At 37.6% G+C, this 115343-nt stretch carries 91 protein-coding genes, 9 tRNA genes and 3 rRNA genes (1 of these 103 running past the window's edge); 90 read left to right on the forward strand and 13 right to left on the reverse strand.

Going from position 1 to position 115343, the window contains the following annotated elements; all coding sequences use genetic code 11:
• The 38 genes from dnaA to yedF all read left to right on the forward strand — a co-directional run bounded on the left by dnaA (window position 1) and on the right by yedF (window position 33282).
• On the forward strand, window positions 1–1359 hold the full coding sequence (dnaA, locus tag QBE53_00005; protein WZL81536.1) for a chromosomal replication initiator protein DnaA: 1359 nt from the start codon (window positions 1–3) through the stop codon (window positions 1357–1359).
• Window positions 1360–1606: 247 nt separating this feature from the next.
• Window positions 1607–2710 (forward strand): DNA polymerase III subunit beta, encoded by a 1104-nt coding sequence (gene dnaN / locus QBE53_00010; protein ID WZL81537.1) that lies wholly within the window; start codon window positions 1607–1609, stop codon window positions 2708–2710.
• An 82-nt stretch (window positions 2711–2792) separates the two neighbouring features.
• A complete protein-coding gene (locus tag QBE53_00015) occupies window positions 2793–3002 on the forward strand; it encodes an RNA-binding S4 domain-containing protein (protein ID WZL81538.1) in 210 nt (69 codons plus the stop codon).
• A gap of 10 nt (window positions 3003–3012) precedes the next feature.
• Entirely contained in the window at window positions 3013–4095 is a 1083-nt protein-coding gene (recF, locus tag QBE53_00020) for a DNA replication/repair protein RecF (protein ID WZL81539.1), read from the forward strand.
• Window positions 4096–4142: 47 nt separating this feature from the next.
• Window positions 4143–6050: a DNA topoisomerase (ATP-hydrolyzing) subunit B gene (gene gyrB, locus QBE53_00025; GenBank protein WZL81540.1), complete on the forward strand. Its 1908-nt coding sequence runs from the start codon at window positions 4143–4145 to the stop codon at window positions 6048–6050.
• Between the two features lie 20 nt (window positions 6051–6070).
• Entirely contained in the window at window positions 6071–8536 is a 2466-nt protein-coding gene (gene gyrA / locus QBE53_00030) for a DNA gyrase subunit A (protein WZL81541.1), read from the forward strand.
• A gap of 130 nt (window positions 8537–8666) precedes the next feature.
• Window positions 8667–10070 (forward strand): S-layer homology domain-containing protein, encoded by a 1404-nt coding sequence (locus tag QBE53_00035; protein WZL81542.1) that lies wholly within the window; start codon window positions 8667–8669, stop codon window positions 10068–10070.
• A 21-nt stretch (window positions 10071–10091) separates the two neighbouring features.
• Window positions 10092–10994, forward strand: coding sequence for a fumarate hydratase (locus QBE53_00040; protein ID WZL81543.1), 903 nt, complete (start codon window positions 10092–10094; stop codon window positions 10992–10994).
• A 20-nt stretch (window positions 10995–11014) separates the two neighbouring features.
• Window positions 11015–11563, forward strand: coding sequence for a Fe-S-containing hydro-lyase (locus QBE53_00045; GenBank protein WZL81544.1), 549 nt, complete (start codon window positions 11015–11017; stop codon window positions 11561–11563).
• Window positions 11564–11655: 92 nt separating this feature from the next.
• The gene (locus QBE53_00050; protein WZL81545.1) at window positions 11656–12129 is read left to right on the forward strand and encodes a hypothetical protein; all 474 of its coding nucleotides are present in this window, start codon (window positions 11656–11658) and stop codon (window positions 12127–12129) included.
• A gap of 88 nt (window positions 12130–12217) precedes the next feature.
• Window positions 12218–13363 carry a BMP family protein gene (locus QBE53_00055; protein ID WZL81546.1) on the forward strand — a complete coding sequence of 382 codons (1146 nt, stop codon included), beginning with the start codon at window positions 12218–12220 and terminating at the stop codon, window positions 13361–13363.
• A gap of 74 nt (window positions 13364–13437) precedes the next feature.
• Complete coding sequence (locus tag QBE53_00060) at window positions 13438–14964, forward strand: ABC transporter ATP-binding protein (GenBank protein WZL81547.1); 1527 nt, start codon at window positions 13438–13440, stop codon at window positions 14962–14964.
• The gene (locus QBE53_00065) at window positions 14964–16061 is read left to right on the forward strand and encodes an ABC transporter permease (protein ID WZL81548.1); all 1098 of its coding nucleotides are present in this window, start codon (window positions 14964–14966) and stop codon (window positions 16059–16061) included. The genes QBE53_00060 and QBE53_00065 overlap by 1 nt, the downstream gene beginning before the upstream one ends.
• A 1-nt stretch (window position 16062) precedes the next feature.
• Window positions 16063–17031, forward strand: coding sequence for an ABC transporter permease (locus tag QBE53_00070; protein ID WZL81549.1), 969 nt, complete (start codon window positions 16063–16065; stop codon window positions 17029–17031).
• A gap of 220 nt (window positions 17032–17251) precedes the next feature.
• Window positions 17252–17340: transfer RNA gene (locus QBE53_00075), tRNA-Ser, on the forward strand.
• A gap of 225 nt (window positions 17341–17565) precedes the next feature.
• Window positions 17566–19092: ribosomal RNA gene (locus QBE53_00080) — 16S ribosomal RNA — on the forward strand.
• A 281-nt stretch (window positions 19093–19373) separates the two neighbouring features.
• Window positions 19374–19491, forward strand: a 5S ribosomal RNA gene (gene rrf / locus QBE53_00085).
• 3 nt (window positions 19492–19494) lie between these two features.
• Window positions 19495–19567: transfer RNA gene (locus QBE53_00090), tRNA-Ala, on the forward strand.
• Window positions 19568–19742: 175 nt separating this feature from the next.
• Window positions 19743–22640 (forward strand): 23S ribosomal RNA (locus QBE53_00095).
• Together the 16S, 23S and 5S rRNA genes with 9 tRNA genes alongside form the textbook arrangement of a ribosomal RNA operon.
• 79 nt (window positions 22641–22719) lie before the next feature.
• Window positions 22720–22793, forward strand: a tRNA-Asp gene (locus tag QBE53_00100).
• A 68-nt stretch (window positions 22794–22861) separates the two neighbouring features.
• Window positions 22862–22934: transfer RNA gene (locus QBE53_00105), tRNA-Val, on the forward strand.
• Between the two features lie 32 nt (window positions 22935–22966).
• Window positions 22967–23039 (forward strand) — tRNA-Thr (locus tag QBE53_00110).
• 25 nt (window positions 23040–23064) lie between these two features.
• Window positions 23065–23146: transfer RNA gene (locus QBE53_00115), tRNA-Tyr, on the forward strand.
• A gap of 14 nt (window positions 23147–23160) precedes the next feature.
• Window positions 23161–23234: transfer RNA gene (locus tag QBE53_00120), tRNA-Met, on the forward strand.
• 22 nt (window positions 23235–23256) lie between these two features.
• Window positions 23257–23329, forward strand: a tRNA-Phe gene (locus tag QBE53_00125).
• Between the two features lie 4 nt (window positions 23330–23333).
• Window positions 23334–23407: transfer RNA gene (locus QBE53_00130), tRNA-Lys, on the forward strand.
• A gap of 357 nt (window positions 23408–23764) precedes the next feature.
• Complete coding sequence (locus QBE53_00135; protein WZL81550.1) at window positions 23765–24112, forward strand: P-II family nitrogen regulator; 348 nt, start codon at window positions 23765–23767, stop codon at window positions 24110–24112.
• A 54-nt stretch (window positions 24113–24166) separates the two neighbouring features.
• Window positions 24167–25393: an ammonium transporter gene (locus QBE53_00140; GenBank protein WZL81551.1), complete on the forward strand. Its 1227-nt coding sequence runs from the start codon at window positions 24167–24169 to the stop codon at window positions 25391–25393.
• A 236-nt stretch (window positions 25394–25629) separates the two neighbouring features.
• Window positions 25630–26472 (forward strand): Mrp/NBP35 family ATP-binding protein, encoded by an 843-nt coding sequence (locus QBE53_00145; GenBank protein ID WZL81552.1) that lies wholly within the window; start codon window positions 25630–25632, stop codon window positions 26470–26472.
• 11 nt (window positions 26473–26483) lie between these two features.
• Window positions 26484–27857, forward strand: a complete 1374-nt coding sequence (locus QBE53_00150; protein ID WZL81553.1) for an aminotransferase class I/II-fold pyridoxal phosphate-dependent enzyme — start codon at window positions 26484–26486, stop codon at window positions 27855–27857.
• 17 nt (window positions 27858–27874) lie between these two features.
• Window positions 27875–28522, forward strand: coding sequence for a dTMP kinase (gene tmk, locus QBE53_00155; protein ID WZL81554.1), 648 nt, complete (start codon window positions 27875–27877; stop codon window positions 28520–28522).
• 5 nt (window positions 28523–28527) lie between these two features.
• Complete coding sequence (locus QBE53_00160; protein ID WZL81555.1) at window positions 28528–28857, forward strand: cyclic-di-AMP receptor; 330 nt, start codon at window positions 28528–28530, stop codon at window positions 28855–28857.
• Window positions 28858–28882: 25 nt separating this feature from the next.
• The gene (locus tag QBE53_00165; GenBank protein WZL81556.1) at window positions 28883–29326 is read left to right on the forward strand and encodes a YaaR family protein; all 444 of its coding nucleotides are present in this window, start codon (window positions 28883–28885) and stop codon (window positions 29324–29326) included.
• A gap of 11 nt (window positions 29327–29337) precedes the next feature.
• Window positions 29338–30327, forward strand: a complete 990-nt coding sequence (locus QBE53_00170; GenBank protein WZL81557.1) for a DNA polymerase III subunit delta' C-terminal domain-containing protein — start codon at window positions 29338–29340, stop codon at window positions 30325–30327.
• 25 nt (window positions 30328–30352) lie between these two features.
• Complete coding sequence (locus QBE53_00175) at window positions 30353–31267, forward strand: stage 0 sporulation family protein (GenBank protein ID WZL81558.1); 915 nt, start codon at window positions 30353–30355, stop codon at window positions 31265–31267.
• Window positions 31268–31282: 15 nt separating this feature from the next.
• Window positions 31283–32032, forward strand: coding sequence for a tRNA1(Val) (adenine(37)-N6)-methyltransferase (locus tag QBE53_00180; GenBank protein WZL81559.1), 750 nt, complete (start codon window positions 31283–31285; stop codon window positions 32030–32032).
• Complete coding sequence (gene rsmI / locus QBE53_00185) at window positions 32025–32882, forward strand: 16S rRNA (cytidine(1402)-2'-O)-methyltransferase (protein ID WZL81560.1); 858 nt, start codon at window positions 32025–32027, stop codon at window positions 32880–32882. Before QBE53_00180 ends, rsmI begins: the two co-directional genes overlap by 8 nt.
• A complete protein-coding gene (gene yedF, locus QBE53_00190) occupies window positions 32875–33282 on the forward strand; it encodes a sulfurtransferase-like selenium metabolism protein YedF (protein WZL83246.1) in 408 nt (135 codons plus the stop codon). Before rsmI ends, yedF begins: the two co-directional genes overlap by 8 nt.
• Here yedF and QBE53_00195 read toward each other — a convergent pair.
• On the reverse strand, window positions 33279–34265 hold the full coding sequence (locus QBE53_00195; GenBank protein ID WZL81561.1) for an asparaginase: 987 nt from the start codon (window positions 34263–34265) through the stop codon (window positions 33279–33281). The two genes, yedF and QBE53_00195, sit on opposite strands and share 4 nt — an antisense overlap.
• A gap of 189 nt (window positions 34266–34454) precedes the next feature.
• Between QBE53_00195 and QBE53_00200 the strand changes: the two genes are divergently transcribed.
• Window positions 34455–35663, forward strand: coding sequence for an EAL domain-containing protein (locus tag QBE53_00200; protein WZL81562.1), 1209 nt, complete (start codon window positions 34455–34457; stop codon window positions 35661–35663).
• 99 nt (window positions 35664–35762) lie between these two features.
• Here the strand turns inward: QBE53_00200 and QBE53_00205 are convergent, their stop codons facing one another.
• The 5 genes from QBE53_00205 to QBE53_00225 form a co-directional block, all read right to left on the reverse strand.
• The gene (locus tag QBE53_00205) at window positions 35763–37433 is read right to left on the reverse strand and encodes a DUF4091 domain-containing protein (GenBank protein ID WZL81563.1); all 1671 of its coding nucleotides are present in this window, start codon (window positions 37431–37433) and stop codon (window positions 35763–35765) included.
• 24 nt (window positions 37434–37457) lie between these two features.
• On the reverse strand, window positions 37458–38282 hold the full coding sequence (locus QBE53_00210; GenBank protein ID WZL81564.1) for a carbohydrate ABC transporter permease: 825 nt from the start codon (window positions 38280–38282) through the stop codon (window positions 37458–37460).
• Window positions 38283–38297: 15 nt separating this feature from the next.
• Window positions 38298–39170, reverse strand: coding sequence for a sugar ABC transporter permease (locus QBE53_00215; GenBank protein WZL81565.1), 873 nt, complete (start codon window positions 39168–39170; stop codon window positions 38298–38300).
• Window positions 39171–39258: 88 nt separating this feature from the next.
• On the reverse strand, window positions 39259–40572 hold the full coding sequence (locus QBE53_00220; GenBank protein WZL81566.1) for a sugar ABC transporter substrate-binding protein: 1314 nt from the start codon (window positions 40570–40572) through the stop codon (window positions 39259–39261).
• A 233-nt stretch (window positions 40573–40805) separates the two neighbouring features.
• On the reverse strand, window positions 40806–42734 hold the full coding sequence (locus QBE53_00225) for an AraC family transcriptional regulator (protein ID WZL81567.1): 1929 nt from the start codon (window positions 42732–42734) through the stop codon (window positions 40806–40808).
• Between the two features lie 206 nt (window positions 42735–42940).
• Here QBE53_00225 and QBE53_00230 point away from each other — a divergent pair, with 206 nt between their 5' ends.
• The 11 genes from QBE53_00230 to QBE53_00280 all read left to right on the forward strand — a co-directional run bounded on the left by QBE53_00230 (window position 42941) and on the right by QBE53_00280 (window position 53485).
• Window positions 42941–43423 carry a sigma-70 family RNA polymerase sigma factor gene (locus QBE53_00230; protein ID WZL81568.1) on the forward strand — a complete coding sequence of 161 codons (483 nt, stop codon included), beginning with the start codon at window positions 42941–42943 and terminating at the stop codon, window positions 43421–43423.
• On the forward strand, window positions 43413–44003 hold the full coding sequence (locus tag QBE53_00235; GenBank protein WZL81569.1) for a hypothetical protein: 591 nt from the start codon (window positions 43413–43415) through the stop codon (window positions 44001–44003). The genes QBE53_00230 and QBE53_00235 overlap by 11 nt, the downstream gene beginning before the upstream one ends.
• A 452-nt stretch (window positions 44004–44455) precedes the next feature.
• A complete protein-coding gene (trpE, locus tag QBE53_00240; protein WZL81570.1) occupies window positions 44456–45880 on the forward strand; it encodes an anthranilate synthase component I in 1425 nt (474 codons plus the stop codon).
• Window positions 45861–46424, forward strand: a complete 564-nt coding sequence (locus QBE53_00245) for an aminodeoxychorismate/anthranilate synthase component II (GenBank protein WZL81571.1) — start codon at window positions 45861–45863, stop codon at window positions 46422–46424. The genes trpE and QBE53_00245 overlap by 20 nt, the downstream gene beginning before the upstream one ends.
• 12 nt (window positions 46425–46436) lie before the next feature.
• Window positions 46437–47468, forward strand: a complete 1032-nt coding sequence (gene trpD, locus QBE53_00250; protein WZL81572.1) for an anthranilate phosphoribosyltransferase — start codon at window positions 46437–46439, stop codon at window positions 47466–47468.
• Between the two features lie 4 nt (window positions 47469–47472).
• Window positions 47473–48252, forward strand: coding sequence for an indole-3-glycerol phosphate synthase TrpC (gene trpC, locus QBE53_00255; GenBank protein WZL81573.1), 780 nt, complete (start codon window positions 47473–47475; stop codon window positions 48250–48252).
• Window positions 48236–48850 (forward strand): phosphoribosylanthranilate isomerase, encoded by a 615-nt coding sequence (locus QBE53_00260; GenBank protein WZL81574.1) that lies wholly within the window; start codon window positions 48236–48238, stop codon window positions 48848–48850. Before trpC ends, QBE53_00260 begins: the two co-directional genes overlap by 17 nt.
• Window positions 48847–50052: a tryptophan synthase subunit beta gene (gene trpB, locus QBE53_00265; GenBank protein WZL81575.1), complete on the forward strand. Its 1206-nt coding sequence runs from the start codon at window positions 48847–48849 to the stop codon at window positions 50050–50052. The genes QBE53_00260 and trpB overlap by 4 nt, the downstream gene beginning before the upstream one ends.
• A gap of 26 nt (window positions 50053–50078) precedes the next feature.
• Window positions 50079–50861: a tryptophan synthase subunit alpha gene (gene trpA / locus QBE53_00270; GenBank protein ID WZL81576.1), complete on the forward strand. Its 783-nt coding sequence runs from the start codon at window positions 50079–50081 to the stop codon at window positions 50859–50861.
• A gap of 129 nt (window positions 50862–50990) precedes the next feature.
• Complete coding sequence (locus tag QBE53_00275; protein ID WZL81577.1) at window positions 50991–51434, forward strand: CBS domain-containing protein; 444 nt, start codon at window positions 50991–50993, stop codon at window positions 51432–51434.
• A gap of 248 nt (window positions 51435–51682) precedes the next feature.
• Entirely contained in the window at window positions 51683–53485 is a 1803-nt protein-coding gene (locus QBE53_00280) for a glycoside hydrolase family 20 zincin-like fold domain-containing protein (GenBank protein ID WZL81578.1), read from the forward strand.
• On the opposite strand, the gene QBE53_00285 is transcribed toward QBE53_00280, so the two are convergent.
• The gene (locus QBE53_00285) at window positions 53482–54318 is read right to left on the reverse strand and encodes an AraC family transcriptional regulator (protein ID WZL81579.1); all 837 of its coding nucleotides are present in this window, start codon (window positions 54316–54318) and stop codon (window positions 53482–53484) included. The genes QBE53_00280 and QBE53_00285 overlap by 4 nt on opposite strands.
• A gap of 174 nt (window positions 54319–54492) precedes the next feature.
• Between QBE53_00285 and QBE53_00290 the strand changes: the two genes are divergently transcribed.
• From QBE53_00290 to QBE53_00360, 15 genes are all read left to right on the forward strand, one after another.
• Window positions 54493–55938: a hypothetical protein gene (locus QBE53_00290; protein ID WZL81580.1), complete on the forward strand. Its 1446-nt coding sequence runs from the start codon at window positions 54493–54495 to the stop codon at window positions 55936–55938.
• A gap of 8 nt (window positions 55939–55946) precedes the next feature.
• Complete coding sequence (locus tag QBE53_00295; GenBank protein ID WZL81581.1) at window positions 55947–56402, forward strand: MarR family transcriptional regulator; 456 nt, start codon at window positions 55947–55949, stop codon at window positions 56400–56402.
• An 80-nt stretch (window positions 56403–56482) separates the two neighbouring features.
• Window positions 56483–57403, forward strand: a complete 921-nt coding sequence (locus QBE53_00300) for a helix-turn-helix transcriptional regulator (GenBank protein WZL81582.1) — start codon at window positions 56483–56485, stop codon at window positions 57401–57403.
• A 54-nt stretch (window positions 57404–57457) separates the two neighbouring features.
• Window positions 57458–59413, forward strand: coding sequence for a methionine--tRNA ligase (gene metG / locus QBE53_00305; GenBank protein WZL81583.1), 1956 nt, complete (start codon window positions 57458–57460; stop codon window positions 59411–59413).
• Between the two features lie 21 nt (window positions 59414–59434).
• On the forward strand, window positions 59435–60217 hold the full coding sequence (locus tag QBE53_00310) for a TatD family hydrolase (GenBank protein ID WZL81584.1): 783 nt from the start codon (window positions 59435–59437) through the stop codon (window positions 60215–60217).
• Window positions 60218–60230: 13 nt separating this feature from the next.
• Window positions 60231–61151, forward strand: coding sequence for a DUF3881 family protein (locus tag QBE53_00315; GenBank protein ID WZL81585.1), 921 nt, complete (start codon window positions 60231–60233; stop codon window positions 61149–61151).
• 357 nt (window positions 61152–61508) lie between these two features.
• Window positions 61509–63596, forward strand: coding sequence for an AraC family transcriptional regulator (locus QBE53_00320; protein ID WZL81586.1), 2088 nt, complete (start codon window positions 61509–61511; stop codon window positions 63594–63596).
• 212 nt (window positions 63597–63808) lie between these two features.
• Window positions 63809–64720 (forward strand): ABC transporter permease subunit, encoded by a 912-nt coding sequence (locus tag QBE53_00325; protein WZL81587.1) that lies wholly within the window; start codon window positions 63809–63811, stop codon window positions 64718–64720.
• Between the two features lie 16 nt (window positions 64721–64736).
• Window positions 64737–65633 carry a carbohydrate ABC transporter permease gene (locus QBE53_00330; GenBank protein WZL81588.1) on the forward strand — a complete coding sequence of 299 codons (897 nt, stop codon included), beginning with the start codon at window positions 64737–64739 and terminating at the stop codon, window positions 65631–65633.
• Between the two features lie 39 nt (window positions 65634–65672).
• The gene (locus tag QBE53_00335; protein ID WZL81589.1) at window positions 65673–67247 is read left to right on the forward strand and encodes an extracellular solute-binding protein; all 1575 of its coding nucleotides are present in this window, start codon (window positions 65673–65675) and stop codon (window positions 67245–67247) included.
• A gap of 88 nt (window positions 67248–67335) precedes the next feature.
• Window positions 67336–69072, forward strand: a complete 1737-nt coding sequence (locus QBE53_00340) for a DUF2264 domain-containing protein (GenBank protein WZL81590.1) — start codon at window positions 67336–67338, stop codon at window positions 69070–69072.
• Complete coding sequence (locus tag QBE53_00345) at window positions 69050–70183, forward strand: glycoside hydrolase family 88 protein (GenBank protein ID WZL81591.1); 1134 nt, start codon at window positions 69050–69052, stop codon at window positions 70181–70183. The genes QBE53_00340 and QBE53_00345 overlap by 23 nt, the downstream gene beginning before the upstream one ends.
• 141 nt (window positions 70184–70324) lie before the next feature.
• Window positions 70325–72730: a hypothetical protein gene (locus QBE53_00350; protein WZL81592.1), complete on the forward strand. Its 2406-nt coding sequence runs from the start codon at window positions 70325–70327 to the stop codon at window positions 72728–72730.
• A 117-nt stretch (window positions 72731–72847) separates the two neighbouring features.
• Entirely contained in the window at window positions 72848–73855 is a 1008-nt protein-coding gene (locus QBE53_00355) for a uroporphyrinogen decarboxylase family protein (protein WZL81593.1), read from the forward strand.
• A gap of 15 nt (window positions 73856–73870) precedes the next feature.
• Window positions 73871–74494 (forward strand): AraC family ligand binding domain-containing protein, encoded by a 624-nt coding sequence (locus QBE53_00360; GenBank protein ID WZL81594.1) that lies wholly within the window; start codon window positions 73871–73873, stop codon window positions 74492–74494.
• Window positions 74495–74713: 219 nt separating this feature from the next.
• Here the strand turns inward: QBE53_00360 and QBE53_00365 are convergent, their stop codons facing one another.
• A complete protein-coding gene (locus tag QBE53_00365; GenBank protein WZL81595.1) occupies window positions 74714–76156 on the reverse strand; it encodes a sulfatase in 1443 nt (480 codons plus the stop codon).
• Window positions 76157–76278: 122 nt separating this feature from the next.
• Here QBE53_00365 and QBE53_00370 point away from each other — a divergent pair, with 122 nt between their 5' ends.
• From QBE53_00370 to QBE53_00390, 5 genes are all read left to right on the forward strand, one after another.
• Entirely contained in the window at window positions 76279–77142 is an 864-nt protein-coding gene (locus QBE53_00370; protein WZL81596.1) for an AraC family transcriptional regulator, read from the forward strand.
• A gap of 242 nt (window positions 77143–77384) precedes the next feature.
• Window positions 77385–78305 carry an ABC transporter permease subunit gene (locus tag QBE53_00375; protein ID WZL81597.1) on the forward strand — a complete coding sequence of 307 codons (921 nt, stop codon included), beginning with the start codon at window positions 77385–77387 and terminating at the stop codon, window positions 78303–78305.
• 14 nt (window positions 78306–78319) lie between these two features.
• Window positions 78320–79234 carry a carbohydrate ABC transporter permease gene (locus tag QBE53_00380; protein ID WZL81598.1) on the forward strand — a complete coding sequence of 305 codons (915 nt, stop codon included), beginning with the start codon at window positions 78320–78322 and terminating at the stop codon, window positions 79232–79234.
• A gap of 52 nt (window positions 79235–79286) precedes the next feature.
• Window positions 79287–79922 (forward strand): DUF624 domain-containing protein, encoded by a 636-nt coding sequence (locus QBE53_00385; protein WZL81599.1) that lies wholly within the window; start codon window positions 79287–79289, stop codon window positions 79920–79922.
• Complete coding sequence (locus QBE53_00390; GenBank protein ID WZL81600.1) at window positions 79912–81360, forward strand: sulfatase-like hydrolase/transferase; 1449 nt, start codon at window positions 79912–79914, stop codon at window positions 81358–81360. Before QBE53_00385 ends, QBE53_00390 begins: the two co-directional genes overlap by 11 nt.
• A gap of 12 nt (window positions 81361–81372) precedes the next feature.
• Here QBE53_00390 and QBE53_00395 read toward each other — a convergent pair whose 3' ends face one another.
• Window positions 81373–82404, reverse strand: coding sequence for a uroporphyrinogen decarboxylase family protein (locus QBE53_00395; GenBank protein ID WZL81601.1), 1032 nt, complete (start codon window positions 82402–82404; stop codon window positions 81373–81375).
• Window positions 82405–82556: 152 nt separating this feature from the next.
• Between QBE53_00395 and QBE53_00400 the strand changes: the two genes are divergently transcribed.
• On the forward strand, window positions 82557–83417 hold the full coding sequence (locus QBE53_00400; protein ID WZL81602.1) for an AraC family transcriptional regulator: 861 nt from the start codon (window positions 82557–82559) through the stop codon (window positions 83415–83417).
• Window positions 83418–83466: 49 nt separating this feature from the next.
• Window positions 83467–86589 carry an alpha-mannosidase gene (locus tag QBE53_00405; protein ID WZL81603.1) on the forward strand — a complete coding sequence of 1041 codons (3123 nt, stop codon included), beginning with the start codon at window positions 83467–83469 and terminating at the stop codon, window positions 86587–86589.
• A gap of 64 nt (window positions 86590–86653) precedes the next feature.
• On the opposite strand, the gene QBE53_00410 is transcribed toward QBE53_00405, so the two are convergent.
• Complete coding sequence (locus QBE53_00410) at window positions 86654–88207, reverse strand: response regulator transcription factor (GenBank protein WZL81604.1); 1554 nt, start codon at window positions 88205–88207, stop codon at window positions 86654–86656.
• Window positions 88208–88232: 25 nt separating this feature from the next.
• Window positions 88233–90026 (reverse strand): sensor histidine kinase, encoded by a 1794-nt coding sequence (locus tag QBE53_00415; protein ID WZL81605.1) that lies wholly within the window; start codon window positions 90024–90026, stop codon window positions 88233–88235.
• 326 nt (window positions 90027–90352) lie between these two features.
• Between QBE53_00415 and QBE53_00420 the strand changes: the two genes are divergently transcribed.
• The 10 genes from QBE53_00420 (at window position 90353) to QBE53_00465 (ending at window position 102208) form a co-directional block, all read left to right on the forward strand.
• Window positions 90353–91846, forward strand: a complete 1494-nt coding sequence (locus QBE53_00420) for an ABC transporter substrate-binding protein (protein WZL81606.1) — start codon at window positions 90353–90355, stop codon at window positions 91844–91846.
• 89 nt (window positions 91847–91935) lie between these two features.
• Window positions 91936–92922 (forward strand): glycoside hydrolase family 130 protein, encoded by a 987-nt coding sequence (locus tag QBE53_00425; GenBank protein ID WZL81607.1) that lies wholly within the window; start codon window positions 91936–91938, stop codon window positions 92920–92922.
• Between the two features lie 38 nt (window positions 92923–92960).
• The gene (locus tag QBE53_00430) at window positions 92961–94088 is read left to right on the forward strand and encodes a uroporphyrinogen decarboxylase family protein (GenBank protein ID WZL81608.1); all 1128 of its coding nucleotides are present in this window, start codon (window positions 92961–92963) and stop codon (window positions 94086–94088) included.
• Window positions 94089–94203: 115 nt separating this feature from the next.
• Window positions 94204–95472 (forward strand): helix-turn-helix domain-containing protein, encoded by a 1269-nt coding sequence (locus QBE53_00435; GenBank protein WZL81609.1) that lies wholly within the window; start codon window positions 94204–94206, stop codon window positions 95470–95472.
• 29 nt (window positions 95473–95501) lie between these two features.
• On the forward strand, window positions 95502–96143 hold the full coding sequence (locus tag QBE53_00440; GenBank protein WZL81610.1) for a cobalamin-dependent protein: 642 nt from the start codon (window positions 95502–95504) through the stop codon (window positions 96141–96143).
• A 95-nt stretch (window positions 96144–96238) separates the two neighbouring features.
• Window positions 96239–96874 carry a corrinoid protein gene (locus tag QBE53_00445; protein ID WZL83247.1) on the forward strand — a complete coding sequence of 212 codons (636 nt, stop codon included), beginning with the start codon at window positions 96239–96241 and terminating at the stop codon, window positions 96872–96874.
• Between the two features lie 31 nt (window positions 96875–96905).
• Window positions 96906–98264 carry a uroporphyrinogen decarboxylase family protein gene (locus QBE53_00450; GenBank protein ID WZL81611.1) on the forward strand — a complete coding sequence of 453 codons (1359 nt, stop codon included), beginning with the start codon at window positions 96906–96908 and terminating at the stop codon, window positions 98262–98264.
• Window positions 98265–98298: 34 nt separating this feature from the next.
• Window positions 98299–100464: an ASKHA domain-containing protein gene (locus tag QBE53_00455; protein WZL81612.1), complete on the forward strand. Its 2166-nt coding sequence runs from the start codon at window positions 98299–98301 to the stop codon at window positions 100462–100464.
• 4 nt (window positions 100465–100468) lie between these two features.
• Window positions 100469–101398, forward strand: coding sequence for a GTP-binding protein (locus QBE53_00460; GenBank protein WZL81613.1), 930 nt, complete (start codon window positions 100469–100471; stop codon window positions 101396–101398).
• 63 nt (window positions 101399–101461) lie between these two features.
• Window positions 101462–102208: an SDR family oxidoreductase gene (locus QBE53_00465; protein ID WZL81614.1), complete on the forward strand. Its 747-nt coding sequence runs from the start codon at window positions 101462–101464 to the stop codon at window positions 102206–102208.
• A gap of 43 nt (window positions 102209–102251) precedes the next feature.
• Here QBE53_00465 and QBE53_00470 read toward each other — a convergent pair whose 3' ends face one another.
• Window positions 102252–103583 (reverse strand): copper amine oxidase N-terminal domain-containing protein, encoded by a 1332-nt coding sequence (locus QBE53_00470; GenBank protein WZL81615.1) that lies wholly within the window; start codon window positions 103581–103583, stop codon window positions 102252–102254.
• Between the two features lie 255 nt (window positions 103584–103838).
• Here QBE53_00470 and QBE53_00475 point away from each other — a divergent pair, with 255 nt between their 5' ends.
• On the forward strand, window positions 103839–106118 hold the full coding sequence (locus tag QBE53_00475; GenBank protein ID WZL81616.1) for a glycogen/starch/alpha-glucan phosphorylase: 2280 nt from the start codon (window positions 103839–103841) through the stop codon (window positions 106116–106118).
• Window positions 106119–106254: 136 nt separating this feature from the next.
• Here QBE53_00475 and QBE53_00480 read toward each other — a convergent pair whose 3' ends face one another.
• A complete protein-coding gene (locus QBE53_00480; GenBank protein ID WZL81617.1) occupies window positions 106255–107676 on the reverse strand; it encodes an ISNCY family transposase in 1422 nt (473 codons plus the stop codon).
• A 245-nt stretch (window positions 107677–107921) separates the two neighbouring features.
• On the opposite strand from QBE53_00480, the gene QBE53_00485 reads away from it, so the two are divergent.
• The 7 genes from QBE53_00485 to QBE53_00515 form a co-directional block, all read left to right on the forward strand.
• On the forward strand, window positions 107922–109349 hold the full coding sequence (locus tag QBE53_00485; protein WZL81618.1) for an ABC transporter substrate-binding protein: 1428 nt from the start codon (window positions 107922–107924) through the stop codon (window positions 109347–109349).
• A gap of 73 nt (window positions 109350–109422) precedes the next feature.
• Window positions 109423–110265 carry a sugar ABC transporter permease gene (locus QBE53_00490; GenBank protein ID WZL81619.1) on the forward strand — a complete coding sequence of 281 codons (843 nt, stop codon included), beginning with the start codon at window positions 109423–109425 and terminating at the stop codon, window positions 110263–110265.
• Window positions 110265–111107 carry a carbohydrate ABC transporter permease gene (locus QBE53_00495; protein WZL81620.1) on the forward strand — a complete coding sequence of 281 codons (843 nt, stop codon included), beginning with the start codon at window positions 110265–110267 and terminating at the stop codon, window positions 111105–111107. The genes QBE53_00490 and QBE53_00495 overlap by 1 nt, the downstream gene beginning before the upstream one ends.
• 19 nt (window positions 111108–111126) lie before the next feature.
• The gene (gene malQ, locus QBE53_00500) at window positions 111127–112605 is read left to right on the forward strand and encodes a 4-alpha-glucanotransferase (GenBank protein ID WZL81621.1); all 1479 of its coding nucleotides are present in this window, start codon (window positions 111127–111129) and stop codon (window positions 112603–112605) included.
• A 40-nt stretch (window positions 112606–112645) separates the two neighbouring features.
• Window positions 112646–113677, forward strand: coding sequence for a LacI family DNA-binding transcriptional regulator (locus QBE53_00505; GenBank protein WZL81622.1), 1032 nt, complete (start codon window positions 112646–112648; stop codon window positions 113675–113677).
• Between the two features lie 47 nt (window positions 113678–113724).
• Window positions 113725–114882 (forward strand): iron-containing alcohol dehydrogenase, encoded by a 1158-nt coding sequence (locus QBE53_00510; GenBank protein WZL81623.1) that lies wholly within the window; start codon window positions 113725–113727, stop codon window positions 114880–114882.
• Window positions 114866–115343 carry the 5' end (the start) of a diguanylate cyclase gene (locus QBE53_00515; protein WZL81624.1) on the forward strand. Its footprint extends 974 nt past the window's final position, so 478 of the gene's 1452 nt are visible here — the first part of the coding sequence; its start codon is at window positions 114866–114868; its stop codon lies off the right edge, out of view. Before QBE53_00510 ends, QBE53_00515 begins: the two co-directional genes overlap by 17 nt.

The raw sequence follows: 115343 nt of genomic DNA on the forward strand, positions 1-115343 counted from the left end.
TTGGCTCAAAACATCATAGAAAACTGGGGGAAGGTCCAAGATTTATTACGTTATGAATCGGATATTTCTAAAGTCTCATATATCGCATTCTTAAAAAATCTAAAACCTCTACGCATTGAGGATGATACGATCATCATTCAAGCCGAAGATAAAATTGTCATTGATATTATTGAAAAAAAATATCTAAAAACCATTCTCATCGCAATTAGTGAGACCATGAATGAATCTTATGACGTTCGATTTGTCCTAGAAGATTCCGTTGTTGAAGATGATTCTTCACGTAAGCATGCAGAAAAAAAACCAGTTCCTTCTATAACAACAAGCGATAGTAACTTAAATACGCGCTACACATTTGAAACCTTCGTTGTAGGAAATAACAATAAATTTGCCAACGCTGCCGCCTTAGCTGTTGCGGAAGCACCTGCCGAAGCATACAACCCCCTCTTTATATATGGAGGTGTTGGACTTGGTAAAACCCATCTCATGCATTCGATTGCGCATTTCATTTTAAATGAATCGCCAGATACCAAGGTCTTATACGTTTCATCTGAAAAATTTACCAATGAACTCATTAATTCAATCCGTGCCGATAAGAATGAAGCTTTTCGTCAAAAATATCGAAACATTGATGTATTGCTCGTCGACGATATACAGTTTATTGCAGGAAAAGAACGAACCCAAGAAGAATTTTTCCATACCTTTAATACTCTATATGAAGCTAAAAAACAAATTATTATTTCTTCAGATCGTCCACCTAAAGAGATTGAAACCCTAGAGGAACGCTTACGATCACGCTTTGAATGGGGCCTAATTGCTGATATTCAAGCCCCTGATTTTGAAACACGTATGGCGATCTTAAAAAATAAAGCTGAACTTGAAAGCTTAGATTTAGATGATGAAGTCCTTCAATATGTTGCTGCCAACATCAAATCCAATATCCGTGAGCTGGAAGGCGCTGTTACAAAAATCGTTGCCTATTCTCGCTTAGTACAACTAGGCTATGAAAAAATAACCAAACAAATTGCAGAAGACGCACTTAAGGATCTTATAGCACCACAAGAAGATAATATTGTTACACCCGAATTGATTTTAGAAGTCGTGGCAGAACACTATAATATTAGTCACTCAGATATTGTCAGCAAAAAAAGACCGCGTGAAATCGCCTATCCAAGGCAAATCGTGATGTATTTGTGCCGTAAATTAACCGATGCCTCTTTACCACGTATTGGAGAAATCCTTGGAAAACGAGATCACACCACTGTTTTGCACGGCTACGAAAAGATTAACCAAGATATTAAAAAAGATGCCACACTAAAAAATTCAATTGATATATTGACTAAAAAAATCGTTGGCAAATAGCTGTGGATATCTATAGAATTTTCATGTGGTCAATTAAAATCGACTTGTGGATAGATTTTTCTGCAAAAAAAGACCTGTTAACTGTTTATAACAACTTTTTCTTTCGTCAACATGTTTATACTTGATGAAAAAAGCTTTAGTCATCATTGGTTTGACTACTTATTCACAAATTAACAGTGCCTATTATTATCATTACTAAAAAAATATTTATTTATATTATTGTTTTTACGCGAAAGGAGTTATTCACATGCATATCATTTGTCAAAAGAATGATTTACTTAATGGAGTTAATACTGTTTTAAAAGCAGTATCAACAAGAACAACATTGCCTATTCTTCAATGTATCTTATTGGACGCTCATGAAGATGACTTTAAACTTATAGGTAATGATCTTGAACTTGGAATTGAACATAGAACAAAAGCAACCATTGTAAAGCCTGGAAATATAGCCGTTGATTCAAAAATGTTTTCTGAAATTATTCGAAAACTACCGGATAGTGATGTTGAAATCACTGTCGATGAACATCAACTTATGACCATTAAATGTGAAAAATCTGTTTTTAATATTTCAACACAACCAGGTTCTGAATTTATTCAGTTGCCACAAGTAACGAAAACTAAACCACTTTTGATATCACAAAATGTGTTAAGGAATATGATTCATCAAACGATTTTCTCAATAGCTGTTGAAGAAATCCGTCCCATACTCACGGGCGAATTGTTTGAGATAAAAGATAATTTTCTGAATATTGTGTCAGTTGATGGATATCGAATTTCAATACGACAAACTGAATTAAGTGAAAATTTTGAAAATTTATCTGTTGTTATTCCAGGTAAGACTTTATCGGAGATTCAAAAAATATTCTCAACGGAAGAAGACAGCGAAGTTGCCATATATTTTACCGATAAGCATATTTTATTTGAACTCAATGAAACGATTATTGTGTCCCGACTTCTTGAAGGGGATTTTCCAAAGTATGATCAGATTTTTTCATCGGATTATGAAACCTTGATTAAGGTGGACCGTAAAAACTTACTTCAAAGTATTGATCGTGCAGCGTTGATGGCACGTGATAGTAAGAAGAATCCGATTAAATTCCAAATTGAAGACGATACCCTTTCTATTACTTCGAATACGGATTTAGGAAAGGTACATGAAGAGATTGACATTGATCGAGAAGGAAACACATTAAATATTGCCTTTAACCCTAAGTATCTTATTGATGCACTTAAAGTCATTGAAAATGAAGTTGTTGAATTGACATTTACATCTGCATTAAATCCATGTATTATTAAAAACTCAACGGATGAATCCTTTAAGTATCTGATTTTACCGATTCGCTTGAGTTAATTATATTGACCATGAATTGACAAAGAGTGGTATAATGAATTGTTGTAAGTATTTTTGGTCAAGTTTAAGAGGAGACCACGTGATGAAGGAAATAAAGATTGATCAGCCTTTTATTAAATTAGGACAAGTATTAAAATTAGCAGGTATTGCAGATTCAGGATCTTATGCTAAACTATTTATTAGTGACGGATTAGTTCAAGTCAATGGAGAAGTGGATACACGTCGAGGTAGAAAAGTATATCCAGGAGATGTAATAACTTTTGAAGATCAAACCATAAAAATAGTAGACTGATGGTGTTTACATGATAATTAAACGAATGCATCTGAAGAATTTTAGAAATTATGAGGAATGCTCAGTTGAGTTTGATGAAAAAATGAATATTATCCATGGCGATAACGCTCAAGGTAAAACCAACATCCTTGAGGCTATTTATGTGTGTGCAACGTCAAAATCCCATCGAACGAATGCATTTAAAGAAATGATTCAAATGGGATTTGATGCTGCGCATATAACTCTTGATGTTGAAAAAGATGAGGAAATATTTACGATTGATGTGCATTTTCGAAAGTCGAATAAGAAACATATCGCCATCAATAAATTGCCAATAAAAAAAATGGATGACCTTTTAGGTGTGGTTCATGTGATTATGTTCTCACCAGAGGATTTAAGTTTAATAAAAAGTGGACCCAAAGAGCGACGACGCTTTATTGATATTGAACTGAGTCAACTTGATGGCGTTTATTATAAATATTTGCATCAGTATCATCATTTACTTAAACAGCGCAATGCCTTATTAAAAAACTGTCAAAAAAACTATTCGCAAAGTTTAAAAGACCAGTTGGATATTTGGAATATACAGTTTATTGACATAGGTTCCAAAGTGATTGATTATCGAGAAAAGTTCATATCGGACTTAAATATTATTTATCAAAAACGACATTATGATATATCCGGCAATAAAGAAAAAATGAATTTAGTTTATGAAAAAAATACATCAATTGAGGAATTTGAAAGAAAAATCAGTGCATCGACACCAAGGGATATTCGCTTTGGTTCAACCACGGTTGGACCTCACCGCGACGATCTTTTGTTTGAACTTAATGGTGTTGATCTAAGAAAGTATGGTTCTCAAGGTCAGCAAAGAACAGCAGCACTGTCTTTAAAGTTATCCGAGATTGATTTAGTTGTTCAGCAAAAAAATATTCGACCGATTCTTTTATTAGATGATGTCTTATCAGAATTGGATGGGCATCGTCAGGTTTATTTGATGAATCATCTAAGTGATATACAAACATTTATTACTTGTACAGGTGTCGAAGATTTTATTCAAAAAAATAATCACCATAAAAGCTTTTTTTATATCAAATCAGGAGAAATTGCATAACAAAGTAGACTAAGCTATAATGGTAATCATGCAATCAGGAGGTACACATGAGTAAAAATTTAGAGTACAATGAAAGCCAAATACAGGTTTTGGAAGGATTGGAAGCTGTTCGAAAAAGACCGGGAATGTATATTGGTAGTACATCTTCACGTGGATTACATCATCTTGTTTATGAGATTGTTGATAATTCCGTGGATGAAGCATTAGCCAATCGTTGTAACAAGATTCAAGTAACTATTCATGAAGATAATTCAATATCGGTATTAGATGATGGTTACGGGATTCCAGTAGGAATTCAAAAGCAAAAAGGACTACCGGCGGTTACGGTTGTATTTACAATCCTTCACGCAGGTGGAAAATTTGGCGGAAGTGGCTATAAAGTTTCTGGTGGATTACATGGTGTAGGTGCTTCAGTTGTTAATGCCCTTTCTGAATGGTTGGAAGTTACTGTTTATCAAGACAAAAAAGTTCATTTTCAACGCTTTGAACGTGGTAAGATGATTAAACCACTTGAAGTCATTGGAAAAACAAAAACAACAGGAACTTATGTCCATTTTAAGCCGGATCCAGAGATTTTTGAAGAAACGGTTTATGATTTTGATTTGCTTAAAAATCGCTTACAAGAAATGGCTTTTTTAACGAAAGGATTATATATTTCACTGGAAGACAAACGTGTTGGTGAAGAGCAAAAAGAAGAGTTTCACTATGAAGGCGGAATCATTGAGTTTGTAGCTTATCGTAACCGGAACAAAGAAAAAGCGTATCCGGAAGTATTTTATTGTGAAGGTGAAAAAGATAATGTATTGGTGGAAGTATCCTTCCAACACAATGATTCCTATGTAGAGAATGTATTTACTTTTGTTAATAATATTAATACACCTGAAGGTGGGACACACTTAAGCGGTTTTAGAGCGAGCTTAACAAAAACATTAAATGATTATGCACGTAAAAATAAATTTTTAAAAGATAATGAGCCGAATTTAGCCGGTGAAGATGTTCGTGAAGGGATTACAGCGGTTATTAGTATTAAGATTGGTGATCCTCAATTTGAAGGACAGACAAAGCAAAAGCTAGGTAATAGTGAAGCCCGAGGTGCAGTAGATTCTATATTATCTGAACATCTGAATTATTTTCTTGAAGAGAATCCATCCGTTGCAAAAACGATTTTGAATAAAGCAGTTAATGCAGCAAGAGCACGTTCGGCGGCGCGTAAAGCAAGGGATTTAACACGTAGAAAAACAGCATTAGAAAGTACGTCATTACCTGGAAAGTTAGCAGACTGTTCAGAAAAAGATCCTGCGCTTTCAGAAATCTATATTGTCGAGGGTAATTCAGCCGGAGGATCTGCAAAGTCTGCTAGAGACCGACGAACACAAGCGATATTACCACTTCGAGGGAAAATATTAAATGTTGAAAAAGCACGATTAGACCGTATCCTTGGCAACAAAGAAATCCAAGCGATGATTACAGCCTTTGGCGCAGGGATTACCGATGATTTTGACTTAGAAAAACTTCGATACCATAAAATTGTTATCATGACGGATGCCGATGTTGACGGTGCGCATATTCGTACATTGTTGTTAACTTTCTTTTATCGTTATATGCCTCAATTGGTTGAAAATGGTAATGTATTTATTGCACAGCCACCACTATATAAAGTCACGAAAAACAAACGCTCAGAATATGTTTACAATGAAAAAGCGCTTGATAAGCTACTTGATGAAATCGGAAGAGACGGTATTACATTGCAACGGTATAAAGGTCTTGGAGAGATGGATGCTGAGCAGTTATGGGATACAACAATGGATCCTGAGAATCGAATTCTTTTACGTGTTGAAATTGATGATGCAGCCGGCGCAGATGAAATATTTACAACACTTATGGGTGATCGTGTCGAACCACGACGTGAATTTATTGAAACGCATGCAAAATACGTTAAGAATTTGGATATATAATGATTTGGAGGTAGCAACGAATGGATGAAAATCAACAAAGAGATCAGATTATTTCCGTCGAGTTACAAGATGAGATGAAAAAATCATACATCGACTATGCAATGAGCGTTATTGCTTCAAGAGCATTGCCTGATGTACGCGATGGATTAAAACCTGTACAACGACGAATTTTATACTCAATGAGTGAGTTGAACTTATCTCCGGATAAACCTTTCCGTAAATCGGCGCGTATCGTCGGAGATACAATGGGTAAATATCACCCTCATGGTGACTCCTCAATATATGATGCTATGGTACGACTAGCCCAAGATTTTTCTATGCGGGAAATGTTGGTTGAAGGGCATGGAAACTTTGGATCGGTTGATGGTGATAGTGCCGCAGCTATGCGTTATACGGAAGCTAGATTAAGTAAAATATCCATGGAAATGTTAGCTGATATCAATAAAGATACGATTGACTATCGACCTAACTTTGATGAATCGTTAAAAGAACCGGTAGTTCTTCCGTCAAGATACCCAAACCTTTTGGTTAATGGGGCATCAGGTATTGCAGTTGGAATGGCAACAAATATTCCGCCACATAACTTGGAAGAAGTCATCGATGGTGTTGTCAAGATTATTGATAATCAAGTCAATGAAGACCGAGATACCGATATTGATGAATTGATTGATATTATCAAAGGACCGGATTTTCCAACCTTTGGTAATATCTTAGGTACGACGGGCATTACAGAAGCCTATCGCACAGGACGAGGTATGGTTAAAGTCCGTGCAACAGTTGATATAGAGCCAATGAGTGCAACACGCCAGCGAATCATCGTGACCGAATTACCTTTCCAGGTCAATAAAGCACGTTTGATTGAAAAAATAGCCGATTTGGTTAAAGAAAAACGGATTGAAGGTATCAGTGATTTACGTGATGAATCCGACCGACGCGGTATGCGCATGGTTATTGAATTAAAGCGAGATGCCAATGCCAACGTTATCTTAAACAAACTTTATAAGCATACGCAATTACAAGATTCCTTTGGTATGAATATGCTTTCATTAGTCAATAACGAGCCCAAGATATTGAATTTAAAGCAAATGCTTGTATATTATTTGGATCATCAAAAAGATGTAGTAACACGACGTACAAAATATGAGTTAAAACGTGCAGAAGATCGTGCACATATTTTAGAAGGTTTGATTAAAGCCTTAGACCACATTGATGAAGTTATCAAAATCATTCGTGCTTCAAATAGTACGCCGGATGCTAAGATTAACTTAATGGAACGTTTTGGTTTTTCAGAGGCTCAAGCTCAAGCAATTGTTGATATGCGTTTACGTGCACTTACTGGTTTGGAACGGGAAAAACTACAAAATGAATATCAGGAATTACTGGAATTAATACAAGAGTTAAAGGCTATTCTTGCAGATACCAAACGTCTTCTACAAGTTATTCGGGAAGAGTTGTTTGTGGTTCGTGCAAAATATGGAACGCCAAGACGGACAAAAATTACCTTTGATGATGGCGAAATTGATATTGAAGATTTGATCAAAGAAGAGATGACGACCATTACAATGACCCATCTAGGATATATTAAACGTATGCCAATGGATACCTACCAAAGTCAAAATAGAGGTGGTAAAGGAAAAATTGGTGCAACTATTCGTGAAGAAGATTTTATTGAACGTATCTTTATAACTTCAACACATCACTATATTTTATTCTTTACAGATCGAGGAAAAGTATATCGATTAAAGGCATATGAGGTTCCAGAATCTAGCCGTACAGCCAGAGGAACAGCCATTGTCAATCTATTACAGATTGAATCAGGAGAAAATATTACTGCGGTTATTCCGCTCAAAGAATATTCAGAAGAACAATACCTTTTAATGGCAACCAAAGATGGAATGATTAAAAAATCGTCAATTATGGAATATGCCAATATTCGTGTCAGTGGTCTACAGGCAATCAATTTACGAGATGATGATATTTTGATTGAAGTAAAACTTACGGATAATAATCAAGAAGTTCTTCTAGGAACAAAACTGGGTCAATGCATTCGATTCTTTGAATCAGACGTTCGAGTGATTGGTCGAACATCTATCGGAGTTAAAGGTATTAACCTTAATCCTGAAGATGAAGTTATAGGTATGCAACTGATCTCCCAAGGACAGGACTTGCTGGTTGTTTCTGAAAAAGGATTAGGAAAACGTACACCAATGGATGAATTCAGTGTGCAAAATCGTGGTGGAAAAGGTGTTAAATTCTACAAGATAAATGCTAGGACCGGCAATGTTGTAGGGATGAAAGCTGTTAATGACGATAATGAAGTGATCTTAATTACGACAGAGGGTGTTGTTATCTGCATTCGTGTACACGACATCAGTACCTTTGGACGTGTAACATCCGGAGTAAAGCTAATGGATCTAGATAAAGATGTCTATATAGCAAGCATTGCAAGAATTAAAGAAATCAAGACCAAAATAGAAGAAGAATAAAAGAACATTATGCAAAACGAGTCGCCACTAGTGGTGACTCGTTTTCTGTAATATGTTTGTAATAGGAAACATAGGGATAATTTGTTATAATAGTAATGCAATGCAAATATTTGTTTAGGAAAGAATGGTTATGAAAAAAAAGAATATAAAACAACAGATAATTTCATATGTACTTATATTTTTTATTTTTATGATATGTAATATAAGTGCAGTCAGCACCGTTTCGGCTCGAGAAATAGGTACCTTTGGTTTTACCGATGATGAAATCAATCGAACAATTAATCAGATCAATAGTGTAAGGGCAATCTATGACTTACCTTCTTTGTCGTATAATCAATCATTAAATAAAACGGCAGAAACGCACAATCGCTATATGGAATTTAATAATAGCTTTTCATCGATTGAAGAAAGCGGAAAAACATATTTTCGCGGAAGATATCCTTGGGATCGAACGACTTTTAACAACTATCGAAAGGCATATGTCTTTGAACTATTAAACAATAACATATCAAATTATACCAGTGGATTAAACCAACTCATGCAAAACCCATATGCCAGATATGGAATTTTAGATCCCCTTTATGAAGATTTGGGAATGAATATTTATAAAGGTTACGCAACATATCTACTTGGAGGAAAATCACGAAGTGATCAATATGAAGTGGTTTATCCATATAATCAGCAAACGGATGTGGGAACGATTTTTACCAATAAGTACATTTTGAATCCCTATGCGGATTTAAAGATGAATGCGTTTGTCGGAATTCCTATCACCTATACTTACTATGAAGAAAAAGGGATTATTGAACGATTTAATAATTTAAAAGTAAGTGTAACCAACATTTCAACAGGCAAAGAAATCGAAACACATATCGTAACATCAGATCAAGATCGAAATATTAACAATACAATTATGATTTTGCCATTAAAAGCCTATGATTATGGAACAACATATCAAATCAAAATTACAGGAACAATGATTTTTGATCGAATGGTAGAAATTAATGGTGTAACAACAAATCGTAAGGCTATTAATTATACATCAACATTTACAACAGCATCCAGCACATATACGATTAATCAGCAAGCCTATATCACACGAGCTCAATTTGTCGAAGAATTAATTAAGGCAAGTTCTATTCCGGTGCAAGAATCTTTAGAAATCATTTTTTCAGACATAAATGTAAATTCACCTAATTATAAGTATATATATACAGCATATGTCAATAATATCATCTTAGGATATGAAAATAACATGTATCGACCGGGCGCAAATATTAATCGAGAACAAGTATATACAATATTAATTCGTACATATGAAAAAGAATATGGAGAAATTGAATTATCATCAGTGGATCGGTTCTTACGTTTCACAGACAAAGAAAAAATTAATACATATGCATTGGAATCTATGTATAAAGCAAAAAAAATAGGACTAATTACAGATAATGCATATCAGTTTAACCCATCGTCATATATAACGACATTAGAGTTTAACAATATTATGGATCAATATAAAAAAATTATTAAATAAAATCTATATGGAGGTCACTGAATGCACAATGCTATGCACCATTCAGATTTACGAATTATCGAACTATCAGAAGTAACAGCAAAAGTTAAATCAATGATTTTATCAGCCAACTATAATTTAGGCGAAGATATTAAAGCCAAGCTTAATGATGCTATAAAAACTGAAGAATCGGAGACAGGGATTAATATTTTAAATCAATTGCTTGAAAATGCACAAATAGCTGCAAATAAAAAAATGCCTATTTGTCAGGATACAGGTATCGCTGTTTTTTTTCTAGAAATCGGTGAAGACATACATTTTCACAATGATTTAGCAATAGAAAAAATGCAGCCTTTACAAAGTGGAATTGAGCAGGCAATCAATGAAGGCGTACGCCAAGGCTATACCGATGGATATTTGCGAAAATCCATTGTAAAAGATCCATTTGATCGCGTGAATACAGGAGATAATACTCCAGCGGTGATTCATTATAATATCGTTCCCGGACGGCAATTAAAAATTTATTTTTCACCTAAAGGTATTGGCAGTGAAAACATGAGCCGTATTTATATGCTAAAACCTTCCGAGGGCATGGAAGGTGTAAAAAGAGTTGTTCTTGAAACAATCGAAGCTGCCGGTCCTAATCCATGTCCGCCAATTATTGTTGGTGTTGGTGTTGGAGGATCCTTTGAAAAGGCCGCAATCTTAGCAAAAAAATCCTTGCTTCGTCCAATTAATCAAACATCAGAAGATGAAGTGATTGCTAGACTTGAACGGGATATATTAAATGCAGCGAATGATTTAGGCATTGGACCACAAGGTTTTGGAGGTAGGACAACAGCCCTTAGTGTGAATATATTGACATATCCTACACATATCGCCGGATTACCAGTTGCAGTTAATATGAGCTGCCATGCAACAAGGCATGCAGAGATTGTCATATAATTTTAAGAGGAGACGAGATAATGATTCGAATTCAAACCCCATTAACAAAAGAAATAGTTGAACAACTTAAGTGTGGTGATCAAGTCTTACTTACAGGAACATTATATACATCAAGGGATGCAGGGCATAAGCGGATGATAGAACAAATAAAAAACAATCAGCCGTTGCCATTTCCAATTCAAGAAAGTATTTTGTACTATGTGGGTCCGGCACCGGCGCGTGAAGGTGAAGTAATTGGTTCAGCAGGACCGACAACAAGCTATCGAATGGATGAATTTACGCCGACACTTTTAGAACTTGGATTGAGAGGAATGATTGGAAAAGGAAACCGCAATCAAGACGTTGTTGATTCAATGATTAAAAATAAAGCAATATATTTTGGAGCTGTTGGTGGAGCCGCAGCACTCTTAGCAAATTGTATAAAAAAATCAGAAGTTATCGCTTATGAAGATTTAGGACCAGAAGCATTAAGAAAATTATATGTTGAAGATTTTCCAGTGACAGTAGTCATTGATTCTAAAGGCGATAATTTATATAAGATAGCAAAAGAAAAGTACGTGAGAAAATAAAATTATATGTCATTACATAATGACATATAATTTGAAAACAATGTTGTAATTCAAAAATATATATACTATAATAAATTTAGATTGGAGTTTACGTGATACAAGAAATCATTAGACATAAAAAGTTAACACTATTTCAATGGTGGATTATTTTCATCATACTATTTATGGCAGTTGTTTCAATAACAGAAATAATTGAAATCATAGGAAAGTATGAAATAAATCGTATTATTGATTTTTTTATTGTGTTGTACTTGTATATTTTTATCTTTTTATACTGGCAAATGCACTATTATCAGTATGAAATCATTGATGGGCATCTAGTGATAAAGGAATTTTTAGGGAAAAAAGAAAAATACACACTAATTATTCCATTTAGTCACATCATAAGCCTCTCAATGCAATCATCAAAAACAGTATCTAAATATCATAAGAAGAAAACCTGTAAAAAACATTGGATGGTTGGTTATAACGTATATTTCATTGAATATGATGATTATATGGATGTAAGTCTATTAGAATTTCAATGTAGTCATGAATTTATTCAATCACTTAATAGACATATATAGTTTTAAATTGTCTATATATGTTATAATATATTAAGTAACAAATATTTTGACAATAAATTTGTCGTCTTAACAAGGGAGGAAAAGAATTATGAAAAAAATGTTAGCAATTTTATTAGCACTTATGTTAGTTTTAGGATTAACAGCATGTGGTGGAAGTGATGATACATCAACGGATGGTGACACTACGGATGCAGTTGAAGACACTGTTGATGAAAGTGAAGACACAACTGAGGAAACACCAGATACAACAGATGAAACTGAAGATACATCGGATGAAATGACAGAAGAAGTTGATTTTTCTGTGGCGCTTGTAACAGATACAGGTGGTATTGATGATAAATCTTTTAACCAAGGGACTTGGGAAGGTATTCAAAAATTTGCTGAAGAAACAGGAGCTGAAATTACATATGCTCAATCAAATTCAGATGCAGATTATATTCCTAACCTTTCAACATTCTCAGAAGAAGATTATGATTTAATCGTAGCACCAGGATTCTTATTTGTAGAATCTATGTCAGAAGTTTCTAATAACTTCCCAGAGCAAAACTACTTGCTTATTGATGACGTTGTTGCCGATCGACCAAATGTTGCAAATGCAGTATTTGCAGAAGAACAAGGTTCTTTCTTAGTTGGGGTTGCAGCAGCTCAAGCAACACTTGACGCAGGTAAAAACTCTGTTGGATTTATCGGTGGTATGGACTTTGCTTTAATTCAAAAATTTGAAGCTGGTTTTATTGCTGGTGTTAAAGAAGTTGCTCCAGATATGGAAGTTGTTGTTGAATATGTTGGTGACTTCGTTTCAACAGAAGTTGCTGCATCATATGCAAGCCGTATGTATGATAATGGTGCTTATGCAATTTATCATGCAGCAGGTGGAGCAGGTAACGGTTTATTAAAAGAAGCAAAAGACCGTCGTGCAAGCGGTGAAGACGTATGGGCGATTGGTGTTGATAAAGATCAATATGCAGATGGTGTATATGGAGATAATGGCGAATCTGCTGTATTAACTTCTATGGTTAAACGTGTTGACGTTGCATCATATAATGTTGCTGAAATGGCAATGAATGGTGAATTCCCAGGTGGAGAAACTCTTGTATTTACACTTGAAAATGATGGTGTAGGTATCCCAGCTGAAAATCCAAACTTATCAGATGAAATTGTAGCTTTAGTTGATGAGTACGCAGGTAAAATCAAATCAGGCGAAATCACTGTACCAGCTGTACCAGAAGATTAATTCGCATAATGACATAAAAACCAAGACTTATGTCTTGGTTTTTATTTTATACTAAAAAATTAAGGAGTGGTGTTATGGAATATGTAATTGAAATGCTGGATATTACAAAAGAATTTCCCGGAATAAAAGCCAATGATCATGTTACATTACAAATTAAACAGGGTGAAATTCATGCGTTGCTAGGAGAAAATGGGGCTGGTAAATCAACACTTATGAGTGTTTTATTTGGATTGTATCAACCGGAAGAAGGAATCATAAAAGTTAAAGGCAAAGAAGTTAATATAGCAAATCCTAACATCGCGAATGATTATGGAATTGGAATGGTACACCAACACTTCAAATTAGTAGAAAATTTTACAGTAACAGAAAATATTATTTTAGGGGCAGAGCCTAAAAAATCTGCAGGTCGTATAGATATGGACCAAGCAGAAAAAAGAGTTAAAGAGCTTAGTGAACAATATGGTCTTCATGTAGACCCAAAAGCGAAGATAGAAGATATATCCGTAGGAATGCAACAGCGTGTAGAAATTTTAAAGATGTTGTATAGAAATGCAGAAATATTAATTTTTGATGAACCTACAGCGGTATTAACACCTCAAGAAATTCATGAATTGGTTAATATCATGAAGGAACTTGTAAAAGAAGGAAAATCGATTGTATTAATAACACATAAGTTAAAAGAAATAAAAGAAGCCGCTGACAGATGTACGGTTTTACGACGAGGAAGATATATAGGAACAATTGATGTAGCAGATACAACAGAAGAAGAAATGGCCGAAATGATGGTTGGACGTGAAGTAAGCTTTAGCGTTGAAAAAGATGAAGCTAAGCCCAAAGAGGTTATTTTATCCATAAAAAATTTGGTTGTAAAAAATAATCGAGAACTCGTAGCCGTTAAAGATTTTAGTTTAGATGTAAAACGTGGAGAAATATATTGCGTCGCAGGAATTGATGGCAATGGTCAATCAGAATTAATTGAAGCCATAACAGGACTAAGAAAAGTGGAGTCAGGCTCTATTTCAATTAATGGAAAAGAAATTCAAAATAAAAGTATTCGAGAAAGAACATTATCAGGTATTGGACATATTCCGGAAGATCGTCATAAATTTGGATTAGTCTTGGACTTTTCTTTAGAAGAAAACTTTGCACTACAATCTTATTTTGATTCTTCATTATCACAAAAGGGATTAATAAAATTTGAAGAACGACGAAAAATGTCCGAACAATTAATTGAAGAATTTGATGTACGAAGTGGAAAAGGAAGTGAGACATCAGCCCGCAGCATGTCAGGAGGAAATCAGCAAAAGGCTATCATCGCACGTGAAATATATCGTTCACCGGATTTACTTATTGCTGCTCAGCCAACAAGAGGGCTAGATGTTGGAGCTATAGAATATATACATAAACGTTTGGTTGAAGAGAGAGATCAAGGAAAAGCAGTATTATTGATGTCATTAGAGATGGAAGAAGTTCTTAATCTATCAGATAAGATAGCCGTTATCTATGAAGGAGAAATAGCAGGTATTGTAAATGCAAGTGAAACAAATGAAAATGAAATTGGATTGATGATGTCTGGTTCAAAGAAAGGAGCTATCAAATAATGGGGAAAATTAGAAATTTTGTCGCAAACGAAAAAAACCATAAAGTACTAATTCCATTGATAGCTATTTTTATGGGATTTTTAATCGGTTCATTTATTATGTTGATAACAAAACAAAGTCCTGCCATCATGTTTAAATCAATGATTCGTGCAATTACAGGAATTAACCTCGATCGCTTAGGAACGGATAAATGGTTTAGTGCAAGGATTGCAGGTGAGTATTTTGTATATGTCATGCCAATTGTACTTACCGGTTTATCGGTTGCATTTGCATTTAGAACAGGTTTATTTAATATCGGTGCAGAAGGTCAGTTACTTATGGGAGCTTTTGCAACAACTGTTATCGGAATTAATTTAGACCTTCCTAAAATTATCTTATTGCCGCTTGTTATTATTGCAGGAGCAGTAGCAGGAGGATTATGGGGATTTATACCAGGTTATCTTAAAGCAAAGTTTAATGTTCATGAGGTTGTAGTTACAATAATGCTAAACTATACAGCCTTGCATTTAACCAATTATTTAATGAAGTTAATTCCTGGAAGTACATCCAATAAGACAGAAGCATTAAATGAAAATGCGTTGCTTGGAAGTGAACTTCTTCGTAAATTAACAAGCAATTCACGATTAAACTTTGGATTTATTGTAGTCATTCTAGCGGTATTCTTATTTTGGTTTATCATTAATAAGACAACCTTTGGATATGAATTAAAAGCCGTAGGGTTTAATCCATTTGCTGCAAAATATGCAGGAATGAAAGTTGAAAGAAATGCAGCTTTATCCATGGCGATTGCAGGTGCCTTCTCAGGTTTAGCCGGTGTTATTATTGTATCAGGAACCTTTGGATACGGTCGGATGATTGCATCTTTTGAAAACTATGGATTTGATGGAATTGCCGTTGCCTTAATCGGTGGAAATACTGCAATTGGTTCATTATTAAGTGGCTTGTTATTAGGTGCCTTAAAAGCAGCACAGCCGATTATGCAAGGTCAAGGGGTTCCAAATGCAATAGCAACGATAATTACAGCAACGATTATTATCTTTGTTGCGATGCAAAAAGGTATACAGGCTCTTCTAAAAAAAGTAAAGGGGGCTAAATAATATGAAAGATTTGATTTATTCAATGATTCAAGCGACCTTGATTTATTCTACACCAATTATTTTAGCTGCAATGGGGGGATTATTCTCCGAGCGAAGTGGTGTTGTTAATATAGGTTTAGAAGGGATTATGATGATTGGTGGATTTGCGTCTGCCACAGTAATTGTTTTTATTGAAAGTTTTACAAGTTTGGCACCTTGGATATCTTTAATTGCCGGAGTATTAGCAGGAATGTTAATTGCCTTATTACATGCTTATCTTTCTGTTAACTTAAGTAGTGATCAAGTCATTTCAGGTACAGCTATTAATATTTTTGCTGGTGGTATTACAATTTATTTGGCAGAGATAATTTTCCAACAACAAAGAACGGATACATTTAATCAAGGATTCCTAAAAACTTCAGTCCCAATATTAGAAAAAATTCCAATTATAGGACCAAGTTTATTTAGTAAGGTTTATCCAACGGTATATTTAGCCTTTATTATTGTATTAATTTCGTGGTATATACTATATAGAACTTCTTTTGGATTACGATTAAGAGCAACAGGAGAGCATCCTCAAGCAGTTGATAGTATGGGGATTAGTGTCTATAAGATGCGCTATATTGGTGTTTTGACGTCAGGAGCTTTAGCAGGTCTTGCTGGTGGAATTATGGTATTGACCCAAAACACTCAATATACGATAACCAGTATACATGGTACAGGATTTATTGCCTTAGCAGCGCTTATTTTTGGTAAGTGGAGACCTGCAGGTGTGGTTGCAGCAAGTTTATTCTTTGGATTTTCACAAGTACTTAGCTTATATTCCAGTTCAATAGCAGATGTATTTAGCTTAGATTTTATAGGAAAACTTCCTAATGAATTCTTCTTTGCACTTCCATATGTGTTAACGGTTATTGCTCTTGTTGTATTTAGTGGAAAATCTGTTGGGCCAAAAGCGGCAGGGGAACCTTATGATAAAGGTAAACGTTAGGTAATGGTTTAACATATTTACTATAAGATAGGGTCAAGATAATCCCATATTTACTTGATCCTATCTTATATCATACTATGTAGCATAGGTATATATTAGAAGAGAAGTAATTTTTTACAAATAGTTTGGAAAAGAGGTTGACAATCATAAGCGCCTTTAGTATAATAATCCTTGCGCTGAAAACAACAGCGATTTCATATTATGATAAGTAATTCAGTTTGGAGAAGTACTCAAGTGGCTGAAGAGGTGCCCCTGCTAAGGGTATAGGTCGTTAATAGCGGCGCGAGGGTTCAAATCCCTCCTTCTCCGTTAGTTTTCAAGAAAATGAAAACTTTTTCAAAAAAGTTGTTGACACGGTCGGTGAGATATGATATTATAATCTTCGCTGACAAAAACAGCGAAACGCAAAAAAAATACCAAATGAACATTTGATAATTGAATAGTGAAGTAAACCAAGTTATACCAAACAATTCTTGAGAGATCAAGTAACAGTAATAGCGAACAGCTAGTGTTTAAGCGAGGATAAAAAACTTTTAATTTGAGAGTTTGATCCTGGCTCAGGATGAACGCTGGCGGCGTGCCTAACACATGCAAGTCGAGCGAGAAGGCTTTGACGGAATCTTCGGATGACGGATGAGCTGGAGAGCGGCGGACGGGTGAGTAACGCGTGGGTAACCTGCCCTATGGAGGGGGATAACTAAGAGAAATCTTAGCTAATACCGCATAAGCGCACAGTATCGCATGATACAGTGTGAAAAACTCCGGTGCCATAGGATGGACCCGCGTCAGATTAGCTAGTTGGTGAGATAAAAGCTCACCAAGGCGACGATCTGTAGCCGACCTGAGAGGGTGATCGGCCACATTGGGACTGAGACACGGCCCAAACTCCTACGGGAGGCAGCAGTGGGGGATATTGCACAATGGGCGAAAGCCTGATGCAGCAACGCCGCGTGAAGGAAGACGGTTTTCGGATTGTAAACTTCTATCAGCAGGGAAGAAAATGACGGTACCTGACTAAGAAGCCCCGGCTAACTACGTGCCAGCAGCCGCGGTAATACGTAGGGGGCAAGCGTTATCCGGAATTACTGGGTGTAAAGGGTACGTAGGCGGCCCATTAAGTCAGATGTGAAAGCCCGGAGCTCAACTCCGGGATTGCATTTGAAACTGGTGGGCTAGAGTACAGGAGAGGAAAGTGGAATTCCTAGTGTAGCGGTGAAATGCGTAGATATTAGGAAGAACACCAGTGGCGAAGGCGGCTTTCTGGACTGTAACTGACGCTGAGGTACGAAAGCGTGGGGAGCGAACAGGATTAGATACCCTGGTAGTCCACGCCGTAAACGATGAATGCTAGGTGTCGGGAGTCGAATCTCGGTGCCGCAGTTAACGCAATAAGCATTCCACCTGGGGAGTACGGTCGCAAGACTGAAACTCAAAGGAATTGACGGGGGCCCGCACAAGCGGTGGAGCATGTGGTTTAATTCGAAGCAACGCGAAGAACCTTACCAAATCTTGACATCCTTCTGACCGTCTTTTAATCGAGACTTTCCTTCGGGACAGAAGTGACAGGTGGTGCATGGTTGTCGTCAGCTCGTGTCGTGAGATGTTGGGTTAAGTCCCGCAACGAGCGCAACCCTTATCTTTAGTAGCCAGCATTTCGGATGGGAACTCTAGAGAGACTGCCGGGGATAACTCGGAGGAAGGTGGGGATGACGTCAAATCATCATGCCCCTTATGATTTGGGCTACACACGTGCTACAATGGCGGATACAAAGAGAAGCGACAGGGTGACCTTAAGCAAACCTCATAAAGTCCGTCCCAGTTCGGATTGTAGTCTGCAACTCGACTACATGAAGTTGGAATCGCTAGTAATCGCAGATCAGAATGCTGCGGTGAATACGTTCCCGGGCCTTGTACACACCGCCCGTCACACCATGGAAGTTGGAAGCGCCCAACGCCAGTGACCCAACCGTAAGGAGGGAGCTGTCTAAGGCGAAATCAATGACTAGGGTGAAGTCGTAACAAGGTAGCCGTATCGGAAGGTGCGGCTGGATCACCTCCTTTCTAAGGAAGAACTTAGACCTGAGGGTTTAAGATGAGCAGCAGAGACTGCCGTCGTGGTAACGACGTCAAAAAACATACAACAAGCCGAAAGGCAACTCGCAAACACGGTAGAGCGAGATTTACTTCACTATTGAGTTATTAAAAGTAACTTACAATTTAATAACATCTAAGAGAAAACTTGGAAGCTTTCCTCTCAATGTATGCAAGCATACATCTGCCGGAAAGAATAAACTAGAAGTTCATGAAGAACTGAAAGTTCTGAGTTTTTCATAGAAAAACTCTTAGGTGGCGATGCGTCCTCGGGAAACACCCGTTCCCATACCGAACACGATGGTTAAGCCTTGGACGGCCGATGGTACTTGGTTGGTAACGACCTGGGAGAGTAGGTGGCTGCCTATTTATGGGGGTATAGCTCAGTTGGGAGAGCACCTGCCTTGCAAGCAGGGGGTCAGGAGTTCGAATCTCCTTATCTCCATTCGACAGGGAACTGTCGTATGAAAGTAGTGAATGAACATTGAAAACTACATATCGAAAAGTCAAAATAAACAAACCTATTTATTTAATAACGAAGGTTTATACGTAAACCGAAATTAAGAATAGAAAAGAACCAAAGAGCATACACAATTGTATTAAACTCTTAAGCAAGCTACGTTCAAGCTAATAAGAGCATAGGGTGGATGCCTTGGCACTAGGAGCCGAAGAAGGTCGTGATAAGCTGCGAAAAGCTTTGGGGAGGCGCAAATAGCCATTGATCCAGAGATTACCGAATGGGGAAACCTGGCTGGGAAGATCCCAGTTACTACTGAGTGAATACATAGCTTAGTAGGGGGAACCCGGGGAACTGAAACATCTAAGTACCCGGAGGAAGAGAAAGAAACATCGATTTCCTAAGTAGCGGCGAGCGAAAGGGAAAGAGGCCAAACCTGTGAACCTAGTTCATAGGGGTTCGGACTGCAGACGGTATTAACAAAGATTAGTCGAAATGTTTTGGAAGAGCATGTCAAAGAGGGTGAGAACCCCGTAGACGAAAGTTTGAGTTAGCCAGCAGGATCCAGAGTAGCGCGAGACACGAGAAACCTTGCGTGAATGAGCGGGGACCACCCCGTAAGCCTAAATACTACCTAGTGACCGATAGCGCATAGTACTGTGAAGGAAAGGTGAAAAGAACCCCGGGAGGGGAGTGAAAGAGAACCTGAAACCCTATGTTTACAAGCAGTCGAAGCACGTTAAAGTGCGACGGCGTACTTTTTGTAGAACGGTCCGGCGAGTTACGATTGCAGGCAAGGTTAAGCATTAAAGATGTGGAGCCGAAGGGAAACCAAGTCTTAATAGGGCGTCAAGTCAGTAGTCGTAGACCCGAAACCGGGTGACCTATCCATGTGCAGGTTGAAGTTACCGTAAAAGGTAATGGAGGACCGAACTCACATCTGTTGAAAAAGGTGGAGATGACGTGTGGATAGCGGAGAAATTCCAATCGAACCCGGAGATAGCTGGTTCTCCTCGAAATAGCTTTAGGGCTAGCCTTGATTTAGTCTAATGGAGGTAGAGCACTGAATTGCCTAGGGGGCTTCACAGCTTACCGAAGCATATCAAACTCCGAATGCCATATAGATGATGATCAGGAGTCAGACTATCGGAGATAAGTTCGATAGTCAAAAGGGAAAGAGCCCAGACCACCAGCTAAGGTCCCAAAGTGCGTGTTAAGTGGAAAAGGATGTGAGATTTCGAAGACAACTAGGATGTTGGCTTAGAAGCAGCCATGCATTCAAAGAGTGCGTAATAGCTCACTAGTCGAGAGGTCTTGCGCCGAAAATGTCCGGGGCTAAAACACGCCACCGAAGCTGTGGATTGGTACGTAAGTATCAGTGGTAGAGGAGCATTCTTAGATTGGAGAAGCTGTACCGTAAGGAGCAGTGGAGAGCTAAGAAGAGAGAATGCCGGAATGAGTAGCGAGAGAGAAGTGAGAATCTTCTCGGCCGAATATCTAAGGTTTCCAGAGTAAAGCTGATCTTCTCTGGGTAAGTCGGGACCTAAGGTGAGGGCGAAAGCCGTAGCCGATGGACAACTAGTTGAAATTCTAGTACCGCATATAAACAGAACTGTGGGGACGCAGGAGGATAACAAGAGCCAGGAAAGGAAAAACTGGTGCAAGCACAAAGGCCGTTGGATAGGCAAATCCGTCCAACTTAAGGTTGAAGTGTGACGCGGATCGAATTAAAGTAGAGAAGCTTGTGAATCCATACTGCCAAGAAAAGCCGCTATTGTTTTATATGTGCCCGTACCGCAAACCGACACAGGTAGATGAGGAGAGAATCCTAAGGCCGACGGGAGAAGCGTTGTTAAGGAACTCGGCAAAATGACCCCGTAACTTCGGGAGAAGGGGTGCCATCTTCGGATGGCCGCAGAGAATAGGCCCAAGCGACTGTTTAGCAAAAACACAGGTCTCTGCAAAACCGAAAGGTGAAGTATAGGGGCTGACGCCTGCCCGGTGCTGGAAGGTTAAGGGGAAGGATTAGCGTAAGCGAAGTCTAGAACTTAAGCCCCAGTAAACGGCGGCCGTAACTATAACGGTCCTAAGGTAGCGAAATTCCTTGTCGGGTAAGTTCCGACCCGCACGAAAGGCGTAACGATTTGGGCACTGTCTCGACAACGCGCCCGGTGAAGTTGTAGTACCGGTGAAGATGCCGGTTACCCGCGACAGGACGGAAAGACCCCATGGAGCTTTACTCTAGCTTGATATTGGGATTCGATGTTACATGTACAGGATAGGAGGGAGGCTTTGAAGCGAGGACGCCAGTCTTCGTGGAGCCACTGTTGGGATACCTCTCTTGTAATATTGGATTTCTAACCTAGCACCCTAAACGGGTGTGGGGACACTGTCAGGTGGGGAGTTTGACTGGGGCGGTCGCCTCCGAAAGTGTATCGGAGGCGCTCAAAGGTCTTCTCAGAATGGTTGGAAATCATTCGCAGAGTGCAAAGGCATAAGAAGGCTTGACTGTGACACCGACGGGTGGAGCAGGTAGGAAACTAGGACTTAGTGATCCGGTGGTATGAAAGTGGGATTGCCATCGCTCAACGGATAAAAGCTACCCTGGGGATAACAGGCTTATCACTCCCAAGAGTTCACATCGACGGAGTGGTTTGGCACCTCGATGTCGGCTCATCGCATCCTGGGGCTGTATTCGGTCCCAAGGGTTGGGCTGTTCGCCCATTAAAGCGGTACGCGAGCTGGGTTCAGAACGTCGTGAGACAGTTCGGTCCCTATCCGTCGTGGGCGCAAGATATTTGAGAGGAGCTGTCCTTAGTACGAGAGGACCGGGATGGACTGACCGCTGGTGTATCTGTTGTCTTACCAAAGGCATAGCAGAGTAGCCAAGTCGGGAAGGGATAAACGCTGAAGGCATCTAAGCGTGAAGCCCCCCTCAAGATAAGATATCTCATCCTTAATGGAGTAAGATCCCTGGAAGACGACCAGGTTGATAGGCTAGGTGTGTAAGCATGGTAACATGTTCAGCTGACTAGTACTAATAGATCGAGGGCTTGAACCAAAGCGAGCTTAAGAGTTTTAATAGAGTTGTGTATGAAGTGAAGTTTGACTTTAGAATGTAGAATAAAATGTAAATGTATGGCCCAGTGGCTCAGTTGGTTAGAGCGCCGGCCTGTCACGCCGGAGGTCGAGGGTTCGAGTCCCTTCTGGGTCGTAAGTAAACTTACTTGCGAGACTTCATAAGAGTGATAACATAATGATTGTAAGTTTAATTTTATCCCAGGGCGCATAGCTCAGCTGGGAGAGCACCTGCCTTACAAGCAGGGGGTCACAGGTTCGAGCCCTGTTGCGCCCATTTGAAGTGTATACTTCAGTAAAATCAAATATGCCGACGTGGCTCAATTGGCAGAGCAGCTGACTTGTAATCAGCAGGTTATCGGTTCGAGTCCGATCGTCGGCTTTGATGATTGTTATAATCATCGTATGGAGGGGTTCCCGAGTGGCCAAAGGGGGCAGACTGTAAATCTGTTGTCTACGACTTCGAAGGTTCGAATCCTTCTCCCTCCATTAAAATTCTATATCGCGGAGTGGAGCAGTCTGGAAGCTCGTCGGGCTCATAACCCGAAGGTCAGAGGTTCAAATCCTCTCTCCGCAACTAAGTAGCATATTAAATATATGCCCAGATAGCTCAGTCGGTAGAGCAGAGGACTGAAAATCCTCGTGTCGGTGGTTCGATTCCGCCTCTGGGCATTATGGGGCACTAGCTCAGTCGGCTAGAGCACTAGACTTTTAATCTAGGTGTCCCGGGTTCGAGTCCCGGGTGCCTCATTAAACACACAGTTGTTATAGATTGTGTGTTTTTTTATATTATCTATTAAAATTATTTGAATGAATCATATAAATATAATTCATATTTTTATTTTGGGTTATCTACAAACCTTGAATTTAAAAGGTTTGTGAACACTAAAAGCGAAAAATATATATTAAAATGCAGGATAATAAATAAAAAAATCAAAAAGTTATTGACAAGAGAATATAGAGTATGTATAATAAGGAACATAAATTAAAGCGTTTTAATGCAAAGATGTATTAAATTTTTTAGACAACGGAGTCTATATGATTTTACACCCATAGGTGTGAGATTATATGGGCTTTTTTTGTTTTCAAACTTAAGGAGGTTCGTATATGGATAAGATAACAAAGGTGGACATAATTACCCGACCAGATAAAGCAGAGGTGTTAAAAGAAGCTTTAAATGAAATTGGAATAACGGGAATGACATTTTCCCATGTATTAGGTTGTGGTTTACAAAAAGGAAAGACGGAGTATTATAGAGGGAATCCATATAGTATTGATTTACTCCCAAAGATTCGTGTTGAAACCGTTGTTTGTGAAGTACCTGTAGAAAAAGTTGTTGAAGTTGCAAAAAAAGTTTTACGTACAGGAGAAATTGGTGATGGGAAAATTTTTATCTATCCGGTTGAAAATGTAATAAAGGTCCGTACAGGAGAAGAAGGGGTTAAAGCATTATAGATTATAAACATGGATCCAGAGATTAAAACAAAAAGATTAAAGGAGTGAAAGTATATGGAAGAATTAAAATTTGCAATAGATACGATGTGGGTACTAATCGCAGCAGCACTGGTGTTTTTTATGCAAGCTGGATTTGCCATGGTAGAGACAGGATTTACCCGTTCAAAAAATGCAGGTAATATTATTATGAAAAATCTTATGGATTTTTCAGTTGGATCTATTATTTTTTGGACGGTGGGATATAGTTTAATGTATGGCGAAAGTGTAAGTGGAATTTTTGGAAAACCAGATTTTTTCTTTAATGGTGATTATACGGCGCTTATATTTCAAACAGTTTTTGCCGCAACAGCAGCAACTATTGTTTCTGGAGCAATGGCAGAACGGACAAAGTTTATTTCGTATTTAGTATATAGTTTCTTTATTTCGTTAATTATATATCCTGTATCCGGGCATTGGATTTGGGGTGGAGGATGGTTATCAGAGATTGGATTTCATGATTTTGCTGGATCTACCGCAGTACATTCGGTAGGTGGTTGGGCAGCCCTTGTTGGTGCATCGATATTAGGACCGCGTCTAGGTAAATACAGTCAAGATGGAAAATCTCATGCGATTCCTGGACACAGTATTACTCTTGGAGCCTTAGGTGTTTTTATTCTTTGGTTCGGATGGTTCGGTTTTAACCCGGGATCTCAATTAGCAGCAGGATCAGAAGCCGATGCCCTTGCGATTAGTCGAATCTTTGTCACGACAAACTTGTCAGCTGCAGCCGCAGCAATTGTTGCAATGATTATCACCTGGTTACGTTATAAAAAGCCAGATGTTTCGATGACATTAAATGGTGCACTAGCAGGTCTTGTAGCAATAACGGCTGGATGTGATGTGGTAACGCCGGGAGCAGCAGCCCTTATTGGGATGATTGCAGGTGTGGTCATTGTCTTTGGAATTGAATTTGTTGATAAGGTATTAAAAGTAGATGATCCAGTAGGAGCTGTAGGCGTCCATGGTATATCTGGTGCTGTCGGAACGATTTTAGTAGGTGTCTTTTCTGTAGATAATGGATTACTTACAACCGGAAGTTTTTCGGCACTTGGTATTCAATTGGTTGGTGTCGCTGCTGTGGCGGCTTGGGTTCTTACAACATCCTTTATACTGTTTAAAGCAGTGGATTTAATCATAGGTTTACGTGTAAGTTCACAAGAAGAACATATTGGACTTGATATAGAAGAGCATGGCGTTGAAAGTTATGCTGACTTTGAAATCAAAGGCGTACATGTTCGATAAGTATTTGATTTTTTAATTTGGTATGAGCTAGGTAACTAGTTTATATATAGTGTTTATACCTTTAGTTATATTCCTAATCCTATGGGAATTCTTCAAAAAGAGACCAGCGCCCACTGGTCTCTTTTGCTGTGTATCTATGAATAGAACTTGACATATCTAGTATAATAGACTTGACAGATTATATTAATAGGATTATTATAGTTGGCATATGCCACATAAAATATAAGGAGGTTCATATGGCTTCAAATTGTGATTCATGTTCATCAAAAGAAAGTTGTAATGTAGAAAACAAGTCGGAATGTCAAGTAATAGGAACAAACTCCAATAATCAGTTTAAACATATTATCGGTGTACTTAGTGGAAAAGGCGGTGTTGGTAAGTCGACAGTTGCTGCTAACCTTGCACTATCGTTACATCGACAAGGATATAAAGTGGGAGTTTTGGATGCAGATATTACTGGTCCAAGTATTCCAAGAATTTTTAATGCAGAAGATAAAAAGGCGTTAATGTATCCTCATGGTTTAGAAGCTGTTGAGATTGAGACAAATCTTAAAGCGATGTCGTTGAATTTTTTGTTGGATGAAGAAAAGAAGCCTGTCATATGGAGAGGTCCAATTATCACCAATACAATCAAACAATTTTATCAAGATGTTATCTGGGGAGAACTCGATTATCTTATCATTGATATGCCACCTGGGACAGGAGACATTGCATTGACAATCATGCAAAGCTTCCCACTCGATGGTATTGTCATGGTAAGTGTACCTCAAGATATGGTATCTATGATTGTCTCAAAGGCAATTGCAATGACCAAGCGATTAAATGTAGAGGTACTTGGCGTTATAGAAAATATGAGCTATATGACATGCCCGCATTGCGATGATAAAATTCGAGTATTTGAAAGCGATGATATTGAAGCATTCTTAGAAGATCAAGAAGTTGAACTTTTAGCGGAGTTACCAATTAATGGAGCAGTTACACAAAAGAATCGTTTGTCTGAAGAGATGATGAGAATATTTGATGAGGTAGCCATAAAAGTTCAGAAAAAAATTCACATCAAAACAGGTCAACCTTCATAAAGAGGTCCATCATGTACGAGGAATTAAAAAAATATACCCATGAAATAAAGTCTTTTCATATGCCTGGACATAAAAATGGAAAGCTTCAGACATTAGAGGATGTCTATGCCTTGGATGTTACTGAAGTTCCAGGGACAGATGATTTGCATCACCCTACTGGGATTATCAAAGAGTTACAAGATCGGATCGCTACCATATATCGATCCGATCAAACGTATTTATTAATCAATGGAAGTACAGCAGGAATCTTGGCGACGATGGCAACTCGCGCTCGTCAACAAGGTTCTGTTTTGGTGTCTAGAAATTGTCATAAATCGGTGTACAATAGTATATATCTTCATCAAATAAAAGCGCACTATATTTACCCTTCATATTATGCAGATGAAGGGTTTTATGGAGAAGTTAGCCCAAAATCCATTGAAAAAATGCTTTTGGAACATCCAGATATCCATACAGTTGTTATTACATCACCAACCTATGAAGGTATGACTTCAGATATTCAAGCCATTAGTGATATCGTGCATGCGTATGGCGCAACATTAGTTGTGGATGAAGCTCATGGCGCGCATTTTACCTTTAGCGACAAATTACCTAAATCAGCGATTGAACAGGGGGCGGACTATGTTATTCAAAGCACACATAAAACGTTACCTTGCCTTACACAAACGGCGATACTACATACACAGAAACTCTCAGATGAAGAAAGAGAAATTCTTAAAGAATATCTAGCGATTTATCAGTCGTCATCACCATCATATCTTTTAATGAGTTCCATTGAACAAGGAATAGACTATATGGATAACCATCGTTATGCGTATGATCAATGGATTGATGCATTACAATTATTATTAAAAACACATCCAATCCAAGGAGGATATTGGATGAGCGATGATCCTACACGGCTTACTTTTGTTATACAGCAAAATGGAGTTAGTGGATATTGGTTAAGCGAGGTACTTCGTAACAAGCATCAGATTCAGGTAGAGATGGCAGGTGAAAAACATATTGTTGCAATCACTTCATTGGCAGATACATTAGAAGATATTCTTGAGCTTGTAGACGGGATAAAAGCATGTCTTGGCGGAAGTGACCATAAGACAATGCAGGATGATATCATTAAAAATCAGGCGATAGGAACTCAATTACCCCAGCAAATGATGCTCATGCATCAAGCTAAACAAAGCCGTGAATGGATGTGGATTGCACTAAAGGATGCACAAGGATATACTTCTCGAAATATGATTATACCATATCCACCAGGGATTCCCTTGATACTTCCTGGAGAAGCAATAACTCAAGAGATTATTGATTATCTTATAGGTTTAGAGAAGCATGACAAGGAGATTTATGGTATAATAAAAGGAGAAATACAGGTTCTAAAATAACACGTTGCGAGGTATATATGAAAGGCATATTTATTACAATTGAGGGCATGGATGGCTCGGGAAAGACAACACAGATCAATCGATTAAAAGAGTATTTTGAAACAAAAGGAAAGCACGTGCGTATCACGCGTGAACCTGGAGGAACAAGAATTAGTGAAGCAATACGAGAGATTATACTCAATGTAAATTATCAAGAGATGGATTATGTGACAGAAGCATTACTCTATGCTGCGGCTAGAGCCCAACATGTTGCAGAATATATTTTACCGGCAGTAGAACAAGGGGACATTGTTATATGTGATCGTTTTGTGGACTCATCTATTGTCTATCAAGGAATGGCACGCGAATTAGGTCAAGAAATGGTTGCGACGATTAATCAATATGCAACCAAAGGGTTACAGCCAGATATTACATTTTTCTTAGACTTAGAGCACCGACAAGGGATGGAGCGCAAGAAGAATCAGCAAGAGTTAGACCGTCTCGAAGGGGAAAAAGAGCAGTTTCACCAAAAAGTACGTGATGGATATAAACAATTGGCAAAAGCTAATCAAGAGCGTATGATTGATATTGATGCAAGTCAGTCGATTGAAGAAGTTCACCAATGTATACTTTTGGGACTTAAAGAAAAAGGAATAATAACCGATAAATATAATGACGAGGAGTGAATAGTATGAAAATGGTAATGGCAGTGATTCATGATGAAGATTCCCATCGTTTAATGGAAGCATTAACAAAAGAGGGATTTATGGCAACAAAATTGGCAAGCACAGGTGGTCTCTTAAAGACAGGAAATACAACCCTTTTTGTTGGGGTTGAAAAAGATAAAGTTGATAAAGTCGTTGAACTTATCAAAGAGATATGCAAAACCAGTAAAAAAATGTCCCTTGTTAACCCGCCAGTGTCGAATGTGCCGGATAATATGTTGGCATATCCTGTTGAAATTACCGTCGGTGGGGCAACGATTTTTGTGCTGGATGTGGATCAATACTTAAAAGTTTAGTCAGTTTTTATTTGGAGGAAATCTTATGGATGTGAAAGTAAACTCGGTTCAAAATGTACAAAATATTGAGAGTGCATCAAAAAATAATGATGCGCCAAAAAGTGATTTTAAATTTACGCTTTTGAGTAAAGTGGATGAAGCACAATTGCAATCAAAGCTCAATAGTATGATTGAATCGATTACCGAACAAGGAAATAAGATTTCCAAGCATATGGATGTGCGTGATATGCGCAAATATCGCGAAACCATTAAAGAGTTTATCAATGAAGTGGTTACACACTCACATCAATTTTCGCGAGAGAATTTTTTGGACCGCAGAGGACGACACCGTGTCTATGGTATCGTAAAACTTGTAGATAAGAACCTAGATGAATTGGCACAAGAACTTATTAAAGATGAAAAAAATCATTTGAACATCTTAGGAAAAGTCGATGAAATTAGAGGATTGCTACTCGACATGGTCATATAGAGGTAGAATAAATGTATTCATTTGATGAAATTGTTGGACATGAGAATATAATAAAACATATGGAGAATGCTTTTTTAACTGGGAAAGTGTCTCATGCTTATATTGTAGAAGGTGAAGATGGCATGGGCAAGAAAACACTGGTTAAGGCATTCTCCAAGTTGCTTCAATGTGAAAATCCACAAGAAAGTAGACCATGTAATGTCTGCTCATCTTGTCTGCAAATTGAATCGGGGAATCATCCGGATATCGCTTATGTACGCCCAACAAAAAAAACAGGATATGGTGTTACAGATATACGCGAGCAAGTTGTCAAAGATATTAAAGTACGCCCATATCAAAGTAAGTATAAGATTTATATTATTGAGCAGGCAGAACTTATGACGGTTCAAGCTCAAAATAGTATATTAAAAACTATCGAAGAACCGCCAGAATATGGGTTGTTTTTCTTGGTATCTTCCAATAGCCATAAATTTTTGCAAACCATTCTATCCCGTTCAGTGAAGATGTCTTTAAAACCAATTAGTACCAAGCAAATTGAAGAATATTTATCGACACAATATGGGATGAACTATACTCAAGCTAGAGTATATGGGTCTTTTTCAAGAGGAAATCTTGGAAAGGCATTAATCTTAAAAGAATCAGAAAACTTTACAACCCAACGACAAAATATGCTCAAGTGTTTAGAAATATTTATAAATGGGAAAGATTATGATATAATAGAGGTTGTGCAACTCTTTGAAGAGATCAAAGCGGATATTTTAGAAAATATTGATATATTGATTAGTTTGAGCAGAGATATTTTGTACTATCATGGGACCCAAGATATCGATAATATTATCCATAAAGATATTGAACAAGAAATTATCCGGCTGAGTCAAAGGGTGAATGCTAGCCGATTGATTCGGCTTGTATATAATAGTTACACACTGATTAATCAACTCCGGCTCAATGTGAACTATTCATTAGCAGTAACGGTGATGCTAACCAATATGGAACAATAATGCAATAGATTTTGGAGGAAATGACATGATAAAAGTCATAGGTGTTCGCTTTCGAAAAGCGGGTAAGATATATTATTTTGACCCTGATGAATTAAACATACAAGAAAATGAACACGTTATCGTTGAGACAGCCCGAGGGGTTGAATACGGTAAAGTGGTTAAAGGAATTATGGAAGTCCCTGATGAAGAAGTGGTACATCCGTTAAAAAAAGTAATGCGAATAGCGACAGAAGAAGATGATGCTCAAGAATCCATCAATAAACAAGAAGAAAAAGAAGCAGCAAAGATATGCCTTGAAAAAATCAAAAAGCATAAGTTGGAGATGAAGCTTATTGATTGCGAGTATACCTTTGATAAGAATAAGCTACTTTTCTATTTTACAGCAGATGGGCGTGTGGATTTTAGAGAATTGGTTAAAGATTTGGCTTCGGTATTTAAGACACGTATTGAATTAAGACAAATTGGTGTGCGTGACGAGACAAAAATGATGGGCAGTATTGGTATTTGTGGACGCCCGTTATGTTGCTTTAGCCACTTATCTGATTTTCATCCAGTGTCTATTAAAATGGCAAAAGAACAAAATTTATCGCTTAATCCGACAAAAATATCTGGAGTCTGTGGACGATTGATGTGTTGCCTAAAATATGAAGAAGAGACGTATGTGGAACTGAATAAAAAACTGCCAAACATTGGTGATATTGTTATTACACCAGGTGGCGTTGAAGCTGAAGTAAAGCATGTTAACATTATTCGACAACTTGTAAAAACGGTTATTCGTACAGATAATAATGTCGATATTGTTGAGTTTAAACTCGATGAGCTCAAGATTAAGAAAAAGCGTGGAAATAAAAATGCCCGTTTACCAAAAGAAGAGTATCTAGAGTTGAAAAAGTTAGAAAAGCTTGAAGCACATGAAAGTGATAAAAAATTAGAAGATTAATGCTGGAGCAAGTTTATGGAACGAAATAAAACGGAACGTGTGGATGATTTACATATTCAAAATTATCGTATCATACAAAATAAAGAAGGCTTTTGTTTTGGAATGGATGCAGTTTTGCTGAGTGATTTTGCAAAAGTAAAAGAAGCAGAAACTGTACTTGATATGGGAACAGGAACTGGGATTATCCCGATTCTTCTTGAAGCTAAAACCAAGGGAAAGACCTATATGGGATTAGAAATTCAAGAAGAATTTGTCGACATGGCAAGACGAAGTGTTCAGATGAACGGACAAGCCGATAAAGTAACAATTCTACATGGTGATATAAAGGAAGCGGCTCAGCTGTTTCCTTTATCTACGTTTGATGTTATAACATCAAATCCACCATATATGAACTCCGGTAAAGGATTGATGAATCCATCCTCGGCAAAAGCGATTGCACGTCATGAGGTACTTTGCTCTCTTGAAGATGTGATCTATAATGCATCAAAACTGCTTCGTGTAGGTGGACGGTTTTATATGGTGCATCGTCCTCAACGGTTAATGGAAATTTTTGCAACACTAAAAAAATATCGACTAGAGCCAAAACAGATTCGCATGGTGCATTCCTATGCACACAAAGAAGCAACGATGGTTTTAATTGAAGCCATACGTGGAGGCAATCCATTGTTAAAAGTTCATCCACCATTAATTATTTATTCAGATAAAAATCAATATAGTTCGGAGATATATAAAATCTATGGAAAGGAGTTGCCTACCAATGAATGAAATAGTTCAAGGAAAGCTTTATTTGATTGCAACGCCTATTGGAAATTTAGATGATATGAGTTTTCGTGCAGTAAAAACATTAGAGGCGGTTGATTATATTCTGGCGGAAGATACGCGCCATTCTATAAAATTATTAAACCACTTTAATATTTCAAAAAAGTTGATTTCTTATCATGAACATAATCAATATACAAAAGCAGAATCTATTATTCAGGATTTAAGCGAAGGTAAAGCGGTAGGATTAGTTACAGATGCAGGTACTCCCGGAATCTCTGACCCAGGTAGTTATTTGGTTACATTATGTCAAGAACACCAGATTCCCTATACCATTGTTCCAGGACCAGTCGCTTTTGCAAATGCAGTGGTGCTATCTGGGCAAAATACCAATCGGATGATTTTTGAAGGTTTTTTACCGACAAAAAAAAAGGAGCGAAAAATTCGATTGGACTTACTAGCGACAGATACGCGAACGCTGGTTTTTTATGAGGCGCCCCATCGCTTGAAGGCAACATTAAAAGATTTTGCGAATGCGTTTGGAGCTAAGCGTTCCATAAGTCTTGTTCGGGAATTGACCAAAATGTATGAAGAGGTTAAAAAGATGACCTTGGGAGAAGCCATGGATTATTATACCCAGACAGATCCAAAAGGCGAATACGTGTTGGTGGTTGCAGGCATGTCAGAACAAGAGCGTGAGCACATAGAGCAAGAGGAATATGCATCGATTTCTCTTGAAGAACAGATGGAAGCATTATTAGACCAAGGGTTATCTAAAAAAGAGGCCATAAAGCAAATTGCAGCTTCACGGCATATGAATAAGAGAGAGGTATATGCCCATTTTACCAATGATTAATACAAAAAATAATAAAATTCTACAGAAAATAAATAGAAAAACAATACGAAAGGATGAAAAAAAGATGAGAACAGTGTATATCTTGAACAATGAATTTATGGGACATGGAGATGACGAATTAGGTCATAAGCTGATGGGCGCTTTTCTAAAAAAAGTGTGGATCCGAAAAGAAAAACCTCATGCCATCATCTTTTATAATTCGGCAGTCAAACTTCTAGCAGAAGGCTCCATGTATTTAGATGCGCTTAATGGTCTACAAGATGCAGGCGTTGATCTTATTGCCTGTGGTACCTGTATTGATTTTTATGGATTATCTGATACTATAAAAGTTGGTAGAGTTAGCGGGATGGAAGAGATTGTCGATATCACTCAGCAGGTTGAATCGGTGGTTACAATTTAACCATAAAATTCATCTTCAAAGAGTTTGCGAATACGTTCTAAATCTGAGGTTTGACTAAGGATGAGCATCAGTTTGATTCGGGCTTTTTGTCCATTGAGGTCTCCGGCAAAAATCGCACCAAGATTGCGAAGCATTTTACCGCCACCTTCGTAGCCATAGGAATCTAGAACACGTCCCATGGGACATCTTGAAACAATGAGCACAGGAATTTTTTGCTGTAAGGCAGACGTTAGACCACCAAGCATCGACGGGGGAATATTACCACGACCCATGGCTTCAAGAACAATCCCTTTCACGCCTTTTGAGAGACAGTAATGAATATAACCATCATCCATACCTGCACACGTTTTTATAAGCGCTACATCATTTACGATGGTATCGCTAAGAATATGTTGTGTAGGTGTTTTTTTTCGATAATAGATAACTTTATTATTATCAACAATACCCAAAGGACCAAAGGTTGGAGACTTAAAAGTGTCAAGGCTCATAGTATGGGTTTTGGTTACCTCAGAAGCAGCGTTGACTTCATTATTAAGGACAACAAGGACACCTTTGTTTTGTGAATCGGGTGCTACAGCTGTACAGATGGCTGCCGATAGATTACTTGGACCGTCATAACCAAGTTCAGAAGCATTGCGCATAGAACCAACGACGACAATCGGTTTGTGACTTTGAATGTTTAGGTCCAAAAAATATGCAGTTTCTTCGAGTGTATCTGTTCCGTGGGTGACAATTATGCCGCAGATATCATCCCTTAATAATGCAGTTTGAATACACTGTGAAAGCGCTAACATCAAATCCGGCGTCATATGTGGACCGGGAATACGGGCAAACTGGATAACTTCAATTTCAGCGATTTGATCAATGTTCGTAACCATGGACATGATTTCTTCGCTACTCATAGCTGGAATAGCTGCAGAGAGGCGTTCATCAACTTTCATGGATATAGTTCCGCCTGTAAAAATGACTCCGACTTTTTTCATCGATACGATACCTACCTTTATGTTTATTCTATGATATATTATACTTGGATTTCATCGATTTTTCAATTCACGCAATAGTGTGTTTGTATATTAAGCGATGCTAAGCAACAATTGTTCCCTAGCAATCAATTGATATAAGTGGTATACTTCTCTCAATATAGATATGTTATTATTGCAAGGAGTATGTTTATGTTTATAGCTAGGCAACCAATTTTTAATAAAGACTTGAAGATATATGGTTATGAGCTCTTGTTTAGGGCAGATGTGAATAGTCAACAGTTTAACCAGTCTTCATCGATTTCGGCGACAGCATCTGTTGTGGGAGGCTTGTTTGAAAATGGAATAGAACAAATTGTCGGAACCTCCAAAGCCTTTGTCAATTTCGATTATGATTTTATCATGTCAGAGGGTATGGAATTAATTGACCCGGAGACACTTGTTATAGAGGTTCTTGAGACCGTAGAGGTTGATGAGGCGTTTATCAGGCGCCTTCACGATCTGAAAAAATTAGGTTATAAAATCGCATTAGATGATTTTGATAAAAGTTATCTTGATTATCCGATCGTTCCCATTGCTGATATCATCAAATATGATATTATGATTACCCCTCTAGAAACCATTCAACACGATGTAAAGGAAGCGTTATCCCAACACAAAATCATCTTAGCAGAGAAAATCGAAACAAATGAAGAATTTCAAAAGGCTAAAGAAATGGGATTTCACCTATTCCAAGGCTTTTTTTTTAGTAAGCCAAAAATCATAGGAAATTCTAATATCAAGCAATCGTCTAAAGTTCAGTATTCTCAAATTATTCATGAGCTTCAACAAGAAGAGCCATCGTTTGACAGAATAACAGCGATTATTGTATCCGACTTAAATTTAGCGTATCGCTTGCTAAAAGTGATGAGTCATAAAAAAGAAAATGACATGTATAATTCCATCAAGAAAATTTTGCTGGTCATGGGATTTAAGGAATTAGAACGATGGATCAATGTCTTAATGCTACAAGAGTTTTCCCAAGAAAAGCCGGCAGAACTTACGCGTCTGTCATTAATCAGAGCTAAGTTTAGTGAGTATATTGCGCAACACAGTAGCCTTAATGCATATAGTGATCAAATAGCCATGATGTGTCTGTTTAGCATGTTGGATGTCCTTTTAGAGCAGTCTATGGCATCCGCACTTGAAGGTATGTTATTGCCGGAAAATATTTATGATGCATTGGTGTATAAAGAGGGAAAGTTTGCCATCATATGTCAACTAATCATGGCCTATGAAAAAGGAAAATGGGTTGAAGTGGCGGACTTGGCAACGAAGATCAACATGGATTGTGAGTTGCTATCCGATGGATATCTTAAAGCCCTAAGATGGACAAATAAGGTCATGAATCTATTTAGTTAGTTTAAGGAAATATTGTATAAGCTGAAAGATAAAACCAGTGCCGCTAAGAAGACAAAAGTATCTTCTTATAGGGTACTGGTTTTTTAGGGTGTGCGGATTTTATGAAAGTTTTTTTTCGATGGTTCGATTAATAGCATTTCTCAATTTTTCGATGTAGGTTGGACTTTTTGGATATTGATTAAATGTTATTGGCATATCAAGGTCTTTATGAACAAGTTCAAGAACATAGGTGCGGCTAGTGAGGGATTCTAAAAGGCGTAAGGCACGAAGATCACGCATCGCTTCGGACAAAACCATGAGGCGAATGGATTCTTGAGGCTTATAGTCTTTGCCGGGATAGACCAGAAAAGGATCACCTGAAGGAAAAGCTTCTCCTGCATCCGTAACACAATAGGGGTTGATTTTTTTTACGGAGTATTGTGTGCTATAGAAGTTATACCCCCAGTGTAAAAAACCTTCAATATCAAAGACATAAAGTAAAACGCCAAGAATACGATTCCTTGCGGAAGGCATGGACATAAAACGGTTGCAGACATTGATATTTTGTGCGCAGCAATAGTAGACCCATAAATTAGCAACAGCATGGTCTAAAAAGGGCTGAATATGATCATTGGCAGGAATCGGCTTAGGTATAAGACCTTTTTGGTAAAAGTCATAACTACTTAGGGCATCAATTATCGGGTAGCCTTCGAGGTGATGTGCTACCACGGCTTTGGCGGCTTGATAGGAGTCTAAATGTTCAGACGTTGGTTCATCGGATATGTGAAAATAAGTGTTTTCTTGTGTAAAACCTTCTTTTTTCAGTGTCGCTAAGAGCTGTGGAAGAAAGCTGTCCATAAAGTTTTGATAGGATGGGCTGGTTGCAGGGACGTCCCAGCCAAAAATCTGAACGTATTGATCATCCTTATAGGCCATGATTTTTGGTGTGTATTTTGCCCCCCATTGTGTAAAAAGATGGGCAATCTCAAGGTATTTGATGCCATTTTTTTGGCATAAGTGTATCCATTGAAGAAGCTTATTAAAATCAAAACGATAACTATCATTTTCAAGATAAACATCAATGAGCTGGACGGTCGTTCGTTCACCGCCGATGGCTGTATCGAGTGGTGGTGTGAAGATAGGGGTCAAAAGCATATTCATTCCATGGCGTGATGCCGTTGCGATGAAGTGGTCAATAATCTCCCAATGGGTCGGACTAAAGACTTCCACTCCATAATAATCAGCGAGACAATCAGCGTGAAACCATTCGGTATGAATGAGTTGTTGTTCAGGCAACAAGGCATCAATGACATCAAGGCATAACTCTTTAGTCCATAAGGTCTGATTTGCCTCATCGGTGATATGAATCTTGATACGGTGAGCCATGGGAAGAGTCTTTTGATTGGGTATAATATCAATCCATAGACAACGCCATTGGCCAGGGATAACCATAAGCTTTGTATCAGGCGCTATCGGAGTTAGTAAATCAGGAAAGACACCAGGACGCGTAGTCAGGTAGTTGTCATCGTAGGCTTCATAGGCGGGCAAAAGTGAGGGCACATAGTCGACGGTGCGTATAAGAATATCTGGTATAGTCTCACATGTAACAGATACATGAATCTTATCCCTTGGTACGCCGGTTAAACTTTTATGAAAGGTATAAGCTAGTTGAACGGATAGTGGATCGTTTTTTAAGCATGTTAGTGATGGAGAGGCATGGAGAGGTTGGGGTCTTTGGTGAGGAAAAACTTTTTCTAAGGAACTAACGAGCAAAAATTCAAAATCTTTCATAGTCAAAATCTCCTTTTTATGTGATTATCCTTTGATTCCACTCATTGCAATACCTTCAATAAATTGTTTTTGTAAAAAAATATACAATATAAACGGGGGTAAAAATGCAATAGTGGAACCGGCCATAACTAGGCCGTAGTTGGTTGAGTAGCTTCCTTTTAGGGTTGATATGGCAAGCGTTAAGGTATGCATCTTGCTATCGGTTGCAATGACTAAGGGCCATATAAAATCATTCCAAGAGGTAATAAAGGTAAAGACGGTCAATGACACGAGAACAGGCTTGATAATGGGGATGACAATTAGATAAAAAATTCTAAATTCAGAGCATCCATCAATTCTAGCGGCTTCGAGAAGCTCATCCGGTAAGGATTCCATAAATTGCTTGATTAAAAACACCCCAAAAGCATTGAGAATCGGAATGATTAATGCAGGATAGGTATTGAGCATATTTAACTTTCGCATAATAGTAAATACTGGAATCAGTGTGACTTGTCCCGGAATCATCAGCGTAATCAGGTAAATATTGAACAGAAACTTATTACCCGGAAAGTCTTTTTTTGCAAAACCATAGGCAGCCATGGATGCGATGATGGCATTGAGCAAACAAGAACAAACAGTGACGATGAGGCTGTTTTTAAAATTGGTCAACAGATTAAAATTTTTAACGACCCGAGAATAGTTGGTAAAATCCAAGGCGTTAAATTGGATGTCCAAATCAAGGGAACTGGTTTGACGCAGGGATGTGATTAGCATATAGGCAAATGGTGTTATTGCAAAAAGGGCAATCAACATCAGAAGCGTCACCAGAATCATATAGTTTAGGCTTATTTTTCGTGTGTTTTTATTCAAAATCGTTGATCTCCTTTAATAATTATCTTTAAACAAAAGTTTTTGAATGCTGGATATGATGACAATAAAAACAAGCAGCAGCAGAGAAATTGTACTGGCATAGCCCATACTAAATTCTTTGAAGGCTGTATTATAGATGGTCATAACCAAAGTAATTGTCGAACGACCGGGTCCACCACCGGTCATGACATATACGAGGTCAAAGATTTGAAACGACCAAATGGTTCCTAGGGTTACAACAAGGAAGGTAATAGGTTTTAACATGGGCATGGTGATATACCAAAATTGTTGGTATTTATTGGCACCGTCCACTTGTCCGGATTCATAAAGCATCTTAGGAATTTCCATGATGCCCGCATAAAAGATGACTAGAAAATAGCCGACATTTTTCCAAATAGAGACGAGGCATACACTCAACAGGGAGGTGAACTTGGTACCCAGCCAGTTGACCTTATCTAGACCAATCAATGCAAGAAAAGTATTGATAATGCCTGTATCTGTAGCCAGAAGAAAGCTCCAAAGGGTTCCGACAAGAATGGTTGAAGAAATCACCGGAATAAAAAGAGAACTCTTGATAAACCCACCAAGTTTATTTTGGAATTTTTGTGCAAGTACCGAGGCAATTACCATGGAAAGGATGGTTTGTGTCGGTACCACAAAAAGGGTGAAGATAAAGGTGTTCTTCATTGATGAGACGACAAAGGGGTCACCAAGCATTCGAATATAATTTTTTAATCCGGTGAATGTGGGTGCCTGGATAATATTGTAGTCTGTGAAACTAAAGTATAGGGTCATCAGAATAGGTATAAGTGAAAAGATGGAAATCAGTATAAGGCTTGGAGCAATATATAGATATCCATATAGGGCTTGCTTTTGTTGATTTTTCATATCTGTTAGGTCCTCTCTTATCAATCATGATGTTTAAAGCCATATGAAAGGGCTTCATATGACTTTAAATGGATATCAGTAGTTGAATTTAGTTGCTAAGTACATTTTCAGAGTATTCAACACTATAGCTTAGGGCCTCTTCCGGTGAAAGCTCACCCATCATCATTAATTGTAGATTTTTATAAAGAGAGTCATAGGCCTTAAAGGAACCAGCAACAGCAGGTAGAGTGCGTAAATCGGCGGCATTATTGGCATACATATCTTTAAATTCTGCATGATCATTATATTCTTCATCCTTTGCTACAGGAGGGAACATGGCTAATTCGTGATGGAATTTTGTCATAATATCACCACTTGTCATGGTTTTCATCAATTTTGCTGCTAATTCCTTGTTGTCTGAATTACTGGTCATAATGAGTGCGTCAGCAGCGACGAAGGTTCCGCCGGATTTGTTGGTTAAGAAGGGAACAAAGTCCCAATTAATCCCTTGATCACCAAGTTTTGCGGCGTTGGTACAATCAATCACTGTTAGGGCTACTTTTTCATCGTTGAGTAATGCAATGACATCGTTATTTGTATAGGACATAGCATTTTCAGAGATAATATCATGTTTAAAGCGTAAGTCATATAAAAATTGGGTGGCTTCTAAAGCTTCGGGGGAATCGAGAGCAAGTTTACTTGCGTCGTCTGTGAAAATTTCACCACCGGCTTGCCATAGATAAGGATAGTATAGGGAATTTAAGGCGCCAATGGCAGGCTCGCCCCAAGGTTGGGCAAATGGGATGATATCCGGTGTTTTTTCACGGAGTATTTTTCCGGTTGCAATCAGTTCGTCCCATGTCGTTGGAACCTCGGTAATACCGGCATCATTAAGTAAGTCCATATTGCCTACTAAGATTCGGGCATTTCCTACAATAATTGGGAGTGTATATTGTTGGCCTTGGATAAATCCCTTATCAAGATATAAGTAATTCTCACGGTCCTCTTGGGTAATATAGCTATCAAGAGGTTCGATAGCTCCCATATTAATAAAGTCACTAATCATTTCAATATACATATAACCTACATCTGGACCGGAACCGGAGGTGATTCCGGTTAAGTATTTTTCTTCGTAATTTCCCCAAGGAACGATTTCTACAGTTAGCTCCACATTATTTTGTGTGGCAAAATCACTTAGGTTATCTTCCCAAAAGCTTTTATCGAGGGCATCTTCTGTGCCAAATGGGGGCATCCATAAGACCAGTTCCGTCTTTTCTTTATCTTGGGAAGCGGTTGAGGATGATGCTGATTGAGAGGTGGTTTCCTTTGATGTGTCATCAGAAGGGACTTCTTTAGGTGCGCAGTTTGTCAAGGTGAGTAATAAAAGAACACCTACCATAATAATACTTAGATACTTTTTCATAATAACATCCTTTCATAGATAGATTGATTAAAATGCTGTTACTCAGTATCTATACTATTCATAATACGTGTTCATGTAAATAAACATAATTCTTGATTTGTATAAGTTGCCTAAAGCCTTGCTATATAAAGCTTGAGCAACAATAACAGCATATAAAAATAAACAATTATTCTGTGTAAATAAACAATAATTTATATGAAATGCATAGGAAAATCGCCTTATCGGAAAAATTGTTAGTGGGTATTTTTATCCTTAAACTTTCCGGGGGTGGTTTTTTCATATTGCTTAAACACGCGAATAAAGCTGATGTCACTTGAAAATCCAACGTGCTGAGCAATATCTTTGACAAGAAGATCGCTTGTCAAAATGAGTTCTTTGGCGTAATCAATGCGACGCTGATTGATATATTGAATTATACCAATCCCGAAAGTCTCTTTAAAGCAAGAGGATAGATGGGTATTGCTGACCTTGAGTTTATCTGCGATTAAATACAAACCAAGAAGTGGATCCGTATAGTGGGCATCAATATAGCGTTTGGCTTTTTCTGGTGTGCTCAAAGTGATTTTTTTTGAGGGACTTGCTTGAGGACAAGTCGATGGGTCATAAATGTAGAGATTTTGGGAGAACCCAACATGCTGTGGTGCAACCTCCAAGGATTCGGCATAACTATTTCCAATCGACTCCATACCGTGATAGGCTTGCCCAAGACAGGCAATGCACTCTCCAAGTTCAGAGAACAAAGGAAGAACATTAGTTGCCATCTCTTCTATCGTATGAGCGGAGTTCTTTTGCGGGCTATTGATTAAGTAGACCAAATCTTTATTATATAATGTTCCGATAATATACATATCGCCATAGGTGTGTTGCAAATATTCCAAGCCACTAAATAAGTGGGTCTGAAACGGTTGAAGATCCATGGTTTCATCAAAGATGGGGCGGATGAGTAGCACTTGGAAAAAATCATATTCAAAGACAACATCATAATGTTTGGCTTTATTGGTAATCATAGATTTTTCCAAAAGACTACGGTCTAGAATGCTGCTTAAAAAGAGGCTTTCAATTAAGGTTTGCTGATGATTAAGACGTTCCCTATTTTTAAGGTTTTGTACAGTCATTGTATCAATTTCAAAATTGATAAGGTCATATTCATTAATGGCGTCTTTACCGCAATTTGGATTGGTTTGAGAGAGTTTTTCCAAGATTCCATATAACGGAATGTTGTTATGTTGAGTTAATCGTATTGAGATATAGGCGCCGATAAGTAGACAAATGATAATGGATACATATGAAATAAAACGAATATTATGGGTTATAGCTAGTATTTCTGCACTATTTAACCAGGTTAAATAATGAATGTTTGAATACCTTGAAGTTTGTGTAATAATGAAGTTGCGGTGATACTCATAGATACCATCATTATGTAAAAAACTTTCAGGCACATTACGTAATAACTCAAGTGCGGTTGTATTACCAAAAAAGGAGACATTAGTATTGGATGAATCAAAAAGTGTGGTATGTGAATCAACACGTATATCACTGTCCACATACAAAGCAGTTAAGAGCTCATCTTGATTAATTTCAATGGTTAATATGGCATCTTTTTTGGATGCAATGTTATAAGGTAATTGGGAATGCATGTATAAGAGAGCATCTCCATTTTTTTGACGGATATAATATCCTTTATCACTAGTAGAGGCTACGTTGGATAACCATGTGTTATATCCTTCACGGTTTAAATTATTGTATAGAAGGTAATAGGATTTCGAGGGATAAATACCTTTATCACTGACAATTAGATCAATTTTTGGATAATAGATATAGATGTTAGAGATAAAGCGGTTTGAAATCTTATAATTATTGATTTGATGGTGAAATTGAAAAAGTTCCTCTTGGTTTAATGTCTCGTAGGCTGTGGATTTTTTAATAGCGAGATTGGTAGAATCTAGTTCAAGCATGGAAGTGATTTTTTCAATTTCCATAAGATTTGTTTCAATGTTTTGCTGTACTTTTAACATGAGGTTATAATTTAAGCCAATGATTTCTTCTTTGAAACGGTGAATAGTCCAAGTTGTCAAAATAGAAATGACAATGAGTATTAGAATAATGACAATAATAAATGAACGAATCCATATCAAATTTGCTTTTTGCTTGATGAGTTTCATACTTTCACCATCCTGAGTCATATTTAAGTCCATGTTAACTAAAAAATTGGTGGTTATACACAAAATAATGAGGAACAATACCTGTATTTTATAATATTTGGATGATAATTACAAGCAATCATATTTTTTAAATAGAAAGTGTAACCTTTTAAAGGGTTCGTTTGTATTATTAGTGAAAAGCTTTTTAACAACAAAGGAGTAAGCTCATGAGACAACCAGTAGAGATACTGATTGAAACGTATAAGAATAACTTGTATGTTATTGCATTTAACATTTGCAAAAATATTCAGGATGCAGAAGATGTTGTTCAAGATACCTTCATTCAGTATATAACATTTAAAAAAGAATTTGAAACAGAGCAACACATACGTGCATGGCTTATAAGGGTAGCAATCAACAAAGCAAAGAATAAAAACCTAACTTTTTTTAGACGTAAAATCGAGCCGTTGGAAAAGTATATGGAAACACTGACTTTTGAATCATCAGAGTCTTTTGAACTATTTGATACGGTCATTAAACTGCCGGAAAAATACCGAGTTGTTATTCATTTGTTCTATTACGAAGACTACGCTATCAAAGACATTGCCAGTATTTTAAAAATTTCTGAGAGCAATGTAAAGGTCAGATTGTCACGTGGAAGAAAGTTGCTAAAAAACACATTAAAGGAGGTATGGGAAGATGACGAATAAGGAAAAATATAAGCAGGCGTTTTCAGGAGTGCATATCTCGGATGACTTTTCTTTGGAGGTAAAAACAATGACAAACAAAAAGCAAAGATTTAATCAAATGATTGCAGGTATTGTTGCCTGTATACTTTTAGTCGGAGGCTCATCCGTTGCGTATGCAACTGATTTGGGTGGAATCCAGCGTACACTTCAACTATGGATAGACGGGGATCAGACAGAAGTCAGTATTGAGTTTGAAGCTGACGGAAGCTATGCAATGGAATATGTAGACAGTGAAGGCAAAACGATTAACCAGGGAGGCGGAGGCGTGGCCATTAATGCGGATGGAAGTGAACGCCCATTGACACAAGAGGAGATTATAGATCACCTCAATGATCCGGATGTGCGATATGAAGAGGACGGTTCGGTTTGGATTGATTACTTTGATCAAAAAATTGATATTACCCAAAAATTTGATGATGATGGTATATGTTATGCAAAGCTTTCCAATGGACAAGAAGTCCTTTATGTTACGATTAAATACCAAGAAGGTATGGCGTATAGCCCTAAAAAATATCTGAGTCCATCTTCATTTAATGAATGAAAATAGTGTTATAAAAGCTGGGAAGCCTTGTCATTATTGACTTGGCTTCTTTTGTTCTTAAAAAAAAAGAATTATCGCTTTACAGTGGTAAAGAATTGTGCTATACTTTTTTTAATTATAGTAGACAATATCTACGAGTGGAAAAAGTAGCTAAGATTAAGATGTTCAGCGAGCCGTCGGTGGTGTGAGGTACGGTACATACAGTGTTAGTGAATGGTTCCATGAGATGCTAGGTGAAGTTCAGTATCCGATGCCGGGTTCTCCCGTTACAGAGATATAGTATCGATGAAGCATTGATGATTCATCCGTACAGAATGACTTTGAGTGGCTTATGAACATTTCGTCTCAAACGAAGTGTTTTTTTTGTACCATTTTGGGTGGCATAGCGAAGACATATTCGTCCCAAGGAAGGGGTGAATATGTCTTTTTTTAAGTTAAAGAGGAGGATGACGATGATGAAGATGAAGTTAAGAACGTATGAACGAAAACTTTCAGGAGACACGGAGACACCGATTTCTATTTACTCAAAATATGTACATACACAGGTTGGTTTTTTACTTGAAAGCAAAGAGCAACCTAAGGGACGCTATTCATTTATGGCAGCTAATCCATATATGCAGATTCGTATTTATCGAGACCGTATTGAAACAACAACAGAGGATATAACGCAAGTCACCTATGGACGAGGATTAGAGCATGTAAAAACGATGATGGATGATATTAAAGTATGTAATACGACCCAGTTGCCATTTATTGGGGGAGCTGTCGGAACAGTAGGATATGATATGATTCGTGATTATGAGGTGCTTCCCGATAATAATCCAGATACTATTGGTACACCCGATGCGCATCTACTGTTTGTTAAAGAGCTTATTGCCTATGACCATTACCGCCATCAGATACATCTGATTTGTCTCGATAGTGATGATGAGGAAGGACAAAAACGCAGTGAAAAGCGCTTTGACCGTATGCAAGCACAGTTGCATGAACCTCTTAATTTAAGTAAGACATGTGCACCTATAGAGGTAGAATTTACAACGAATATGAGTGAACAAGCCTATATCAAGGCAGTACATCAAGCAAAGCGCTATATTTATGAAGGGGATATTTTTCAAGTCGTCTTATCCCAGCGGTTAAGCGGGAAAAGTCAACATGTGAATACATTTAACCTCTATCGCAAGCTAAGACAGGTTAATCCTTCTCCATATTTATATTACTTTAATATGGGTGACTATGCGATTGTGGGGAGCTCGCCAGAAATGTTAGTCTCCATCAAAAAAGACTGCATTCGCACGTGTCCGATAGCCGGGACGAGAAAATTAGGTGCAACCGATGAGGAAAATACTGCGTTGGCTAAGGCGTTACTTGAGGATGAAAAAGAGCGGGCAGAACATATGATGTTAGTCGATCTTGGACGCAATGATATGGGAAGAATTGCTGAAATTGATTCCGTAAAGATTGAGGCATTGATGGAAGTACATCATTATTCGCATGTGATGCATTTGGTTTCCCTAGTCTCTGGGAAACGGCGAGAGGGTATGAGTATGTTTGAAGTATTGATGAGTTTTTTACCAGCAGGAACCTTGTCTGGAGCTCCTAAAATCAGGGCAATGGAAATTATTGATGAACTGGAAAATAAACGGCGGGGAATCTATGGTGGTGCCATTGGGTACTTTGGGTTTAACGGGAATATGGACATGTGCATTGCTATACGCACGATGGTTATCAAAGATGACATCATTCATATTCAAGCGGGTGCAGGAATCGTTGCTGATTCGGATCCGAAAAAAGAATATGAAGAAACCCTAAATAAGGCTAAAGCTTTGGTGGCGGCTATTGGAGGAACGGAGGTAGGCTATGCTATTGTTAATCGATAATTATGATTCTTTTACATATAATCTGTATCAATATATTGGACACTTTAAAAAAGACATCAAAGTGGTACGTAATGATGAGATAACGATTGAGCAGATAGAACAACTGGCACCTGAACAAATTGTACTATCGCCTGGTCCTAAGACGCCAAAGGAAGCGGGGATTTGTCTTGAGGTTATTCAACAATTTTATGATAAGATCCCAATCCTTGGCATATGTCTTGGACACCAAAGTATTGGAGAAGCCTTTGGGGGTATAGTCAAGCATGCAAACGTACTCTATCATGGAAAATCAAGTTGCATTAACTTTGACCCAGATCCGATTTTTAATGGAATGGAAGGACCGATCCATGTGGCGCGATACCATTCTCTTATTGTAGATCGGCATACATTGCCCAAGGAGTTGAAGGTTCTTAGTATGTATGAAGATGAAATTATGGCGATGAAACATGAAGACTATCCGGTTTATGGATTGCAGTTCCATCCGGAGTCATTATTGACAACTCAAGGGATGGATATAATTCGAAACTTTTTATTGCTTAGTTAAGGAGGTTTGTGCATGAAAGAATATATTGAAAAAATCATGTCAGGTGAAGATTTAACAATGGATGAGATGACAAAGGTTATGGAAGGGTTAATGAGTGGAACCATAGACCCGGTTCTTGCAGGAAGCTTTTTGACAGCCCTCAAAATGAAAAAAGAAGCAGTGGCTGAAATTATTGCTGGGGCACGGGTGTTAAGGCAAAAGGCCATGACGATAGACCTTGCTCAAGAGATAACCCTTGATACTTGTGGGACAGGGGGAGATGCGCTGGGAACGTTTAACATTAGTACGGGTGTAGCGATTCTTTCAGCAGCAGCGGGTGTCTGTGTCGTTAAACATGGTAACCGTTCCGTATCCAGTAAGTGTGGATGTGCAGATGTATTGGAAGCATTAGGGGTTGCCATTGAACTCCAACCAGAGCAAGTTAAAGCGTGTATTGAGAAAACGCAGATGGGTTTTTTATATGCACCTATTTTCCACGCAACGATGCGGCATGTAGGTTCGGTTAGAAAGACCTTGGGCTATCGTACGATTTTTAATATTTTAGGACCATTGGCGAATCCGGCGAGCGCATCCTATCAATTAGTAGGTGTCTTTGATGAACAACTCCTTATGATTTTTGCAAAAGTTTTAAAAGAGCTAGGAGTTAAGCAAGCAATGGTTGTACATGGGATGGATGGTCTTGATGAAATTACGATTGCATCGGAGACAAAAATTTGTGAGCTTCGAGAAGGAGAGATTACACTTAAAACCATAAGCCCAGAAGATTTTGGGTATAAGCGTGCACCTTTAAGCACCATTGTTGGTGGTGACAGTACAACCAATGCTCAGATTCTATTAGATATATTCCAGGGAAAAAAAGGACCAATGCGAGACGTCCTTGTACTCAATGCAGGAGCGGCGCTTTATACGTGTCAAAAAGCGGCAACAATTAAAGAGGGTATCAATATGGCAGAACATATCCTTGATACAGGAAAAGCAATGCATAAGTTAAACGAATTCGTTGAGGTTACTAACATGCTTAAACGTGTTTCGATTGCGGGGTGATAAAATGGCATTATATTTACATGAGATTGTCCATCAAAAACGTGTACGACTAGAAGAGCGTCAATTAAGTTATCAAGAACTAAATATGCGGATTCAACAGCAAGGTTTTCGACCAAGCTTCAAAGAAGCTCTACAAAAAAAAGGACTGTCCATTATTGGGGAAATTAAGAAAGCCTCGCCGTCCAAAGGCTTAATTCGAGAAGATTTTCATCCGGTGGCAATTGCAAAAGAGTATGCAATGTGCGTTGATGCGGTGTCGGTATTGACAGAAGAACATTATTTTCTAGGGTCAGATATTTATTTGGAAGAGGTTAGTCGAGCCATTACGCTACCGACATTGTGTAAAGATTTTATTATAGATCCGATACAGATTTTCAATGCGAAAGCGCTTGGTGCCAGTGCAGTATTATTGATTGTACATATTCTTACAGATACACAGCTAGGTGATTTATTACAATTAACAAAAGAGCTAGGGATGGATGCCTTGGTAGAGACACATACACGAGAAGAAATAGAACGAGCAGTATGTGCCGGAGCTGAGATTATAGGGATTAACAACCGTAATCTTAGCACATTTGAAACCAAGGTTGATGTGACACTAGACTTGGCAAAATATATTCCAAAAGAGTGTATTGTCATTAGCGAGAGTGGGATTTTATCTCCTCTTGATGTCGAAGTACTATCCTATGTGGATATTGACGCAATTCTTGTGGGAGAGAATTTTATGCGAAGTACATCCATTAAGCAAAGTGCAAAGGAGTTAAAAAATGCCTATCGACGTTAAAATTTGTGGATTAAAAACCAAGGAAGAGATTAATATCATTAACCAGTTTCCCATAGCCTATGCGGGATTTATCTTTGCACCCTCAAAGCGTCAAGTGTCTATTGACCAAGCGAGGGCACTTATTCAATCCATGCGAAAAGATATACAAAAAGTAGGCGTGTTTGTGGATAGTCCGATAGAAGAAGTTCTACGTGCGGTGAATGTATGCAAATTGGATGTTATCCAACTACATGGAAAGGAAACTGTGGATTATATTCAAAAAATACCTTGTAGGGTGTGGAAAACCATTCAGGTTGAAGATACATCCAGTTTTGAAGGGGTGCAAAACTATCTAGGAACTGTGGAAGGACTGTTGTTGGATACCTATCATAAAGATATGCATGGAGGAACAGGTGTTGAGTTTGATTGGTCATGCATCCCCTTTACACTTTTTAAGCAAAGTAAGATGATCCTTGCCGGGGGACTAAGACCAGAAAATATTCATGAAGCAATAAACAAGGTGCAACCTAATGTTATTGATGTGAATTCAGGAATTGAAGTACAGGGGTATAAAACCTATGGAAGAATAAAAAAATTATTTGAGGAGTTGAAGATATGAGTCGATTTGGAGAATTTGGAGGACAATATGTACCGGAAGCGTTGATGAATCCTTTAAAGGAATTAGAGAAAGCATACAAAGAGGCCCTTAACGACCAAGGGTTTATGGATGCATATAGGTATTATCTAAAGCAATATGTAGGGCGACCGGCACCCTTATATTTTGCTAAGCGCTTAACAGAAAAATATCAGAAAGCAAAAATCTATCTCAAACGGGAGGATTTAAATCATACAGGAGCCCACAAAATCAATAATGTGTTGGGGCAAATCCTCTTAGCTAAACGAATGGGAAAGACAAAGATAATTGCTGAAACCGGAGCAGGTCAACATGGGGTTGCAGCAGCAACGGGTGCCGCCCTTTTTGGTATGGAGTGTCGTGTGTTTATGGGGGAAGAAGACATAAAGCGTCAAGAGCTTAATGTTTTTCGAATGAAATTATTAGGAGCGCAAGTGATTTCGGTTTCATCAGGGACAGCGACATTAAAAGACGCAACCAATGAAGCTATCAGGGAATGGGTTCGCTTGGCAGAAGATACATTTTATGTGATTGGTTCCGTGGTAGGACCCCATCCTTATCCGCAAATGGTTCGAGATTTTCAACGGGTTATTGGTGATGAAACTCGTGAGCAGATTCTTGAACAAGAAGGGCGTCTACCTAATCGTATCTATGCTTGTGTTGGCGGTGGGAGTAATGCTATGGGAATGTTTTATCCCTTTTTGGAAGATACCAAGGTGGACTTAATTGGAGCAGAAGCCGGAGGTCTTGGTATAGCGAGTGGAAAGCATGCAGTAGTATTATCCAAAGAGGTTGAGAGTCGCATTGGTGTGTTTCAGGGAATGAAAACAGCACTTTTAGCCGATGAAAATGGAAATATTATTCCGGCACATTCGATATCAGCAGGATTAGACTATCCGGGAATTGGACCGGAACATGCTTATCTTGATTCGATAAATCGTGCACGTTATGCCGTCGTTTCAGATCAAGAAGCCCTTGAAGCTTTTGAAGAATTATCAAGGACAGAGGGGATTATTCCGGCACTTGAAAGTGCCCACGCCATTGCTTTGGCGATACGAGAAATAAAAACGACCCAGCCAGAAGATATTGTTGTTATCAACGTGTCTGGACGGGGAGATAAGGATACGCATACGGTCATGGCATATTTTGAACAAGGAAAAAAAGACTTGGAACGCTTGAACAAATAAAGCTATTGAATGCTAGGAGGAAAAAAATGAATCGTATTGAACAGGTACTAAAAACAAAAAAACAGCAAAATTTAAAAAGCTTTATCGGATACTTTACGGCAGGAGACCCTTCAATAGAAGCCTTACCAAGTATTGTGAGTGCTCTTTATAGAGGGGGATGTGATGTTATTGAGATGGGTATCCCTTTTTCAGACCCTCTAGCCGATGGACCAGTGATTCAAGCCGCCGGACAAAGAGCGATTGAGAGAGGAACCACGATTTATAAAATTTTTGAATGCGTAGCGACATTTCGAAATACTATTCAAGTGCCTATTGCTTTTTTAGTGTATTATAATACCCTTGTTATCTATGGCGTCGAAGCGTTTGTTCAACAGTGTGTTAAGATAGGTATTGATGGATTAATTATTCCCGACTTACCCTTTGAAGAGCAAGAAGAACTTAGCCATTATTTGAAAAATACATCTATTGCCTTAATTCCATTTGCTACGCCGACATCAAAAGAACGCATGCACTTTACATTAAACCAAGGACAAGGGTTTGTCTATACCGTTTCATCTATGGGAGTGACGGGGCGTTTGTCGGAGTTTTATGAAGATTTGGATACATATGTTCAAGAGGTAAGATCGTATACGACGTTACCGATAGCTATTGGATTTGGCATATCGACGCCGGATGATGTTAAGCGTATGGGGGAATTGGCGGATGCGGTTATTGTGGGAACGGCAATCGTAAAAAAAATATACGAATCCAAAGGAGATTCAGATACGATTGCAGGGTTTGTGGCATCACTTGTAGAAGGGTTAAAATAGTACATATGAACAAAAATAATGATAATTTTAATGAAATCCTAAGAATTTTTACATCATTGTGTCATATTTATTTGATATTATAAAGAAGTAGTATATAGATATAGATTATGAGAATGACGAGGTGAGGCAATGAATATCGCATTTTTCTTAACGCCTAAGCATGAAATAGTTACACTGACAGAATCAATGACTTTACGACAAGCCATGGAAAAGATGGAATATCATAAGTATTCAGCTGTTCCAGTCATTGATGATGAAGGGCGTTATAGATATACATTATCAGAAGGAGATATCCTGTGGTATGTTAAAGATCATATGGATTTAAGTATAAAAAATTCTGAAAAAGTTAATATAAGCCAAATAGAAAGATCTAGAAGTATTGAAGCGGTGTCAATTAATGAAGAGTTTTCTGTTGTAGAGGAATTGACGCAATATCAAAACTTCATTCCGGTGGTGGATGATACAGGAATCTTTATAGGGATTATCAGACGCAGTGATATGATGGCTAAGCATTTTGAATATGATAACAATAAGAAAGTAAGAAAATTCAAGCTCAATTGGGCAGAAGCATAAAGATTAAAAAGAATAACGATTAAAAAGAATAAGGAAGCTTTTTATATAAAAGGCTTCCTTATTCTTTTTTCTTTAGGTAGCAATCGTTTGTTATAGCGTCCTATCTTGGAGCGAAAAAGTGCGGTGTAGAAAAAGTCGAGGTCAATATTGTGCTCAAAAATATTTTGTTGAAGGGGTTGCATTAACAGGTATAAAAGGATAGGATATATTCTGAAAGATATAGTAAATTTTTGAAATTGGAGGGAACTATGAATATAATACCAAAGCCAAAGCAGGTCGAAATATACGAAGGGCAATTTGTCATTGATATTCAAACAGCACTTATTGTGAGCAATCAACGCCAAACAAACAAGTTTGCGATTGAGTTAAAAGATTTTATTAAGGAGAAGCTGGGTTTAAATATAAATCTTTCCTTGTCGGCAAAGCGTAGAATTATTTTTGAGCATATGGCGACAGAGAATGCTTATGAACTGAGGGTAGAGTGTGATGTCATTCGAATTCAAGCACCCGATGATCAAGGATTGTATTATGGAATGCAGACGTTAAAACAGCTGATTGTTCAGTTCAAACGCCATATTCCACAAATGTATATTCAAGATAAACCCTTATTTAATCATCGAGGGTTCTATCATGATGTGACACGCGGAAAAGTACCTACTCTTAAGATGATGCAGTCACTTGCAGATACAATGGCTTTTTTTAAGTTAAATCAGTTACAGCTTTATGTGGAGCATACATTTTTGTTTAGCGGACAAAGCGAAGTGTGGACAGTAACAGACCCACTGACGGCAGAAGAAATTATTCAGTTGGATATGTACTGTCGTGAGCGTTACATTGAATTGGTTCCTTCAATTACAACGTTTGGACATCTGTATGAAGCACTTCAAACCGATTCGTTTAAGCATCTTTCGGAAAGTGAAAAAATAGATGAGTTTAGTTTTTATGATCGGATGCTTCACCATACACTAAATACCACATTGGATGAAAGCATTGCCTTTGTAAAACAAATGATGGATGACTTTGTTCCTTTGTTTAGTTCCAACAAACTCAACATTTGTGCAGATGAGACTTTTGACCTTGGAGAAGGAAGAACAAAGGCACTGGCACAAAAAGTTGGAAAAAGTCGCTTGTATGTTGACTTTTTGAATCAAATTATTGAGCATGCACGTACGTATGATAAAGAAATTATGTTCTGGGGTGATATGATTTTGGAGCATTCAAAGTGTGCCAAAGAGTTGCCTAAGGATTTAGTCTGCTTAAACTGGTGGTATGAACCTGAATATCCTGAAGCAAAAGTTAAAGCGATTACAGAGTATGGATTTCCTCAATATATGTGCCCCGGGGTTAACGGATGGAATCGTTTTATGAACAATCATCAAATGGCCTATGACAATATAAAGATGATGACCGATTATGGAAAGAAATATGATGCTATCGGTATATTAAATACAGATTGGGGCGATTTTGGGCACTGGAACTTTATCTACAACTCCTTCCCAGGATTAATATATGGAGCGGCGTTTTCTTGGGGAGACAGTCGCACGATTGAACAGATGAATCAAGCAGTAAATACTATGCTTTATGAGACGAACAACGATATAATGGGACTTCTTATGCAATTATCCGACAAACATATTATGGATTTCACCTCGTTTGTACGATGGTTTGAAAAGGATAATGATGAATACATTAAGCGTATCAATGTATCGGAAGAACATGTGTATACATGTAATAAAGACATTGAGCATATTATCCATACACTCCAAGACAGTATGCAAGGTTTGGACACACAAAAAAGAAAACATGTGAATGCATTTATTGTTTCAGCACAAGGCATACAATGGATGAACATGCTTTACCTATTGGTACGAAAAGACGCTCAAGGTATTGAATTAGAACAAGATTTAGATGCATGGCAACTGGCAGAACGCATTGAGTATTGGTTTTTGGATTTCAAACAAATATGGTTAATGGATAATAAACCATCAGAATTATCTCGAAGTACAGAGTTCATTCGCAAAATAACCACCTGGTTAAGAAATAATGCTTAAATTTGTTGGTTGAAGTATTGTGAAGGGGCGACAGACATAATTTTTTTAAATGTTCGTGAAAAATAGTTATAATCATTATAGCCAGAGTATTCGCAAGCCTTTGTGGGCGAAAGACCATCAAGTATTAAGGCTGCAGCGTATTGACAGCGTTGTTCATTAAGGTGTGCGATAATGGTTTGGCCGGTATGTTTTTTAAATAAGCGACACATATATGGTTTTGAAAGCCCTAACTTCAAGGACATCTCTTCTAGAGTGACTTGTTCTGAAAAATGATGATTCAAATATTTTAGGATACTGTGTACATGGGTAAGACTTTGGGGATGGGTTGATTGAACAAGTAATGTTTCTTCCTTTTTTTGACAAAGCAGCCATCTAAAAAAATTTAAAATACTTGCAACAACAGCCAGTTCATAATCTGGCTGTTTTTTATGCATTTCATCGATAATCGTATCCAGATATTTTGTTGCTTTAGGTTGAATACATATTGTAGGATATTGATTTGAAGGTAATTGTAATTGAGGATATGAGGATAAGTAGGGCATATCTCGCAAATCAATTTGAAGAATATAATGAATGGTGTGATCATAAAAATCTGAGCCGCGATGCGCAAGCCCCCAATAGACGATGCCGATATCACCTGCATATAAGCGCTGTGTATGTCCATCGATATTTAAAAGGAGACTTCCTTGTTTAACATAATATATCTCAATTGCTTCATGCCAGTGATAGTCACACCCCTTATGCGAAGCGTCGTGATGCATTTCTTGAACGATTACAGGAACGTTAGGATTATTCATCAATATATTTTCAAAATTTATGTTCATCGCGGCCATAAAAAACGTGCTCCTTTCAAGTGTTTTGTGTAGTCCTAATTAGATTGTACAGGGGAAATTTGGATACTGTCAAGCTAGGAAAACACATTCGTTTTATTTGCTAATTAAGGGGTTGTAGTGTAAAATTAAATCAACGTTTTTTATATCATAGATTATGAAGGGATAAAAATAGTTATGAAGCTCAAAGGTTTTTATATTGGTGTGTTGGCTGTTCTTATTTTTTTATTATCAGGATGTCAAGAAAAGACAGAAATCTCAGTATTTGATATAGATTCGACCAATATTGATATGTGGGATGTCTATATTGAGCAGTTGATAGAGCAAAAAGCTTATTATAAAGCGAATATAAGCTTATATCAGTATTTTGATATGCTTAAAGATAATGAAAACTTACCCGATAAAATAAAGGACCAAGCACTGCAATCACTTTTGAGCTATGGCCATGAGCTGATGGGTCATGGAGTGAGCGTAGGATATTGGTATAATCAATTGCAACCTAAGCATGTGGATTTGACAGCAATTGGGATAAGTTATATGCCTCAAGAGACAATTGATTTAAAAGAGCCGAGAGGTTTGACCTTAAAGTATACCCTTGACGGCTCCAATCCTATGGATACGGGAATCGCTGCTAAAAAAATCATACTAGAAGGTCAAGAGGGTGACGTTGAGTTATCGGTCGTGTATATGAATCGTTTTGGAATATATGGACCAACAACAACACGAAAAATACATGTAGACGTACCAGAAGAAGCACCGGAAGAAATCCCGGAAGAAGTTTTAGATAAAATTCCCGGAGAAACCGCTGGAGAAGATGGGACGGGTCAAGAAGACTTAGAAAACCCTAAGCCAAGGGATGGGGTAACAATTCAAATCGCACTGTTTGGTTTTGAAGCATCGGTAAATCAAGCGTATCAAGACCTGTTTAAATCACTTGAGAGTGAAGGAATATATGCTCAGGCAAAGGTTTATAAAACCTTAAGTGAAGTTGATTATAGTCAATTACCGGATGTCTTAATCAGTCAGGCAAACTATGCTCAGGATGTATCAGCTTATGGGATTGCATTAGCCGTTGATGAGGTCATGGATATGGAAGCGTATACGTATTATGGTGACGCATTAAATGCCGGAAGGTTCAAAGGAAAAACATATGTCTTGCCGCTTACTATTCGACCTAATGAGGTGTCTAGTGCATCCTCGCCAGAAATAGTTCTAGGTCTTTACTATGGCTTGGGGGGAGATATCCTTGATACGGAGTATGAAGCTATTGAAATGGATGAAAAGCTGTTAGCCGATGCAGTGGCAATGTATAATGCCCAGACAATGGATGTGGATCCGATTTTATATAATCATATTTCGGGTATGATGGTATCAAGATTTGCGATTATTGGTGCTGACGGAGAAGCGAAAAAAACGATGATAACTCAGATGTATAAGTATTTATATGGGCATCCAGAGGCGCTAGAACAAGTGAGTCTGGCTGAGGGAAGTACAGTTGTTTTTGAAACTAATCAAGATATAGACGATGAAAAAAAGCAGCGGATAGAAGGAAATGTATCAACCATCCAAAGTTATAGTTTGCAAAATATATATAATCAGATTCGAGAAAAAATAGAAAATTAGGTGAAGTTATGGATCAAAAATATGAAGTGCTTAATCATATCCTCGTGCATTTGTTTAATGATATTATGAAAGTAGAAGAAAAAGCCTTGGCTCAAGGTCCTTTTAAGGAGCTTACTATTACAGATATGCATACAATTGAAGCGATTGGATTAAATACATCCCGTAATATGTCTTCGATAGCCAAAGATTTATCGATTACCGTAGGAACACTGACGATTGCGATTAATCATTTGGTCAAAAAAGGGTTTGTTCAGCGGATTCGAAGTTCAAAAGACCGACGGGTTGTCTTAGTTTCATTAACATTGCAAGGAAAAAAGGCCTTTCGTCATCATATCGAGTTCCATGATCGGATGGTAAAAGAAGTGATGAGTCGACTAGAAGAAGATGAGCTTGAGGTTTTGGTGAAAGCATTGACAAAAGTAGATGATTTTTTCAGTCATGAAAAGGGGAAGTTGGGGCTATAAATCTTGTTTTTATCAAGGTTTAATGATACAATATTTTAAGTTAGGCTTGTTAGCCGATATGAACTTAAGGAGTCAGTCATATGGAGAGAACCTTAGGACAAAAAATAAGGGATGAGCGAAAAAAGAATAAACTGACACAAAAAGAGTTGGCAGGTAATTTTATAACTCGAAATATGTTGAGTCAAATTGAAAATAATCTTGCAAAGCCATCAATTACAACGATGGCGTATTTGGCGAATCGTTTGAATAAAACGATAGATTATTTTATGAGTGAAGAAACAAAATCAGAGCAAATCGCAAAGTTGGCCAAAGAATTAATGTCTGACTATAAAGAAGATAATTGTATCGAAGTTCTTGAACGTTTGGAAGCCTTACGTGTTGAATCCCCATCAATATTTAATTCCAACTTTATTGAGGATATATATATCAATTGCCATTTTAAAAAAGCAAATATGCATATAAAAAATGGTGAGTATCAGCAAGCACTTTTTTATTATGAGAAACTGCTTGAAAATGAGAATAATCTCTTGCTAAATCATGAACTCATTGCATATGAATTATATGTAAAGCTAGTGGATGCATATACAATGACCGGGGACCATAAAAAAGCAATGAATTATAACCAAAAAGCCAAAGAATTAATACGTCGATTGATTGCAGGTAAAGAAGTTCAAGATGTGTACTTGCTGTTTTCACAAAACGATAATGAAGCGGCAATCAGCGCAGCCAAAAATATTGATTTTGAAATGTTAGATGACTATAGTAAAGCCAGATATAATATGGTGCTAGGAAGCGCCTATTTTAATCTCAAGGACTATCTTAAAGCCATTAAATACTTGGAGAAGTCGATTACGTATTATCAGGAAAAAATGTATAATAGCTTAACAGTTATGATTTTTGAAGAGCTAAGTAAATGCTATGCGAATTTAGACCAACATGAAAAAGCGGTTGAGTATATGAAGAAAGCGAAAATTAGTTTTGAAAAGGGGCAGATTCATTGATTTCGTTTTTTCATTAGTGTATAATCGTACTAGTTAATCATAAGGAGGATTATTATGGCTAAAAAACCATATTATATTACGACAGCCATCGCATATACATCGCGAACACCACATATTGGAAATACCTATGAAGCAGTTATTACAGATAGTATCGCACGTTTTAAGCGCTTGTTGGGATATGATGTTTTTTTTCAAACAGGAACGGATGAGCATGGGCAAAAAATTCAGCTTCAGGCACAAGAAGAGAACATTACACCTAAACAACATGTAGACAAAATCGCAGGTGAAGTTAAGGAAATCTGGGATTTAATGAATACAAGCTATGATAAATTTATTCGAACAACGGATGATGAACATGTAAAAACGGTTCAAAAGATTTTTAAAAAATTATATGATCAAGGTGATATCTATAAAGGAAGCTATGAAGGGCTTTATTGTACACCCTGTGAATCCTTTTTTACTGAAAGCCAGCTTGTCGATGGAAAATGTCCGGATTGTGGTCGAGAAGTGGAAAAAACCAGTGAAGAAGCCTATTTTCTTAAATTGAGTAAATATGCGGATCGATTAATGGATCACATCAATCAACATCCTGAGTTTATTCAACCAGAATCACGTAAAAATGAAATGGTAAACAACTTCCTAAAGCCTGGATTACAAGACTTATGTGTGTCACGAACGAGCTTTAATTGGGGTGTTCCGGTAACGTTTGATGAAGGACATGTTATCTATGTATGGATTGATGCCTTATCAAACTATATTACAGGGCTTGGCTATGACCCAGAGGGTAATCATGGTGACTTATTTAATAAGTACTGGCCGGCGGATGTCCATATTATAGGTAAGGACATTTTACGATTCCATACTATTTATTGGCCGATTATGTTGATGGCCCTTGAGGTTGAATTACCTAAGCAAGTGTTTGGCCATCCATGGCTAATGATTGGCATGGATAAGATGAGTAAATCCCGTGGAAATGTTATCTATGCCAAAGATCTCGTAGAATTTTTTGGTGTTGATGCGGTTCGATATTATTTATTACATGAGATGCCTTTTGGTCAAGACGGTACATTAACCTATGAATTGTTGGTTCAACGTATTAATTCTGATTTGGCAAATATATTAGGTAACTTAGTTAATCGTACAGTAGCTATGGTAAATAAGTATTTTGATGGTGTGATTCAAGCGCCGGATACGAAAGAAGCGATTGATGATTCCTTACGGACATTAGCTTTGGCTACACCAGGGAAAGTGTTGGATAAAATGGATGATCTTCGTGTTGCTGACGCCATGGATGCGATATGGACATTGCTTCGTCGTTCCAACAAATATATTGATGAGACAACACCATGGATTTTGGCTAAGGATGAAGCATTAATGCCACGTCTTGGAACCGTATTATATAACTTGCTTGAATCCATTCGTATGTCTGCAGTTATGTTGCAGCCATTTATGCCAGAGACTGCAGAAAAAATCTTTGAACAACTCAATACGCAAGTGACGGATTGGGATTCTCTTGGCAACTTTGATGGTATTCATGCCGGGGATAAAGTTGGAGAAGGTGTTGCCTTATTTGCACGTCTTGATGAGAAAAAAACATTAGACATGATTGAAGAAAAAATGCAGGCAAAGCAACCCAAAAAAGTCGTTGAAGAACCTAAACAACCTCAAGAAGTTGAAGAGGTTCCAGAGATTACTATTGATGATTTTGCAAAGGTACAGTTTGCAGTAGGAGAAATCCTTGAATGTAAAAAACATCCGAAGGCAGATCGACTCCTTGTCTCAAAAGTTCAATTAGGCGAGGAAATACGCCAAATCGTCTCTGGGATTGCAAATTCATATACGCCAGAAGAACTTGTTGGTAAGCAAGTGGTTGTAGTGAAGAACTTAAAGCCGGTAAAACTTCGAGGTGAGTTGTCAGAAGGAATGATTTTAGCTGCATCAAAAGAAGATGGAAAAGTAAGTCTTGTAACTGTGGACAAGGCCGTTAATAGTGGAGCAGAAGTTCGATAGATTTTGACAGAAGGTGATTAAATGATTTTTGAAAGTCATGCACATTATGATGATCCACAATTTTATAAAGATAGAGAAGCAATGTTTAAAGAGTTTCCAAAACAAAATATTCAATATGTAATCAATATCGGGGCGGACATGCGTTCGTCCAGATTATCCATTGAACTTGCCAAACGTTATCCTTTTTTGTATGCAACGGTGGGGGTACATCCTCATGATGTTGGTGAAATGAAAGAGGAGGACTTAGAGCGTTTGATTCATTTGGCTACATATGAAAAGGTGGTTGCAATCGGAGAGATTGGCCTAGACTACTACTATGATAGTGCGCCGAAAAGTGTGCAGAAGCTTTGGTTTAGAGAGCAGCTAAAGCTTGCCAATGAGCTGGATTTGCCAGTGGTTATACATAGTCGAGAGGCATCGCAAGATACGTTTGATCTTCTCATGGAAGCCGATTTAAAAAGTGCACGTAATCCTAAGCGCCCCAAAGGCGTTATTCACTGTTATTCAGGGCATGCTCAAATGGCGATGGATTATATAAAAGCTGGATATATGATTGGGGTTGGCGGTGTAATTACGTTTAAAAACGGTAAAAAATTACGTGAAGTGGTTGAAGCCATTCCAATGGAAAGTATTGTTGTGGAGACAGATGCGCCCTATTTGGCACCGGAACCGTATCGAGGAAAACGCAATGATTCTAGATACTTGAAATACATTATAGAAGAAATCGGAAAAATAAAAGGAATATCCCCAGAAGACGTCGAAGATATAACGTATCAAAATGGGAAGCGATTATTTTTTGATTAAGCGAGGTAATATTATGATGCTCTATATCAAAGCGCTTGGATTTAGTGAATATGATACAAGAGAAAAAGCGGAAAAACTTGTACAACAAGTAATAGACAAACCCACAACGCGTTATATTTCAAACTATAAAGAAGATGCAATAAAAGTCGAATACTATAAATCCTATGGCAAAGATTTTGGTCTTGTGGTGCGTGGAGAGATGGATGATAAAGAGGAACTGGTAATTCATACCGTCATCCCTTATGCAAAAGGGCGCAACCTGATGGATACCCATGAGATTGATGTTTCAGCCAATGATGATACGATGAGTTATAGTGGATTTTGTGAAGAGAACAAATCAGGTACGCCGGTATCTTTTTATTTGCAAAACCTGATTGATTATATTGAAATTCAAGATGATGAACATGTATATATTGATGGGGTTCGCTTATCTTTATTTGCGGTGGAAGGCACGGTGATTCTTCCTATCGAAAAAGATGAAGACGATGAAGATATGGAACTTGCGGAGCAGTTGATTCGAGAAGAGTTACTTAATCAAGCGCGTGAAGGGGATGAAGATGCTATGGATGCCCTTGAAGAAGAAGCGCTAGAAGCAACACGCATTTTACGGGAGCGACTTAAAAATGAAGACCTCTTGACAATTTTGGAAGGTTTTTTCATCCCATTAGGAGATACAGAAGACGTATATTCAGTGCTTGGCACGATTATTGACGCAAAAAAACTGATCAACCGAGTTACTAAGGAAGAAGTTTGGCGAATACGTATGCGATGTATGAACATTGTTGTGGATACGTACATTAATTCAGAGGACCTTATTGGCAAACCCATGCGCGGCATGCGCTTTAAAGGAACCTGTTGGGTACATGGTCAGATTGACTTTGAATTGCATGATGATTTTGAAAACCATAACGAAGATAATGATGCGACAAACTAGTCGCATCAAAGCTTTGTTCTTATTTGTCCTCATAGTTAAATGGATATAACCGGGACCTCCTAAGTCTCAATTCTAGGTTCGATTCCTAGTGGGGACGTTAAAAAGAGCATCTAGATAAGATGCTCTTTTGTCATTTGTTGTATAAATCTCAAACGCATGGATAGTTTTTCGATATTACATTTAAAGATTGCAGGGTCACACCACACATTTAGTAGTAACAAAAAAGCCTCAGTAGCTTCGTCAGGGAAGTCTGTAGAAAGGGATCAGAGTAATAATCTATGGATAAAGCAAATATATTGTGGTATAATCATTACCAAACATTAGCTAAAACTATAAAGCATTATCGAGGATTCTATCATGCAAAAGGTACTGATTACCAGATATAAGTACAGAAATATAATCGTACTATTATTATTTTCATTAATTCTTACAATTATTTTCACATTTACAATATACAACTTAATAAATATAAATAATTCCAATCGGAAAATAGTTACGGCAGAAAGTCAAGTTCAAATCAAAAATTTTGAAATATCGTTGAATCTTTCTAGGCAACTTGTCAACTCTGTCAGATACACGCTAGAGGCAGAAAGATGGGCTGAATCCGCTGATTTTTCGTATGAGATGCATTCATTAATAAAATTTATGGAATTAGTGAATAAGCAGCTAAGTGTTTTGACAACGGGAGAATGCTATATAGGTGCTTGGAAATTGAACAGTGAAAATCCATCTATTTTTTATAATGGAGCAACCATTAGTGAAGAAAAATTGTTTGAGGATGTTCTTGGTATTGAATACGCCTTAAAAGAAGATGTGATTTCAAAATTAAAAAAAACAGGCGAGCATATTCTGTTTTTTGATGAAACCCAAATACATAATAGCTTTATAAAATTATATTATCAGCAATACTCTGGAGGAGAAATTATATATTTCACCTTGATACCCTATAAAGTCTTAAATATAGATGATGCATTGTGGTATCTAAAATATAATAATAGACTTATTGGCACTAGTGATATCGAGCTATACCAAAATAATATTGATGATAATAGGTCGCAGACATTTCAAAAAATAACGTATAGTGAAAATTCAGGACATGGATTTCAGTATACATATGTAAAAGAAAGTATGGCACTTTATTTTCTCGTTTTTGTTATTTCCATCGTTATCATCATAAGCGGAATTATCCTTTTTTTAATCTTGAAGATTATGTCTATTGTATATGAGCCGATTAATCGTATAGTTAATGACGATAGCAAAAGCATAGATGAGATAAAATTATTTCAAGAAAGTATAGTAGAAGTTAATTTCTTAAATAGTAAGCTAGAATCTATAAAAAATGATATTAGCGCAAAAACACAAGAGAGAAAGTATTTTAATTTACTTATTGGCCTTAGAGAAGATATTGATTATAATATTGATCAGTTTTGTGTAAGCATTTTAGAATTTGATAATTTTGAAAATAGTGATAATGTATTTTATATAAAAAATGATCTTCAAGCATATGCAAGTAAAGATGATAATATTATTTATATTCATTTAGATAAGTCGCGTATATTGTTTATACATAAAGTGATGACTTATTCTGAGGCAGAAAAGCAACTTACGCATTTATTACATAGTTATGTTGCGAATGTAAATATTAAGATTGCGCTTACAGACGTCTATGATTCAATTAATCAATTGCCTATTGCGTACGAGTTTGCAAACAAAATCTTAAATTTTAAATACCATTTCCAGGAAAAGGATATTATTTTATTTAGTGATATTTCAAATATTATAGATGATGAATATAATTTTTCGGTTAACGTTGAATATACTTTAATCCATAAAGTGCTAAATGCGGATAAAACAGCAATTGATATTTTTGATAAATTTTTGCGGGAAAATATGAAGAACCAGAGTGTCTCAAGTAGCACAACGGAAAAGTATATATTGACACTTATAAATATGGTAAATAGGATATTTGCAGAATTAAAAATCTCTTCCTTAGATTTAATAGGTTATGAGATTTCTTTTACAGAATGGCAATGCATGAGAGATAATCCGAATATCATTAATATTATTCGCAATACACTTATTGATATAATCTCTAGTTTATCAGAGAAGAACACATCGGGAAATTTAGAAAGTGCTGAGAAAATATTGGATTATATCCATAAAAATTATATGAAAGATATAATGCTGGTTGATATAAATACGGAATTTGGATTATCTCCACAAAGAGTTCATACGATTTTTAAAGAGGAATTAAATACGAACTTTAAAACATATCTCAATGAATATAGAATTAATATAGCGCAACAACTTCAAAGAGAAGATAAAAGTATCAAGACGACAGAGTTATCGGAGTTAGTTGGTTTTAACAGTTCCACAAGTTTCATAAGAGTGTACAAAAAACACGTAGGCTTATCACCACAGGAGTACCAAAAAAGCCTCAAATAAAGGAGGAATCAGCAAAATATTTTTTGTTGATTGCCTAAAAATTGTGTATAAAAAAAAGCTTACCATTTTGAGTAAGCTTTTTTTATTTTGGAGAGCGTCAATGATTTTGTATAGTCGATAAATATTGTCGATATTAAAAACGAAGAAGGTGTGCTAAATTTAAAATGCACTTTTGTGAGGTACAAAAACGATTAAAGAAAAGAGGTGTTTTATTGTCAAATAGTGTAATAGATAGAATAAAAAAGACGGATTGGCAACTGATAATATTATTATTGCCAGGTCTTATATGGCTGGTTATGTTTGCGTATATACCCATGGCAGGATTAAAAATGGCATTTTACAATTATAATGCATTTGCCGGATTTGATGGAAGTGTGTTTGTGGGACTAAAAAATTTCCAACAGTTGTTTCAAGGTCAAGATTTTTTGAGAGCATTTAAAAATACCTTACAAATTGGAGTGTTACAACTAATCATATGTTTTCCATTCTCAATATTTTTGGCGATTTTAGTTACAGAAATGCGAAGTAAGTTTTTACCAAAGATAACACAAACAGTTACGTTTTTACCTTATTTTGTATCTACTGTTGTCGCTTGTGGAATTGTCATAAGCTTTTTATCACCAAGTACCGGAATTATAAATTTATTATTAAACAAACTAGGGCATGAATCAATTTATTTTATGGTCGATCCTAAATATTTTAAAGGTATCTATGTTACCATGATGCTTTGGAAAACGGCGGGATTTAATGCTGTGGTATATATTGCAGCCCTGATGGGAATTGATCCTAGTCTTTATGAGGCAGCAGATGTGGAAGGGGCAACCCGAATGCAAAAAATAAGGAAAATTACCTTGCCTTGTATTGCACCAACGATATCTGTAATGTTAATTTTAGAGCTGGGTAGAATAATGAAAGTCGGATATGAATCCATACTTTTGTTATATCAACCGTCAACATATTCAACAGCAGATGTTATAGGAACGTATACCTACCGATTAGGTATAGTACAAAATAATTTTGGGTTATCAACGGCTGCGGGATTATTTGAGTCCGTAATTGCGTTAATAATGGTTATTGCAGCAAACCGAATATCAAAAAAATTATCAGAATCATCAATATGGTAGAAAGGAGAAAAAAGTCTTGAAGAGAAAAAAAAGAAAAAAGATTAAGATAAGACAAAGTGATATGATTTATACTATAATAACTAGACTACTGGGAATAATCATTGTGTTTTTATTCTTCTTTCCACTATGGTATATAGTTATTGCATCCTTTAGTAGACCCTATTATGTTATCAATGGGGATGTTATTTTATGGTTTAAGGAGTTTACGCTTGGTGCATATCAACAAGCTTTCCAAGCTAAAGGTATTTGGCGAGGCTATGGAAACAGTGTGTTTATTACAGTATTTGGTACAGTAACCAATATGATCTTTACAACAACACTTGCTTTTGCTTTATCAAGAAAAGAGCTACCCTTTAGAAAGTTTTTTAACTTTTTCACAGTATTTACTATGTTGTTTACTGCTGGGATGATTCCATTATATCGAACACTCATGAACTACAATCTTATAGATACTTATTGGGGAAATATTATTGCTTTTGGAATCAATACATTCAACGTGATTATTTTAAGAAGTTTCTTTGAACAAATACCAAATGATTACTTTGAAGCGGCAAGAATAGATGGTGCAGGAACGTTTAGAACTTTTTTTAAAATTGTATTGCCGTTATCAAAAGCTTCATTAGCTACAGTTACTTTATTTTATGCGGTTAGTCGATGGAACGGGTACTTTTGGTCATCCATTATTTTAAAATCAGAGTCCAAGCAACCCCTACAAGTACTTTTAAAGAAACTCTTAGTTGAGCAAACAGATTTAATGGACTTAGCACAGCCGGTAACATCAGCTTCATTATATGCACCAACAACGATAGCATATGCAATCATTGTTATTTCTATATTACCAATGATTTTAATATTCCCATATATTCAAAAATATTTTAAAACGGGAGTTAATCTTGGTGGCGTCAAGGGATAGCTTATACTCAATACTACATATAATAAGAAGGAGATTATTATGAAAAAAGTCTATAGAAAAATATTAAGTTTAGCATTGGTAACATTTTTGTTGTTTGGAATGACTGCTTGTGGCGAGGCAGATACAACACCGGATGCGAGTGAAACATCAAAAGAAGAAACTGTCCCAGAACTTACAGTACATGGTATGTGGGATAGTTCGCAAATACTTGATTTTAGTACTCCGGTATTGCAAGAAATACAAAAACAGGCAGGGGTAAAATTGGTAAATACTGTGCCTACAAGTGCAACAGACGTTGACCAAACTTGGACACTTATGATGTCAACGCCAGACCAAATGCCAGATATTATTATTAACTCTCAAATATCTAAAATGGAAAAATTAGGTATGGATGGAGGACTTATTTCCTTAGAAAGTTTAATCGAAGAGCATGCGCCAAATATTCAAAAAATATTTGAAGAACATCCGGAATTGTTAGCAGCTTCAACAGCGGCAGATGGACACATCTATCATGTGGCTAGTATGAAGGAACTTAAGACCTCAACAACTTGGGTAATTCGACAAGATTGGATTGATAACTTAGGTTTAGAAACACCGGAAACAATTGATGATTTATATAATGTTCTATATGCTTTTAAATATGAAGATCCAAATGGAAATGGTGAGCAAGATGAGCAACCGTTTATAAGTAGACTGTCAGGAAAAGATTTTACGAATACATTTTTAAGCCTTTTTGATTCAAGTCTACAATTAATGGTTAGAGATGGTGTGGTTATGTACGATCCATTAGGCGAAGATTTTAAGTATGGTATGGAGCAAGCTATAAAGTGGTATGATGAAGGGATTATTGATCAAGAAATATTTACACGAGGAAAAGAATCAAGAAATGTAATGTATGGTGAAAATAAAGGTGGATTTATTTGTGATTGGATTCCTTCAACGGTTCAATATAATGATAGCCTTGCAGATACGATTCCCGGATTTAAAAATGTTGCGTTAGCGCCACCAATTGATCAAAATGGAAATCAAAAAGTTAAATGGTTAACGGCTCCATATGCAGGACCTGGAATTTCTTCGAACTGTGAAGATCCAGTAGCTGCGATTAAATTCATTGACTTTATGTATAGTGATGCAGGTAGAATGCTAGACGGTTTTGGTATAGAAGGTGATACATACACAATTGATGCGGATGGCAATCCACAATTTACAGACAAGGTCAAAGGCTATGAAGGCGGTATAGGTGCTGGTAGAAAAGCACTTGGTATGATGGCAAGATTAGGGTGTATTGACTCGATTGAGATGGAATATGCGGGAATATTTAATACGTTGGCACAAGAAGGTATTGAAATGCATATGGCTAACCCACAATGGTATCCTCAAGATGAGTATTTGAATTTCCAATTTAAATATACAGCTGAAGAAAGCCAAGAGATTGCAATCATTCAATCGGGTCTTGATGCATACGTGGCTGAAAAAACCACAAGTTGGATATTAGGCAACGGTGACTTTAATGCAGAATATGAAGACTTTGTGAATGAAATTAAGCAAAGAGATGTGGATAGATTAATCGATATATCTCAAGCTGCTTATGATAGAGTTGCTAAATCAAATTAAGAGATAAAACCAATAGAGAGAAGGTCGATCGGACTTCTCTCTATTTTAAAGTATACGTAAAACATCAATTCTAATCAGGAGGTTAAAGGTGTATAACAAAAAATATTATCATAAAATATTTACAGACTTAGTCGAACCATTGATAAAATATTATAGCTCTGAAAATGCAAATTTAGTTCTTGGTACAACGGCAGCAGCCTATGGAAATGACATTGGAAAAATGGAAGGATTTTCAAGAATACTGTGGGGCTTTGTACCGTTTTTATATGGAGGAGGCTCCAATGATGAACTTCTATCGATCTATCAAAATGGATTAAAAAATGGCGTGCGTCAAGACTCAAAAGAATATTGGGGTGATATATCTGATTTTGATCAGAGAATGGTAGAGATGGCGGCAATCAGTTATGCCTTATTAATGTTACCTGAATATTTTTGGGAAGGGTTGGATCAAGAGGCTAAAGAAAATCTTTCAAAATGGTTATATACGATTAATTTATACGATATGCCTAAAACAAATTGGCAATTTTTTAGGGTATTGACAAATCTAGCTTTAAAAAGTGTAGGAGAAAACTACAGTAAGGAACAGATATCAAAAGGGGTTGCATTATACGAATCTTTTTATTTGGGTAATGGTTGGTATTCTGATGGAGATAGACCTCAAAAAGATTATTATACTTCGTTTGCAATACACTATTATTGTTTGTTATATTCAAAATTTATGCAAGATGAAGAGCCAGACCGATGTAGTTTATATAAAGAACGAGCTTCTTTTTTTTCAAAAACGTTTATCTATTGGTTTGATGATGAAGGAAAATCGATTCCTTTTGGCCGTTCATTGACGTATAGATTTGCTGAGGTTTCGTTTTGGAGTGCATGTCTATTGGCCGAAGTGCCGACTTTTTCTGTGGGAGTTGTTAAAGGATTAATAACGCGACACTTAGAGTATTGGTTACGACAACCTATTTTTGATAATGGAAAAATATTAACGGTTGGATATACGTATCCAAACTTATTAATGTCGGAAAATTATAATTCAACAGGTTCACCATATTGGGCCTTTAAAGCCTTTGCCTTTTTAGCCTTAGACGATAAACATGAATTCTGGAAATGTGCAATAGAGGCATTGCCAACGGGTGATGCGGCGGTACTGATTAAAGAATCGAATATGATCATAACAAAATCTCCATATGATGTGAAGGCATTAACATCCGGACAGTATCCTTCTAAAAATTTCACCCATTGTGCAGAGAAATATTCTAAATTTGCCTATTCTTCTGCCTTTGGATTTTCAGTGCCCCGTTCATATTTTACCTTGGAAGAAACCGCTCCTGATAGTATGCTGGCATTTTATGTGAATGGTATGTATTATGTGAGAAGAAAATGTAAAAGTTATACCTTAGAAAAAGATAAAATTGTGTCCATTTGGTCGCCATGTAAAGATATAGAGGTTGAGACAACGTTAATTCCGACAAAAAATGGACATGTTCGAAAGCATAAGGTTACCAGTAACATTGAGTGTGTTGCTTATGATAGTGGATATTCGTACCCGAAAAACAGAACAAAAATTAAATACATGATAGATGATAAGTTGTCTTGTGTTTATGATGAAAACGGAAAAAGCCAGGTCAAATCGACGATGGGTAAAGCAATGGTAATAAATCCTTCGCCCAATACGAATTTAGTATTTCCGGTTACGAGTATACCATCTATTGAAATTAAAATTGGAATAGGCGTTACAAAATTTGAAAGTGTTGTAGAAACGGACTTTACGATGAAAGGTGTTTATGTTGGAGGCGATTGTTATGAGGTACGAGATGAACAGTGATGATAAAATGTATTTAGAGAATTTCTATAAAAAATTAGAAAGAAAACTTTCGGTGCAATGCGATAGATTAGGAAGTATTATGCCTTATACCACAGAAAACGGACAGTATTTTGATATGGGACAAAGGCATTTAGAGGCTTGGACCAACGGATTTTATTGTGGCATACTTTGGCAAATGTATCATGCGACGAAAAAAGAAAAATATAAAGTTAATGCAGAAAAAATTGAAGAACGATTAGATGAAGCATTAACAAAATTTGTGCATCTAGACCACGATGTAGGGTTTCAATGGTTACATACTTCGGTAGCGAACTATAGATTAACAAATAATGAAAAATCCTTAGAAAGAAGTCTACATGCAGCAAATATTTTAGCAGGTAGGTTTAATACACAGGGAAATTTTATCCGAGCTTGGAACGATTCAGAAAAGATGGGAATTACGATTATTGACTGTTTAATGAATTTACCGCTTTTACATTTTGCTTTTAAAGAAACGAATAATTATGCCTATAAGCATATTGCGATTTCTCATGCGGACATGGCTCTAGAGTATTTAATACGTCCAGATGGTTCTTGTCATCATATTGCAAAATTTGATGCCAAAACAGGAGCTTTTATTGAAAACTTAGGTGGTCAAGGCTATGGTCTGAATTCTTCTTGGAGTCGAGGTCAAGCTTGGGCAATTTATGGGATGGCTTTAGCATATAGGTATACAAAGGATGAAAAATATTTAAATGCTGCAAAAACGTGTGCAGCGTATTTTTTAGCAAATATAGCCTTAAATGATTATATTGCGTTACTTGATTTTAGATCACCTAAGGAGCCTAAGTATATTGATACAACAGCCTCTGCCTGTGCAATATGTGGACTGTTGGAGATTGCTGAATTTGTCCCGGAGCTAGAAAAATCACTATATGTAGAGTCTTCATTAAAATGCATAAAAGCGTTAGAAAAATATTGCTGTTTTGATGTAGATAAGGATTCAATACTATCGTATGGATCGGCGAGGTATGATCGATCATCAGATAGAGAAGTTCCAATTATATACGGAGATTATTTTTTAACGGAAGGAATTTTAAGATTATTAGCTAAAGATTTTTTAATATGGTAATACAAAGTACTCGAAAGCAAATACTTCTAAACATTTTACATTAAACTAAAGGTTTTTTATATATACACCCGAGAATAATCATAATATATTGGAAGAGTATATGGGTAAGCAATAATACAGATATATCTTGGGAGGAAAATTATGGAAAAAACAATGGAGTTATTAGTCATTCATCATTCACATACCGACATTGGGTATACAGATCGACAGGAGAAAATTGAGTGGCACCATATTAAGTATATTGAACGAGTTATTGATATTCTTAATGCGCAGGCGCCCAATCAACAACAGGAACCCTTTAAATGGACGTGTGAAAGTTTCTGGTGTGTAGAAAAATTCCTAGATAATACAACGCAAGAATATATTGATGATTTTATCAAATATGTGAAGGAAGGAAAGATAGGTGTATCCGGCAACTATCTTAACTGCACGGATCTATTACATGAGACGATACATCAACAGACGCTCCACAAAGCTGTAGAAAAAATGGATGGCTTGGGATTAAACCTAACATGTGCAATGACGGCAGACATCAATGGTTATGGATGGGGGTATCCAGATGCCTTGTTGGATGAGGGGATTTCTAACTTTTATTCAGCATTACATACACATCATGGGTTTTATCCGACGAATAAAAAACAACGACCGTTTTTCTGGGAAGCACCAAGTGGAAGAAAAATTTTGGTGTGGCTAGGGGAACATTATAATATTGGAAATGACTTGGGGCTTGTACAGTCCAACATTGGAAATTATATGGTTAGGGATGGTCTGCAAAATGAAAAGATTCCACCGTTTGAACTAGCAGAACAAAGAATCTATAGATATGTTGAAAAGCTACGTGAAGATGGATATGCTTATGATTTTGTTCCGATTACAGTATCAGGACTTATGACAGACAATGCGCCGCCTAACGAGGCCATCTATAACTTTATTCAAGCATTTAATGAGAAGCATGGCAAGGCAATAAAAATTAAAATGGTCACGCTAGAAGAATTATTTGCCTATGTCCGTAAGCATGAGAGCACAATTGAAACGTTTAAAGGTGACTGGACAGATTGGTGGGCAGATGGGATTGGTTCAACGCCCAATACCGTTAAGCACTATCGACAAGCACAGAGAAAATACAACATCTGTGAACGGCTTGATCCAAATCGAGAGATTATTGATCCAGATGTTATGGAGACAGCAAGGTACAACCTAATGTTCTACTCCGAGCATACATGGGGATACTCTTCATCCATTATTGAACCATGGCATCCACAAGTGAATAATCTAGATCAAAGGAAGAATATGTATGCGAGCTTAGCGGATGAAGCGACAAGTCGCGCCATAGATCAACTCAACGCATCCTATGGTGAAACAGAGGTGCGCATGAATAACGATTACCGTTTTAAGGTGATTAACCCTCATGACGTCAAGGTATCTGAGATTGCAAAGGTAAACTTAGAGATTCTTTTTTCCCATGAATGCTTTGATATTGTTGAAGAAGAGACAGGACATATCGTGCCCTATCAATGTGTAAGAATCCCTCGTGGTTTTGAAATTAATTTTTTAGCACAATTAGAACCAAAACAAATGAAAACGTATCGTGTTATTGAAAAAAAATCACCGTCACTTCATGCACCGGGTATGTCGGCAAATGACGGCAGCGATAGAATCGCTGACTTATATGCCCCAACAAGCGATTGTCCATTAAAGGTAACACCTTATCAATTAGAGACACCGTATTTTTCTATGGCATTTGATGAAGAGGATGGCATAACTTCCTTGGTGAATAAAGAAACGATGTGTGAACTTATTCATGAAGAGAAAGAATATAACGTATTTACACCAATCTATGAGGTCACACCTTATACGCTAGACCCATGCGAGCAAAGACGAGTGATGGGACGTAACCGAAAGGATACCGGCACCCAACGGCATGCAGGAAAGCTTAAGAAGATAGAGGTGCTTGAACAAGGTGATGTGTTGGGACGCCTAAAGCTGTCCTATGAATTACAAGGGACAACATTATGTGACGTTATTTTAACGGGGTATATGCATCTGCCCAAAATTGATGTTGAGCTAAGAATACATAAGACGAGTGTGTGGGAACCGGAAAATCTGTACCTGGCATTGCCGCTTACAGCCGGTTTGGAAGAAGAAATATGGATGGACAAGTCTGGCGTGGCTTTTCGCCCAAGAGTTGATCAATTGCCGGGAAGCTGCATAGATTTTTATAGTATTCAAAATGGAATTGCTATGATTGGAAAAGATGCATCCATCATGGTGCTTACGCCGGATACTCCATTAGTTTCCATGGGAACGATAAAAGCGCATCCTATAAAATTAGCAAAAGAAGCCCAGGTGAACAATGTGGACTTTATATACTCATGGGTGATGAATAATTTTTGGGAAACCAACTTCAAAGCATCCCTAGGTGGATTCTATCAATTTAACTATAGCATAGTATCCACTAAACACACACAACCGGAAAAATGTTTTGCTTTAGCCAAAGCGATGAATGACTCGGTTCTAGCCTTTCATATGTTTGATGTAAAGTATTAATCAATGGTGAGCGAAATCCACAAGTTCATGAGCGAATATCTTAAATGTCAATCAAGCGCCAATGCTATACTGCTAATATGAAAAAAATAAAGTTAGCTATGTATTGGAGGTAATCAGATGACATCAAGAGAATTAGTATATCAAGCGTTGGAATTTAAACAGCCAAAGCGGGTGCCAAGGGATTTGTGGATTTTGCCTTGGGCACAGGAGAATTATTCGCAAGCATTGCAAAGGCTTAAAAAAGAGTATCCGAGTGACTTTACAGGAGCACCGGGATATTGCTTAGAGCAAGATATAGCAAAGGGAGACCCCTATGCAGTTGGAGAATCTGTGGATGCATGGGGGTGTCGATTTATCAATTATCAAAAAGGGATTATTGGTGAGGTTAAGACACCGCTTGTTTGTGGAGAAAACTGGGAAGACGTGGATAATGTTCATATCCCCATAGAATGGTTGACCATCGATGAACAAAAAATTAATGCGTTTTGTAGCAGTACGGACAAGTTTGTTATGGCAGGATGTTGCCCGCGGCCCTTTGAGCAGCTACAGTTTATTCGTGGAACACAAAATCTATTTGTTGATTTAATGTTATTGCCAGAAGGCTTGCTTGAGTTTATGAAACGCATGCATAAGTTTTACTGTGAACTTCTTGAAAAATGGGCAAAAACAGATGTCGATGCGCTAATGATTATGGATGATTGGGGGTCACAGCAAAGCTTGCTGATCAATCCAAAATTATGGATTGAGTTATTTAAGCCCATGTATAAGGATTATATTGATATCGCTCATCGACATGGGAAAAAAATATTTATGCATTCAGATGGATATATCCTTGATATTTTTCCACATCTTATTGAGCTAGGATTAGATGCGATTAATTCGCAAGTCTTTTGTATGACACCCAAGCTTTTATCCCAATATCAAGGGAAAATAACCTTTTGGGGAGAGATTGATCGACAATATATCTTACCGTTTGGAACCGAAAAAGAAGTTGAACAAGCGGTGCACAGTATTAAGGAATATCTTTACCATGGCGGTGGCTGCATAGCTCAATGTGAGTTTGGCCCCGGTGCAAAGCCTGAAAATATAACCAAAGTCTTTAAAACATGGGATGAGATTAGTTGAGTTAGGATGATGTGTATGAAAAACTTTGAGCCACTTCTAAAAATATGCCAACAAGACATAAAATTCAATACGGTTGGAATTCGAATTCTTGGAATCCATGATATGGATAATGGAAGTCAATGGAAAGTTACAAGGCATCGACATACTTTTTTTGAATTGCATTATGTGATTAAAGGGCATGTACATACACGGATGGAAGAACAGGAATATAAAATAGAAGCCGGTACCTATTATATTATTGCTCCACAAACGTATCATTCACATAAGCAAAAAGAAGACTCCTCACATATTGGAGTGGCAATCCGTTGGGAGTTCACCAATGAAACTATCGAGACAAAAGAGCTAGCATCAGCACTTGAACAAGCCTCTTTGGAGCCTATAGCAGAAGATGCAAACATGCATGCATACATAGCGAGTCTTTTAAAAACAGGCGAAGCAAACAAGAGCATGTCCGAAGTACAGCTTTTAGTATTGCAAATTGTTTTTCGCGCAGCAGCCCAGCAGCAACGAGAAGATGCGATGGACTACTCCATGTATAAAAAGCGACAGCATGATCATATAGTCAATCAAGCTCTTCGCTTTATCGAAGAAAATTATATGCAAGACATATTGGTTGAGGATGTAGCCCATTCAGTGTAAATGAGCTATAGTCAACTCTCAAGGCTTTTTAAAAGATATGTTGGAACTTCGGTCAATCAATATATCAATGCATATCGTATTGAAAGGGCAAAAGTCCTGCTTAAGACGACACCTTATGAGATTCGAAGAATTGCAGAAGTTACAGGCTTTAATAGCGAGTATTACTTCTGCAATGCTTTTAAAAATCATATGGGGATTGCGCCAAGTAGATATAGAAAATTATAAATATTTATCGCGTAATTTTTGTGCGCCTGCACAGCGATTGGTAGACTCTAGGCGCTTGATGTAGGCCTCAAGATCTGTGCGAGTATGAAAAGGACCGCCTTCACGCATGACTGTCCACATCGGATCGGTGATGCCCGGATTTTCAAGTAACAACTCTTCTTGCCAGTCTAAGATTAATTTTGCGCCTTGAGCGCAAATATCTGGATGTGCATCTTTTACATCATATTGCTCATAGGGATCATTTTTTAAGTTATATAGCATTTCCTTATCAAACAGATGGTAGCCATCATGTATGGTACGCATATATAGCCAATCTCCAAATCGAGCACTGCGTTGACACACATGCGCATTTTGCGAAAGAATTAAATAGTCTCTTGTAGCGTCGCCGCCATTAAAGACAGAAGCATAGCTCTTGCCATCCCAGTGGGAAGCGCTATCGACCCCTAACATCTCCGAAAGCGTTGGCAATAGGTCTAAATTATAATGGAAGCCGGAGTCAATTTTACCGCCGATGACACCGGGCCACTTGATAATCATAGGAATATTACAAGTAGCTTTATCGGCGGTTCCATGTTCTGCATAGATGCCTAGTTCACCCATATTTTCTCCGTGATCAGAAGTGATAATAATTGCAGTATCTTCATAGATGCCTAAGGATTTTAACTTATCAATGACTTGACCGACGATATAATCGGCATATAAAATTCCAGTATCATATCCATTGAGAAACTTAATAAAGGTATCATAATCTTCGCAACTGCCCGGTTGTCTAGGAAAATTCCCAACATTATCGTCATACATTCCTGTTTCTAAAATTGAATGTGGACCAACATGGGACTTGTGTGCTTCAAAAACTTCAGGAGTTAACCACGCTTTTATGGGGTCATTTTTAAAAGGGTCTCCAAACTCTTGAGGTGCGCGATAAGGGGTGTGAGGATCCCAGATATGAAAATGCAGGTACCAGTTATCGTCTGAACCTTTACGTTCTAACCAATCAAGGGCTGTAGGCAAAACCTGCTCGCCGGATTCACTTCCACAACCGCCTTGATTATAGCATTCGTTAAGACCTGCATTAAACCACCACATGGAGTGGCGCTCAGGAAAAGTACTAATTGAAGCCGTCTGCATTCCGGCTTTTCTAAAGATATTGTGAAAATTATCCACATCGACATAGTCTTGAAAGGAGCGGTCAGCACCAGAGAGACGGCGGTCGGCTGCTGTTCCTCCATGGCCGACAGCACCATTTTTAAATCCAAACATTCCACTGATAAGTGCCGCCCTAGAAGGTAGACAAGGAGCGTTGGATGTATAATAATTGTCAAAGCGGATGCCTTCATTACAGAGTAGGTCGATGTTAGGGGTTGTTTTTCTGTGATAACCATAACAGCTCATATGGTCAGGTCTTAAAGTATCGATATCGATAAATAACAGTCGCATAGGTAATCTCCTTTACATAATAATATTTGATGTTATACTCATACTATAGTAAGATGCATAGCGAAAAAAGGTAGTAAATCATAAAAAAAATAGCACAATATTCATATTATCGAGGTGAAGTGATGATGAATAAAGTTCCAAAACACCAATTTATTGATATTGGGAAAAAACGTTTGCCGGTATGGATAACAAAACAGTATAGAAATAAAAATGATACTGGATTTGAAATGCATTGGCATGAAGCGATTGAGTTTTACTTTGTCTTACAAGGTGCAGTGGAAGTCTTTTGTAACAAAGAACGGGAGTGGTTATATGAAGGGGATACAGGTTATATTGGATGGTGTGAGGTACATAATGGCATGGATTTTTTAGATGGGACAACGTTCTTGACGGTTCAAATTGATCTGACAGCGTTTGAATATGGAGAAGATGAAGAAAATCCATTTATTGATGTATATAAACACGTTCCGACATTTATCAAAAATGATGAGCAATTAAGAAGGATTGCACAACAACTTCAAACCCTTAATGCAAGAGATGACGAGGCGAGTTACTATAGGGTTAAGGGTGTTATCTATCAATTAATAGGCTATCTTTTAGAGATTCGAACCCAAAATAACCAGCATCAATTAGTGGGTAATAAACAATCAGAAAAGCTCGTAAGAGAAGTCGTGCGGTATATAACCTATCACTTTAACGAGCATTTGTCGCTCATGCAACTTAGTAAAGAAATCGGAGTGACACCGCAACACTTGAGTATGATTTTTAAAAAACAATCCGGATTAACATTGCATCAATATATCAATAAATATCGATGTTATAGAGCGTTGACACATATGGTTAATGGGATGACCTTTTCCCAGGCAGCCTTTGAGGTGGGATATAATGACTATAACTATTTTTCAAGAGCGTTTAAAAAAGTATTTGGAATGTCGCCGCGTAATTATATAGAGGGAATGCAGGCGTATAAAAAGCGTGAAAAATAATAGGCATATGTGGAATATGTTGAAAAAAAGTTCGAGTATTTGTTATGAAAAAGTATGTTTTGAAAATATCTAGTGAATATATATAAAATCAAGCAAATAAATCCATATATACTAACGAAAAATACAGTAATGTGAATTTTTTACAGTGAATTTAAACAAATGCAACTGGCAGGAATCTCTAGAAAAAGTATAATTGTAGATAGATCATCAGTTTCACATATCTATATTTAGGAGGTTTACATATGCTGTATAAAATGAGGAAAAATTTACCCTTTTTACTAATGGTATTACCAGGGTTTATTTGGTTATTAGTCATTAAATATTTACCAATGGCAGGTGTTGTCATTGCATTTAAAGATTTTCGCTATTATCCCGGAGGATTTATTAACAGTTTGCTAAAAAGTGAATGGGTTGGCTTTGACAACTTTAGATTTTTGTTTGCATCCAACGATGCCAAAGTAATCATTCGAAACACGTTAGGCTATAATATTATATTTATTATTACAGGAACTGTTCTTGCGGTATCCTTTGCAATTATGCTTAATGAGTTGACGAATCACCGCTTAAGCAAAATTTATCAGACGAGTATGTTCTTTCCGTATTTTTTATCGTGGGTCATCGTATCTTACTTCGTCTTTACTTTTTTGAGTATAGATAAGGGTGTAGTTAATAATATTTTGGTAAGCATGGGGCGAGAACCGGTGTCTTGGTATTCAGAGACAAAATGGTGGCCGTTCTTCCTAGTATTGATTAACAACTGGAAAAATGTAGGGTATTCTACCGTGTTTTACTTAGCAGCAATTGTAAGTATTGATAAGGCTTATTATGAATCAGCGATGCTTGATGGAGCAGGAAAGTGGAAACAGATTATATACATTACACTTCCCCATTTAAAACCAATGATCATAACCCTTACCGTCTTAGCTGTAGGTCGGATTTTCAATGCGGATTTTGGACTGTTTTATAATGTGCCCAAAGAATCCGGACCACTATTTCCGGTAACGAATGTTATTGATACATATGTATATCGTGGACTTATGAAAACAGGTGATGTTGGAATTACAACCGCAACAGGGCTTTTGCAATCAACAGTTGGTTTTATAATGATTATGCTTACTAACGCAATTATACGAAAAGTAGACAAAGAAAACAGCATTTTCTAAAGAAGGAGGTTATTATGTTCGCAAAAAGAAAGAGAAAAAATTTTCATCAGATATCAAGAGGACCAGAAATTGCCATTGCTGTTTTTTTTGGATTATTTTCACTAGCATGTTTTGTTCCGTTTTTACTTGTGATCGTGGCATCATTTACGGATGAAAGCACATTGATACAAAATGGATATACGCTATTTCCCGAAAAATATAGCTTGAACGCATATATTTATATTTTTAAAGTAGGAAAACAAATCTTGCGCTCTTTTGGTGTAACCATCTTCATTACAGTTATAGGTACAACACTTAGCTTGATTGTAACGTCGTTTTATTCTTATGCACTGACAAGACCAAAGTTCATCTTCCGTAAGTTTTTTAATTATGCAGCATTTTTTACGATGCTCTTTACAGGGGGATTGGTTCCGACGTATTTAGTAGTTACACGTGTTCTTGGCTTAGGAAATACAATTTGGGCACTGATACTTCCGCTATTAATGAATGCGTTTTATATTATTGTTATGCGTACATTTTTTAAAACAACCATACCGGAATCTATTATTGAAGCGGCACATATTGATGGAGCGGGTGAGTTTAGAACGTTTTTAAAAATTGTCGTTCCTATTTCCCTGCCATCCATTGCAACCATTGCGTTATTTACGACATTGGCGTATTGGAATGATTGGTTCCAAGCGTTACTATATATTGACTCGGCGGAATATATGCCTATTCAATATTTGATGATGAAAATTGAAAGTCAGATGCAGTTTCTCATCCAAAATGCAGATGCAATCGGAAGTAGTGCAATCTCTATTGCAGATTTACCGGCAGAGACCCTAAGAATGGCGATTGTAGTTATCTCAACGGTTCCGATTGCCTGTGCCTATCCCTTCTTCCAAAAGTATTTTGTTAAGGGACTGACTGTAGGCTCTGTAAAAGGATAGATGCACAGATTAGGAGACAAGGCAATGCAGTGTCAACGATATAGGAGGCATTATGAAAAGTGTATTTTCGATTGATGGCATAATGTATAAATGGGGAATGGCAATGATTGATGCCATCTATATGAATTTATTATGGATAGTGTTTACCTTGATTGGTCTTGGATTTACGGGGGGAGCGGCAACGGTTGCCTTAATGACTATGTTTAAAAGGAAGAATGAAGGCAAGGGAAATATTGGCTTTCATTACTTTTTTGAAGTGTTTAAGCAAAAGTTTCACATAGCAACAAAAGTTTGGCTGATTATGCTAAGTTGTATAGCGGTTATTTTAATTAACTTAACCCAGATGGATCGCTTGACGCGTATTTTTAGCAACCCGGTTCTGTTGCTGATCATCTTTGCAGTGCAGTTTACGCTGTTGATTCAAATTATAGCAACCACCACATATACGTTGATTTTGTTGGCATATAAATCAGGGACCATTAAACAGTTGTTTTTTGAAGCAACGGTGATGGCTTATCAATTTTTAGGAACGACAATCACACTTTTGGCACTGTTAAGTGTACTTGTGTATGGAAGTGTTTTTGTACCAATTTTTAATTTTGTAGGCATTAGTGTATTTAGTATTATTGCTATAAAAATGCTAAATACAAAAATCATCATAAAAGAGGAGGCACATCATGACGAATGAAAACATTCTTCTAATTACAACAGATCAACAGCGCTTTGATACAATACAAGCGCTTGGAAATAGGCACATTTTCACACCCCACCTAAATTATCTTGCGCAAGAGGGAATTGCCTTTACCAGAGGCTATGCAGATTGCCCGGTATGTGTTCCGTCAAGGACAACGATTATGACAGGATATCGAGGGTTTGAGTCTGGTGTGATTAGTAATGCGGATCATGAAAGCTTTATGAAAAAAATAACGGCAAAAAAAGCAACACTGCCGGGGATTTTGACAGAAAATGGATATCAAACAAAAGCCGTTGGAAAAATGCATTTTACACCGGCACGGGCAAACTATGGATTTGAGGATATGATATTGCCCCTTGATTATATGCGTGAGTATGATAAGAAGCAAGATCAAGCAAAACCGAAGGCGCATGGTATGGGTGAATGCCCATCGGAGCCGGGAATTTCAACGGTGCATGAAAATGACAGTATGACCCATTGGATTGTAGAAAAATCCATTGATTTTTTAGAAACCAGAGATACCACGCGACCTTTTTTCTTGTGGACAAGCTTTACAAAACCCCATCCTCCGTTTGATCCTTGTCTCAATTATTGGACGTTGTATCAAGATATTGATATTCCAGGACCGACGTATGGAGATTGGTCCCAAGATATTGAACATACGCCTCAAGGATTTTTAGCCGGGTCTTATGAAAATACCAATATGCACCTGCATACGAAGGAACAGATTAAGGTGATTAAAAGAGCATACTACGCACTGATTACGCAGATTGATTACTCTCTAGGTCGACTTTTTGGCGCGCTACGGGAGAATAATCTTTTTGAAAATACATGGATTGTGTTTGTCTCTGATCATGGGGAGATGCTAGGAGATCATCATGCGGCCCAAAAAAATCTATACTTTGAAGGATCGGCACATGTTCCGCTTATTATTCTTCCACCAACATCCAGACAGGAATTAAGAAAAGGGCAAAAAATAGATCGTATGGCAGAGATGGCAGATATCTATCCAACAATTCTTGAGATGGCAGGGATAGAAGCGACAAGCGAAGCGATGGGTGGGCGAAGTCTCTTTAAGGTCATGAACGATGATGTGGATAGAGTCTTCTATGGTAATACCCTTAATACGAATTTTTGCGTCATGAAAGATTACATGAAGTTAGTATATTCAAGACGAGGCGATCATTATCTATTATTTGATATGCAAAACGACCCGATGGAGGAACGTGACTTATCAACAGACCCACAGTACAAAGCGACGTATGAAGAATTAAAAACCTTATTATATGAACACATAAAGACAACCGTTCCACAGGTATTGGATGATACAGGCGAGCTTATTATTCTACCTGCACCATCATATCCTGGACAAGCCCAATCACGGTGGTTTGGCTTTCACTATAAAGACTACAGTATTGATACCTTTCATTAAGTGCTTGTGCACTTAGGAGAGTAAGATACCGGTAGCTGCTTCAGATAAAGCGGTAACATTTGCCATGGAGACATCGGTCATAAGAGCCTCGTGTGAAGGGGATACGATAAATCCGGGACCAAGTTTTTCTTTTAGCTGGCGGATGGTGCGATGAATTTCTTCAGGAGTGCCGCTAGGGAGCAAATGCTGTGCATCAACGGCGCCACAAAAGATTAGCTGATCTTTATATTGCACCAATTCATCAGCACTCATTTTTGCGGCAAGGGCTTGAAGGGGATGAAGTGCATGGATGCCGGTAGCAATGAGCTTGGGAATAACACGATAGATGGAACCACAAGAATGAAGCATAACATACTTGCCATAATGATTGCCTAAGTCAACGAGCTGTTTAAAATATGGCAAAACAAAGGTATCAAAAGCCTCAGGACTTACCAGAAGATCATTTTGTGTTCCAAAATCATTGCCAAAGAAAAAGATATCAATTAAATCACCAACGGCCTCAAAGCATAAGCGGTTGGCTTCTAAGTAGCATTCAACCATTTTGTTGGTAAGATAGGCAACCAACTCAGGATGTGTATACATTTTGATAAAATAGTTTTCCATCCCTAAAAAATCGGACATATTATGAAAAAAAGGTGACCAGAATCCACCAGCTACAGCGAAACCGCGTGCTCTTGCATCAAGAAGGAGTTCACGATATTCACTAAAGTCAAGATATTGCATATTAGGCCATTCAAAGGCCTCGATGTCTTTAATTGATTGCGCATCCTTAAGTTTTCCGCCTTCCCCAAGGTGATGAAGCGCTTCTCCTTGACGAAAATCAAAGAAAGGTCTTTGGTCGGGATGCTTCCAGCAGTACTTGTCTGCCATTAACCAAACCATATCATCATTAAGGGTTTCGGATAAATCAAGAGGATGGGGCGTTGTATTAAAGTGAGCAGCTATTTTATTGGCTTGCTCATCAATAGGATTACCCTTCCAAAAAGGGGTGCGATCGGTTTGTTTTCTTTCAAATGTTGCAATAATACGTTCACGACCAGTCATATTAACCTCCATATACATGTGCTGTTTATTTTTATTAAGAGTATCAATGTTATATTGAACGTATTATAGCATTGATAAGGAAAAAGATAGGAATGAAAAAAGGTCAAAAATCTTAGAAATTAGGACAAAAGATAGTGTGGTGATGGGTGTATATGAACAATTGTTTTGATGCGGAAAGTTTTATTGAAAAGGTGTATGTACCTAGCCAAAAACCCTATAGGTATACAGTCGGAGGCTATCGGCTAACGATAGACTATCACAATTATGTGAGCTTTAAGCATATGCTATCAAACAACATCCACCGGCACAATAATTATGAGATTTGTCTATGTCTATATGGACAAGGGCGATTCATACACAACAAGGAAAGTTTTAACATATCTGAAGGGACGATTTTTATTGCAGAGCCTTATCTCTTTCATGAGATTCAGTCGTCACAAGACTCTGCGTTATATCTTTTTTTCTTTGGACTACGTATTGAAAAAGTAACGGGTGAACAGGAAGTGTCAGTGGTCGGAGATTTTATGCATAGACATAGAACAGTGGTAGAGCACTGCCAAGACTTGTTTCATTATCTGCCGCTTATTGATCGTGAGATAAAAAAAAGCCGATTGGATTTATCAGATAAGCTCCTTGAGTTATTGAGTCTGGATATGATAGAACGCTTCATTGGTTCCTCAGAAGTTGACCGGGTTCATATGGAGAGAATGCGCGAGGTTGTTATACAGGCAGATGCATATGTATCAGAAAACTTGGCGGCAAAAATTACGGTAGAGGATGTAGCAAAAGAGTGTTATGTTAGTTCAAGACATCTACAGCGGATTGTCAAAGAACAGTTTCATCAAAGCGTCGGAAAATGGATTCTTGATAAGAAACTTCACGCTGCCTGCAGTCAACTGAAAAATGGGCAGTCAGTTAAAGAAGTTGCAAAGATGTTCGGGTTTATAGATCCAAATTATTTCTCGGTAGCTTTTAAGAAAAAATATGGTATACCCCCATCAATTTATAAGTAATGGTGACTAAAAAAACAACAAATTTTATTGAGAAAAAATGAGGTAAATAATGTTTTTTGAGATTGAACGAATAAATAAGATTGTAGAAGAGTTAAATGAACAAAAATATGTAAAAAAAATTGAAGTGACAGATGTAGTTTATAAAAAAATCAAAGCGTTTTCTCCAGAAGAAGCTAGTGCACACAAAGATGCATGGTGTGACTTTGAACCGGGAGGACGTTGGGGGCGTGACAGCAAATATGCATGGTTTAAGGCATCGATAGAAATCGATGAACAGCTTGCAGGAAAAAAACTAATATATCGAGTGATTACAGGTAAAGAAGGCGGATGGGACATTCATAATCCCCAGTTCCTTGCATTTGTTAATGGAAGTTCAAAGCAAGGTATGGATATTAATCACACAGAGTTTTTACTAACGAACCATTCTAACCTTGGAGAAAGGTTTGACATTGAGCTTCAGGCATATAACGGGTCCTTAGATACGTTGTCAGAATGTGAACAGGCAGTTCTTATCCTTGATGATGCCATTGAAAAACTATACTACGATTTGCTGATTCCTCTTGAGGCATGCAAACTCCTGCCCAAGGAAGATAAAGACCGGATTGATACACTTAAATGTTTAACCAAAGCAGTAAATAGGATTGATATGCGAATTCCTTACACACAAGAATATTATCAAAGTATTCATGAAGCAACCCAGTGTCTTGAAAGAGAATATTACAGTAAGCTTGATTCTAAGAACAATGTGGTGGCACGATGTGTTGGGCATACCCATATCGATGTAGCCTGGTTATGGGATCTTGAACAGACGCGTCAAAAAGTTCGCCGAAGCTTTGCGACGGTTTTGGAATTGATGAAACAATACGATGATTATATTTTTATGTCGAGTCAACCCCAAAACTACACGTTCATTAAAGAGGATGACCCTCAGATGTATGAAGAAATCAAAGAACGTATTAAAGAGGGACGCTGGGAACCAGAAGGTGCTATGTGGGTCGAAGCGGATTGTAATTTAAGTTCAGGTGAATCCTTGGTGCGCCAAGTTTTATTGGGCAAAAAGTATTTTAGAGATGAATTTGAAAAAGAAAGCAAAATCCTCTGGCTTCCGGATGTTTTTGGATATAGTGCGGCATTGCCTCAAATATTAAAAAAATCCTCAGTAGACTACTTCATGACAACAAAAATCAGTTGGAATGAGTATAATAAACTTCCCTATGATACCTTTGACTGGGTGGGGCTGGACGGAACAAAAATATTAACGCATTTTATTACAACAGCAAATTTTGATGATTTACCTGAAAAATTTATGACAACGTATAACGGAAATATAGATGTTAACTCGGTCAAAGGAGCCTGGGAGCGATATCAGCAAAAAGATATTAGCGATGAAGTGCTTATTAGTTTTGGTTATGGTGATGGCGGTGGTGGCCCGACCAAAAAAATGCTCGAAACGGCTAAGCGCCTAGAACAAGGTGTCAAAGGGGTTCCTACAGTAAAAATGAGCACGTCGACAGAGTTTTTTGAGACGCTGGATAAGAATGTATCGGATAATAAGAAACTTCCCCGATGGGTTGGAGAGCTTTACTTTGAATATCACCGGGGTACGCTTACGAGTATGGCAAGAAATAAGCGCTATAACCGAAAGTCAGAGTTTTTATATGAAGACCTTGAATGGGCTTCATCCATGGCAAAGATTATTAATGACACACCCTATCCTACACAGATTATTGACAAAGGATGGGAGATTATCTGCTTAAATCAGTTCCATGATATCATTCCGGGATCATCGATTAAGAAAGTGTATGAAGATTCCAAAGAACAGTACGAGGAAATTATTCAAATCGGTGAGGCGACGCTTCAAAGTCGTCTTGAAAGTATAGCAAAAGAAGTGGCAACAGGTAAAAAAGCAGTGGTTGTCTTTAATTCATTGTCCTTTGAGCGCTATGATTTGGTTCGATTTGAATATCCGAATCCTGTAGTTATCTATGATGATGGACAGGAGATTGAAAGTGTCTATGAAGATGGATATGTTGCCTTTTATGGAACAATTCCGTCAAAAGGATATAAAAGCTTTGAGATAGTAGATAGAGCTCAGGTACAAGCACCTATCGATAATACGCTTATTCTTTCAAAGCAATGTTTGGAAAATCAATTCTTTAAAATTCAATTAGATGAAACAGGATGTATTGTTTCCCTTTTTGATAAAAAAGAGGCGCGAGAAGTATTGATTCCAGGGCAACGAGGCAACGTATTGCAGGCGTTTGAGGATAAGCCGCATAACTGGGATGCTTGGGATATTAATATTTATTATCAGGAAAAAATGTGGGAAATTGAAGACGTTGAGTCAATTGAGGTTGAAAGCAATAACGGATTGGAAGGGACGCTTTGTATTAAGCGTAAATTCATGAATTCGACGCTTATCCAAAGAATGCATGTCTACCGAGATATACCACGTGTTGATTTTGAAAATGATATCGATTGGAAGGAAAAACATATATTGCTTAAAGCAGCATTTCCGGTAGATATTCATACAGAAAAAGCGGCGTATGATATTCAATTTGGAAATGTGGAAAGACCAACACATTGGAATACAAGTTGGGACATAGCCAAGTTTGAGGTTTGTGGTCATAAATGGGCAGATCTATCTGAAGGTAATTATGGGGTAAGCTTAATGAACGACTGTAAATACGGGTACGATATCAAAGATCAGAATATGCGCCTTACGTTACTTAAATCACCGACGATTCCCAACGAAGATGCGGATCGAGAACGACACCAGTTTGTGTATTCTCTATATCCGCATAAGGGAGATTTTAAAATTGGTGGAACCAATCAAGAAGCATATAAATTGAATGTAGCATTGTATGTACAGCTTGTGGAAGGCGCGAGCGGAAAACTTCCGGCAAAACTTTCAGCGGTTGATATAGGTCAAGATAATGTGGTTTGTGAAGTGCTAAAACAAAGCGAAGACAAGGGATATATTCTTCGTGTATATGAAGTCCATAATAAAAGAACCCGGTGTGACGTCAAGATGTTTAAAGCATTGGCAACGGTTGTTGAATGCGATCTTGAGGAACGTGCTATTGGGGATGTAGAGAAAGTCGAGGGGCAGCAGTTTAGTTTTGAGATTAAACCTTTTGAAGTTAAAACGTATAAGATTACCTTTGCATAAGCGATGCTTCTAAATTAAAACGGTAAGAAAAAACAAGCCATCGGAATTTCCGATGGCTTGTTTTCTACCTTTTTTTAAAGTCAGAAGGAGACAGGCCGACATATTTTTTGAATGTTCGGTAAAAATAATTTGGATCCGAGTAACCGACTTTTTTGGCGATATTAGCGGTCTTATCGTGGCTTTCCAATAATAGGGCTTTCGCCTTTTCGATTCGGTAATTGTTTAAATACTTTGGAAAGGAGATGCCAGTTTCTTTTTTGAACAGCTGACCCAAATATGTGGGATTGATATTGTACTTTACAGAATATTTTTTTAAGGATAAATCTTCGCTTAGGTGTGTCTGTAGGTGTTTGATGATTTCACAGATAATGGGATTCATGTCCATGTTCTGTTGGGATATATGCTTAAACAGATCGGCAAAAACTTGCTTAATACGTCGCTTTAAATCGTTTATATCCGTGACGCCATGAAGCTCAGAGAGGAATTTGATTTCGCGAAGAAACAGTTCATTCGAATCAAGCATATAATTTTTTGTACGGCTAAGTTGGATGAAGATTTCCATTACGATGATTCTTGGTATGTCAGGGTTTGAAATCGAATGCATGGACAAGCTATTAAAGAGAGTGTCAATATATATGTTTAATCCTTCAAGGTCTGCTTCGGCGACTAATTTGGAGATAAGGTCATGGTCGATATCAAAGGGTTGGGAATGTTCTTGAGTGATAATATCTCCTGGTTTTAATACAGTTTTACTTGGATGTACCAAAAAGTAATCAAATAGGGAAAGGGCCTGTACATAACTTTTTTGCACTTCGCGAAAAGAACTAACCAAAGTTCCAATAGTAGCTTGAATGGGAATGCGTTTGGCTTTGAATCGGGCAGTAAGTTTTTCTAATAGTTCTCCGGTAACGGATAAGAACCCGGATGGATCCAAGTTGCCATGAAAAATAATAACTAAGTCGCCAGATAAATCGTTAAAAATCATGGCATTGTCTATGATGTTTGGAACTTTTAGGCAGTTATCATATAGAACATCTTCTGAAACAATTTCGCCATCTTGATTAGGTATGCCACGAATCAGTGCGACTAAATAGTTAGAGCTATCAACAGTAATATTGAGTAAGTCGGCGCGACTAATCACTTCTTCAATAGATATCTTTCCTGTAATACAACGATACAAGATGGTATTTAACAAGATGTTTAGCTCGTCGGTGTTGACAGAGAAAGATGCCGGCTTTGTCTGTTTATCGAGTATCTCTGTGGCTGTTTTTAAAGTATCTTGTAGTTCGTCCATATTGACAGGTTTGGTCAGATAGTTATCAATACCTAGGCGAATGCCTTCTTTGACATACTCAAAATCATTGAAGCCACTTAAGATGATGAATTTACATTGCGCATTTTCTGCCTTGATTTTTTCAATCAATTCGATGCCGGACATTTCTGGCATTTTAATATCGGTGATAATGATATCTGCAGGACGCTTTTGGTATAAAGCATATGCTTCCACACCGTTATGGGCTTTGCCGATAACTTCTAATCCCAGTGCGTTCCAATCGATAAGAACATTGAGACCATCAACAATAAACGGATCATCGTCAACTAATATTACAGTATGCATGGTTAATCTCCTTTGTTAAAAAAATTTATGTTAATCGCTTCTGACAAGGTAAACGAAGCGTAACGGTGGTTCCTACATCAAGGGTCGATTCAATACTTAGACCATAGGAAGCGCCATATTGAATTTGCAACCGTTCATGGACATTGATGAGCCCGATGCTTTTGGCATCGATACTGTGATCGAGTGTAGAACGAATGGTATCTAAGGTTTGCTGATCCATTCCGCACCCGTTATCCGAGATGGTTATCCAGATATTTTCATCACGAATAAAACCTTTTATAATAATTTTATTGTCGTTACGATTTAAGTTGATACCATGAACAATATAGTTTTCCACAATAGGTTGGATGCTAAGCTTTATGATGCTATAGCTTAAAACTGCCGGATCGATATCGATATCAACATGTAGTTTGTCTACATATTGAATTTGAAATAATTGAAGGTAGAGGCGGCTATGGTTGATTTCTTCTTCGATGGTGATAATCGTGTCATAGTTTAATGATTTTCGAAAGAAGGTAGCTAAGATATAGATCATTTTACTGACATCCATATCATTGTTAATAGCTGCTCTCATACGTATGTTTTCTAGGGTGTTATAGAGAAAATGCGGATTGATTTGAGCTTGCAAAGCTTCAAGTTCTGCCGCCTTTTGTTTAAGTTGAAGAACGTATACTTTATCGATATAATTTTCTATTTCATGGCACATGACGTTAAAATTTTGTGCAATGGAGCCAAGTTCATCTTGGCGGGTGTCTAGTTGGATTCGGGAAGTAAAATCACCGGTCTTAATTTTATCAATTGCATCTGTAATCGTTTTTAATCGATAAGAATAAGAATGTGAATAGGTGAAGGTTAAAAAAACAATTAAGGCAATGCTAAGGATTGCACTGACAATAATAATCAAAGATGTTGGTCGCATGAGCTTATATACCAACGTTGTTGGGGTAAAATTAATGAGTGCAAGATCGGTGCTACCTATGGGCGTTACAAAAAAATGATGATCGAAGTTGGAGCTTTCAATGATGCTGTCGTCATTTGTGGCGATAATCTCTTTAATGCTAGATTCGTCAAATAATCCGTTTGAGGAGTCGTATAATACAGTTCCGCTGTTGTGAGCCAGAATAAAATCTCCATAATGATCATTCGCACCGGATCGTAAAAGGGTATCAATCTCGGAATCTAAATTATGGGTAAAGATCAAATAGCCTTTATTAATCAGGGTACTTGAATCTTGTATGCGAATGATAATATCAAAGGTATAATCACCGTTTTGTTTTTTGACATGAGGTTGAAAGGAATAATTACCGCTAAGGTTGAGTTCCTTGATAATTTCACTGTAAGTGGTGGCTTGCTCTGTTCCTTGACGATAAAAAAAGCTGTTGGCACGTTCATAGGTGTAGATAAATTCGTTATTACTATATAAAGAAATACTTTCAATACTGGGGTCTGCATTAACAATATTTTCAAAATAAACGCCCATTAATTTCATTGGAGAAAGATTGGTTTTATAAAATTGGTCAAGAGAATATAAAAGAAATTCATCCATACCAATATCTAAAAATGTTATAATGGTTTCTTGATAGTTTGCGTTTGCGTATAAAGTTTTTACAGCGTTATGTGCCTGGAAGTATTTTTGATTGACAAGTTCAATAATCGCATTATTGATGACTGTGTTTTGACTTTGAATATTATTTTTGGAACGTGTGTAGATCATACACAAAAAAGAAGTGGATAATCCAATAATAACAATGATGGTTATTATAGTGTAAAAAGTGATGATTTTTTTAAAAGATGCATTGTAGGAATATAAGTTTTTCATGGTAACCTCAATCTATTGGTCAAATATTACTTGCTTCATTAATTATAATATGATATATAGTGAATGTCCACTATAGGCAAGGTGAAAATTAGGGCAAAAAAGTGTGGAACTAAAAAAAGTCTAGTTAATATAAATATATTCAAGTGCTTTTTTAAAAAGAATTTGTGGGCTTTGGATAGTGCGATTAACTTTTTACAGTGAAACTAAATAAATGCAACTAGTAGAATAGAGACGGCACGTTATAATTTACATAGAGCTAAAGACAGTGGTAAAACATAGCTGCTTTAACTTGGGAACCGATTAAAAAGTATTAAGGGAGGAAAAACATGAAAAGATTATTAGCAATGATGTTAGCACTAACATTGGTTATGTCCTTGTTTGTTGGATGTGGCAAAAAGGAAGAAGGAACAACTGATTCAAAAACAGAAGGTACAACACAAGAGACAATAACAGAAAAAGAAGACCCTGTTGAGTTGATATGGTATACAATCGGAACACCACAACAGGACATGGGAATGGTTAATGACAAACTTAATGAGTATCTATTAGAAAAAATTAACGCTACAGTTAAAATTACACAATTTGACTGGGGTGAGTATACACAAAAGATGCAAGTTAAGATTGCCTCAGGAGAGCCATTTGATTTAATGTTTACATGCTCATGGGCAAATGACTATGCGACAAATGTTGCCAGAGGCGCATTGTTACCGCTTAATGATTTGGTCGATGAATATGCACCGGCAGTCAAAGAAAATTTAAACCCTCTTTTTCTTGAAGGAGCAGCGGTAAATGGTGAGATATATGCCTTACCAACGAATAAAGAGCTTGGATGGCAAGCGATGTGGATCTTTAACAAAGACCTTGTGGATAAGTATGATATGGACCTTAGTCAAGTATCTGACCTTGAAAGCTTAGAGCCATTACTACAAGTCATTAAAGAAAATGAACCAGAAATCCTACCTCTTGCATTTGACAAAGATGGTGGACCATTTATTCGTATGGATGGTGGAATCCTAGGCGACACAAGTCCTTTTGTTATCGAGTTTGACGGGGACACAATTTTAAACAAATATACAACAGATACATTCAAAGAAATCGCTAAGACGATGCATAGATACAGTGAATTAGGTTATATGCATCCAGATAGAACTGTAAGCTTAACGCGTGATATCAAACAAGCAGGAAAGTATTTTGTTGCTAAAGCACATTATCAACCTTATGCTGAAATCGTTTGGCAAAACAATGTATTCTCATCAACACCAATTGAACTTGTACCTGTTCATGAGCCATTTGCAAATAATGGATCAACGCGAGGAGCAATGCAAGGTATATCTGTTACTTCAGAGCATCCAGAAAAAACAATGGAGTTTTTAAACTTACTTTACACAGATGAATATGTCATTAACCTTATTGATTATGGTGTTGAAGACGTACATTATGAAGTACTTGATGAGACACATATTGCACGCACAGAACAAGGAAATAATAACTATAACTTCCCTGCATTCTCAGTAGGAAATCTCTTTAACACATACTCTTTTGAAGGAACACCAGATGACAAGTGGGAGAAGTTCGAAGAGTTTAACGATGCATGTGTTCAAGCACCAACACTTGGCTTTACACCGGACTTTGAACCTTATAAGATGCAATTAGCTTCCATCACCAATGTAAATGAAGAATATTGGGCAAGCATCAGTCTTGGCCTTGTGGATCCAGAAGAATATTTACCACAGGTTAATGAGAAGTTAGAAGCAGCAGGTATTAATGAAGTGATTGAAGGTCTTCAAGCACAATATGATGAATGGTTAAGTTCAAAATAATAATATGTTAACTGCCAATGGGATTGGGGATATGAAGAACCCAATCCCATTCAATAATTAACGATGATAAAAAAGTGAGAGAAATGACGATGAAAGAATATAAAATTATTGGAAATGTATTGGAAAATATTCCATGGGAAGATAAACCTGAAGGATGCAAGGATGTGTTATGGCGTTCATCAATGAATCCGATTATACCGCGTGATTTATTACCAAAATCAAACAGTATCTTTAACAGTGCAGTGGTTGCATTTGAAGATGGGTTTGCAGGCGTTTTTCGTGTGGACGATACGCGAAGAGAGATGCGTATTCATGCCGGTTTTAGTAAGGATGGTGTCCACTGGGATATTGACGAAAAACCGATAGAGTTCATAGGCGATATTGAACAAGTCAGTGAATTTGATTATGCCTATGATCCACGTGTAGTCTGGATTGAAGACCGATATTATGTGACATGGTGCAATGGATTTCATGGACCAACGATAGGCATTGCCTACACCTATGATTTTAAAGCATTTTATCAGATGGAAAATGCATTGCTTCCATATAATCGTAATGGAGTTCTTTTTCCAAGAAAAATCAATGGAAAATTTGCCATGTTAAGTCGTCCAAGTGATTCGGGGCATACACCTTTTGGCGATATTTTTTATAGCCAAAGTCCAGATCTAATTCACTGGGGACAACACCGACATGTTATGGAACCTAGAGGCTGGTGGCAGAGCACGAAAATCGGAGCAGGACCTGTTCCAATTGAGACGTCCGAAGGATGGCTGTTGATTTATCATGGTGTGTTGACTTCATGTAACGGTTATGTATACCATATGGGAGCGGCATTGCTTGATTTAGAAAAACCTTGGAAAGTTATTGCCAGAACAGAACCATATATATTAAACCCAAGACACGACTATGAATGTGTTGGTGATGTGCCAAATGTTGTCTTTCCTTGTGCAGCGTTAACCGATGAAGCGACCGGACGTATTGCTATTTACTATGGTGGAGCAGATACAGTCACATGCTTAGCATATACAACAGTCGATGAGCTTGTTCGCTTTACATTAGAAAACTCTAAGTTATAAACTTGCTGACAACGCGCACATAAAGTATAAGGAGAATTATGGAATCTAGGATTAGAATGTTGAATGTCTTGGATAAAAAGCCTGTAGATAGGCTGCCAGTGACGACCCATCATGTTCAAGACTATTTTTTAAAAAAGTACATGAAAGATATCAGTGTGGATGATTTTTTTGAGGAGGTCGGCTTAGATCCGATTGTTTGGATACATGAAATCAAAGGTGCAGATAATACGGGAACATTCATAAAAGATGGGGTGTTGCAAAGTGAAAATTGGCGTGTAACAGCTCAAGAGCTTCCGGACCCCGATTATAAAACGATTCGATATACGATTCATACACCCAAAAAACAACTGACCATGGTAAAACAATGCAATGAATATACTTGCTGGGTAGGCGAACATCTCGTTAAAGAAAAAAGTGATATTGATGTGATTGCTCAATATGCACCGATAGAACAATGTGATGTAGAGGCGATTAATAAAGTTGCAGCACAGACAGGCAATAAAGCGCTAATACGAGGAATGATTCCCAGTTTTCCTTTTTATGGTCAGCCTGGATGCTGGCAAGATGCAGCGTGTCTATTTGGTATTGAACCGTTGATTATGGAAACGTTTGATGACCCTGAGTGGGTACATGAGTTTTTAAAAGTACTTCATCATCGAAAGATGACCTATGTCAATTCGTTGGATAAAGCTGCTTTTGACATATTGGAACTAGGCGGTGGAGATGCATCCTCAACAGTTATTTCTCCAACAATTCTTGAGCAATTTGTATTGCCTTATGACAGTCAGATTATTCAAAAGGCAAAGGAGTTTAACCAACGAATTGCATACCATACATGTGGTGGCATGATGCCTATATTGGAACAATTGGCCTCGATGAAGCCTGCGGCACTAGAGACATTTACCCCGGTTGGTATGGGAGGCGATGTGGACTTAGCACAAGCAAAAAGGCGTATCGGTGATAAAGTGGCCATGATTGGCGGCTTTGATCAAGGAAAGTATTTTATGGGCGCATCAGAACAAGAGGTTCGAAGTGCAGTAAGAAAATGCTTTAACGAGGCAGGAGAAGGTGGCGGATTTATTTTATCCCCTTCAGATCATTTTTTTGATGCAAATCCAGAGCTTATAAAAGTGTTTGCCGACGAAGCAAAAAAATGTACGTATTAAACAAACGTGAAGGGCGTTATTCTCATCTTGAGAATAACGCCTTTTTATCAAACAGAGCCAAGAAACCATTAAAGTGTATGAAAATCTAGGTGATGAAAGACGGTGGAAGATACCAATGAATTTTGATGAAAAAGAGCTTGAACATATTCGCGTATCTATGGGAATCTTTTATAATACCACAGGGATTCCATGTATCTTGACTGATGAAGAAGGCAAAATTTTATATTGTGAAGGTGAGCGTAGAAATTACTGTGTTAAACTTCAAAATCTGCCTGAAAGTGCGTATACATGTCAATTAGCGCATAAAGAGGCGAGCAGGCAGGCACAGACGCTTGGTGAAGCCTATATATCCTATTGTCCTGCCGGGTTGATTAACTATAGTGTCGCCTTAACCAGCGGTAAACTGTTTAAGGGAGCGATTGTTGCAGGCCCGGTACATATGAGTGAACCCGATGATTATGAAGTGGATATGACCGTTAAAAAAATGCTGCTACCGCATCAAGAAAAGCAGATGCTTAAAAACTTGTATCGATTAATCCCGATGATCTCTCCAAATGTTGCAAGATATCAGTTGGAGCTGTTGACAATACTGGCAAAAGATATTATGTCAGACCATAAAAATGTTCTGGAAAAGAAAAAAGCCTTTTATGATGAACAACGTACCATTAGTGAACGTATTCAAGAGATAAAAGAAACGTTGCCCTTAGCAACAACAACGGGCAAGGGCTACCCGATTTATCTGGAAAAAGATTTGGCATTAGCAATTATCAAAGGTGATGCATCATCTGCAAAAGCAGTTCTTAATGAGCTCCTTGGCTATATATTTTTTATGCATAAAGGCGATAACAAAAAAATCATTGCAATGACACTAGAGCTTGTAGTCGTTATGTCAAGAGCGGCGGTTGAAGGTGGCGTGCGTTATGAAGAGATATCTAAAGTAACGCAGGATATGTTCTTAAAAACCTATGATTTAGAAGATATTGAGACTATATGTATGAATCTTATGGAAGTTTTGGAAGATATTATTTTATTTGTTTTTCCGATGGATACAAACAAGCAAGAGCAAATCGGGGTTATGCGAAAAGCGGTTATGTATATGAATCAGAACCTACAAAATAATATTGGTTTAGAAGATGTCGCTAAAGCCATTGGCTTAAGTCCAACATATTTTTCAAGAATGTTTAGCCAAGAAATGAAGATGACCTTTATCGATTATATGACAAAGATTCGTATTGAAGAAAGTAAAAAATACTTGGTGGATTCGGGACAAAGTATTAGCGATATCGCATTAAGGTTAGGATTTTCTGATCAAAGCTATTTTTCCAAAGTGTTTAAAAAAGTTGAAGGCATGACGCCGGGAAAATATCGAAAGATGTATTTATAATGATGGTGTAGAAATAAAGGTGGGTATACATGGACAGATTAGAAATAATAAATTCTTCACTGCGACAAGGCAATTCAGGGCAAACGCGTAAAAATGTCATTCAAGCCTTAGACAGTGGTTGTGATTGTCGCCAAATTATTGAAAGTATGTTAGCGGTCATGGAAGATGTGGGGCAGCAATTTAAAAATAATGAGCTGTTTGTACCGGAGGTGCTTATCATCGGAAGAGCCTTTAATGTTGCACTTGATGTCATGGGTCCCTTACTCGATGCCAAGCAGGAATATAAAGGAGTTGTTGTCATAGGAACGGTTCAAGGGGACCTACATGATATTGGCAAAAACCTTGTGAAGATGCTGATGGTTGGTACGGGAGCCAAAGTTATTGACCTGGGTGTTGATGTAAAACCGGAAGCGTTTGTGGAAGCAATCAAAGCATATCAACCGGATATTGTGGCCATGTCGGCATTATTAACAACAACGATGATTCAAATCAAACAGACGATTAAAGCGATTGAACAGGCCGGACTTAGAGATCAAGTTAAGATTTTTGTTGGGGGAGCACCGGTGACACAGCATTATGCGAAAAATGTAGGGGCGGATTATTATGCCCTTGATGCCGGGAGTGCGGCAGAAATTGTACGACAAGTGTATCGGAACAAAGTGGTCGAATAGACCTCAAGATATTACCAAAAGTGATAACGAACTTCTATCATAGAGGCTAAAAACAGATTAGAATGAAGCTAATATGATTATTAGGAGGTAATATGATGAGTCAAAATTATGAGCAAATCAGTGAGTTGTTGCAAAAAGGAAATATGCCGGAAGTGGTACGATTATGTCAAGAAGCAGTGCATAGCGGTGCACCTGCCTCTGAAATTCTAGAAGCACTTTTATCAGGGATGAGTGTTATCGGAGGAAAATTCAAACGCAATGAAGTCTTTGTCCCTGAAGTGTTGATAGCAGCAAGGGCAATGAACGGTGGATTAGATGTTATTAAACCACTCTTGGCATCCGAAGGTGTTCAGTCCATTGGAAAGGTTGTTATAGGAACGGTAAAAGGGGACTTGCATGATATCGGTAAAAACCTTGTAGCCATGATGTTAACAGGAGCTGGGCTTGAAGTTATTGATTTAGGTGTTGACGTATCAGCGGAAAAATATGTCGAGGCAATTGAAGAGCATGAGGCAGATATTGTGTGTATGTCAGCCCTATTGACAACAACCATGACGTATATGAAAACCGTTCTAGAGGCCATCAATGAAAGAGGGATTCGAGATAAGGTTAAGGTTATGGTCGGAGGTGCACCGGTCACAGATGAATACGCACTGGAAATCGGAGCGGATAAATATACAGCGGATGCGGCAACGGCTGCAGAAGAAGCGAAGATGTTATTAACAGCTTAAGCACATTGTGCAGTAGAAAAGGAGCCTTATCATGACAGGAAAAGAACGTATTCTTAATACATTAAATCATAAAACAACAGATAGAGCGCCGTGGGTACCCTTTGCAGGCGTTCATGCCGGAGCACTCATCGGAAAAAATGCGACCCAAGTACTCACCGATGGTGAGCTGCTTTTTGAAGCGTTAAAAAAGGTGAAAGAGTTATATGCACCTGATGGGATGCCGGTTGTTTTTGATTTGCAAGTGGAAGCAGAGATTTTGGGGTGTGAATTGGTGTGGGCAGATGAAGCGCCACCGTCAGTAAAGACACATCCGTTGGAAGATACGACACAGATGCTTTGTGACTGTAAACAACCGGAACCGGACAAAGGACGACTTCCAATGATTTTGGATGTAATGCAGAAGATGTATAGGGCCTATGGAGAAGATACGGCGTTATATGGATTGATTTGCGGGCCGTTTACCTTGGCATCACATCTTAGAGGGAACAACCTTTTTATGGACATGGTTTTGGATGAAGCCTATGTGAAAAAGCTTATGGAATACACAACAACGACAGCGCTTAAGATGTGTGACATGTATATAGACGCAGGAATGGATGTTATCGCAGTCGTTGATCCATTGGCCTCTCAGATATCACCGGAACACTTTAGCAGTATGTGTCATGAGGCATTTAAGACGATATATGATTACATACGCGCAAAGGGCAAAGCATCTTCCTTTTTTGTTTGTGGCAATGCAACGCGCCAGATTGAGGTGATGTGTCAGACAGGACCGGATTCCATTTCAGTGGATGAAAATGTAGAGATGAAAGCGGCAAAAGCCATCACAGATCAGTATAATGTTGCGATTGGAGGCAATATTCCCTTAACCACATTGATGCTCCATGGAACCCAGCAAGAAAATATGAAATATGTGGTGAATATGTTGGACGAACTAGGTAGCGATAATCTCATCATTGCTCCTGGGTGTGATATGCCGTATGCTGTTCCGGCAGAAAATACTATTGGAATAGCCCAGGCAGTTCGCGAGACGGACTCAGTGCGTGAGATGGTTAAAAATTATGAAGCACCAAAGGAAGACATAGAGGTAGAACTTCCGGATTATCAACACCTTGAAAAACCACTTGTTGAAGTGTTTACCCTTGATTCAGCAACGTGTGCGGCGTGTACATATATGATGGATGCTATGAATGTTGCAGGTGAAGCATACAAAGAACAAATCGATCTTATCGAATATAAATTCACCAAAAAAGAGAATATAGCTCGCTGCGTAAAAATGGGGGTTAAAAATCTACCCTGTGTATATATTAACGGAGAGCTAAAGTGGTCTTCCATCATTCCAAGTAGGGAAGAGCTGTTTGGCGAGATTGATAAGCATTTAAAACAATAAAAGTAGTAAAAATATTGGTATGGAGAAAACGCACATGGGTGAATACATTAAATTAAAGAGAAGGTTTGATAAAGAGGCAGTCTTAACAATGGTGGAGTGTTATAAAGATAATCCATCATATGCTTCATATAGTCAATTGTTTGATGAACTTGTTGAACAATATCTAGATAAAATCACACCCAAAGGGTATGTGGAGGTATATAAGGAACAAAACCGCATAGAATGCTTAGTAACGTTGGGACCAGATTGTGACCGATGGATAAGAGAAGCCTTTGACCATTACATGTACTTGGAGGGGATGCTACTTAATAGCTTGTTTGATATGATGCTGTATGAAGCCAGCAATCAATTGTATGAAACCGTTAAAACGATGGTTCCAAAAGGAAAACATTTGAGTATGCGTTATGAACCGGGACAATTAAACGTACCGATGCAAGAGCAACGCTATATTTTTGAAAGGTTGCAAAAAAGCTGTGATTTACAGATGTCCATTACACAAGGATGCATGCTTAATCCGACAAAGTCAACGGTGTATTATTATGAGCTTGTGGACTACGAGTGTGCATTTGGCATTGACCATGATTGTAGTCACTGCCAGACCCCATGTAGTAACAAAAAACATACAATAACAATTAAAAATCCAGATTCCTTACAAGTGTTACAAATCATACAAGGCAAAAAAGGAGAAAATATTTTAGACGTCTTAAGGCAAAACCATCGTTTTGTTGATGCACCTTGTGGTGGGAAAAAGGTTTGCGGTAAATGTAAAATACAAGTAGAAGAACATGAATTTTGCATAGAAGATGCAGAGCGGGCATTTTTAGGAGAGCATCTGGTTGAAGAAGGGTTTATATTGGCATGCTATCATGAATTGGACAGGGATTTAGTAATGTTGTCCAATGAAATGGGGGCAAAGGAAGAGATGAATACTCCCCAAAAAACACATATTGAAGCAGAGTATACACCTTATAAAATCACAGAACCTAAATATCCAAAAGATGAGAGAACACCCCACTTTGGCGTGGCAATAGATATTGGGACAACAACAATAGTGGTCAGTCTTATTGACTTAGTTTCAAAAGAAACTATCGCAACTAAAAAGGTACTCAATCCACAAAAAGCCTATGGAGCAGATGTGATTAGCCGTATTCATTATGTTAATGAACATAAGGAACATGATCTAGGTACGAGCATTCGTAATAAGTTATGGGAGTTAACAAAAGTATTATTGGAAGACCATGCACAACAGCTAGGTGCAAAGACCCTGGTTGAAATTGAAGAAATGGTTATCTCCGGTAATACGACAATGATATATCTGCTTCTTGATATCGTACCGGAAAAATTGGCGATAGCGCCTTTTGAAACCGTTTGTCCGCCACCGATTGTCTGCTCATCTCAGGATGTATTGGATATACCTTATATATTTGATATTGTTGTCATTCCATGGGTATCGGCCTATGTGGGAGGCGATATTGTCTCGGGGATGTATATGACGCAATTTGATCAGACACCAGGCAATAATCTTTTTATTGACATAGGGACCAATGGTGAAATGGCAATCAAAACAGAAAACGGATTGGTTTCAGCAGCGACGGCTGCCGGACCGGCTTTTGAAGGCGCAAATATCAAGTGTGGTATGGGATCTGTGGATGGAGCAATTTGTGAAATCCATAGGCAAGAAGAAGGCTATGGAATTGTGACCTTAGGTGGAGAAAAAGCAATTGGAATTAATGGGTCGGCCTTAGTCGATGGGGTTGCGTTATTACTTGAAGATAAAAAAGTGAATGCGATGGGATATATGGAATCACCGGAGATGATTTTTGAACATATCGGATTTTATCCAGAAGATATAAGACAGCTTCAACTGGCTAAAAGCGCCATATGTGCAGGCGTTGACGTGCTCATAGGTGAAGCCGGAATCCAGGTGGAGGATATTGATACGGTATACATCGCTGGAGGATTTGGCAGTCATCTAAATATTAAACATGCAATTACGATAGGCCTGATTCCAAAAGCTTTAGAGTCTAAGGTAAACGTGATTGGAAATGCATCTTTAGGCGGAGCGATACGTTGTCTTTTAGAACGCCGGGGGAAAGAAAAAATTGTTGAAATTGCTAAGGCATGTCAGTACTTAGAACTATCGAGTAATTATAGGTTTAATACGGCATATATGGAACGCATGATTTTTGAAATGGAGTGAATTCATGACCAATATATATTTAATCACAGGATTTTTGGGGGCTGGAAAAACAACGTTTTTAAACAGACAATTAGCGAATTGCACTAGAAAAACGGGAGTTTTGATCAATGAGTTTGGCAAGGTGAGTATGGATACAATCGCTATGGAGAGCCATGGAATTGATGTGTTGGAATTGACCAATGGATCGATTTTTTGTGCGTGTCTTAAGGACCGCTTTATAGAAGGGTTAATACAACTAGTACAAATGGATTTGGATGATATTTATATTGAAAGCTCCGGGTTATCCGATCCTTCAAACATGGAAAGTGTCCTAAAAATTCTAGAAAAAAAAGTACAGGATGTATCGTATGTATATAGGGGCTCCATATGTCTTGTGGATGGTCTGTATTTTTTTGAGGAACTAGAAAAACTGGCGAATGTAGAACGCCAGATAAAACATAGTCATTATATTATCATTAATAAAGCGGATCTTATTAGTGATAAGAAAATCATGGATATAAAAAAAGCCCTTGTTGCCATGAACCCGCATTGCATAATTGAGGTTGCAGACCATGGAAGGTGTCCCATGAATCCTGTGAAAAATCTTTATTATCCGATAGATGAAGATGAGACCATTAACACCCAAGACAATCGTCCCAAGCAGTTGATTATGTCTTTTTTGAAATCACCAACACGTGAGCAACTACAAGAATTTTTAGAGGAAATATGTGTCGGATTCTATCGATTCAAAGGTTATGTTCGAATCGATAACCAAATGTTTAAAGTGGATGGCGTGAACAAAAGAATTGATATGGTTGCAATAGACGAAAAAGCGCCTGGGTTAAACGCGAGTAACACCTTGGTATTTCTTGCGTCCAATGGCCTAGAAAGCATTACACTATTGCTAGCATCTGCAGAAAAATACATAGCGGGTCTATATAAAATTCAAGTCTAATTACCTCAATATTCATAGAGCATTGTCACCAATAGATATGCTATAATGGACTCAAAAAGGTAGGTGCGACAGATGAAAAATGCAATCGTCACAGGTGGGGCAAGTGGTATCGGACAAAGTATCGTTAAAGCCTTGATTCACGAAGGATATAGAGTAGGAATCATAGATTCAAACCTCAAAGCCATAGAAGCGCTGAGGACACAAGTGCCTTTGGATGCGTTGAAAATATTTCATGGAGATGTTGGTATCCAAGGAGATTTGGATGCTTTTGTTGCAATGCTGCGTGGGGAATTTGAGCATATTGACGTGCTTGTTAATAATGCCTGCTATAGTCGCGGGGGATTGGAAACTTGTGATTATGAAGCTTTTAATGAAGTGCTTCGTGTAGGTGCTAGTGCTCCTTTTTATTTGACCCAACAGTTGATGGATTTTTTTTCTGAAGAAGCCAGTATAATCAATATATCATCAACGCGGTACTTGATGTCCCAATCCAACACGGAAAGTTATACAGCGGCTAAAGGGGCTATTACAGCGTTGACACATGCTATGGCCGTAACGTTGCGAGGACGGGTTCGGGTCAATGCCATAAGTCCTGGCTGGATTGATACACAACAAGGCCAGTGGAGTGATGCAGATAAGGCGCAACATTTGGTAGAACGCATCGGTCAACCGCAAGATATTGCCAACATGGTTATATACTTAATTAGTGATAAAGCGGGATTTATTACCGGTCAGAATTTTATTGTTGATGGAGGCATGAGTAAGCAGATGATTTATCATGGAGATGAAGGGTGGAATAGGGAAATATAAAAAAGCCAGTAGGTATGACTATTGGCTTTTTTATTCGAGTATCTTATTTTGCAACGGTTAATACATGGTCATTGACGCTCACAGCTTCTGAACTGCCAAGGAGTAGGTTGAAATAATTTGCTGGGACATAAGTTGTACCATGAACCAATCTTGGGGCAACGCCAAGTTCTTTTGTATCAAGGATACTTGATGTGGAGATGCTTTTTGTAAAGTAGTGATTGTACCCAAGTTGAACTGTGGAGGTGATTTCACTATTGAAGATTGTAGCAGAACTTGTCTGTGCATCCCAAGTTAACTCAAAGCCCAAAGCTTCTGCAACTGCGCGTACAGGAACCATGACAACACCGTTTTGGACGACGGTTTGTACATCGGATAATACATTACCGTTGACAACAAGTTGGTTGATAAGCAATGCATTGATTTGATCAGAATCTATAGCGAACTCTTTTTCATTAGCTAGAGACAACACGGCACTTATTTCATTGGTAGTAACTGATTGATTCCAAAGCTCTTGGTTTTCATATTGTGCTTGTGTAATTAAACCTAATTCGTTTGCCTTAGCCATATATGGCATAGCATAGTGTGTATCCATGATCATAGGTTGTTCACCTTCGATTTGGATGACAACGGCACGAATAAGTTCTGCAAAGGTCAAGTTTTCAACACGAGGTTCACTGACTTTGTCTTGAGCTGTAGCCACTGGAAGAACAACAGCTTTTTCTGCGGCTGCTTGAGCTGGATAACTTAGGGCTGCAACGTCAAACCAAGCAAGAATTCGGTCGCCTTCTTTAATATCTGAGTAGTGTAATATATTTTTTGTTAAGTATGGCATCACATTTGTATCTTGATTAAAGTGAATGATATAGTCACCTTTTTTATTTAAAGCGCTGATGGCATCGTCTTTTTCAGTAATACGAGCAACGTCAATAAGAGTAGCGATACTTTCATTTTCTTTAACATTGGTCAAGATAACAAATGCAGCTGTTTGAGCAGGTAAGCTTCTTGTGGTAGCTGTTGAATGATAGACATAGATACTATCATCTTTTTTTAGGTCATTAATACTTGAAGCGGCTCCGGTTTCGTTATTGACAAAATAAGTTTCATCGGAAATATTTAAAACATAAGTTTGAACGTTGTCGTCATCAGTGTGTTGGATAGTCACAACAATTTGATTGTCAAGTATATCAACAATCGTTGCATTGGCACCAATAAAATCTGCTTGAGAAGTGATGGTATCAGTGGCTTCGTCGATCGCTATGCTAATGGGAACAGCTTTAATGGGAGCTGTGGCTGCCATAGCAAAAGTTGGGGTCAAAAGTGAAATACCTAAAGCAATTGATAACATAGTGGATAATCTTTTTTTTGTATTTTTCATAATAAAAACTCCTTTTCATATAATAATTAAATGATTTTTTTGTGTTGTTGTGTTGCCTTCGATATCTTTGACGTCAACAAAGGAACTAAAGTTCCATAAATAGGGAAAAAAATTTTTTACTTGCAGAAAACGGTTTCCTAAGATATGATAAGTAATAATCGGTTAGGTATTAAAGCGAAGCAGTTTAATATTTAAACCATAGTTTTTTAAAAGACGTAAAAAACAAGTGTAAATATTTAGGAGGAAAACAGAACCATGGAAAAACAGTTATCATCAATAATTCAACGGTTATATGGAACGTCAGAATCAATCGAAACGTGCTCAAACGAACAGTTGTATGAAGCGGTACTCTTTCTTACCAAAGAATATACAGATGAGAAGCCGATGATTCGAGGAAAGAAAAAAGTGTATTATATTTCTTCAGAATTTTTAATTGGAAAGCTTCTGTCAAATAATCTCATCAATCTGGGAATCTATGATGAACTCCAAGTGCTACTGGACAAAAAAGGCAGATCTTTAGCAGAACTTGAAGAGATTGAACCCGAGCCATCCCTTGGAAATGGTGGTCTCGGTCGATTGGCAGCATGTTTTTTAGACTCAATAGCAACATTAAATCTTCCAGGAGATGGTATCGGGCTAAATTATCACTATGGTTTGTTTAAACAAACCTTTAAAAACCTTAAGCAATATCCAGAAAAAAACACGTGGATAACACCAAATAGCTGGCTTACCAAAACAGAAAAATCATATACAGTTTCATTTAAAGACCAAGAGGTGGAATCTATATTATATGAAATTGATGTTATTGGATATAAAGGTAACAAAAATAAATTACGGCTTTTTGATTTAAAGTCGGTTGATCCTTCAATTGTTAGTGAAGGCATAACATTTGATAAAACACAAATCGATAAGAACTTGACATTATTTTTGTATCCAGATGATTCGGATAAAGATGGGCATTTGTTGCGAATATATCAACAATACTTTATGGTTAGTAACGGCGCACAGCTAATACTAGATGAGATGAAGGCAAACCACCACGATCTTTTACACTTGCATGAACATGCAATAATCCAAATCAATGATACGCACCCAACGATGGTCATTCCAGAACTTATTCGTTTGCTTGTTAAGGAAGGGATTGACATGGAGCAGGCTATCGAGATTGTGACAAAAACGTGTGCATATACCAACCATACTATTTTAGCAGAAGCACTTGAAAAATGGCCTCTTGAGTATATAGAACAGGTAGTGCCACAGCTTGTGCCCATTATTAAAGCATTAAATACACGGATTCAAGAGCAACATACGGCATCGAATGTGCAGATTATTGATCGAGATGGACGTGTGCATATGGCACACATGGCGATTCATTATGGATTTTCAGTGAATGGGGTTGCAGCTATCCATACAGACATCTTAAAGCAGACAGAGCTACAACAATTTTATAAGCTTTATCCAGACAAGTTTAACAACAAAACGAATGGGATTACTTTTAGACGATGGTTGTTAGGTTGTAATCCGGAGCTTACTTCCTTTTTAAAAGCATATATTGGGGATGGGTTTTTACAAGAAGCAACGGAACTTGAAAAACTATTGGCATTTGCGGATGACTCCAAAGCGCTAGAAACACTACAAAAGATTAAGCGTAACAATAAAGAAAACCTTGTAACCTATATGAAAACATATGAAAATATATCCATAAATCCAGACTCGATTTTTGATATTCAAATTAAAAGGCTGCACGAGTATAAGCGCCAACAGATGAATGCGCTTTATATTATTCACAAATACCTAGAAATCAAACGAGGAATCTATCCGACGACGCCACTAACATTTATCTTTGGAGCTAAGGCCGCTCCGGCATATACAATTGCACAAGATATTATTCATCTTCTGCTGGTTCTTCAAGAAATCATCGCCAAAGATCCACAGGTCAATCAACATATGCAGGTTGTCATGATTGAAAACTATAATGTAAGTAAAGCAGAGAAGCTCATTCCTGCATGTGATGTATCCGAGCAGATTTCCTTAGCCTCAAAAGAAGCTTCGGGAACAGGTAATATGAAATTTATGCTAAATGGAGCGTTGACACTGGGGACATCGGATGGCGCCAACGTAGAAATTCATGAATTAGTCGGTGATGACAATATTTATATCTTTGGAGAAAAGTCTGACCAAGTCATTACGCACTATCGACAGGGAACGTATAACGCAAAAGCGCTATATGACAGTAGTCGGGTGATTCGGGAAGCGCTTGATTTCATTCAGTCAGATAGCGTATTTAAGTATGGCGATAAAAAAAGTTTGACACGCTTGTATCAGGAGATTTTGAACAAGGATTATTTTATGACATTGCTTGATTTTGAAGCATATATTGCACAAAAAGATCAAATGTTTAAGGACTATGAAGATCAAGAGCGCTGGACGAAAAAGTGCCTTGTCAATATTGCAAAAGCCGGATTCTTCTCATCGGATCGAACCATTGCAGAGTATAACGAAGACATATGGAAGTTGAATGTGGATATTGTATAAGAAAATAAAAAGGCTATGTCAACCGTTTTTGAGAATGTCCCAAAAAAAATTAATAATTAGCACTGTCAGGTGCATGGCTTTTTTCTTTATGGTGCTTCGTCCCCATCCTCGCCGTAAGGCAGGCACCGGAGTCGTCCTAGTTGGACAGTACTTCCTGCGTATAGCAGGCAGACTCAAAGTCAATCCGATGGCGTTGCTGTTTTGCAAAGTTCGCAAATGTAGCCTGGCGCCATGGATGGTTGATAGGGGGAATGGTTTGCTTCTTAGGCTCGGATATTTTTGATAGGCTGTCAAAGTTAATCGAAGAGTATTCATGTTCAGGAATGAGCCTTAGGGCATAGGTTTCATCATTGATTGAAGTATAGAGCTGGTTATCGAAAGCTTGGATAACTAGAGATTTAGTACCTTTATAAAAGTGCTTAGGCAAACCATCTCGACCTGTTGGCATGTAATAATGCTTGTTGTAACGGATGCAATGACCATTATCGATTTTGCGGTCAGAAAGCACGGCAAGAATGAGGTTAATTTTTTCCTGAGGGGGTTGCTTTTCAAAGACACTTTTGATATGCTTGGAGTCTATTGCGAACTGAGCATTGTATTCTTTTATGTAGGAGTTCAAGAATACGTTGGCTTGCTTAGTCGTTGTCACACCTTTCAGTCGAAGTTCGACTGGAAGGCGTGATTGCAAAGTCTGGAACAACCGTTCAACCCGACCTTTGGCTTGGGGGATACTGGTGGTCTTAATATCAACTCCCAACTGATGACAAGCATAACTGAACTGAGTGAAGGTATCGGCTTCGATAGAAGCGGATCTTTTTTGTTTGTATTCAAAAACAGTGCGTCGGTCGGTATAAAACATATAGGGAATTCCATAATTGGATAGGATTTGATGGAATACGTTGTAATAGCCGTTAAGTGTCTCCTGTTCGTCGAAATAGGCGCCTACAATAGAGCCAGTAGCATCATCGATGGCGATGTGAAGTTGGGACTTTGTCTGACCGTACCATTGGTGGATGGAGGCGTCCATCTGCAACATTTCACCAAAGAAGGAACAGCGGGGACGGCGGGGATGGGCATCATCGATGTCGACCAAGGCAGTGTCGATTCTTTTGATGTCCTTTTTCGCTTTTGCCATTTTTTTCATAGCCTTGAGCCTTTCCTTCATCCTTCGTTTGGTTTTTCGGTTGGCCTTGGGTGATAGGATGAATTCGGTACTTAGAATGTTGTTGATGGTTGTGGCAGAAACCTGAATATGTTCGTACTTTGCCAAGAGTTCTTGGAAATGTGAGAAGTTGGCATCATAGTACTTGTTGCGGTAGAGATCCAAAATCTTCTGACGGGTTTCGTCATCAAGTGTGATGCTAGGCTTTCGCCCTTTGTTACCATGCTGGAAATAACCTTTGCCGTTTGCTTTGTAGCCGGCAATCATTCGGTTCACATGGCGAACGGAACAGCCGATCTTGATGGAAGCATTGAGTTTGTTACCGTTAGTTTCAACAAGTTTCTTGATAATTTCATATTTGTGATGTTCTTTCATGTTAAGTTCAATTTTTCGCATAATATAACCTCGTTCGTTTAGTGAGTTTCTATTATACGACATCCTTTCCCTTTGGGACATAATCAAATGTGGTTACTTAAGACATTATCAGATATGAATCAGAATATTGTATAAGAAAATAAAAAGGCTATTGCATATTTTTGGAGATTATGCTACTATACTGTTAACGGTTCCGGTAACGTTACTGATAACGTTGCCGAGAACGTTAACAAGAAATCAATCAATGATAGAAGGAGAGAAAACACATGAAAAATTGGGTGGTCAAAGTTTTAGCATTATCAATGGTTTTGGTTTTATTTGTAGGATGTAGTGGAGCGGGAGATTCATCAAATGATTCAAGCGACAATGCATCAACTGATACAGAAACACAAACAGATGCAAATGCCTCAGATCAATCAAATGAAACTGCTGACGGAAGTGGTGAAGAAGGTTCCGTATATTTCTTAAACTTTAAACCAGAGATTGAACAAGTATGGCAAAAAATCGCAAAAGAGTATACAGAAAAAACAGGTGTTGACGTAAAAGTTGTTACAGCTGCAGCAGGAACTTATGAGCAGACGCTTCGTTCTGAGATTGCAAAAAGTGATGCCCCAACATTATTCCAGATTAATGGACCTGTTGGCTATGAAGCTTGGAAGAGTTATACAAAAGATTTATCGGATACAGACTTATACAGTTGGCTGTTGGATAAGAGTTTAGTTGTATCAGGAGATGACGGCGGAGTCTATGGAATCCCTTATGTTGTTGAAGGCTATGGAATTATCTATAATGATGCTATCATGGATCAATACTTTGCATCAGCAAGCAAAACAACATCCTTTACTTCTATGGATGAAATCAATAACTATGCAGCACTTGAAGCGGTTGTTGAAGATATGACAGCGATTAAAGATGAATTGGGTATTCAAGGTGTTTTTGCATCAACATCATTTTCAACAGGTGAAGACTGGAGATGGCAAACACACTTAGCTAACTTACCGATCTATTATGAATTCAAAGAAAAAGGTATTGGTGATGCGGCAGAAATCGATTTAACTTATGGACAAGAATACAAAAATATTTTTGATTTGTATATTAATAACTCAATTACTAAACCAACACTTTTAAGTTCAAAAACAGTTAACGATTCGATGGCAGAATTTGCACTTGGTCAAGTTGCCATGGTTCAAAACGGTAACTGGGGATGGGGACAAATTAATGGCGTTGATGGTAATGTTGTTGCAGAAGAAGACGTGAAGTTCTTGCCAATATACACAGGTGTTGAAGGCGAAGAAAGTCAAGGGCTTTGTACCGGAACAGAAAACTTCTTTAGTATTAATGCACAAGCATCAGAAGCGGATCAACAAGCATCAATTGCATTTGTTGAATGGCTATTTTCATCCGATGAAGGTAAAAGCTATGTAACAAATGAGTTTGGTTTTATCGCTCCATTTAATACATTTGGTGATGATGAGACACCAACAGATCCATTAGCAAAAGAAGTATTACGCTATATGGCAGATGAATCATTAACATCTGTTTCATGGAACTTTACAGCATTCCCTTCACAGCAATTCAAAGATATTTTAGGCTATTCACTTCTTGATTATGCACAAGGAACAGGCGACTGGTCAGGAGTTGAGACAGCATTTGTTGAAGGATGGAAAGACGAAAAAGCGGCTACAGCGCAATAAATTAGATCTGTTTTCTATAACAATCATGAGGGTAAGCTTGCGCTTACCCTTTCACTAACTAAGGAGGAATTTTATGCAAAAAGCAATAAAAAAATATTTTTTTATTTTTGTTTTTCCCACGTTATTGGCGTTTATTGTTGTCTTCGTAGTGCCTTTTTTAATGGGAATATATCTGTCGTTTACTGAATTTACAACAGTAACGGATTCGACATGGGTAGGACTTGATAACTATATTAAAGTGTTTAAAGACCCGACTTTTGTACAAGCTATGGGCTTTACTGGGGCATTTACAATTGTATCTGTCATTTCTATTAATGTACTTGCATTTACGATTGCGTTGTTATTGACGCGGGGAATTCGAGGAACCAATATCTTTAGAACGGTATTTTTTATGCCAAACCTTATTGGAGGAATTGTCCTTGGATATATATGGCAATTAATTTTAAATGGAATACTGTATAAGTTTGACCGTACGTTGACCTTTGCTCCGGAATATGGATTCTGGGGACTGATTATTTTAATGAATTGGCAGATGATTGGATATATGATGGTTATCTACATTGCAGGTATTCAAAATATTCCGGGTGAACTTAATGAAGCTGCTAAAATCGATGGCGCTTCAAAATGGCAAATCTTAAAAAATGTCACGATACCTATGGTTATGCCGTCATTTACCATTTCATTGTTTCTTACATTGACGAACTCATTTAAGCTATTTGACCAAAACTTGGCATTAACAGGAGGCGCACCGGCGGCAAAGACAGAGATGCTGGCGTTAAATATTTATAATACATTTTATGGTCGTGTAGGATGGGAAGGTGTAGGCCAGGCCAAAGCCGTTATTTTCTTTATTATCGTTGCAGCGATTGCATTAACCCAGTTAAGTATCAGTCGTAAGCGGGAGGTACAACAATAATGAAAACAGTGAGAAAATATAACAAATTTGAAAAACCATTGATTGTGCTTTTTATCCTCTTATCGGGAGCCTTCCTTTTCCCGATTTTTGAGATTGCTATGAACTCCTTAAAAGGTCGTTTTTTTATTGCAGATGATCCTTTTAGTCTGCCAACAAAAGAAACTTTTGTCGGCTTGTTAAATTATACCGAAGGTGTCGGCAAAACAGGCTTTTTTCAAGCGTTTGGATGGTCGGTTTGGATTACGGTTGCTTCAGTTGCCGTTATCATTTTATTTACTTCAATGACCGCATGGTATATTGTTCGCGTGGATAATAAGGCAACATCTGCCTTATATTATTTATTTGTATTTGCAATGATTGTACCGTTTCAGATGGTGATGTTTACCATGTCAAAAGTAGCAAATATACTTCATTTAGATAATCCTTTAGGCATTATTTTTGTCTATTTGGGGTTTGGAGCTGGTTTAGCAGTATTTATGTTTAGTGGATTTATCAAATCTATTCCGTTAGAGATCGAAGAAGCTGCGATGATGGATGGATGTAACCCGGTACAGTTGTTTTTTAGAATCATTATGCCAATCCTTAAGCCGACAGCAATTACTATTACAATATTGCAGACGATGTGGATATGGAATGACTATCTGCTTCCCTACTTAATTCTTGGGACGGACTATAAGACCATACCGATTGCGATACAATATCTGCGTGGTGGGTATGGATCCATTGATATGGGAGCGATGATGGCGATGTTGGTTTTAGCAATATTACCTATTGTTATCTTGTATCTCTTTGGTCAGAAGTATATAATTGAAGGTGTAGTAGCCGGAGCAGTAAAAGGTTGATAAAAGAAAGAGGATGGATATGAGAAAAGCCGGAATATTAATGCCTATAGCAAGTTTGCCGTCACGATATGGTATTGGCGCATTTTCAAAAGATGCATATGACTTTGTCGATTGGCTCGTCGAAGCGGGACAAAGTTACTGGCAAGTTTTACCATTAGGACCGACAGGATATGGAGACAGTCCATATCAATCATTTTCAACATTTGCAGGAAATCCCTATTTCATTGACTTAGAAGAACTCGTACAGCAAGGCTATTTAACATACGAACAATGTGAGGCATACGATTTTGGGAAAAACCCAAGATATATTAACTATGAAAAAATATATCAAGCGAGATATCAAATCCTTCAACTTGCTTATAAGCAGAGCAATATAATGGAAGAGGAAGGGTTTCATCAGTTTGTAACGCGTGAAAAAAAGTGGCTTGAAGATTACGCTCTATATATGGTCATTAAGGATATCCATGAAGCAAAAGCTTGGAATCAATGGCCAAAAGAACTTAAAGAGCGCTCACCTCAAGCAATAGAAGCCGTTAAAGAAAAGTATTCAGAAGAAATAGGTTTTTACGAGTTTCAGCAATATATGTTTCACCGACAGTGGCAAAAACTTAAAACATATGCAAATCAAAAAGGTATTCAAATCATTGGAGACATACCTATTTATGTGGCTTTTGATTCTTCAGATGCCTGGGCTTCGCCGCAGCTTTTTGAGTTCAACGAACAATTGATGCCCTATAGTGTGGCAGGCTGTCCACCAGATAGTTTTTCAAGTACAGGACAATTATGGGGTAACCCGCTCTATAATTGGCAGCAACATAAAAAGATGCAGTATTCTTGGTGGATACAAAGACTTGAGCAGTGTTTTAAATGGTATGATATGGTACGCATTGATCATTTTCGGGGATTTGATGAATTTTATTCGATTCCAAGTGGTGACAAAACAGCGGAAAATGGATGCTGGAAAAAAGGACCTGGATATGATATATTTAAACAAATAAATGAATCATTATCAGATGCAAAAGTTATTGCAGAGGACCTTGGATATTTAACGGATACTGTGGTTGAACTCCTTAGACAAACAGGATATCCGGGAATGAAAGTTTTACAGTTTGCCTTTGATTCAAGAGAAGAAAGTGACTATTTGCCGCATAATTATACACAAAACTGTGTTGTATATACGGGGACGCATGACAATGATACTGTAAAAGGATGGTATCAAGCCATTTCACCCCAGGATAAGAAGCTATGCGATGAGTATCTTAATATTCGCTCGGATGATGCAGACAATATTCACTGGTACATGATTCGATCAGCGCTCTCAAGCGTTGCAAAAATAGCAATAATACCTATTCAAGATTATCTTGGCCTAGGAAGTGAAGCAAGGATTAACACACCATCGACACTAGGGAATAATTGGCATTGGAGATTATATCATAATGAACTAGGTTCTGCATTGGCAAAACATGTAGCACATATGACCAGACTATACGGACGATAAACGGAGGCTATGCAAAGAAAAAAGTTTTGGGGGTCTTAGAGTGAATACAATAACGATTAAAGATATTGCAAAGATATGTGGTGTGGGAGTAAGTACGGTATCGCGAGCGATTAACAATCATCCGGATATTAATAAGGAAACAAAGGACTATATACTGTCGGTAATTAAAGAGCACAATTATATTCCAAATAATAGTGCGAGAAATTTAAAACGCATCGAGACCAATGCGATTGCTGTTTTGGTCAAAGGGATTACGAATCCCTTTTTCACCGATATGATTAAAATCATGGAGCATGAAATTGAAAAACGCAAGTATTCATTAGTCTTACATCATGTTGAATTTAACGAAAATGAAATTGACGTCGCTCTAGAGTTGATTAAAGAAAAACGACTACGTGGTATTGTCTTTTTAGGAGGACACTTTAGTCATTCGGAAGATAAACTCAAAAAAATCCCGGTTCCATTTGTCTTAAGCACGATTGGCGGTATAGTTGATGAAAATAATCGCGAAGGATATTCGTCGGTTTCCGTCAATGATATTGAAGAAAGCAAAAAAATCGTCGAGTTTTTATTGGACCAAGGACATGAAAAAATAGCGATTATCTGTGCAGAAGCCAAAGATGAAAGTATTAGTGCATTAAGGCTTGAGGGATATTATAGGGCGCTTCGTAAGCACCATATTAAACCAAATCCATCATGGGTCTTTCGAATGCATAGTGATATTGAAGAATATTCCATTGAAAATGGGTATAACGTTGCAAGGGAAATTCTTGAATCCAAAGAAAACTTTACCGCTATTTATGCGATATCGGACATGCTTGCCATGGGCGCATGCAAGGCGTTGATTGATGGAGGAAAAAGTATACCTAGAGATTATTCTGTAGTTGGGTTTGATGGGATTAAGTTGGGAAAATATTACAATCCATCCATTACTACATTGGTTCAACCGGTCGATACGATTGCCTATGAGACCATACAATTACTTTTTGATGTCATTGAAAATGACAAAAAACATAAACACTTGACATTTGAAGGAACATTAGCTATTCGAGAATCAACAAAAGTGTTATAATAGAATGTGTCTAACCTATACGAGTATTCCTTTAAAGAGGTGTGTTTATGGAGCTGAGAAAATTTGTGGCACCAGAAATAATTAGCGGTTACCAAGCCAGTTTGCTTGTTGGACGATATTTAAAGCACTTTGCATCAAGATGTCCAATGGTGGTAACAGATCAGAACTTGGTACAATATGATTGGTTCACGCAGATTATGGAGTCTATTCGTGATGCTGTGGACGATGTAATTTTGTATACTGAGGTCACAGTGAACCCCAAAGATTATGAAGCGATGAAAGGGGCAGAGATATTTTTGTCCAAAAATTGCGACTTGATCATTGCCATTGGTGGTGGAAGTCCGATGGATTGTGCAAAATGTATTAGCATTGTCTCGACAAATGGTGGACATATATTGGACTATGAAGGGGTCGATGTGATTAATCTCCCGGGACCACCACTCATATGCATTCCTACAACAGCGGGAACAAGTGCAGATGTTTCTCAGTTTGCTATTATCAATGATGTAGAACAACAACTAAAAAAGACAATTATCAGTAAAAAAGTAGTGCCGGATTTGGCACTTATAGATCCGGTTCCGTTAATGACAAAAGATCGTTATTTAACGGCGTGCACCGGTATAGATGCATTAACACATGCGATTGAAGCATATGTGTCGAATGCCCAATCTCCGATAACAGATGTTCATGCACTAGAAGCCATAAAGCTTGTTCATGAAAATCTTATAGAGGCTTGCTCAGCCAAACGGAGTATTGAGACTATGTATAAGATGATGATTGCATCCTTATCCGCAGGACTCGCCTTTTCCAATGCCAGCCTTGGAGCGGTACATGCCTTAGCGCATAGCCTTGGAGGACGTCTGAATCTAGCACACGGTGAATGCAACAGTATCTTATTGGACCGCGTTATTGATATAAACTATACGAGTGCAACAAAACGATACGATACCATTGCGCAGATTTTTGGTATTGATATTAATCAAGGAAGGACAAAAGAGGCTCTTATTCAGTATATCCAAAATATACGTAAGACATTAAATATTCATGATCAGATTATTGTGTCAGATATTGATATACATGAGGAGTCCAGAGAGATGCTTCTTCAGGATTTAGTGGAAGGAGCCATCAATGACCCTTGCATGGTGACGAATCCAAAACAATTAAGCGAGGCTGAAGTGAGGTATATATATGAGCAAATACTCTAGGGAATCGATTATCGGTCTAGGGGAAGCTTCTTTTCGCAAGAATTATTACCCGGAATTACAAGAAAAAATTGTGGATTTGGAACGGATGAATCTTCGTAATGAAGCCTTGATTCGAGCGATTCCAGATATTATTCTTATCAGTGACTTGGAAGGGAATTTATTGCCTTTTGGGTCTTCTTTACGTCGAGAAAAAAAATTGCTCGATCAGATGTTGAATACAGAGCATGTTCTTACCGTTCTTAGAAACTGTGTAGGTAAGATTGGGCAGGAAAAAGAGCGTGTACAGTGTGCGTTTGAACTGGAAGTGGATCAGCAGCAGCGATACTTTGAAGTAAGGGCACATGCAACAGAACTAAACGAAGTACTTATCCTTATTCGAGATGTCACAACTGAATCACAGTTAAAGAGTCGCTTGCGATTTATGGCAGAACGCGACCCGTTGACATCATCATATAATCGTT

It is taken from the genome of Vallitaleaceae bacterium 9-2 (assembly GCA_038396585.1).
Classification (GTDB): domain Bacteria; phylum Bacillota; class Clostridia; order Lachnospirales; family Vallitaleaceae; genus UBA1351.

Bases quoted from the DNA above. Each gene is read 5' to 3' on its own strand.
- dnaN (WZL81537.1), top strand. From the start codon at position 1,607: ATGCATATCATTTGTCAAAAGAATGATTTACTTAATGGAGTTAATACT.
- QBE53_00015 (WZL81538.1), top strand. From the start codon at position 2,793: ATGAAGGAAATAAAGATTGATCAGCCTTTTATTAAATTAGGACAAGTA.
- recF (WZL81539.1), top strand. From the start codon at position 3,013: ATGATAATTAAACGAATGCATCTGAAGAATTTTAGAAATTATGAGGAA.
- gyrB (WZL81540.1), top strand. From the start codon at position 4,143: ATGAGTAAAAATTTAGAGTACAATGAAAGCCAAATACAGGTTTTGGAA.
- gyrA (WZL81541.1), top strand. From the start codon at position 6,071: ATGGATGAAAATCAACAAAGAGATCAGATTATTTCCGTCGAGTTACAA.
- QBE53_00035 (WZL81542.1), top strand. From the start codon at position 8,667: ATGAAAAAAAAGAATATAAAACAACAGATAATTTCATATGTACTTATA.
- QBE53_00040 (WZL81543.1), top strand. From the start codon at position 10,092: ATGCACAATGCTATGCACCATTCAGATTTACGAATTATCGAACTATCA.
- QBE53_00045 (WZL81544.1), top strand. From the start codon at position 11,015: ATGATTCGAATTCAAACCCCATTAACAAAAGAAATAGTTGAACAACTT.
- QBE53_00055 (WZL81546.1), top strand. From the start codon at position 12,218: ATGAAAAAAATGTTAGCAATTTTATTAGCACTTATGTTAGTTTTAGGA.
- QBE53_00060 (WZL81547.1), top strand. From the start codon at position 13,438: ATGGAATATGTAATTGAAATGCTGGATATTACAAAAGAATTTCCCGGA.
- QBE53_00065 (WZL81548.1), top strand. From the start codon at position 14,964: ATGGGGAAAATTAGAAATTTTGTCGCAAACGAAAAAAACCATAAAGTA.
- QBE53_00070 (WZL81549.1), top strand. From the start codon at position 16,063: ATGAAAGATTTGATTTATTCAATGATTCAAGCGACCTTGATTTATTCT.
- QBE53_00135 (WZL81550.1), top strand. From the start codon at position 23,765: ATGGATAAGATAACAAAGGTGGACATAATTACCCGACCAGATAAAGCA.
- QBE53_00140 (WZL81551.1), top strand. From the start codon at position 24,167: ATGGAAGAATTAAAATTTGCAATAGATACGATGTGGGTACTAATCGCA.
- QBE53_00145 (WZL81552.1), top strand. From the start codon at position 25,630: ATGGCTTCAAATTGTGATTCATGTTCATCAAAAGAAAGTTGTAATGTA.
- QBE53_00150 (WZL81553.1), top strand. From the start codon at position 26,484: ATGTACGAGGAATTAAAAAAATATACCCATGAAATAAAGTCTTTTCAT.
- tmk (WZL81554.1), top strand. From the start codon at position 27,875: ATGAAAGGCATATTTATTACAATTGAGGGCATGGATGGCTCGGGAAAG.
- QBE53_00160 (WZL81555.1), top strand. From the start codon at position 28,528: ATGAAAATGGTAATGGCAGTGATTCATGATGAAGATTCCCATCGTTTA.
- QBE53_00165 (WZL81556.1), top strand. From the start codon at position 28,883: ATGGATGTGAAAGTAAACTCGGTTCAAAATGTACAAAATATTGAGAGT.
- QBE53_00170 (WZL81557.1), top strand. From the start codon at position 29,338: ATGTATTCATTTGATGAAATTGTTGGACATGAGAATATAATAAAACAT.
- QBE53_00175 (WZL81558.1), top strand. From the start codon at position 30,353: ATGATAAAAGTCATAGGTGTTCGCTTTCGAAAAGCGGGTAAGATATAT.
- QBE53_00180 (WZL81559.1), top strand. From the start codon at position 31,283: ATGGAACGAAATAAAACGGAACGTGTGGATGATTTACATATTCAAAAT.
- rsmI (WZL81560.1), top strand. From the start codon at position 32,025: ATGAATGAAATAGTTCAAGGAAAGCTTTATTTGATTGCAACGCCTATT.
- yedF (WZL83246.1), top strand. From the start codon at position 32,875: ATGATTAATACAAAAAATAATAAAATTCTACAGAAAATAAATAGAAAA.
- QBE53_00195 (WZL81561.1), bottom strand. From the start codon at position 34,265: ATGAAAAAAGTCGGAGTCATTTTTACAGGCGGAACTATATCCATGAAA.
- QBE53_00200 (WZL81562.1), top strand. From the start codon at position 34,455: ATGTTTATAGCTAGGCAACCAATTTTTAATAAAGACTTGAAGATATAT.
- QBE53_00205 (WZL81563.1), bottom strand. From the start codon at position 37,433: ATGAAAGATTTTGAATTTTTGCTCGTTAGTTCCTTAGAAAAAGTTTTT.
- QBE53_00215 (WZL81565.1), bottom strand. From the start codon at position 39,170: ATGAAAAATCAACAAAAGCAAGCCCTATATGGATATCTATATATTGCT.
- QBE53_00220 (WZL81566.1), bottom strand. From the start codon at position 40,572: ATGAAAAAGTATCTAAGTATTATTATGGTAGGTGTTCTTTTATTACTC.
- QBE53_00225 (WZL81567.1), bottom strand. From the start codon at position 42,734: ATGAAACTCATCAAGCAAAAAGCAAATTTGATATGGATTCGTTCATTT.
- QBE53_00230 (WZL81568.1), top strand. From the start codon at position 42,941: ATGAGACAACCAGTAGAGATACTGATTGAAACGTATAAGAATAACTTG.
- QBE53_00235 (WZL81569.1), top strand. From the start codon at position 43,413: ATGACGAATAAGGAAAAATATAAGCAGGCGTTTTCAGGAGTGCATATC.
- trpE (WZL81570.1), top strand. From the start codon at position 44,456: ATGATGAAGATGAAGTTAAGAACGTATGAACGAAAACTTTCAGGAGAC.
- QBE53_00245 (WZL81571.1), top strand. From the start codon at position 45,861: ATGCTATTGTTAATCGATAATTATGATTCTTTTACATATAATCTGTAT.
- trpD (WZL81572.1), top strand. From the start codon at position 46,437: ATGAAAGAATATATTGAAAAAATCATGTCAGGTGAAGATTTAACAATG.
- trpC (WZL81573.1), top strand. From the start codon at position 47,473: ATGGCATTATATTTACATGAGATTGTCCATCAAAAACGTGTACGACTA.
- QBE53_00260 (WZL81574.1), top strand. From the start codon at position 48,236: ATGCCTATCGACGTTAAAATTTGTGGATTAAAAACCAAGGAAGAGATT.
- trpB (WZL81575.1), top strand. From the start codon at position 48,847: ATGAGTCGATTTGGAGAATTTGGAGGACAATATGTACCGGAAGCGTTG.
- trpA (WZL81576.1), top strand. From the start codon at position 50,079: ATGAATCGTATTGAACAGGTACTAAAAACAAAAAAACAGCAAAATTTA.
- QBE53_00275 (WZL81577.1), top strand. From the start codon at position 50,991: ATGAATATCGCATTTTTCTTAACGCCTAAGCATGAAATAGTTACACTG.
- QBE53_00280 (WZL81578.1), top strand. From the start codon at position 51,683: ATGAATATAATACCAAAGCCAAAGCAGGTCGAAATATACGAAGGGCAA.
- QBE53_00285 (WZL81579.1), bottom strand. From the start codon at position 54,318: ATGGCCGCGATGAACATAAATTTTGAAAATATATTGATGAATAATCCT.
- QBE53_00290 (WZL81580.1), top strand. From the start codon at position 54,493: ATGAAGCTCAAAGGTTTTTATATTGGTGTGTTGGCTGTTCTTATTTTT.
- QBE53_00295 (WZL81581.1), top strand. From the start codon at position 55,947: ATGGATCAAAAATATGAAGTGCTTAATCATATCCTCGTGCATTTGTTT.
- QBE53_00300 (WZL81582.1), top strand. From the start codon at position 56,483: ATGGAGAGAACCTTAGGACAAAAAATAAGGGATGAGCGAAAAAAGAAT.
- metG (WZL81583.1), top strand. From the start codon at position 57,458: ATGGCTAAAAAACCATATTATATTACGACAGCCATCGCATATACATCG.
- QBE53_00310 (WZL81584.1), top strand. From the start codon at position 59,435: ATGATTTTTGAAAGTCATGCACATTATGATGATCCACAATTTTATAAA.
- QBE53_00315 (WZL81585.1), top strand. From the start codon at position 60,231: ATGATGCTCTATATCAAAGCGCTTGGATTTAGTGAATATGATACAAGA.
- QBE53_00320 (WZL81586.1), top strand. From the start codon at position 61,509: ATGCAAAAGGTACTGATTACCAGATATAAGTACAGAAATATAATCGTA.
- QBE53_00335 (WZL81589.1), top strand. From the start codon at position 65,673: ATGAAAAAAGTCTATAGAAAAATATTAAGTTTAGCATTGGTAACATTT.
- QBE53_00345 (WZL81591.1), top strand. From the start codon at position 69,050: ATGAGGTACGAGATGAACAGTGATGATAAAATGTATTTAGAGAATTTC.
- QBE53_00350 (WZL81592.1), top strand. From the start codon at position 70,325: ATGGAAAAAACAATGGAGTTATTAGTCATTCATCATTCACATACCGAC.
- QBE53_00355 (WZL81593.1), top strand. From the start codon at position 72,848: ATGACATCAAGAGAATTAGTATATCAAGCGTTGGAATTTAAACAGCCA.
- QBE53_00360 (WZL81594.1), top strand. From the start codon at position 73,871: ATGAAAAACTTTGAGCCACTTCTAAAAATATGCCAACAAGACATAAAA.
- QBE53_00365 (WZL81595.1), bottom strand. From the start codon at position 76,156: ATGCGACTGTTATTTATCGATATCGATACTTTAAGACCTGACCATATG.
- QBE53_00370 (WZL81596.1), top strand. From the start codon at position 76,279: ATGATGAATAAAGTTCCAAAACACCAATTTATTGATATTGGGAAAAAA.
- QBE53_00375 (WZL81597.1), top strand. From the start codon at position 77,385: ATGCTGTATAAAATGAGGAAAAATTTACCCTTTTTACTAATGGTATTA.
- QBE53_00380 (WZL81598.1), top strand. From the start codon at position 78,320: ATGTTCGCAAAAAGAAAGAGAAAAAATTTTCATCAGATATCAAGAGGA.
- QBE53_00385 (WZL81599.1), top strand. From the start codon at position 79,287: ATGAAAAGTGTATTTTCGATTGATGGCATAATGTATAAATGGGGAATG.
- QBE53_00390 (WZL81600.1), top strand. From the start codon at position 79,912: ATGACGAATGAAAACATTCTTCTAATTACAACAGATCAACAGCGCTTT.
- QBE53_00395 (WZL81601.1), bottom strand. From the start codon at position 82,404: ATGACTGGTCGTGAACGTATTATTGCAACATTTGAAAGAAAACAAACC.
- QBE53_00400 (WZL81602.1), top strand. From the start codon at position 82,557: ATGAACAATTGTTTTGATGCGGAAAGTTTTATTGAAAAGGTGTATGTA.
- QBE53_00405 (WZL81603.1), top strand. From the start codon at position 83,467: ATGTTTTTTGAGATTGAACGAATAAATAAGATTGTAGAAGAGTTAAAT.
- QBE53_00410 (WZL81604.1), bottom strand. From the start codon at position 88,207: ATGCATACTGTAATATTAGTTGACGATGATCCGTTTATTGTTGATGGT.
- QBE53_00415 (WZL81605.1), bottom strand. From the start codon at position 90,026: ATGAAAAACTTATATTCCTACAATGCATCTTTTAAAAAAATCATCACT.
- QBE53_00420 (WZL81606.1), top strand. From the start codon at position 90,353: ATGAAAAGATTATTAGCAATGATGTTAGCACTAACATTGGTTATGTCC.
- QBE53_00425 (WZL81607.1), top strand. From the start codon at position 91,936: ATGAAAGAATATAAAATTATTGGAAATGTATTGGAAAATATTCCATGG.
- QBE53_00430 (WZL81608.1), top strand. From the start codon at position 92,961: ATGGAATCTAGGATTAGAATGTTGAATGTCTTGGATAAAAAGCCTGTA.
- QBE53_00435 (WZL81609.1), top strand. From the start codon at position 94,204: ATGAATTTTGATGAAAAAGAGCTTGAACATATTCGCGTATCTATGGGA.
- QBE53_00440 (WZL81610.1), top strand. From the start codon at position 95,502: ATGGACAGATTAGAAATAATAAATTCTTCACTGCGACAAGGCAATTCA.
- QBE53_00445 (WZL83247.1), top strand. From the start codon at position 96,239: ATGAGTCAAAATTATGAGCAAATCAGTGAGTTGTTGCAAAAAGGAAAT.
- QBE53_00450 (WZL81611.1), top strand. From the start codon at position 96,906: ATGACAGGAAAAGAACGTATTCTTAATACATTAAATCATAAAACAACA.
- QBE53_00455 (WZL81612.1), top strand. From the start codon at position 98,299: ATGGGTGAATACATTAAATTAAAGAGAAGGTTTGATAAAGAGGCAGTC.
- QBE53_00460 (WZL81613.1), top strand. From the start codon at position 100,469: ATGACCAATATATATTTAATCACAGGATTTTTGGGGGCTGGAAAAACA.
- QBE53_00470 (WZL81615.1), bottom strand. From the start codon at position 103,583: ATGAAAAATACAAAAAAAAGATTATCCACTATGTTATCAATTGCTTTA.
- QBE53_00475 (WZL81616.1), top strand. From the start codon at position 103,839: ATGGAAAAACAGTTATCATCAATAATTCAACGGTTATATGGAACGTCA.
- QBE53_00480 (WZL81617.1), bottom strand. From the start codon at position 107,676: ATGCGAAAAATTGAACTTAACATGAAAGAACATCACAAATATGAAATT.
- QBE53_00485 (WZL81618.1), top strand. From the start codon at position 107,922: ATGAAAAATTGGGTGGTCAAAGTTTTAGCATTATCAATGGTTTTGGTT.
- QBE53_00490 (WZL81619.1), top strand. From the start codon at position 109,423: ATGCAAAAAGCAATAAAAAAATATTTTTTTATTTTTGTTTTTCCCACG.
- QBE53_00495 (WZL81620.1), top strand. From the start codon at position 110,265: ATGAAAACAGTGAGAAAATATAACAAATTTGAAAAACCATTGATTGTG.
- malQ (WZL81621.1), top strand. From the start codon at position 111,127: ATGAGAAAAGCCGGAATATTAATGCCTATAGCAAGTTTGCCGTCACGA.
- QBE53_00510 (WZL81623.1), top strand. From the start codon at position 113,725: ATGGAGCTGAGAAAATTTGTGGCACCAGAAATAATTAGCGGTTACCAA.